The organism is Nocardia higoensis NBRC 100133 (genome assembly GCF_000308595.1).
Classification (GTDB): domain Bacteria; phylum Actinomycetota; class Actinomycetes; order Mycobacteriales; family Mycobacteriaceae; genus Nocardia; species Nocardia higoensis.
In genome coordinates this window covers 1-93,895 of sequence record NZ_BAGA01000091.1, presented here as the reverse complement: position 1 = coordinate 93,895, position 93,895 = coordinate 1, and the positions used below count along the sequence as shown (strand labels likewise).

The 93,895-nt window shown below is 69.9% G+C and carries 93 protein-coding genes, 2 pseudogenes and 1 riboswitch; of the genes and pseudogenes, 59 read left to right on the top strand and 36 right to left on the bottom strand.

Translation table 11 applies throughout. From position 1 onward, the window contains the following. Positions 1–279 precede the first annotated feature (279 nt). The 4 genes from ON26_RS16745 (at position 280) to ON26_RS16730 (ending at position 2,857) form a co-directional block, all read left to right on the top strand. A complete protein-coding gene (locus ON26_RS16745; protein ID WP_051027155.1) occupies positions 280–1,407 on the top strand; it encodes a M24 family metallopeptidase in 1,128 nt (375 codons plus the stop codon). 34 nt (positions 1,408–1,441) lie between these two features. Then, entirely contained in the window at positions 1,442–2,005 is a 564-nt protein-coding gene (gene efp / locus ON26_RS16740; RefSeq protein ID WP_040797083.1) for an elongation factor P, read from the top strand. 85 nt (positions 2,006–2,090) lie between these two features. Continuing rightward, on the top strand, positions 2,091–2,597 hold the full coding sequence (nusB, locus tag ON26_RS16735) for a transcription antitermination factor NusB (protein WP_040797108.1): 507 nt from the start codon (positions 2,091–2,093) through the stop codon (positions 2,595–2,597). Then, a complete protein-coding gene (locus tag ON26_RS16730; protein WP_218000593.1) occupies positions 2,594–2,857 on the top strand; it encodes a YciI family protein in 264 nt (87 codons plus the stop codon). The genes nusB and ON26_RS16730 overlap by 4 nt, the downstream gene beginning before the upstream one ends. Before the next feature lie 152 nt (positions 2,858–3,009). Here the strand turns inward: ON26_RS16730 and ON26_RS16725 are convergent, their stop codons facing one another. The 3 genes from ON26_RS16725 to ON26_RS16715 all read right to left on the bottom strand — a co-directional run bounded on the left by ON26_RS16725 (position 3,010) and on the right by ON26_RS16715 (position 4,907). After that, positions 3,010–3,702 carry an HD domain-containing protein gene (locus tag ON26_RS16725; RefSeq protein ID WP_040797082.1) on the bottom strand — a complete coding sequence of 231 codons (693 nt, stop codon included), beginning with the start codon at positions 3,700–3,702 and terminating at the stop codon, positions 3,010–3,012. Positions 3,703–3,769: 67 nt separating this feature from the next. Continuing rightward, entirely contained in the window at positions 3,770–4,219 is a 450-nt protein-coding gene (locus ON26_RS16720) for an SgcJ/EcaC family oxidoreductase (protein ID WP_051027154.1), read from the bottom strand. A 61-nt stretch (positions 4,220–4,280) separates the two neighbouring features. After that, positions 4,281–4,907, bottom strand: a complete 627-nt coding sequence (locus ON26_RS16715) for an alpha-ketoglutarate-dependent dioxygenase AlkB (protein ID WP_040797081.1) — start codon at positions 4,905–4,907, stop codon at positions 4,281–4,283. Positions 4,908–5,034: 127 nt separating this feature from the next. On the opposite strand from ON26_RS16715, the gene ON26_RS16710 reads away from it, so the two are divergent. From ON26_RS16710 to fmt, 18 genes are all read left to right on the top strand, one after another. Beyond that, complete coding sequence (locus tag ON26_RS16710; RefSeq protein ID WP_245545879.1) at positions 5,035–5,922, top strand: SAM-dependent methyltransferase; 888 nt, start codon at positions 5,035–5,037, stop codon at positions 5,920–5,922. A 165-nt stretch (positions 5,923–6,087) separates the two neighbouring features. After that, entirely contained in the window at positions 6,088–6,732 is a 645-nt protein-coding gene (gene pyrR, locus ON26_RS16705) for a bifunctional pyr operon transcriptional regulator/uracil phosphoribosyltransferase PyrR (protein WP_040797079.1), read from the top strand. A 2-nt stretch (positions 6,733–6,734) separates the two neighbouring features. After that, positions 6,735–7,694, top strand: a complete 960-nt coding sequence (locus ON26_RS16700; RefSeq protein ID WP_040797078.1) for an aspartate carbamoyltransferase catalytic subunit — start codon at positions 6,735–6,737, stop codon at positions 7,692–7,694. 25 nt (positions 7,695–7,719) lie between these two features. After that, positions 7,720–9,033, top strand: a complete 1,314-nt coding sequence (locus tag ON26_RS16695) for a dihydroorotase (RefSeq protein WP_040797077.1) — start codon at positions 7,720–7,722, stop codon at positions 9,031–9,033. A gap of 5 nt (positions 9,034–9,038) precedes the next feature. Next, positions 9,039–9,536 (top strand): PH-like domain-containing protein, encoded by a 498-nt coding sequence (locus tag ON26_RS16690; RefSeq protein WP_040797105.1) that lies wholly within the window; start codon positions 9,039–9,041, stop codon positions 9,534–9,536. Then, positions 9,533–10,651 (top strand): glutamine-hydrolyzing carbamoyl-phosphate synthase small subunit, encoded by a 1,119-nt coding sequence (carA, locus tag ON26_RS16685; RefSeq protein WP_040797076.1) that lies wholly within the window; start codon positions 9,533–9,535, stop codon positions 10,649–10,651. Before ON26_RS16690 ends, carA begins: the two co-directional genes overlap by 4 nt. Beyond that, the gene (carB, locus tag ON26_RS16680) at positions 10,651–13,983 is read left to right on the top strand and encodes a carbamoyl-phosphate synthase large subunit (RefSeq protein ID WP_040797075.1); all 3,333 of its coding nucleotides are present in this window, start codon (positions 10,651–10,653) and stop codon (positions 13,981–13,983) included. Before carA ends, carB begins: the two co-directional genes overlap by 1 nt. Before the next feature lie 32 nt (positions 13,984–14,015). After that, on the top strand, positions 14,016–14,840 hold the full coding sequence (gene pyrF / locus ON26_RS16675) for an orotidine-5'-phosphate decarboxylase (RefSeq protein ID WP_040797074.1): 825 nt from the start codon (positions 14,016–14,018) through the stop codon (positions 14,838–14,840). A gap of 574 nt (positions 14,841–15,414) precedes the next feature. Then, positions 15,415–15,735 (top strand): integration host factor, actinobacterial type, encoded by a 321-nt coding sequence (gene mihF, locus ON26_RS16670; RefSeq protein ID WP_011210150.1) that lies wholly within the window; start codon positions 15,415–15,417, stop codon positions 15,733–15,735. Between the two features lie 7 nt (positions 15,736–15,742). After that, positions 15,743–16,324 carry a guanylate kinase gene (gene gmk / locus ON26_RS16665; RefSeq protein ID WP_040797073.1) on the top strand — a complete coding sequence of 194 codons (582 nt, stop codon included), beginning with the start codon at positions 15,743–15,745 and terminating at the stop codon, positions 16,322–16,324. Between the two features lie 102 nt (positions 16,325–16,426). Continuing rightward, on the top strand, positions 16,427–16,702 hold the full coding sequence (gene rpoZ, locus ON26_RS16660; protein ID WP_040797072.1) for a DNA-directed RNA polymerase subunit omega: 276 nt from the start codon (positions 16,427–16,429) through the stop codon (positions 16,700–16,702). A gap of 64 nt (positions 16,703–16,766) precedes the next feature. Further along, entirely contained in the window at positions 16,767–17,993 is a 1,227-nt protein-coding gene (coaBC, locus tag ON26_RS16655) for a bifunctional phosphopantothenoylcysteine decarboxylase/phosphopantothenate--cysteine ligase CoaBC (protein ID WP_040797071.1), read from the top strand. 245 nt (positions 17,994–18,238) lie between these two features. After that, the gene (gene metK / locus ON26_RS16650) at positions 18,239–19,450 is read left to right on the top strand and encodes a methionine adenosyltransferase (RefSeq protein ID WP_040797070.1); all 1,212 of its coding nucleotides are present in this window, start codon (positions 18,239–18,241) and stop codon (positions 19,448–19,450) included. Positions 19,451–19,573: 123 nt separating this feature from the next. Then, the gene (locus tag ON26_RS16645) at positions 19,574–21,694 is read left to right on the top strand and encodes a primosomal protein N' (RefSeq protein ID WP_505769994.1); all 2,121 of its coding nucleotides are present in this window, start codon (positions 19,574–19,576) and stop codon (positions 21,692–21,694) included. A gap of 462 nt (positions 21,695–22,156) precedes the next feature. Continuing rightward, positions 22,157–22,795 (top strand): PadR family transcriptional regulator, encoded by a 639-nt coding sequence (locus ON26_RS16640; protein WP_040797104.1) that lies wholly within the window; start codon positions 22,157–22,159, stop codon positions 22,793–22,795. A gap of 59 nt (positions 22,796–22,854) precedes the next feature. Next, positions 22,855–23,853 (top strand): esterase/lipase family protein, encoded by a 999-nt coding sequence (locus ON26_RS16635; RefSeq protein ID WP_085999028.1) that lies wholly within the window; start codon positions 22,855–22,857, stop codon positions 23,851–23,853. 85 nt (positions 23,854–23,938) lie between these two features. After that, on the top strand, positions 23,939–24,496 hold the full coding sequence (gene def, locus ON26_RS16630) for a peptide deformylase (RefSeq protein ID WP_040797067.1): 558 nt from the start codon (positions 23,939–23,941) through the stop codon (positions 24,494–24,496). Beyond that, on the top strand, positions 24,496–25,419 hold the full coding sequence (gene fmt / locus ON26_RS16625) for a methionyl-tRNA formyltransferase (RefSeq protein WP_040797066.1): 924 nt from the start codon (positions 24,496–24,498) through the stop codon (positions 25,417–25,419). The genes def and fmt overlap by 1 nt, the downstream gene beginning before the upstream one ends. Positions 25,420–25,655: 236 nt before the next feature. Here the strand turns inward: fmt and ON26_RS34215 are convergent, their stop codons facing one another. Continuing rightward, positions 25,656–25,832 (bottom strand): hypothetical protein, encoded by a 177-nt coding sequence (locus ON26_RS34215; RefSeq protein WP_218000592.1) that lies wholly within the window; start codon positions 25,830–25,832, stop codon positions 25,656–25,658. 531 nt (positions 25,833–26,363) lie between these two features. On the opposite strand from ON26_RS34215, the pseudogene ON26_RS34055 reads away from it, so the two are divergent. Beyond that, positions 26,364–27,695: pseudogene (locus ON26_RS34055) on the top strand (RsmB/NOP family class I SAM-dependent RNA methyltransferase); the annotation flags it as partial. Positions 27,696–27,956: 261 nt separating this feature from the next. Continuing rightward, positions 27,957–28,316 carry an MmcQ/YjbR family DNA-binding protein gene (locus ON26_RS16615; protein ID WP_040797064.1) on the top strand — a complete coding sequence of 120 codons (360 nt, stop codon included), beginning with the start codon at positions 27,957–27,959 and terminating at the stop codon, positions 28,314–28,316. Here ON26_RS16615 and ON26_RS16610 read toward each other — a convergent pair. Beyond that, positions 28,313–29,134 carry an RNA polymerase sigma factor SigF gene (locus ON26_RS16610; protein WP_157171925.1) on the bottom strand — a complete coding sequence of 274 codons (822 nt, stop codon included), beginning with the start codon at positions 29,132–29,134 and terminating at the stop codon, positions 28,313–28,315. The genes ON26_RS16615 and ON26_RS16610 overlap by 4 nt on opposite strands. Positions 29,135–29,247: 113 nt before the next feature. Next, entirely contained in the window at positions 29,248–29,670 is a 423-nt protein-coding gene (locus tag ON26_RS16605) for an ATP-binding protein (protein WP_051027159.1), read from the bottom strand. 98 nt (positions 29,671–29,768) lie between these two features. On the opposite strand from ON26_RS16605, the gene rpe reads away from it, so the two are divergent. Further along, positions 29,769–30,422, top strand: a complete 654-nt coding sequence (rpe, locus tag ON26_RS16600) for a ribulose-phosphate 3-epimerase (RefSeq protein ID WP_040797062.1) — start codon at positions 29,769–29,771, stop codon at positions 30,420–30,422. Positions 30,423–30,427: 5 nt separating this feature from the next. Here rpe and ON26_RS16595 read toward each other — a convergent pair whose 3' ends face one another. After that, positions 30,428–30,907 carry a hypothetical protein gene (locus tag ON26_RS16595; protein WP_040797061.1) on the bottom strand — a complete coding sequence of 160 codons (480 nt, stop codon included), beginning with the start codon at positions 30,905–30,907 and terminating at the stop codon, positions 30,428–30,430. Positions 30,908–31,235: 328 nt separating this feature from the next. On the opposite strand from ON26_RS16595, the gene ON26_RS16590 reads away from it, so the two are divergent. The 4 genes from ON26_RS16590 (at position 31,236) to ON26_RS16575 (ending at position 34,238) form a co-directional block, all read left to right on the top strand. Beyond that, a complete protein-coding gene (locus ON26_RS16590) occupies positions 31,236–31,862 on the top strand; it encodes a riboflavin synthase (protein ID WP_040797060.1) in 627 nt (208 codons plus the stop codon). Between the two features lie 168 nt (positions 31,863–32,030). Then, complete coding sequence (locus tag ON26_RS16585; RefSeq protein WP_040797059.1) at positions 32,031–33,275, top strand: bifunctional 3,4-dihydroxy-2-butanone-4-phosphate synthase/GTP cyclohydrolase II; 1,245 nt, start codon at positions 32,031–32,033, stop codon at positions 33,273–33,275. 28 nt (positions 33,276–33,303) lie between these two features. Then, on the top strand, positions 33,304–33,783 hold the full coding sequence (gene ribH, locus ON26_RS16580) for a 6,7-dimethyl-8-ribityllumazine synthase (RefSeq protein WP_040797058.1): 480 nt from the start codon (positions 33,304–33,306) through the stop codon (positions 33,781–33,783). Then, entirely contained in the window at positions 33,780–34,238 is a 459-nt protein-coding gene (locus tag ON26_RS16575) for a PH domain-containing protein (protein WP_040797102.1), read from the top strand. The genes ribH and ON26_RS16575 overlap by 4 nt, the downstream gene beginning before the upstream one ends. A 23-nt stretch (positions 34,239–34,261) precedes the next feature. On the opposite strand, the gene ON26_RS16570 is transcribed toward ON26_RS16575, so the two are convergent. Together ON26_RS16570 and ON26_RS16565 are read right to left on the bottom strand one after the other, a co-directional pair. Next, the gene (locus ON26_RS16570) at positions 34,262–36,241 is read right to left on the bottom strand and encodes a gamma-glutamyltransferase family protein (RefSeq protein WP_157171924.1); all 1,980 of its coding nucleotides are present in this window, start codon (positions 36,239–36,241) and stop codon (positions 34,262–34,264) included. 90 nt (positions 36,242–36,331) lie between these two features. Then, positions 36,332–37,636, bottom strand: coding sequence for a bifunctional o-acetylhomoserine/o-acetylserine sulfhydrylase (locus ON26_RS16565; protein ID WP_040797056.1), 1,305 nt, complete (start codon positions 37,634–37,636; stop codon positions 36,332–36,334). 129 nt (positions 37,637–37,765) lie between these two features. On the opposite strand from ON26_RS16565, the gene ON26_RS16560 reads away from it, so the two are divergent. The 5 genes from ON26_RS16560 to whiA all read left to right on the top strand — a co-directional run bounded on the left by ON26_RS16560 (position 37,766) and on the right by whiA (position 43,481). After that, positions 37,766–38,275 (top strand): HAD family hydrolase, encoded by a 510-nt coding sequence (locus ON26_RS16560; RefSeq protein ID WP_040797055.1) that lies wholly within the window; start codon positions 37,766–37,768, stop codon positions 38,273–38,275. A gap of 43 nt (positions 38,276–38,318) precedes the next feature. Continuing rightward, positions 38,319–40,397: an excinuclease ABC subunit UvrC gene (gene uvrC / locus ON26_RS16555; RefSeq protein ID WP_040797054.1), complete on the top strand. Its 2,079-nt coding sequence runs from the start codon at positions 38,319–38,321 to the stop codon at positions 40,395–40,397. A gap of 116 nt (positions 40,398–40,513) precedes the next feature. Then, the gene (rapZ, locus tag ON26_RS16550) at positions 40,514–41,464 is read left to right on the top strand and encodes an RNase adapter RapZ (protein WP_083884138.1); all 951 of its coding nucleotides are present in this window, start codon (positions 40,514–40,516) and stop codon (positions 41,462–41,464) included. Next, entirely contained in the window at positions 41,461–42,507 is a 1,047-nt protein-coding gene (locus tag ON26_RS16545) for a gluconeogenesis factor YvcK family protein (protein WP_040797053.1), read from the top strand. Before rapZ ends, ON26_RS16545 begins: the two co-directional genes overlap by 4 nt. After that, positions 42,498–43,481 (top strand): DNA-binding protein WhiA, encoded by a 984-nt coding sequence (gene whiA, locus ON26_RS16540; protein WP_040797052.1) that lies wholly within the window; start codon positions 42,498–42,500, stop codon positions 43,479–43,481. Before ON26_RS16545 ends, whiA begins: the two co-directional genes overlap by 10 nt. A gap of 76 nt (positions 43,482–43,557) precedes the next feature. Here the strand turns inward: whiA and ON26_RS16535 are convergent, their stop codons facing one another. Beyond that, the gene (locus ON26_RS16535) at positions 43,558–44,184 is read right to left on the bottom strand and encodes a GNAT family N-acetyltransferase (RefSeq protein ID WP_085999025.1); all 627 of its coding nucleotides are present in this window, start codon (positions 44,182–44,184) and stop codon (positions 43,558–43,560) included. Between the two features lie 163 nt (positions 44,185–44,347). Between ON26_RS16535 and gap the strand changes: the two genes are divergently transcribed. From gap to tpiA, 3 genes are read left to right on the top strand one after another with little or no spacing between them, the layout of a single operon-like run. After that, positions 44,348–45,367, top strand: a complete 1,020-nt coding sequence (gene gap, locus ON26_RS16530; RefSeq protein WP_040797051.1) for a type I glyceraldehyde-3-phosphate dehydrogenase — start codon at positions 44,348–44,350, stop codon at positions 45,365–45,367. Positions 45,368–45,371: 4 nt separating this feature from the next. Further along, on the top strand, positions 45,372–46,586 hold the full coding sequence (locus ON26_RS34595) for a phosphoglycerate kinase (RefSeq protein WP_040797050.1): 1,215 nt from the start codon (positions 45,372–45,374) through the stop codon (positions 46,584–46,586). A 3-nt stretch (positions 46,587–46,589) separates the two neighbouring features. Then, positions 46,590–47,375: a triose-phosphate isomerase gene (gene tpiA / locus ON26_RS34590; RefSeq protein ID WP_040797049.1), complete on the top strand. Its 786-nt coding sequence runs from the start codon at positions 46,590–46,592 to the stop codon at positions 47,373–47,375. Positions 47,376–47,497: 122 nt separating this feature from the next. Here the strand turns inward: tpiA and ON26_RS16515 are convergent, their stop codons facing one another. Then, positions 47,498–47,977, bottom strand: coding sequence for an META domain-containing protein (locus ON26_RS16515; protein ID WP_051027152.1), 480 nt, complete (start codon positions 47,975–47,977; stop codon positions 47,498–47,500). A gap of 32 nt (positions 47,978–48,009) precedes the next feature. Here ON26_RS16515 and ON26_RS16510 point away from each other — a divergent pair, with 32 nt between their 5' ends. Next, positions 48,010–49,614: an MFS transporter gene (locus ON26_RS16510; RefSeq protein WP_040797048.1), complete on the top strand. Its 1,605-nt coding sequence runs from the start codon at positions 48,010–48,012 to the stop codon at positions 49,612–49,614. 58 nt (positions 49,615–49,672) lie between these two features. Then, entirely contained in the window at positions 49,673–49,906 is a 234-nt protein-coding gene (gene secG, locus ON26_RS16505) for a preprotein translocase subunit SecG (RefSeq protein WP_040797047.1), read from the top strand. Between the two features lie 31 nt (positions 49,907–49,937). On the opposite strand, the gene ON26_RS16500 is transcribed toward secG, so the two are convergent. Further along, a complete protein-coding gene (locus tag ON26_RS16500; protein ID WP_051027151.1) occupies positions 49,938–50,450 on the bottom strand; it encodes a GNAT family N-acetyltransferase in 513 nt (170 codons plus the stop codon). 47 nt (positions 50,451–50,497) lie between these two features. Next, the gene (locus ON26_RS16495) at positions 50,498–51,346 is read right to left on the bottom strand and encodes an SDR family NAD(P)-dependent oxidoreductase (RefSeq protein ID WP_040797046.1); all 849 of its coding nucleotides are present in this window, start codon (positions 51,344–51,346) and stop codon (positions 50,498–50,500) included. A gap of 105 nt (positions 51,347–51,451) precedes the next feature. Between ON26_RS16495 and ON26_RS16490 the strand changes: the two genes are divergently transcribed. Continuing rightward, positions 51,452–52,489 carry an alpha/beta fold hydrolase gene (locus ON26_RS16490; RefSeq protein WP_245545878.1) on the top strand — a complete coding sequence of 346 codons (1,038 nt, stop codon included), beginning with the start codon at positions 51,452–51,454 and terminating at the stop codon, positions 52,487–52,489. On the opposite strand, the gene ON26_RS16485 is transcribed toward ON26_RS16490, so the two are convergent. Together ON26_RS16485 and ON26_RS16480 are read right to left on the bottom strand one after the other, a co-directional pair. After that, positions 52,450–52,707, bottom strand: coding sequence for a hypothetical protein (locus tag ON26_RS16485; RefSeq protein WP_040797045.1), 258 nt, complete (start codon positions 52,705–52,707; stop codon positions 52,450–52,452). The genes ON26_RS16490 and ON26_RS16485 overlap by 40 nt on opposite strands. Before the next feature lie 157 nt (positions 52,708–52,864). Continuing rightward, positions 52,865–53,497 carry a TetR/AcrR family transcriptional regulator gene (locus ON26_RS16480; protein WP_040797044.1) on the bottom strand — a complete coding sequence of 211 codons (633 nt, stop codon included), beginning with the start codon at positions 53,495–53,497 and terminating at the stop codon, positions 52,865–52,867. Between the two features lie 104 nt (positions 53,498–53,601). Between ON26_RS16480 and ON26_RS16475 the strand changes: the two genes are divergently transcribed. Next, complete coding sequence (locus ON26_RS16475) at positions 53,602–55,233, top strand: MFS transporter (RefSeq protein ID WP_083884137.1); 1,632 nt, start codon at positions 53,602–53,604, stop codon at positions 55,231–55,233. A 362-nt stretch (positions 55,234–55,595) separates the two neighbouring features. Here the strand turns inward: ON26_RS16475 and ON26_RS16470 are convergent, their stop codons facing one another. From ON26_RS16470 to ON26_RS32920, 3 genes and pseudogenes are all read right to left on the bottom strand, one after another. Further along, entirely contained in the window at positions 55,596–56,252 is a 657-nt protein-coding gene (locus tag ON26_RS16470; RefSeq protein WP_040797043.1) for a class I SAM-dependent methyltransferase, read from the bottom strand. 54 nt (positions 56,253–56,306) lie between these two features. After that, positions 56,307–57,344, bottom strand: a complete 1,038-nt coding sequence (locus ON26_RS32925; RefSeq protein ID WP_051027157.1) for an LGFP repeat-containing protein — start codon at positions 57,342–57,344, stop codon at positions 56,307–56,309. A gap of 45 nt (positions 57,345–57,389) precedes the next feature. Further along, positions 57,390–58,127: pseudogene (locus ON26_RS32920) on the bottom strand (DUF1906 domain-containing protein); the annotation flags it as partial. A 99-nt stretch (positions 58,128–58,226) separates the two neighbouring features. On the opposite strand from ON26_RS32920, the gene ON26_RS16455 reads away from it, so the two are divergent. Further along, the gene (locus ON26_RS16455; protein ID WP_169333724.1) at positions 58,227–59,390 is read left to right on the top strand and encodes a helix-turn-helix transcriptional regulator; all 1,164 of its coding nucleotides are present in this window, start codon (positions 58,227–58,229) and stop codon (positions 59,388–59,390) included. Between the two features lie 127 nt (positions 59,391–59,517). On the opposite strand, the gene ON26_RS16450 is transcribed toward ON26_RS16455, so the two are convergent. The 6 genes from ON26_RS16450 to tkt all read right to left on the bottom strand — a co-directional run bounded on the left by ON26_RS16450 (position 59,518) and on the right by tkt (position 68,378). Continuing rightward, a complete protein-coding gene (locus ON26_RS16450; protein WP_040797041.1) occupies positions 59,518–61,773 on the bottom strand; it encodes a thiamine pyrophosphate-dependent enzyme in 2,256 nt (751 codons plus the stop codon). Between the two features lie 64 nt (positions 61,774–61,837). After that, positions 61,838–62,626 carry a 6-phosphogluconolactonase gene (pgl, locus tag ON26_RS16445; protein WP_083884135.1) on the bottom strand — a complete coding sequence of 263 codons (789 nt, stop codon included), beginning with the start codon at positions 62,624–62,626 and terminating at the stop codon, positions 61,838–61,840. Continuing rightward, complete coding sequence (gene opcA, locus ON26_RS16440; RefSeq protein WP_040797092.1) at positions 62,619–63,527, bottom strand: glucose-6-phosphate dehydrogenase assembly protein OpcA; 909 nt, start codon at positions 63,525–63,527, stop codon at positions 62,619–62,621. The genes pgl and opcA overlap by 8 nt, the downstream gene beginning before the upstream one ends. Further along, a complete protein-coding gene (gene zwf / locus ON26_RS16435) occupies positions 63,524–65,092 on the bottom strand; it encodes a glucose-6-phosphate dehydrogenase (RefSeq protein WP_040797040.1) in 1,569 nt (522 codons plus the stop codon). The genes opcA and zwf overlap by 4 nt, the downstream gene beginning before the upstream one ends. Positions 65,093–65,094: 2 nt before the next feature. After that, complete coding sequence (gene tal / locus ON26_RS16430) at positions 65,095–66,228, bottom strand: transaldolase (RefSeq protein WP_040797039.1); 1,134 nt, start codon at positions 66,226–66,228, stop codon at positions 65,095–65,097. An 8-nt stretch (positions 66,229–66,236) separates the two neighbouring features. Further along, positions 66,237–68,378, bottom strand: coding sequence for a transketolase (tkt, locus tag ON26_RS16425; RefSeq protein WP_040797038.1), 2,142 nt, complete (start codon positions 68,376–68,378; stop codon positions 66,237–66,239). Between the two features lie 246 nt (positions 68,379–68,624). On the opposite strand from tkt, the gene ON26_RS16420 reads away from it, so the two are divergent. Beyond that, a complete protein-coding gene (locus tag ON26_RS16420; RefSeq protein ID WP_040797091.1) occupies positions 68,625–69,617 on the top strand; it encodes a heme o synthase in 993 nt (330 codons plus the stop codon). A gap of 105 nt (positions 69,618–69,722) precedes the next feature. Here the strand turns inward: ON26_RS16420 and ON26_RS16415 are convergent, their stop codons facing one another. Next, a complete protein-coding gene (locus ON26_RS16415; RefSeq protein WP_040797037.1) occupies positions 69,723–70,688 on the bottom strand; it encodes a quinone oxidoreductase family protein in 966 nt (321 codons plus the stop codon). An 85-nt stretch (positions 70,689–70,773) separates the two neighbouring features. On the opposite strand from ON26_RS16415, the gene ON26_RS16410 reads away from it, so the two are divergent. Both ON26_RS16410 and ON26_RS31680 read left to right on the top strand, forming a co-directional pair. Beyond that, positions 70,774–71,124: a hypothetical protein gene (locus tag ON26_RS16410; RefSeq protein ID WP_040797036.1), complete on the top strand. Its 351-nt coding sequence runs from the start codon at positions 70,774–70,776 to the stop codon at positions 71,122–71,124. 154 nt (positions 71,125–71,278) lie between these two features. After that, a complete protein-coding gene (locus ON26_RS31680) occupies positions 71,279–71,722 on the top strand; it encodes a hypothetical protein (protein WP_157171923.1) in 444 nt (147 codons plus the stop codon). Here ON26_RS31680 and ON26_RS16400 read toward each other — a convergent pair. The 4 genes from ON26_RS16400 to mptB all read right to left on the bottom strand — a co-directional run bounded on the left by ON26_RS16400 (position 71,701) and on the right by mptB (position 76,150). Beyond that, complete coding sequence (locus tag ON26_RS16400; RefSeq protein ID WP_040797035.1) at positions 71,701–72,678, bottom strand: COX15/CtaA family protein; 978 nt, start codon at positions 72,676–72,678, stop codon at positions 71,701–71,703. The two genes, ON26_RS31680 and ON26_RS16400, sit on opposite strands and share 22 nt — an antisense overlap. Positions 72,679–72,753: 75 nt before the next feature. After that, complete coding sequence (locus ON26_RS16395) at positions 72,754–73,545, bottom strand: ABC transporter permease (protein ID WP_040797034.1); 792 nt, start codon at positions 73,543–73,545, stop codon at positions 72,754–72,756. Next, the gene (locus ON26_RS16390; protein WP_040797033.1) at positions 73,542–74,471 is read right to left on the bottom strand and encodes an ABC transporter ATP-binding protein; all 930 of its coding nucleotides are present in this window, start codon (positions 74,469–74,471) and stop codon (positions 73,542–73,544) included. The genes ON26_RS16395 and ON26_RS16390 overlap by 4 nt, the downstream gene beginning before the upstream one ends. After that, positions 74,468–76,150 (bottom strand): polyprenol phosphomannose-dependent alpha 1,6 mannosyltransferase MptB, encoded by a 1,683-nt coding sequence (gene mptB / locus ON26_RS16385; protein ID WP_040797032.1) that lies wholly within the window; start codon positions 76,148–76,150, stop codon positions 74,468–74,470. Before mptB ends, ON26_RS16390 begins: the two co-directional genes overlap by 4 nt. A 131-nt stretch (positions 76,151–76,281) precedes the next feature. On the opposite strand from mptB, the gene ON26_RS16380 reads away from it, so the two are divergent. From ON26_RS16380 to ON26_RS16320, 13 genes are all read left to right on the top strand, one after another. Beyond that, complete coding sequence (locus ON26_RS16380; protein ID WP_051027149.1) at positions 76,282–77,082, top strand: helix-turn-helix transcriptional regulator; 801 nt, start codon at positions 76,282–76,284, stop codon at positions 77,080–77,082. 62 nt (positions 77,083–77,144) lie between these two features. After that, positions 77,145–78,551, top strand: a complete 1,407-nt coding sequence (sufB, locus tag ON26_RS16375; protein ID WP_085999029.1) for a Fe-S cluster assembly protein SufB — start codon at positions 77,145–77,147, stop codon at positions 78,549–78,551. Further along, positions 78,551–79,729: a Fe-S cluster assembly protein SufD gene (sufD, locus tag ON26_RS16370; RefSeq protein ID WP_040797030.1), complete on the top strand. Its 1,179-nt coding sequence runs from the start codon at positions 78,551–78,553 to the stop codon at positions 79,727–79,729. The genes sufB and sufD overlap by 1 nt, the downstream gene beginning before the upstream one ends. Positions 79,730–79,764: 35 nt before the next feature. Beyond that, positions 79,765–80,541, top strand: a complete 777-nt coding sequence (sufC, locus tag ON26_RS16365; RefSeq protein WP_040797029.1) for a Fe-S cluster assembly ATPase SufC — start codon at positions 79,765–79,767, stop codon at positions 80,539–80,541. Position 80,542: 1 nt separating this feature from the next. After that, a complete protein-coding gene (locus ON26_RS16360) occupies positions 80,543–81,814 on the top strand; it encodes a cysteine desulfurase (RefSeq protein ID WP_040797028.1) in 1,272 nt (423 codons plus the stop codon). A 4-nt stretch (positions 81,815–81,818) separates the two neighbouring features. Next, positions 81,819–82,316: a Fe-S cluster assembly sulfur transfer protein SufU gene (sufU, locus tag ON26_RS16355; protein WP_051027148.1), complete on the top strand. Its 498-nt coding sequence runs from the start codon at positions 81,819–81,821 to the stop codon at positions 82,314–82,316. Continuing rightward, a complete protein-coding gene (locus ON26_RS16350; protein WP_040797027.1) occupies positions 82,309–82,692 on the top strand; it encodes a metal-sulfur cluster assembly factor in 384 nt (127 codons plus the stop codon). The genes sufU and ON26_RS16350 overlap by 8 nt, the downstream gene beginning before the upstream one ends. A 227-nt stretch (positions 82,693–82,919) precedes the next feature. Continuing rightward, entirely contained in the window at positions 82,920–83,747 is an 828-nt protein-coding gene (locus tag ON26_RS16345; RefSeq protein WP_051027147.1) for an alpha/beta fold hydrolase, read from the top strand. A 118-nt stretch (positions 83,748–83,865) separates the two neighbouring features. After that, on the top strand, positions 83,866–84,285 hold the full coding sequence (locus tag ON26_RS16340; protein WP_245545877.1) for a DUF4189 domain-containing protein: 420 nt from the start codon (positions 83,866–83,868) through the stop codon (positions 84,283–84,285). Positions 84,286–84,336: 51 nt separating this feature from the next. Next, positions 84,337–84,783 (top strand): GNAT family N-acetyltransferase, encoded by a 447-nt coding sequence (locus ON26_RS31675; RefSeq protein ID WP_051027146.1) that lies wholly within the window; start codon positions 84,337–84,339, stop codon positions 84,781–84,783. A 37-nt stretch (positions 84,784–84,820) separates the two neighbouring features. Further along, positions 84,821–84,957: riboswitch (adenosylcobalamin (AdoCbl) riboswitch) on the top strand. A 15-nt stretch (positions 84,958–84,972) separates the two neighbouring features. Further along, positions 84,973–86,007 carry an ABC transporter substrate-binding protein gene (locus ON26_RS16330; protein ID WP_040797025.1) on the top strand — a complete coding sequence of 345 codons (1,035 nt, stop codon included), beginning with the start codon at positions 84,973–84,975 and terminating at the stop codon, positions 86,005–86,007. After that, positions 85,997–87,079 (top strand): FecCD family ABC transporter permease, encoded by a 1,083-nt coding sequence (locus tag ON26_RS16325; protein WP_083884132.1) that lies wholly within the window; start codon positions 85,997–85,999, stop codon positions 87,077–87,079. The genes ON26_RS16330 and ON26_RS16325 overlap by 11 nt, the downstream gene beginning before the upstream one ends. A 54-nt stretch (positions 87,080–87,133) precedes the next feature. Beyond that, complete coding sequence (locus ON26_RS16320) at positions 87,134–87,928, top strand: ABC transporter ATP-binding protein (RefSeq protein WP_040797024.1); 795 nt, start codon at positions 87,134–87,136, stop codon at positions 87,926–87,928. A gap of 48 nt (positions 87,929–87,976) precedes the next feature. On the opposite strand, the gene ON26_RS16315 is transcribed toward ON26_RS16320, so the two are convergent. The 3 genes from ON26_RS16315 to ON26_RS16305 all read right to left on the bottom strand — a co-directional run bounded on the left by ON26_RS16315 (position 87,977) and on the right by ON26_RS16305 (position 89,346). Continuing rightward, the gene (locus tag ON26_RS16315) at positions 87,977–88,279 is read right to left on the bottom strand and encodes a hypothetical protein (RefSeq protein ID WP_040797023.1); all 303 of its coding nucleotides are present in this window, start codon (positions 88,277–88,279) and stop codon (positions 87,977–87,979) included. A 103-nt stretch (positions 88,280–88,382) separates the two neighbouring features. Then, positions 88,383–88,850 carry a hypothetical protein gene (locus ON26_RS16310; protein ID WP_051027145.1) on the bottom strand — a complete coding sequence of 156 codons (468 nt, stop codon included), beginning with the start codon at positions 88,848–88,850 and terminating at the stop codon, positions 88,383–88,385. A 139-nt stretch (positions 88,851–88,989) separates the two neighbouring features. After that, positions 88,990–89,346 carry a nitroreductase/quinone reductase family protein gene (locus ON26_RS16305; RefSeq protein WP_040797022.1) on the bottom strand — a complete coding sequence of 119 codons (357 nt, stop codon included), beginning with the start codon at positions 89,344–89,346 and terminating at the stop codon, positions 88,990–88,992. Between the two features lie 141 nt (positions 89,347–89,487). Here ON26_RS16305 and ON26_RS16300 point away from each other — a divergent pair, with 141 nt between their 5' ends. After that, a complete protein-coding gene (locus ON26_RS16300) occupies positions 89,488–90,453 on the top strand; it encodes an NAD(P)H-dependent flavin oxidoreductase (protein ID WP_040797021.1) in 966 nt (321 codons plus the stop codon). A gap of 56 nt (positions 90,454–90,509) precedes the next feature. Here ON26_RS16300 and ON26_RS16295 read toward each other — a convergent pair whose 3' ends face one another. The 4 genes from ON26_RS16295 to ON26_RS16280 all read right to left on the bottom strand — a co-directional run. Beyond that, positions 90,510–91,736, bottom strand: a complete 1,227-nt coding sequence (locus ON26_RS16295; protein WP_040797020.1) for an oxygenase MpaB family protein — start codon at positions 91,734–91,736, stop codon at positions 90,510–90,512. Next, positions 91,696–92,343 (bottom strand): TetR/AcrR family transcriptional regulator, encoded by a 648-nt coding sequence (locus tag ON26_RS16290; protein ID WP_040797019.1) that lies wholly within the window; start codon positions 92,341–92,343, stop codon positions 91,696–91,698. Before ON26_RS16290 ends, ON26_RS16295 begins: the two co-directional genes overlap by 41 nt. A gap of 87 nt (positions 92,344–92,430) precedes the next feature. Continuing rightward, positions 92,431–93,402 (bottom strand): non-homologous end joining protein Ku, encoded by a 972-nt coding sequence (ku, locus tag ON26_RS16285; protein WP_040797018.1) that lies wholly within the window; start codon positions 93,400–93,402, stop codon positions 92,431–92,433. Then, positions 93,402–93,895: lycopene cyclase family protein (locus tag ON26_RS16280; protein WP_040797017.1), on the bottom strand; the 494-nt coding region annotated here is incomplete at its 5' end. The genes ON26_RS16280 and ku, both read right to left, overlap by 1 nt.

The window sequence follows — 93,895 nt, the reverse complement described above, 5'->3', positions numbered from 1 at the left end:
GGCAGCCTGCGGGCCCGGACGTCGATGACGGCGAGTGTCGTGCACCAGAGCGTGAACAGGGCGAAAGCCAAGGCGGTCATGGCATTCAGCGTGCCGGAGCCGGCGCCGCCGCGACGCTGCCGGAAAGGTGGATGTGGATGAAGGATCGAGTTGTGAACAAGCGGTGGACCTGATTTCGGGTCTTCCGGGGCGGTTGCCGAGATCAGGGCGATGATCTGCGTTCCCGGATGCGGTGCCGCCGATGTTCGTACCGGAGGGGTCGGGCGGTAGCGTGGAAACATGTCTGCAGATCGCGCGGGACTGGCGCCCGACTATGCCGCGCGCCGAAGTGCGCTGCGCAGCCTGCTGGTGGAGAACGGAGTCGACGCACTCCTGGTCACCGACCTGGTGAACATCAGATATCTCACCGGCTTCACCGGTTCCAATGCCGCACTGCTGGTGCACTCCTGGGATATGCCCGAGGCCGAGGAGCGCACCGTGATCGGCACCGATGGCCGTTATCGCGATCAGATCGCCGCCCAGGTGCCGGATCTGCGCGGCGAGATCGCCCGCGCGACAACTCGCCGGATCGTGGAACTGGCCGGCGAATGGCAGCTCGGCCGGGTCGGATTCGAGAGCCACGTGGTGACCGTCGACCAGCATCGCGGGCTGGTCGACCAGCGCACCGGGTTGGATCTGGTCGCCACTCCCGGACTCGTCGAACAGTTGCGCACGGTCAAGGACGAGTACGAGATCGAACAGCTGCGGCGGGCGTGTGCGGCCGGAGACGCTGGGCTGGCGACGCTGCTCGAGCGCGGCGGATTGCGGCCGGGACGCACGGAACGGGAGGTCGCTCGCGATCTGGAGTGGGCGATGTTCGAGCACGGCGCCGAGGCGGTGTCCTTCGAGACGATCGTGGCCACCGGCGCCAATTCGGCGGTGCCGCATCATCGGCCCACCGGCGCGGTGCTCGCCCCCGGCGACTTCGTGAAGATCGATTTCGGGGCGGTCGTCGGCGGCTACCACTCCGACATGACGCGTACCTTCGTGCTCGGCTCGGCCTCGGACTGGCAGCGCGAGGTCTACGCCCTGGTCGCCGAAGCGCAGCGAGCCGGACGCAAGGCGCTGCGCCCGGGCGTACAGGCCGCCGAGGTGGATGCCGCATCCCGGTCGGTGATCGAGGCGGCAGGCCACGGCGATCTGTTCGTACACGGACTCGGTCACGGGGTCGGATTGCGCATTCACGAAGCGCCCGGAATCGCCAAGAACGCGCCCGGTACACTTCTGACCGGCGTGGCGGTGACCGTCGAGCCCGGTGTGTATTTTCCTGGCCGCGGCGGCGTCCGGATCGAGGACACGCTCGTGGTTCGTGAAGGGGGCCCCGAACTGCTCACCCACACCAGCAAAGACCTGACCGTCGTCGACTGACGACGGTAGCCGAGAACTAGGAGATCCGAGGACAGTGGCGGACACCAGCGACTTCAAGAACGGCCTCGTGCTGAAGATCGACGGTCAGCTCCAGCAGATCGTCGAATTCCAGCACGTCAAGCCGGGCAAGGGCCCCGCTTTCGTGCGGACCAAGTTGAAGAACGTCGTGTCCGGCAAGGTTGTCGACAAGACCTTCAACGCCGGCGTCAAGGTCGAGACCGCGACCGTCGACCGTCGCGACATGACCTACCTGTACCACGACGGCACCGACTACGTCTTCATGGACGGCGAGACCTTCGACCAGATCTCCATCTCCGAGGCGACCATCGGCGACGGCGCCCGCTTCCTGCTGGAGAACATGACCGTGCAGGTATCCATGCACGAGGGTGCGCCGCTCTACGTCGAGCTCCCGGTGTCGATCGAACTGGTCGTCCAGCACACCGACATCGGCCTGCAGGGCGATCGCTCCACCGGCGGCACCAAGCCCGCCACCCTGGAGACCGGCGCCGAGGTCCAGGTCCCGCTGTTCATCAACACCGGCGACAAGCTGCGTATCGACTCGCGCGACGGCAGCTACCTCGGCCGGGTCAACGCCTGATCGACAACTTCCACGGCGGTAGCCGGATTCGCCTCACGGCGGGACCGGCTACCGCTTCCATGTGTACAGACGGGATGATGTGACTGTGGTCGAACAGCCTGCGGACAAGAAGTCCTACAAGAAGCTCGGCGCCCGGCACAAGGCGCGGCGGCGGGCGGTGGACCTGTTGTTCGAGGCAGAGGCCCGCGACGTCGACGCCGCGGACCTGCTGATCGAACGCGGCGACCTGGCCACTCGTGATCAGTCGGTCGCGCCGCTGCACGCCTACACCCGCACGCTGGTCGAGGGCGTTGCCGACGAACTCGAGCGCGTGGACAGCGCCATCGAGTCGTATCTGCAGGACTGGACGTTGTCGCGGCTGCCCGCCGTGGATCGTGCGATCCTGCGGGTCGCCGTGTGGGAACTGTTCCACGCGACCGACGTGCCGCCGGTGGTGGCCGTCGATGAAGCGGTGGAACTGGCCAAGGAACTGTCCACCGACGATTCCCCGTCCTTCGTCAACGGCGTGCTCGGCCAGGTGGTGCTGGTCGCGCCGCAGGTGCGCGCCGCCGCCGCGGCCACGCGGACTCCGCGTCAGGAACCCGAAGCGTGATCAAGTACCTGGTCATGGCGATGCGCACGCCGCACTACGACGACGCGGTGATCCAGCCGCACCGCGACTTCCTGGCCGACCTGCTCGAACGCGGTCTGCTGGTGGAGAGTGGGAAGTTCGGCGACGGCAGCGGTGGCGCGTACGTACTCCTCGCCCGAAACCTCGACGCGGCACGCGAACTGGCGTTCGCCGATCCGCTGCACACCACCGGCGCCTCCGAACTCACCGTGCACGAGTGGGAGATCACCGTCTTCGCGTGAGGCGCCGCCGGTCCGGCTCCCACCGTGGGTGTACGGACCGGTGGGAGCCGCCGGGTCGGCGAACCGCACCGGTGTGCGTCCGGGGAGAGTGAGTGGACGCGGACCCGATTCTGCAACCTCGAGTGCAGTCGAGGTCAAGCCGGCGGTGCGAGCTAGGGCAGGATCGCGTCGAACCGCTGCTCGGCGTGGTCCAGCTGGTCGAGGATGTAGCGCTTCACGTGGTCGGCCAGCGGGGTGTCCGCGCGGTTGACCAGATCGCGGTAGACGTCGGTCAGCGGCCGGTACTTGGCCGCCAGCTTCGGCATGGCCGCGGCGTCGGCGTAGAGGATGCCGACGCCGTTGTCGGTGAAGTCCGAGAGTTTCACCACGCGGGCCCACGGGGCGTGCTCCAGCGCTTCGACGATGTGCTCGCGGTACTGCGTGTGGCGGTCGACGGCCGGATCGCGCTCGGGATTCGTCACCGCCGCGACGATGTCGGCGACCCGTCGGCCGAATTGCCCGGCCAGCACGTCCAGCGCCTGCTCGCGGGTCGCGCCCAGCTTCGCCGTGTGGTCTTCGATGGAATCGTGCAGCAGCGCCGCGGCCACCACATCGGGGTCGTGTACCTCGTAGTGGCTGATCACCCGGATGGCGACCCGCAGGAGATGAGTGAGGTAGGGCTCGCGGCCGTATCGGTCGTCCCGATGCAGCTCGGCGGCCAGGGCGAGTGCCTCGGTCGGCCGCGCCGGATCCGGCAGCGCGGCGATCTCGTGCAACAGTCGTTCCCGCAGGCCTGCCTCGCCGTAGACCTCGCTGATCGTGTGCAGTGGCATCACGGCCAGGACCTCCGCGCCCGGATTGCTCATCCCGCCAATGTATCGACATGCCGGCGCGAGGCGCGCACACCGCCACGAGGAGAACCGATATCCGTCGTCAATCCGCTTGCGGCACAAGGGTGTTCTGCCGGGCCGCGGTCTGCCATCGGCCGTCCTGCCGGACGAGGACGTACACGGCGATCATGGCGGGTTCGCGGTCCAGGAGTTCGCCGTCGGCGGTGGTCGCCCGCGCGGTCTTGTGCGCGATCGCGACGTCGGGCCGCAGGAAGGTGATGTCGCTGAGGTCGTAGCGGACGTACTCGTCCTTCAGGAAACCGGCGAGCCCGGCGCGATTGGCGGCCAACAGGGCGTCGTAGCCGCGGATCTGGATACCGAGGGCGTTCACCACCGAGGCGTCGGCGGTGAAGTCGGCGGTCATCAGTTCGGCGTCGTTGGTGTTGTAGGCCGTTTCGACGCGACGGATGATCTGCTCGATGGCGGTGACGTCGGCGGCGTGGTCCTGATCGTCATGGGCGGTGATCAGTGGTCCCTGATGTCGGATGCGCATGGCCGAAGCCTCGCACCTGAACAATGGTCGAGGTCAATGCCTCGGTCCGATCGAGATCGACTCAGCGCACGCCGTGCGGGCGGAACTGGACGCTGATGCGGGGGCCGACCGGCTTGCGAGTCTTCGGTACCGCGTGCTCCCAGGTCCGTTGGCAGGAGCCGCCCATGACCAGCAGATCGCCGTGGCCGAGCTCGTATCGGATGCCGGCCCCGCCGCGGCGGGGGCGCAGCAGGAGTGCGCGCGGTGCGCCGAGCGAGACGATGGCGACCATCGTGTCGTGGGTGGCGCCGCGGCCGATCGTGTCGCCGTGCCAGGCGACGCTGTCGCGGCCGTCCCGGTAGAAACACAGGCCCGCGGTGCGGAAGCGTTCACCCAGTTCGTCGCGGTAATGGTCGCTGAGCGCGGTGCGCGCCTCGGCCAGAATCGGATCCGGCAGTTCGGCGTGTTCGGGATAGAAGCAGAGCAGCCGCGGCACGTCCACGACGCGGTCGTACATCGGTCGCCGCTCGGCTTGCCAGGGGACCCCGCGCGCCAAGTGGTCGAAGAGCGTGTCGGCGCCGGAGAGCCAGCCGGGAAGCAGGTCGACCCACGCGCCGTCGCCGAGTTCCGTGCGGCGGAGGGTATCGAGCGAGCCGAGTTCGACCTCGCCGAATCCGTCGAGCAGGGAGCCTTGCAGCCATGCCGTCACCTGCGCGACGTTACACCTGTTCGAACGTATGTGCTAGCGCGTAGATCGGCGAAAATCGGACATCATGGCCATTCGCGGGACTGGAGGGCCGGATTCGCTTAGCGTCGACAGGACGTGGGAGCGAGCGGTGACGGTCGCGGTGGGATCGGCGGGGAGAGTGGGGATGGTCGAGTACGGCAGGGCGCCGATGGCGGGGGTGGCGATGACGGCGATCGGCGTGGCGGTGATCCGCGCGCGTGAATCGGCTCGGCCCGACCGCCTCTACGACGACCCGTTCGCGCGGTTGTTCGTCCATGTCGCTCATGCCCAGTTCGCCGGTACGCCCGACGGCGAGGACCGGTGGGCGAGCATGCTCGAACTCGCCGACGTGTTCTACGAGGGGCGCACCTGCGCGGTCCGGCTGGTCGACGACAGCGTGTCCGCCGCGGCGGCCGCAGGCTGCGAGCAGTTCGTCCTGCTCGGCGCGGGGCTGGACACTCGCGCGTTCCGTATGCCGCTGACTTCGCGAACCCGGTTCTACGAGATCGACCTGCGCGAACTGTTCGCCTTCAAGGAGTCGGTGCTCGACCGCGCCGCGGCGGTACCGGTCTGCGAGCGGATCACGCTGTCCGCCGATCTGCGCGGCGACTGGGGTGAGACGCTGCGCGACAGCGGTTTCCGCCCGGACATGCCGACCCATTGGATCGACGAAGGCGTGCTCGGCTATCTCGCCACCGATGCCGCATGGGCGGTCGTCGACACGATCACCGCACTCTCCGCGCCGGGCAGTACGTTCGAGATCGGCCGGTTCGCGGTGTCGGCGGAGCAGCCGAGATACGCGGCGCTGGGCGCGCTGGTCCGTGGCGGCAGGCCGGCCGGTGGTGAGAGCGGGCTCGGCGTGGACGTGCGTCCCGGGTTCGAACGGCGGGGATGGCGCACCAGCTTCCGCTCCTGGGACGAACTGATCGCCCCGCTCGGCCGTGGCGTGCCCACCGGCGAATCCGAAGCGGGCATCGTGCTCGCGGTCCGGCGATAGCGGTCCGGCTCACCGGCGACCCGCCGTGGCCCCGCTCACCGATCCGGCGTGGGGCGGCTCACACCCGGCTGTGCCTGCTGAAAGGCCCGTCCGGGCCGCTGTTAGGCTGCAATCCGTAAGACATCCTTTAACGGACCGTCCGGTGAGGCGGGGAAGGAGGTCGGCATGGCCGTGCCCGGAGATCGGGCGGCTGGGTCTGCCGAGACTGCCAAGTCTGCCGAGCAGTCACAGCGCCACACACCCGATTGGGTGGCCTCGGGCCGGGAGCTGTTGTCCGCTTCCGATGTCGGCAGGACCATCGCGCGCATCGCGCATCAGATCATCGAGAAGACCGCGCTGGACGCGGGCGAGGCGGGCGCGCCGCGCGTGGTGCTGATCGGCATCCCGACCCGCGGTACCACCCTGGCCGCGCGGCTCACCGACAAGATCGAGGAGTTCTCCGGCGTGCGTCCCGCGCTCGGGTCCCTCGACATCACGCTCTACCGCGATGATCTGCGCACCCGTCCGCACCGCCCGCTCGAGCGCACGTCGGTGCCCGTGGGCGGGATCGAGGACGCACTCGTGGTACTCGTCGACGATGTGCTGTTCTCCGGGCGGACCGTGCGGTCGGCCCTGGACGGCCTGCGCGACCTCGGCCGCCCCCGCGCCGTGCAACTGGCCGTGCTGGTCGACCGCGGACACCGAGAGCTTCCGATCCGCGCCGACTACGTGGGCAAGAACGTGCCGACCTCGCGCACCGAGGACATCTCCGTGCTGCTGACCGAACACGACGGTCGCGACGGTGTGTACCTCCACCACGAGGAAGCGTGAGCATGCGACATCTGTTGAGCGTGACCGATCTGGATCGAGTCGCGGCCACCGAACTACTCGACGAAGCCGAGCGTTTCGAGCAGGCGCTGCTCGGCCGCGAGGTGCACAAGCTGCCCACGCTGCGCGGGCGCACCGTGATGACGGTCTTCTACGAGAACTCCACCCGCACCCGCGTCTCCTTCGAGGTGGCGGGCAAGTGGATGAGCGCCGACGTGATCAACGTCAGCGCGAGCTCGTCCTCGGTGTCCAAGGGCGAATCGTTACGTGACACCGCGCTGACCCTGCACGCGGCGGGCGCCGACGCGCTGATCGTGCGCCACCCGGCCTCGGGCGCGGCCCATCAGATCGCGCGCTGGATGGACGGCTGGGCCCGCGAGACCGGCCGCACCACCGGCCCGGCGATCATCAATGCCGGCGACGGCACCCACGAACATCCCACCCAGGCGCTGCTCGACGCGCTCACGCTGCGCCAGCGGCTCGGCGACATCGAGGGCAAGCGGGTGCTGATCGTCGGCGACATCCTGCACAGCCGGGTGGCCCGCTCGAACGTCTTCCTGCTGCATACGCTGGGCGCGGAGGTGGTGCTCGTCGCGCCGCGCACACTGCTGCCGGTGGGTGTGCAGAGCTGGCCCGCGCGGATCTCGCACCATCTCGACGCGGAACTGCCCGGCGCCGACGCGGTGCTGATGCTGCGGGTGCAGGCCGAACGTATGAACGGCGGGTTCTTCCCGTCGGCCCGCGAGTACGCGGTGAACTACGGGTTGTCCGAGCGGCGGCTGGCGATGCTCGAAGAGCACGCCGTCGTCATGCATCCGGGACCGATGCTGCGCGGTATGGAGATCGCCTCCGCCGTGGCGGATTCGCCGCAGGCGGCGGTGCTGCAGCAGGTCACCAACGGCGTGCACATGCGGATGGCGGTGCTGTTCCGGCTGCTGGTGGGCACCCAGGAGGCGATCGCGTGAACGATTTCGATCGGGAGGAGACGGTATGAGCGGGCTGCTGATCAAAGGCGCCCTGATCTACGGCGAGGGCGAACCGGTCGACGTCTTCATCGACGAGGGCGAGATACGCCAGATCGGAACCGATCTGGGTGTGGTGGATGCCGAGATCGTCGAGGCGCACGGTCAGGTGCTGCTGCCCGGGTTCGTCGATCTGCACACCCACCTGCGTGAACCCGGCCGCGAGGACACCGAGACGATCGAGTCCGGCTCGGCCGCCGCGGCGCTGGGCGGCTACACCGCGGTGTTCGCGATGGCCAATACCAACCCGGTGGCAGACTCGGTCGTCGTCACCGACCACGTGTGGCGCCGGGGGCAGGAGGTCGGCCTGGTCGACGTGCATCCGGTGGGGGCGGTGACGGTGGGCCTGGCGGGCAAGCAGCTCGCCGAGATGGGCACGATGGCCGCCGGTGTCGGCGGCGTGCGGATGTTCTCCGACGACGGGCACTGCGTCTACGACCCGCTGATCATGCGGCGCGCGCTGGAGTACTCGCACTCCCTCGGCGTGCTGATCGCCCAGCACGCCGAGGAGCCGCGACTGACCGAGGGCGCGGTCGCGCACGAGGGCCCGACCGCGGCTCGGCTGGGATTGACGGGCTGGCCGCGCGCAGCCGAGGAGTCCATCGTGGCCCGTGACGCGCTGCTGGCCCGTGACGCCGGTGCTCGTGTGCACATCTGCCACGCCTCCACCGCGGGCACCGTGGAGCTGGTGAAGTGGGCGAAGTCGCAGGGCATCTCGATCACCGCCGAGGTGACCCCCCACCACCTGCTGCTCGACGACTCGCGGCTGGAGACCTACGACGCGGTCAACAAGGTCAATCCGCCGCTGCGTGAGGCCTCCGACGTGCAGGCGCTGCGCCGTGCCGTCGCGGAGGGCATCATCGACTGTGTCGCCACCGACCACGCCCCGCACGCCGAGCAGGACAAATGCTGCGAATTCGCGGCCGCCCGCCCCGGCATGCTCGGCCTGGAGACCGCGCTGTCGATCATCGTGGAGACGCTGGTGCGTCCCGGTCTGCTGGACTGGCGCGGAGTGGCGCGAGTGATGAGCGAACGGCCCGCCCAGATCGTCGGTCTCGATGATCACGGCAGGCCGATCGAGGTCGGCGAACCGGCCAACCTGACCCTGGTGGATCCGGACGTCACGTGGAGCGTGCGGGCGAAGGAACTGGCCAGCATCTCCGAGAACACCCCGTTCGCGGAGATGACCCTGCCCGCCAAGGTCACGGCCACGCTCTTGCGCGGGCGGATCACCGCACGCGACGGGGTCGCGGCGCAGCCGCAGAATGTGGGGAGCGCATAGTGGATCTGGAGAGATCGCTCTGGGTGCTCATCTGCGTGATCCTTTTCGCGCTCGGCGTGTGGGGGATGTACCGGGGCTGGGTGAACCGGGCCGCGCGGCAGGCCGAGCGCATCGGTGAACTGCCGCCGGTGCCCGCCGACCTGGGCGCACAGGTACTGGAACCGACGACCGGCCTGTATCTGGGCAGCACCATCGCGCCCAGCTGGCAGGACCGGATCGCGGTGGGGGATCTGGGGTTCCGCGCCACCGCGGAACTGACGAAGTTCGAACGGGGGATTCTGCTCGAACGCGACGGGGCGGCGACGATCTGGATTCCCGGTGAATCCGTGACGGCGATCCGCACCGAACGCGGGCATGCGGGCAAGGTGATGACGGAAGATGGTGTGCTGGTAATTCGCTGGAAGCTGCCGACGGGAACCGAGATCGATACCGGTTTCCGGGGAGACGACAAGACGGTGTACCCGGCGTGGGCCGCGTCGATGACGAAAGAAGACGACAGATGAGCGCAGATTCTGCTGCTGCCCTGGTGCTCGAGGACGGCCGGGTGTTCCGTGGCACGGCCTACGGTGCGGTGGGACAGACCCTCGGCGAGGCGGTGTTCTGCACCGCGATGACCGGGTACCAGGAAACCCTGACCGATCCGAGCTACCACCGCCAGATCGTGGTGGCCACGGCTCCGCAGATCGGCAACACGGGCTGGAACGACGAGGACGACGAGTCGCAGAAGATCTGGGTCGCCGGGTACGCCGTGCGCGACCCCGCGCGACTGGCCTCCAACTGGCGGGCCACCACGACGCTGCCCGCGGAACTGGACGAGCAGGGCATCGTCGGCATCGCCGGGATCGACACCCGCGCCCTGGTGCGCCACCTGCGCACCCGCGGGTCGATGAAGGCGGGCATCTTCTCCGGCGACGCGCTGGCGGGCACCGAGGAACTGGTTGCCCGGGTCACCGGCCAGCCCTCGATGCTGGGCGCCGACCTGGCCGAAGAGGTCTCCACCGACTCGATCTACACCATCGAGCCGGACGGCGATCCCCGCTTCACCGTGGTCGCCGTCGACCTGGGCATCAAGACCAACACCCCGCGCATGTTCGCCGAGCGCGGACTGCGGGTGCACGTGGTGCCCTCCACCACCTCGCTGGACCAGCTGCTCGAGCTGAAGCCGGACGGGGTCTTCCTGTCCAACGGACCGGGCGACCCGGCCACCCAGGACAGCGCGGTCGCGATCACCCAGGGCGTGCTCGAACGCGGTCTGCCGCTGTTCGGCATCTGCTTCGGCAACCAGATCCTGGGCCGTGCGCTGGGCCGCAACACCTACAAGATGAAGTTCGGCCATCGCGGCATCAACATCCCGGTTGTCGAGCACGAGACCGGCCGCATCTCGATCACCGCGCAGAACCACGGGTTCGCGCTCGAAGGCGAGAAGGGCGAGCAGTTCGACACCCCGTTCGGCCGCGCCGAGGTCAGCCACGTGTGCGCCAACGACGGAACCGTGGAGGGCGTGCGCCTGCTCGACGGCCGCGCGTTCTCGGTGCAGTACCACCCCGAGGCCGCCGCGGGTCCGCACGATGCCGCATATCTGTTCGACCGCTTCGCCGGTCTCATGGAAGGAGCCTGATGCCACGCCGCGAGGATCTACGCCACATCCTGGTGATCGGCTCGGGCCCGATCGTCATCGGCCAGGCCTGCGAGTTCGACTACTCGGGTACCCAGGCCTGCCGGGTGCTCGAGGCCGAGGGCCTGCGCGTTTCGCTGGTCAACTCGAACCCGGCCACGATCATGACCGACCCGGAGTTCGCCGACGCCACCTACGTCGAGCCGATCACCCCGGAGTTCGTCGAGAAGGTCATCGCCAAGGAGCGCCCCGACGCCATCCTGGCCACCCTCGGCGGCCAGACCGCGCTCAACACCGCGGTCGCGCTGCACGAGCGCGGTGTCCTGGAGAAGTACGACGTCGAGCTGATCGGTGCCGACTTCGATGCCATCCAGCGCGGTGAGGACCGGCAGAAGTTCAAGGACATCGTCGCCTCCGTCGGCGGCGAGAGCGCCCGCTCGCGGGTCTGCTACACCATGGACGAAGTGCGCGAAACCGTCGCCGAGCTGGGCTTCCCCGTCGTGGTGCGCCCCTCGTTCACCATGGGCGGCCTCGGCTCGGGCATGGCCTACAACGACGAGGACCTGGACCGGATCGCCGGCGGCGGCCTGGCCGCCTCGCCGACCGCCAACGTCCTCATCGAGGAATCCATCCTCGGGTGGAAGGAATACGAGCTCGAGCTGATGCGCGACAGCCGCGACAACGTCGTGGTGGTGTGCTCGATCGAGAACGTGGACCCGATGGGCGTGCACACCGGCGACTCGATGACCGTCGCGCCGGCCATGACGCTCACCGACCGCGAGTACCAGAAGCTGCGCGACCTGGGCATCGCCATCCTGCGCGCGGTCGGCGTCGACACCGGCGGCTGCAATATCCAGTTCGCGGTGAACCCGGCCGACGGCCGTCTCATCGTCATCGAGATGAACCCGCGCGTCTCGCGGTCCTCGGCGCTGGCCTCCAAGGCCACCGGCTTCCCGATCGCCAAGATCGCCGCCAAGCTGGCCATCGGCTACACCCTCGACGAGATCGTCAACGACATCACCAAGGAGACCCCGGCCTGCTTCGAGCCGACGCTGGACTACGTCGTCGTCAAGGCGCCGCGGTTCGCGTTCGAGAAGTTCCCCGGTGCCGACGCCACCCTGACCACCACCATGAAGTCGGTGGGCGAGGCGATGTCGCTCGGCCGCAACTTCTCCGAGGCGCTGGGCAAGGTGCTGCGGTCGCTGGAGACCAAGGCCGCGGGATTCTGGACCCAGGAGGACGGCCCGTGGGCGCCGGTCGACGGTGACGTCGCCGGGGCGATCGACAAGATCCTCGCCGATCTGCGCGTGCCCACCGAAGGTCGCATCTACCAGGTCGAACGCGCTCTGCGCTACGGCGCGAGCATCGAGGACGTGGCCGCCGCGTCCGGCATCGACCCGTGGTTCGTCGCCGAGGTCGCCGGGCTGGTGGAACTGCGCGCCGAGCTGCTCGACGCCCCGGTGCTCGACGAGCGGCTGCTGCGCCGCGCCAAGTACTACGGCATGTCCGACCGGCAGCTGGCCGCGCTGCGTCCCGAGCTCGCCGGCGAGAGCGGGGTGCGCTCGCTGCGGCACCGCCTCGGCATCCGGCCGGTCTACAAGACCGTCGACACCTGCGCCGCGGAGTTCGAGGCCAAGACGCCGTACCACTACTCGACCTACGAGCTGGATCCGGCGGCCGAGAGCGAAGTCGCGCCGCAGCGCGAACGCGAGAAGGTCATCATCCTGGGTTCGGGCCCGAACCGCATCGGTCAGGGCATCGAGTTCGACTACTCGTGCGTGCACGCGGCGCTGACGCTGTCGGAGGCCGGGTACGAGACGGTGATGGTCAACTGCAACCCGGAGACCGTCTCCACCGACTACGACACCGCCGACCGGCTCTACTTCGAGCCGCTGACCTTCGAGGACGTGCTCGAGGTCTACCACGCCGAGAGCGAGTCGGGCACCGTGGTCGGCGTCATCGTGCAGCTGGGCGGACAGACCCCGCTCGGCTTGGCGCAGCGTCTGACCGACGCCGGTGTGCCGGTGGTCGGCACCAGCGCCGCCGCCATCGACCTGGCCGAGGACCGCGGCGAGTTCGGCGACGTGCTGGTCGCGGCTGGGCTGCCCGCGCCGAAGTACGGCACCGCCACCACGGTCGAGCAGGCCAAGAAGATCGCCGCTGGCATCGGTTACCCGGTGCTGGTGCGCCCGTCCTACGTGCTCGGCGGTCGCGGCATGGAGATCGTCTACGACGAGAAGTCCCTCGAGGGCTACATCTCCCGTGCCACCGAGCTCAACCCCGATCATCCGGTGCTGGTCGACCGCTTCCTGGAAGACGCCATCGAGATCGACGTCGACGCCCTGTGCGACGGCGAGGAGGTCTTCCTCGGCGGTGTGATGGAGCACATCGAGGAAGCGGGCATCCACTCCGGCGACTCGGCGTGCGCGCTCCCACCGATCACCCTCGGCCGCAGCGATATCGAGGCGGTGCGCCGCTCGACCGTCGCGCTGGCCAAGGGCATCGGGGTGAAGGGCCTGCTCAACGTGCAGTACGCGCTCAAGGACGATGTGCTCTACGTGCTCGAGGCCAACCCGCGCGCCAGCCGCACGGTGCCGTTCGTCTCCAAGGCCACCGCGGTGCCGCTGGCCAAGGCGGCCGCGCGGATCATGCTCGGCGCCACCATCGCCGAATTGCGCAAGGAAGGCATGCTGCCCGCCGAGGGCGACGGCGGACATGTCCCGATGGACGCGCCGGTCGCGGTCAAGGAAGCCGTGCTGCCGTTCCACCGGTTCCGCCGCGCCGACGGCAGCGGGGTCGACTCGCTGCTGTCCCCGGAGATGAAGTCCACCGGCGAGGTGATGGGCATCGACGCCGATTTCGGCACCGCCTTCGCCAAGAGCCAGACCGCCTCCTACGGCTCGCTGCCCACCGAGGGCACGGTGTTCGTCTCCATCGCCAACCGCGACAAGCGGGCGATGGTCTTCCCGGTCAAGCGTCTGCACGACCTGGGCTTCCGGGTGCTGGCCACCGAGGGCACCGCGGAGATGTTGCGCCGCAACGGTATTCCGTGCGAGCGGGTGCGCAAGCACTCCGAGCCCGGCCCTGCCGACGAGCCGACCATCGTGGAGCAGATCCGCGACGGTGAGGTCGACATGGTGTTCAACACCCCGTACGGCAACTCCGGTCCGCGCGTGGACGGCTACGAGATCCGCACCGCCGCGGTGGGCGCGAACATCCCGTGCATCACCACTGTGCAGGGCGCGGCGGCCGCGGTACAGGGCATCGAGGCAGGCATCAACGGCGGAATCGGGGTGCGGTCCCTGCAGGAACTGCATTCGGCGCTGCGCGGGTGAATCGGCAGGCAGACCATGCTGGGAGGAATTCGGTGAGCAGCTTCGGCATCCGATTACGGGATGCGATGGACCGATTCGGCCCGCTGTGCGTCGGGATCGATCCGCACCCGCACCTGTTACGGGAGTGGGGCCTGAGCGAGGACGCCGAAGGGCTCGAACGGTTCGCCGAGATCTGTGTCGAGGCCTTCGACGGCACGGTGGCGCTGGTCAAGCCGCAGGTCGCGTTCTTCGAGGCCTACGGCTCGGTGGGCATCGCGGTGCTCGAACGCGCCGTGGAGGTGCTGCGCGGATCGGGCACCCTCGTGCTCGCCGACGCCAAGCGCGGTGACATCGGGTCCACGATGGACGCCTACGCGCGGACCTGGCTGGCGGACGGACCGCTCGGTTCGGATGCCGTCACGGTGTCGCCGTACCTCGGGTTCGGCTCCCTCGCCCCGGCGCTGGAGCTGGCGGAGAAGCATGGTCGCGGGGTGTTCGTGCTGGCGGCCACCTCCAATCCGGAGGGGGCGCAGGTGCAGACCGCCGTCGCGGCCGACGGGCGCAGCGTGGCACAGACGATGGTCGACGAAGCGGCGGCCCGAAACGCGGGAGCGGAGTTCGGCTCGCTCGGCGTCGTCGTCGGCGCCACCCTGGCCGCCGCGCCCGATCTGTCCGCGCTCAACGGGCCGGTCCTGATGCCCGGCGTCGGTGCTCAGGGCGGTGGGCCGGAGTCGGTGCGTGAGCTGGTTCCCGAGGAGATGCTGCGGGCCGTGGTGCCCAACGTCTCGCGCGAAGTCCTGCGCGAGGGGCCCTCGGTCTCCGCCCTGCGCGCCAGGGTGGATGCGCTGCAGGCCGAATTCGCTTTCCTCCGAAAGTGATACGGGAGGTTTGGCGCTGCCCCGGTATGGGTACCTGGCGTCCGTACTGCCCGCTGGAAGCGTTCCTGTAGCGGTTTCGGTGCCGGAGCGACCCTCCGACAACCCCCGCGGCCTTGTTCGCGGCAGGAGCGCGGCAGGGCGTTCGCCGCGAAGAGTTCCGACGAGGCCCCGAGCAGGTCACCCGCTCGGGGCCTCGTCGCGTATCGGGTCGCCATGACACATGTGTTCGATGCGACACGCGCAAGAAATGCGCGACACGCGGGCGGAATCCAGAAAGTTCCTGGTCGGAGGGGGAAGTTTGCCGGGCGGTGATCGGCCGCTCCCGCTATCTGTCGGCTAACTCGGCCGTGAACCGGAAAATCGCAGGTCGAGGCGTTTTCGTGGATTTCCGGAGTACGATCACGGCTATAGCCGGAGCGCGGCGCGCATCCCGCGCCGTTCGCCCTTACGGCATACGGAATCATGCGCTGACCTGGGGGGTGGGTTCGCAATCGGCGGACGTCGTGGGTACGGTCGCTGGAGCCGTCGGCTCTTCGACGGCTTGATTAGCAATGAACGATGAGACGGAGGAACCGTGGCCCTTCCCCAGCTGACTGACGAGCAGCGCGCCGCTGCTCTGGAGAAGGCGGCTGCCGCTCGCCGCGCTCGGGCAGAGCTCAAGGAGCGCTTGAAGCGTGGCGGCACCGACCTGAAGAGCGTGCTCGCCGATGCCGAAACCGACGAGATCCTCGGCAAGATGAAGGTGTCGGCTCTGCTCGAGGCCCTGCCCAAGGTCGGCAAGGTCAAGGCTGCCGAGATCATGAGCGAACTGGAAATCGCCCCCACCCGCCGTCTGCGCGGGCTCGGCGATCGGCAGCGCAAGGCGCTGCTGGCCCGATTCGACTTCGACGCCTGACATCGAGGTGGTCGAACACACGCGGAAGGGTCGACTGGTAGTTCTGGTCGGCCCCTCGGCCGTCGGTAAGTCGACGGTCGTGCGGTGCGTGCGGGAGCGCCTGCCCGGACTGGTCTTCAGTGTGTCGGCGACGACCCGGGCCCCCCGGCCCGGGGAGGTCGACGGCCGGGACTACCGGTTCGTCACCCGGGCCGAGTTCGACGCCATGATCGAAGCAGGCGAACTGCTCGAATGGGCAGAGATCCACGGTGGGCTCCAGCGGTCGGGAACCCCGGCCGGGCCGGTGCGCGAAGCGCTGGCCGAAGGTAAGAACGTTCTGCTCGAGGTCGATCTCGAGGGCGCGCGTTCGGTACGCGCGGTCATGCCGGAGGCGCGGCTGGTCTTCCTGGCTCCGCCGAGCTGGGAAGAACTCGTTTCCCGGCTCACCTCTCGCGGCACCGAAACGCCCGAGGTGATCGAACGCAGGCTCGCAACCGCCAAGGTCGAACTGGCTGCCTGTGACGAGTTCGACAACATCATCGTGAACGACGACGTGACCGACGCCTGTGAGCAGTTGGTATCGTTGTTCATCAGCACGAATTCGAGATAGTGCCCGGAGCGGGCGGCGCGGACCGGCGAATGCCGTGTCCGGCCGCCGGCTCGATCGTCTCGCATGACACACCCGTCACACACGACCGCAGGAGCCTCCCCAGTGAGCGACACCAAGACCGTGCCCGCGTACGACACCCCGATCGGTCTGACCAACCCTCCGATCGACGAGCTGCTCGAGCGCACGTCGTCGAAGTACGCGCTGGTCATCTACGCGGCCAAGCGGGCGCGTCAGATCAACGACTACTACAACCAGCTCGGCGACGGCATCCTCGAGTACGTCGGCCCGCTGGTCGAGCCGGGTCTGCAGGAGAAGCCGCTCTCGGTCGCCTTGCGCGAGATCCACGCCGACCTGCTCGAGCACACCGAAGGCGAGTGACTCCACCCTCGGTAGCCGTCCGGTTCGGTCGGCACGTCGAGATCAGCTAGAACACGGAGGCGTAGTGAGCACACGCATCGTCGTCGGCGTCGGCGGCGGGATCGCCGCCTACAAGGCCTGCGCGTTGATCCGGCGGTTCACCGAGACCGGTCATCAGGTCCGGGTGATCCCCACCGAGTCGGCCCTGCAGTTCGTCGGCAAGGCCACTTTCGAGGCACTGTCCGGGAACCCGGTGCACACCGATGTGTTCACCGACGTTCCCGAGGTGCCGCACGTGCGGCTCGGCCAGGAGGCCGATCTCGTCGTCATCGCCCCCGCGACCGCGGACCTGATGGCCCGCGCCGCACACGGCCGCGCCGACGACCTGCTCACCGCCACTCTGCTCACCGCCCGATGTCCGGTGCTGTTCGCGCCCGCGATGCACACCGAGATGTGGGAGCACCCGGCCACCCAGGCGAACGTCGCCACCCTGCGCGCGCACGGCGCCGTGGTCATGGAACCGGCCTCGGGCCGGCTCACCGGCACCGACACCGGCCCCGGCCGGCTGCCCGAGCCGGAGGAGATCTTCGGTCTGGCCTCGCTGCTGCAGGAACGCCAGGACGCCGTGCCGCGCGACCTGGTCGGCAAGCGCATCGTGATCACCGCGGGCGGTACCCGCGAGCCGCTGGACCCGGTGCGTTTCCTGGGCAACCGCAGCTCCGGCAAGCAGGGCTACGCCCTGGCCCGGGTGGCCGCCCAGCGCGGCGCGCAGGTCACCCTCATCGCGGGCAACACCATCGAGATGGCCGCGCCCGCCGCGGTCGAGCTGGTGCACATCACCACCGCCGATCAGCTCAAGACCGCCGTGGACAAGCACGCGGTGGGCGCCGACGCGGTGATCATGGCGGCGGCGGTCGCCGATTTCCGGCCTACGAACGTGGCCGCCGTGAAGATCAAGAAGGGCGCCGGTGAACCCGACGTCATTCCGCTGACCAAGAACGACGACATCCTCGCCGGTCTGGTGCAGTCCCGCCGCGACGGGCAGCTGCCCGGCACCGCGATCGTCGGCTTCGCCGCCGAGACCGGCGACGAGGACGGCGACGTGCTCACCCACGCACGCGCCAAACTCGCCCGTAAAGGCTGCGATCTGCTCGTGGTCAACGCCGTGGGCGAGGGCAAGGCGTTCGAGGTGGACACCAACGACGGCTGGCTGCTCGGCGCGGACGGCGCCGAACAGGCGCTCGACCACGGGTCGAAGGCCTTGCTGGCCAGCCGGGTGCTCGACGCGCTGGTGCCGCTGCTGCACTCCTGAGCCGCCGCCGCACAGCGAAAGATCTTGTGCCCGGTGCGGGTTCGGCCGCTCGTCGCCGCAGCGATTGCGAGGTGTCGGCCCTGATGTTCGCGGGTAGACGAATAGTCGGCGAACCCGGCGTTACCGTGACCACCGAGGTCCAGGATCTGGAATAGTCTGCAGGGGAACGGCCACTCGGCAGTGACGTGACGTACTGTCGCTGTCGCGATTCGATACGACTAACCCGTCAGGGAGAGGGAATAACTGTGCGCACGACTGGCAGCCGCCTATTCACCAGTGAGTCCGTGACCGAGGGTCATCCGGACAAGATCTGTGACGCGATCAGCGATTCCATCCTCGACGCGTTGCTCGCCGAGGATCCGCACAGCCGGGTCGCGGTCGAAACCCTCGTGACCACCGGCCAGGTGCATGTGGCAGGTGAGGTCACGACCTCGGCCTATGCCGACATCCCGCGCATCGTCCGCGAGAAGGTCCTCGACATCGGCTACGACTCCTCGGCCAAGGGCTTCGACGGCAATTCCTGCGGTGTCAACATCGCGATCGGCGCGCAGTCGCCCGACATCGCCCAGGGCGTGGACACCTCGCACGAGGCGCGTGTCGGCGGCACCGACGACGAGATCGCCAAGCAGGGCGCCGGCGACCAGGGCCTGATGTTCGGCTACGCCACCCGCGACACGCCCGAGCTGATGCCGCTGCCGATCGCGCTGGCGCACCGCCTTTCGCGCAAGCTCACCGAGGTCCGCAAGACCGGCGTGCTGCCCTACCTGCGTCCAGACGGCAAGACCCAGGTCACCATCGAGTACGACGGCGCCCGCCCGGTCCGGCTGGACACCGTCGTCGTCTCGACCCAGCACGCCGCCGACATCGACTTGGACAACCTGCTCGCCCCGGATATCCGGGAGAAGGTCCTCGACGCGGTGCTCGCCGACCTGGACCTGCCCACCCTGGACGTCTCCGACATCCGGCTGCTGGTCAACCCGACCGGCAAGTTCGTCCTCGGCGGACCGATGGGTGACGCGGGCCTGACCGGCCGCAAGATCATCGTCGACACCTACGGCGGCATGGCCCGCCACGGCGGCGGTGCCTTCTCCGGGAAGGACCCGTCGAAGGTGGACCGGTCCGCCGCCTACGCCATGCGCTGGGTCGCCAAGAACGTGGTCGCGGCCGATCTGGCCGAGCGCGTCGAGGTGCAGGTCGCCTACGCCATCGGCAAGGCTGCCCCGGTCGGCCTGTTCGTGGAGACCTTCGGCACCGAGAAGGTCGATCCGGCGCGCATCTCGACCGCCATCACCGAGGTGTTCGACCTGCGTCCGGGCGCGATCATCCGCGATCTGGACCTGCTGCGCCCGATCTACGCGCCGACCGCGGCCTACGGACACTTCGGCCGTACCGATGTCGACCTGCCTTGGGAGCACACCGACCGCGCCGACAAGCTGCGCGCGGCTGTCGGTCTCTAGGTCGTCCGGGTCCGCGTGAGCCGACCCACCGCCGGTGAACCAGCTGCCCCCGCGGACGAGAAGTCCGCGGGGGCGGCTGCGTCTGCGGCCCGCCGGGCGAAGCCGAGAAGTCCGGCCGCAACCCTGCCGATCGCGCGGGTGCTGCCGCTGCTCACGCCCGCGCACTTGGACCGCGATTTCGACTATCTGGTCCCCGCCGAGTTCGACGAACTCGCGCGCCCGGGAGTGCGGGTGCGCGTTCGCTTCGCGGGCCGTCTGGTCGACGGCTACCTACTCGAACGACTGGAGCGCAGTGAGCACACGGGCAAACTGATCGCGCTGGAGCGCGTCGTCTCCGGCGAACAGGTGCTCACGCCCGAAATCCTGCGTCTGGCAACCGCTGTCGCGGCCCGGTACGCGGGCACCCGCGCGGATGTCCTGCGCCTGGCCGTCCCGCCCCGGCACGCGCGCACGGAGACCGGCGGGACGAAGAAGGCGAAGGACACCGATTCTGCTCCAGAAAAGGCCGGGCAGGAAGCGGATTCGGCGCCGGTGCCGGGATCGACCTCGGATCCGGCCGCGAAAGACGGTGCAGTCGAGGCGAACTCGGAATCGGGATCGCCGGCGGAAGCGGAAGGTGGCGGGTCCGCTCCGCCGGCGTCGCGGGCGGTGGATCGCGCCCCCTGGGCGCGCTATGTGCACGGGGAATCCTTCGTCGGTGCGCTGGCCGATGGCAGGGGCGTGCGGGCCGCGTGGCAGGCATTGCCGGGGGAGGACTGGGCGCGCAGGCTCGCCGAGCTCGCGGCGACGGTGGTGCTGGCGGGCCGCGGGGCGATCGTCATGGTCCCGGATCAGCGCGATCTCGATCGAGTGCTCGTGGAATGCGAAGCGCTGGTGGGGGACCGGGCGGTCGGCCTGTCGGCGGGGCTGGGGCCCGCCGCGCGATATCGGCGCTGGCTGTCGGCGTTGCGCGGGCAGGCGCGACTGGTGGTCGGTACCCGCAGTGCGGTGTTCGCGCCGGTCGCCGATCTCGGCTTGCTGGCGATCTGGGACGACGGGGACGACACCTACGCCGAGCCGCGAGCGCCCTACCCGCACGCGCGGGAGGTGGCGATGCTGCGCGCGCACGAGACGGGTGCGGCCTTCGTGGCCGCGGGCTTCGCGCGCACAGCCGAGATACAGGCCGCCGTCGACAGCGGGTGGGCGCACGACTTGATCGCGGATCGCGCGGTGCTGCGCAAGGCCGCGCCGCGGATCAGCGCGCCGGGCGACAGCGATATCGCGCTCGAGCGTGATCCGATCGCCCGTGCGGTCCGGATTCCCGGTGCGGCCTTCGCCGCTGCCCGCGCGGCGCTGAAAGAGGGGGCGGCGGTGCTGGTGCAGGTGCCGAGGCGCGGCTACGTGCCCGCGCTGGCCTGCGGAAAATGCCGCACTCCGGCGCGGTGCAGGCGCTGCAACGGTCCGCTCGCCCTCCCCGAAGGCGGGCCGGGCGGCGTGGCGCACAGTCCGGCCTGCCGCTGGTGCGGCATCTCCGAGACCGCCTATCGTTGCCCGGTCTGTGCCGCGCGGGCGTTGCGGGCCGTGGTCATCGGCGCGACGCGGACCGCCGAAGAGCTCGGCCGGGCCTTTCCCGGTGTGCCGATCCGCGGGTCCAGCGCAGGGGCGATGCTGGACACGGTCGAGCCCGGCCCGCAGGTGGTGGTGGCGACGGTCGGCGCGGAGCCGGTGGTGCGCGGCGGTTACGGAGTCGCGCTGCTGCTGGACGGGTGGGCACTGCTCGGCCGCGCGGACCTGCGGGCCGCCGAGGACGCACTGCGCCGCTGGTTGAACGCCGCCGCCCTGGTGCGTGCGCACGGACAGGTGCTTGTCATGGCCGAACCGGCACTGCCGACGGTGCAGGCACTGGTGCGCTGGGACCCGATCGGGCACGCCAGGTCCGAGGTGGACGCACGAACCGAGGTGGGATTCCCGCCCGCGGTGCGCCTGGCCGCGGTCGACGGCGCGTCCGAGGCCATCGCCGAGTTGCTCGCCGCCGCGACCCTGCCCGCCGGGGTCGAGGTGCTGGGGCCGGTGCCGTTGCCGCCGGGGGCTCGGACACCGTTCTCCGGCGATTCCGAGGCCGAGGTCGAGCGAATCCTGCTGAGGGTCGATCGCCGGGGTGGCGGTGCGTTGGCTCGGGCGCTCGTTGCGGCGCAGGCGGTGCGCAGTACACATCGATCGGACGCGCCACTGCGGGTCCAGATCGATCCCGTCGACATCGGCTGATCGACCCGCCTCGGTCGGTCGCAGGGGGCTCTTCCCAGCCGATCGCCGATCGGCCGGCGCACCCGAAGCCGGATGCGCCATCGCCGAACTCGATCCCGCCCCTTCGCCGGCCACCCCCGACGCCCGGGCGGCACGCCCTCGCGGAAGGTCCTGACGGTCCGGCTCCGATCGCCGGCCTGCCGTTCCCGACCCGCGGCGATGTACCGCCGCCATCGCACCGAGGCGTCCGGCTCCGGACGATGCTGTCGATGTCGGCGAGTCGGGTTGTGCCTGCCCCTCATCGAGGACGGCTCGGAGGACATGCCGCACGCCTTCGACGCGGTCGACTCCCTGTTCGCCGCTGATCTCCTCGGGATTCGGGCCGGTGAGTCGTGGAACACCATCACAAACCCCTTGCCTTGGATGCATTGTCGATATATCGTCGACAACGTAAGAAACGATAAGCCCGAGGAGGCTGAAAACATGGAGAACATCCACGAGAACCACCGTCACCCGCACGGATCCCGTCGGGGTCCGAGGGAGTTCGATCGACGCGCCCACCGGCGTGGACCCCGGCACGGCTTCGGTCCCGACTTCGGGACGGGTCCCGGCTTCGGTCCCGGTTTCGGTCCACACGTCGGACGCGGCCGGGGTCGGGGCGGACGCGGCCGGCGCGGCGACGTCCGCGCGGCCGTCCTGTTGCTGCTCACCGAGCGGCCCATGCACGGCTACGAGCTCATTCAGCAGATCCGGGAGCGCAGCGACGACATCTGGCGTCCCAGCCCCGGTTCGATCTACCCCGCGCTCTCCCAGCTCGAGGACGAGGGCCTGGTGATCATCGACAAGGTCGCCGGCCGCAAGACCGCCGAGCTGACCGAGGAAGGCGCCGCCTACGTCGCCGAGCACAAGGACGAACTGGGCGACCCGTGGGCAGATGTGAAGAGCGACGTGGGCGCCCAGGCGATCGACCTGCGCGCGCTGGTCGGTCAGCTGATGGGCGCTGTCGCCCAGGTCGCCGCGGTCGGCACCCCGGAACAGGCGGCCAAGGCCGCCGACGTGCTCAACGAAGCGCGGAAGTCGCTCTACCGCATCCTCGCCGAGGACGACAACCCCCAATCGTGAGACGTTGCTGATACCTCTTCGAAATGCGTGGGGCAACGCATTCGGGGGATCATTGGGATATGCAACAACTGGTCCATGGGTCGGGCCGGGGAGTGCCACAAGCAGTGCGCGCCACGGCAGTCGGCCTTTTCACAGCCGTGGCGGTCTTCATCGCCACGGCTGCCGCATCAGGCGAGCCTGCCGAAGTTCCGGTTCACCCGGGCCCGGTCCAGTCCGATCATCTCGGCGCAGCCATATATCAGAAGCAGCATGGGAGCGTAACCCCTTCGGGTACCAACGATTTCGGCTGCCGACCCGACGCCGCGCACCCCAGGCCGGTGGTGCTCGCGCACGGCACCGACTCCTCCGCCTACTCCGACTGGTCGGCGATCGGACCCGGACTGGCGGCCGCCGGATTCTGCGTCTTCGCCCCGAACTACGGCGGCGCCCCGGGAGCCGATACCTACGGCACCGAGGATCTTCGGGCCAGCGCCCATCAGGTCGGCGAGTTCGTCGATCGTGTCCTCGCCGAAACCGGCGCGCAACAGGTAGATCTCGTCGGCTTCTCCCAGGGCGCCAATGTGACCCGCTACTACGTCAACAAACTGGGCGGGGCCGCGAAGGTCGGGCGCTGGGTCGGGCTGGCCTCGCCCACCTACGGCGGTGTGATGTACGGACTGGTGCCCATCGCGCAGGCGGTGCCCGGCGCGCTCGACGCCTTCGCCATGGTCACCTCGCTGGCCGCGGTGCAGCAGGCGCAGGGATCGCCGACCATGCTCGCGCTGAACGAGGGCGGTGACACGGTGCCCGGAGTCGAGTACGTGACCATCGGCAGCCGCGTCGACGAGATGATCCAGCCGTTCGACAACATCGCGCTGCGTGGCGAGGGCGCGCGCAATATCGTTCTGCAGGACCTCTGCCCACAGAACCTCACCGGTCACTTCCACATGGTCTACGACCCGTATGTGCGGGATCTGTTGCTCACCGTGCTCGATCCCGGCCACGCGCCCGAACCGGTCTGCGTGCCGGTCGCGCTGGGCACCGGCATTCCGGAAGTGATCATCGCGGGCAACTCCTGAGCCCGTCGGCTCACGCGCCCCGGGGGCGCTCGGCACCGGTCACTAGAATGAATCGACCGTATCCGTCGTTCTGCCGGGAGCTATTGTGACCATCCAGCCCGTTCGCCTGTTCGGCGATCCCATCCTGCGCGCGCGTGCGTCGGAGGTCACCGAGTTCGATCGGGAGTTGCGCAGGCTCGTCACCGACCTCGTCGACACCATGCACGACGACGGCGGCGTCGGAATGGCCGCACCACAGATCGGCGTCGGCCTGCGCGTGTTCGTCTACGATACCGGCGACGCGTCGGGGCATCTGGTCAACCCGACCTATACGGTGATCGGCGACGAAGAACAGGTCGGCCCCGAGGGCTGCCTGTCGATTCCCGGCCTGCGCTACGACACCCGTCGCGCGCTGCGGGTCCGGGTGTCCGGTGTCGACTACCACGGCGAGCCCGTCGCTTTCGACGCCGAGGAGCTGCTCGCCCGCTGCGTCCAGCACGAAACCGACCATCTCGACGGGGTGCTGTTCATCGACCGGCTCGACCCCGCCGCACGAAAGGAAGCGATGCGCGCGATCCGCGAATCCGATTGGTTCGAGGCAGGAATCACCGTGCGCGACAGCCACGGTGCCGGGCAGGCCGGACCGTTCGGGCGGACCCGCTGATGCGCCTGGTCTTCGCGGGCACGCCCGATCCGGCTGTCCCGTCGCTGCGCAGGCTGATCGCCTCGCCCCGACACGAGGTGGTCGCCGTGGTGACCCGTCCCGACGCCGTCGCAGGCCGCGGTCGCAAGGTGACCAGGTCGCCGATCGGCGCGCTCGCCGACGAACACGGCATCCCGGTGCTCACCCCCGCCAAGCCCTCGGATCCCGAATTCCTGGACAGCCTCACGGAACTGGCGCCCGACTGCTGTCCGGTGGTCGCCTACGGTGCGCTCTTGCCACAGGCCGCCCTGGACATTCCGCGCTACGGCTGGGTCAATCTGCATTTCTCCCTGCTGCCTGCCTGGCGCGGGGCGGCGCCCGTACAGGCCGCGATCAACGCCGGTGACGAGATCACCGGAGCGAGTACCTTCCAGATCGAGAAGGGCCTCGACAGCGGACCGGTCTACGGCGTGATCACCGAGAAGATCGACGCGAGCGACACAGCGGGCGACCTGCTCGGCAGGCTCGCCGAAACCGGCGCGCACCTGCTCGAGACCACCATGGACGGCATCGAGGACGCGACGTTGCACGCCGTGCCGCAGCCGGCCGAAGGCCTGTCCTACGCGCCAAAGGTGACGTCCGAGGACGCGCGCGTGCGCTGGGATCAGCCCGCGCTCGCCATCGACCGCAGGATTCGTTCGGTCACGCCCGCTCCCGGCGCGTGGACCCTGGTCGCCGGCCACCGGATCAAGCTCGGGCCGGTGGAGATGGTGCAGGAGGAGCTGCCCGAACGGGTCATCGAAGTGCGCAAGTCCGGCGTGTTCGTCGGCACGGCCACCACCGCTCTGCGGCTGGGCACGGTGCAGCCGCCGGGCAAGAAGATGATGCCCGCCCTCGACTGGGCCCGCGGCGCGCGCCTCGAGCCGGGCGCGGTGGTCGAGTGAGCCCCGCACACGGACGCCCCGATCGCGACGATCCGCGCGGGAAGAAGATCGCCGACCGCGACGTGGACGGCGGCTGGGCTCGCCGGGCCGCGCGCGACCAGGAGGCGCGCAAGGAAGGACGTAACCCGAATCGCCCCGAGCAGGGGGATCCGGAGGAGCGGCGCTACCGCGATCGTGGTGAAAGCACCGGCCGTGCAGCGGGTTCCGGCGGCGGACGGCCCGGGGGTTCCCGGGAGTCACGTGACGCCGGACCCGGACGCGGGCGCGGCGAGGATCGTGCCGCGCGACGACGGACCGGCGACGGCGACGATCGGGCGGGTGGGAATTCCCGCGGGTCCGGCGGCAGCTCCGTGGGCGCTCGGGGTGAACGCCGGGATCGCGGGGGTTCGTTCGACGCCGGTCGTGATCGGCACGGTTCCGCGCGCGGTGATTCGTCCGAGGGCCGTCGGTGGGAGGCCCGCGGCGGCAAGCCCGCCGAGAGCCGTCGATCCGATTCGGGTCGCGCGCCGGAACCGGGCCGGACCGCTCGGGGCGCTGCCGGTGAGGGACGCCGGTGGGACGACCGGCCGGCGGGCCGGGGCGGCAGGCCTGCCGAGGGCCGTCGATCGGAAGGGGGCGGGTCGGGCACTCGTGGGTGGGAGCCGAACCGGTCGGGTGCGGCGGACCGCGGCGGGCCCGGCGAGCCCAGCGGAAAACGCGGGCGCGCCCACGGTCGGCCGGGTGAGGGGGAACGGCACGGCGAGTCCGGTCGGCGCAGCGGCGCGGGTCAGGGCAGCGGCGCCGGCGGGCACGGCGACGCTGGACGGCACAGCGCTGCCGGTCGGCGCGACGACGCGGGGCAGCAAGGCGCGCAACGTGATTCGCGCTCTTCCGCAGCGCAGTCGGGCAGGAAGGGGGCGGGCCCGAAGTCCGGTGGAAAGCACGCCGGGCGCACGAGCCGCAGCGGTGTCGACGGACCGCGCGAGGTCGCGCTCGAGGTGCTGCGCGCGGTGCGTGAGCGTGACGCCTACGCCAATCTCGTGCTGCCCGGGCTGCTCAGGGAACGCAGGATCGAGGGCAGGGACGCCGCGTTGGCGACCGAGCTGACCTATGGCGCCTGCCGATCGCAGGGACTGTTGGACGCGGTGATCGCACACTGCGCGGGCAGGCCGATCGAGGAGATCGACGGACCGCTGCTGGACGTGCTGCGGCTGGGCGTCTACCAATTGCTTCGCACCAGGATCGGCGCGCACGCGGCGGTGGACACCTCGGTCGGGCTGGCGCGGGCCGAGTTCGGCATGGGCAAATCGGGTTTCGTGAACGCGGTGCTGCGCAAGGCGGCGCAGCGGTCGGCGGAGGAGTGGGTCGAGGAACTGGCGCCCGCGGACCCGGTCGGCAAGCTGGCCTTCGAGTTCGCGCACCCGGTGTGGATCGCCCAGGCGTTCGCCGACGCGCTCGGCGCCCGTGCCACCGAGCTGGCGGACCTGCTGGCCGCCGACGACGAACGCCCGATCGTGCACCTGGTGGCGCGACCCGGCGACATCACCGCTGAGGAACTGGCGCTGGTGACCGGAGGCGAGGAAGGCCGCTGGTCGCCCTACGCGGTGTACCTCGACGGCGGCGACCCCGCCCAGCTCGAGCCGGTACGTGCAGGCATGGCCGCGGTACAGGACGAAGGCAGCCAGCTGGTGGCGCTCGCGCTGACCCGCGCACCGCTGGACGGTCCGGACGGTGGTCGCTGGCTCGACCTGTGCGCCGGCCCCGGTGGCAAGGCCGCGTTGCTGGGCGCGCTGGCCGCGATCGACGGCTTCGAAGTCGACGCCGTCGAGCCCGCCGAGCACCGTGCCGAACTCGTCCGCAAGTCCACCGCGGACCTGCCCGTGCGCGTGCACGTCGCCGACGGCCGTGACAGCGGCCTGACCCCGGGGTACGACCGCATCCTGGTCGACGCCCCCTGCACCGGTCTCGGCGCACTGCGTCGCAGGCCGGAGGCGCGCTGGCGGCGCAGCCCCGACGATGTCCGCGATCTCGTCCGGCTGCAACGGGAATTGTTGACCGCCGCCTGGGAATTGCTTCGTCCCGGTGGGGTGGTCGTGTACTCGACGTGCTCGCCGCACCTGTCGGAGACGGTGTCGGTGGTCGCCGACTTCGTCCGCCGCACCGACGCCGCGCAACTCGACACCCGCGAGCTGCTGCCGGGCGTCACCGATGTCGGGGACGGTCCCTCCGCGCAGCTGTGGCCGCACCGGCACGGCACCGATGCCATGTTCCTGGCGGCACTGCGCAAACCGAGCTGACGGATTTCGGCGCCCTGGTCGACCAGGCCGGGGCGCTGTCGTTTCGGGGGCGAGCAGGCGCGGCGGTGCGTGCCGCCCTCCGGTCGAGGCATCGCCGGTGCCGCTGTCGTCGCGGTGCGCGAATCCACCCGGCGGTGTGGGCAAGCCACGATCGGCGGGGCACTCGGCGGCTGGTACCCGCCGGGTACTCCGTGCGCACGACCCCGCGCGGTGGTTCCGTTCGTCCAAGCCGGGCCGACAGCCCACCGGCACACTGGTCTGATGGCTCTGACCTGGCACGACGTGGTGACGATGGCAACCGGCTTACCCGAGGTCGAGGAGTCGACCTGGTGGCGCAGCCCGGCGCTGAAGGTGGCGGGCAAGGGATTGGCGCGGTTGCGGGTGGAAGCCGAGGGCGGGCTGATGCTGCGCTGCCCGATGGTGGAGAAGGACGCCCTGCTGGCTTCTGGTGACCCGGCCTTCTATACGACACCGCACTACGACGGCCACCCCTGCGTCCTCGTCGACCTCGACCGCATCGATGCCGGTCGGCTGGCCGAACTGCTCGACGCGGCGTGGTGGCAGTGCGCGCCGGCCCGGGTCCGGCGTAGCCGGGAAAGCGCCGAGGAGGCAGGGCGCTAGTCCCGGGCGGACAGTTCCCGCAGTCGGGCGAGGGTCTTGGCCAGGATGCGCGAGACATGCATCTGCGAGATGCCCATCTGCTTGGCGATCTGGGTCTGGGTCATCGACTCGAAGAACCGCATGGTCAGAATGCGGCGCTCGCGTTCGGGCAGGCCCGCCAGCAGCGGGCGGATCGCCACGTACTCCTCGACCCGCTCGAACTGGGCCTCCTCCTCGCCGAGGGTGTCCAGCAGCGAGGCGTCGGATTCGCGGCCGAGCGAGGCGGCGTCGATGGAACTGGGCTGGTAGGCGTTGCCTGCGATGACGGCTTGGGTGACCTCGTCGGGGTCGACCCCGAGTTCGGCCGCGATCTCCTTGGCTGTGGGGGAGCGGCCCAGCGATTGCGAAAGGGTGTCGATGGCGGCGCCGATGCGCAAATGCGTCTCTTTGACCCGGCGCGGCACCCGCATGGCCCAGGTGTGGTCGCGGAAGTAGCGCCGGACCTCGCCCATGATGGTCGGCACCGCGAAGGACAGGAAGTTGGAGCCGCGCGCCGGATCGAAACGGTCCACGGCGTGCACCAGCCCGACCCGTGCCACCTGGGTGAGGTCGTCGAAGGGCTCACCGCGGCCGCTGAACTTGCGGGCGATGTGATCGGCCAGCGGAACGCACCGGCTGATCAGTTCCTCCCGCACGGCGATGTGTTGCGGCGTACCGGCTTCGGCCGCGGCGAGGCGCTCGAACAACTCGATGAGATCGTCGTAGCCGCCTGCCGAACCGGCCTCCGCGACCGTCTCGGCGTCGTCTTCGGCGTCGGCTTCGTGGTCGGTGTCGACCACGGCCCGCGGATCGACCGCGTCGTCGATGTCGGCGATCGGGTGGTCCGCGCCGTCGGTGTCGGAAGTGGGGATGGAGTCGTGCTTCGGGCCGGAGGCGTGTTCAGCGGCGACCACTACGCTTTCCCCCGGACCCGACGGAAGGTGACCGTCGTCGGATATCCGGAGAGTGCCGGGTCGTGCGAATCCTGTGTCACCTCCACCGAATCGGTGAGGGTGCGCAGCACGTGCCAGCCGAAGCTGTGCTGATCGGGAAGACCTTCGGTCGAGGCGAGACCGGTGACGCGCACCAGTAACTCGCGATCCCCGATGCTGAACCAGCAATCCAGATTGCTGCCGGGCGCGGCGACCGCGATCAGCGTAGAGCAGACCTCGTCGACCGCCAGGCGGATGTCGGCCACCTCGTCCAGAGTGAAATCGCTGAGCAGGACCAGTGTTTCGGCGAGCCCGCGCACAATGGGCAACTGTGTGACCGATGCGGCCACCCGAATCTCCACCGGGGTACTGAACAGCCCCTGCTCCGCCGAAATGTTGATCACCCTGCCCAGGCTACCCATTCCCGCCCCCTGCCAATCGGATCAGGTCCATTCGCCTACACTCGCGCCTTGTGTCCACGTATTCCCGGCCTGCCGAGCCGATGATCGCACCGTCCATCCTGTCCGCCGACTTCGCGCATCTGGCCGACGAAGCCCGCCGGGTCGAGGGTGCGGACTGGCTGCACGTCGACGTGATGGACGCCCACTTCGTGCCGAATCTCACACTGGGTCTGCCGGTGGTGCAGAGCCTGCTGAAGGCCACCGACATCCCGCTGGACTGCCACCTCATGATCGAGGACCCGGCACGCTGGGCGCCGCCCTATGCCGAAGCCGGCGCGTACAACGTCACCTTCCACGCCGAGGCCACCGACGATCCGGTCGCGGTGGCACGCGATATCCGGGCGGCGGGCGCGAAGGCCGGGCTGTCGGTGAAGCCGAACACTCCGATCGAGCCGTATCTGGAGATCCTGAAGGATTTCGACACGCTGCTGGTGATGAGCGTCGAACCCGGCTTCGGTGGTCAGTCCTTCATTCCGCACGTGCTCGACAAGGCGCGCGCGGTGCGCAGGCTGGTCGACTCCGGTGAACTGCGGCTGGTGGTGGAGATCGACGGCGGCATCAACGCCGACACCATCGAGCAGGCGGCCGCGGCGGGCATCGACTGCTTCGTCGCGGGCTCGGCCGTGTACAACACCGACGATCCCGGCGCCACCGTCGAGAAACTGCGCAGGCAGGCCGCGGCCGCGCGCGGCTGAACCGCTCATCGGGAGCGCCGCGGCCCCGGCTGTCCGAGTGCCAGGGTGGCGTCGACGACCGTGGCCAGCGCGGGCAGTGCGGCGGGTTCGGCCGGCGGTTCGACCCAGGTCCGGCAGCCGGTGCGTTCGTCCTCCGACGAAGGCAGTACGACATCGCTGCCGGTCGAGGCCACCGTCGCGAACATGCGGAACAGATGTGCGGAAGCCACGGTCCCGAGCGAACCGGCGCCGGTGGACGCGGTGAGGAAAGTCCAGCGCCGCGAACGCCGGTGTTCGATGACCGGTGCGGCGATCCCGCTGCTCGCGAGTCGGTCGCGCACCTGTTCGCCGAGTTCGGCGGGCATGGTCACGGCGCGATAGTCGCCGCCGATCGGCAGCACGATGTGATGGGCGCGATCGTCGACCTCGGCGCGCAGATCGTGCTCGCGCCGGTAGCGGTCGCGACGCGTGGCGAGCGTCGTCGAGGTGTCCGATAGGGTGCTCATTCCGTTCTCCGGTCCGATGACGAGGTGGTTCGCCGCGGCGCGGCGAGGTGGGCGGACGGCCGTGCGTGGTGATCGTGAAGCAGGAATTGACGATGAAATCGACTCGATAACGATTCTGCATCCGCGCTGGACCGGGCCGCAAGGAATACGGTAAAGAGACCTTTCGCCCTGTTTTTTTCCTGCCGAACGGCCGGTTTATTCCACGGAGTGGCACGGCGTCGCCATTGCCGGAAAGGTGCGTCGTTAGGCTGAGCCGGGAACCGGTGCCGGGAATAGCGTCCGAAGACGCGCTGTTCCGGCTGGTATCAGGACGGACAAGGAGTCAGGGATGTTCACAGGCATCGTCGAGGAACTGGGTGAGGTCGTCGCGGTCGAACGGCTTGCCGACGCCGCCCGGCTCACGATTCGGGGCAAGCTCGTGACCTCCGATGCCGGCCACGGCGACTCCATCGCGGTCAACGGTGTCTGCCTGACCGTCGTCGATCAGGCGATCGACGGCGATTCCTTCACCGTGGACGTGATGCAGGAGACCCTCGACCGGTCCAGCATCGGCGGGCTGACCGAGGGGTCCCGGGTGAACCTCGAGCGCGCGGCCGCGCTCGACAGCCGTCTCGGCGGCCACCTGGTCCAGGGGCACGTGGACGGCACCGGCACCGTGCTCGCCCGTACGCCTTCGGAGAACTGGGAGGTGGTGCGGGTCTCGCTGCCCGACGCCATCGCCCGATATGTGGTGGAGAAGGGATCGATCACCGTCGACGGCGTCTCGCTGACCGTCTCCGGCCTCGGCCGCGAGGACACCCCCGCCGCCGACGGCAATCACGACTGGTTCGAGATCTCGCTGATCCCGACCACACTCGCCATGACCAACCTCGGCACCGCGGCCGTCGGCACCCGGGTGAACCTGGAGGTCGACGTGATCGCCAAGTACGTCGAGCGCCTCCAGCAGCGGGGCTGACCGTTCCGATCCCGCTTCGCGGGACGACCGGCTCGTCCCCGCGATTTTCCGAACGGTAAAGCCGATGTCCCCCTGCCGAGCTCGCGTCGTGGCAGGGGCCGCGAGGCGAGGCGGGGGAGGCAGCGGCGATACTGTTCAAGACCTATTCATAGATGGAGCGCAGCAGACGTGACCAGGTTCGACACCATCGAGCGCGCAGTCGCCGACATCGCCGCCGGTAAGGCGGTTGTCGTCGTCGACGACGAGGACCGCGAGAACGAGGGTGATCTCATCTTCGCGGCGGAGAAGGCGACCCCCGAGCTCGTCGCCTTCATGATCCGATACACCTCCGGTTACATCTGTGTGCCGCTGGTCGGCGACGACTGCGACCGGTTGGGCCTGCCGCCGATGTACGCCACGAACCAGGACAAGCACGGCACCGCCTACACGGTGTCGGTGGACGCGCGCGAGGGCATCAGCACCGGCATCTCCGCCGCGGACCGCGCCACCACCATGCGCCTGCTCGCCTCGGCCGACGCGAAGGCCGACGACCTGACCCGCCCCGGTCACGTCGTCCCGCTGCGCGCCAAGGAGGGCGGCGTGCTGCGCAGGCCCGGCCACACCGAGGCCGCCGTGGACCTGGCGCGGATGGCCGGTCTGCGTCCGGCGGGGGTGATCTGCGAGATCGTCAGCCAGAAGGACGAGGGCCACATGGCGCGCACCGAGGAGTTGCGCGTCTTCGCCGACGACCACGACCTGGCGCTGATCTCCATCGCGGACATGATCTCCTGGCGGCGCAAGCACGAGAAGCAGGTGGTGCGGGTCGCCGAGGCGCGGATCCCCACCGCGCACGGCTCGTTCACCGCGGTCGGCTACACCAGCCTCTACGACGATGTCGAACACGTCGCCCTGGTGCGCGGGGATATCGGTGACGGCGAGGACGTGCTGGTGCGCGTGCACTCCGAGTGCCTCACCGGCGATGTGTTCGGCTCGCTGCGCTGCGACTGCGGTCCCCAGCTCGACGCCGCCTTGGAAATGGTGGATGCCGAGGGGCGCGGCGTCGTGCTCTACATGCGCGGGCACGAAGGTCGCGGCATCGGCCTGATGCACAAGCTGCAGGCCTACCAGCTGCAGGATTCCGGCCGCGACACCGTCGACGCCAATCTGGATCTCGGGCTGCCCGCCGACGCGCGCGACTACGGCACCGGCGCGCAGATCCTGGTGGATCTCGGTATCCGCTCCATGCGGCTGCTGACCAACAATCCGGCCAAGCGCGTCGGCCTGGACGGCTACGGCCTCACCATTACCGACCGGGTGCAGATGCCGTTGCGCGCCAATGCCGAGAACCTGCGCTACCTGCGCACCAAGCGCGACCGGATGGGCCATGACCTGGTCGGTCTCGACGATCTGGATCTGGGAGAGACCGCGCAGTGAGCGGCGGTCGCGGGAAAGGTATGCGTAGATGAGCGGCGCCGGCGTCCCCACTTTCGAACTGTCCGATGCGAAGGACCTGCGCCTGGCCATCGTCGCCTCGCGCTGGCACACGCAGATCTGCGACACGTTGGTCGCCAATGCCGAGCGGGTGGCGAAGGAAGCGGGCGTGCAGCACGTACGGGTGGTGCGTTGCGCGGGCGCGATGGAGCTGCCCGTGGTGGCCCAGCAGCTGGCTCGCACGCACGACGCGGTGGTCGCCCTCGGTGTGGTGATCCGCGGCGGCACACCGCATTTCGAGTACGTCTGCGACGCGGTGACGGCCGGGCTGACCAGGGTCTCGCTGGACGAGTCCACCCCGGTGGCCAACGGCGTGCTCACCACGAACACCGAGGACGAAGCGCTGGACCGGGCCGGGCTGCCCGGCTCGGCGGAGGACAAAGGCGAGCAGGCGTGCGCGGCGGCGCTGGACGCCGCGTTGACCCTGCGCGCGCTGCGCGCCGAGGGCTGATCGCCGTGGCGGACTGGGAGCTGGAGGTCCGGCCGCGGCGTTCGGTCCGCACCGCGTGGATCGTGGCGGTGCTCGTCCTCGCGGTGTTCACCATCGGCGGATTGTTCCTGCAGAGCGGCTCGACCGGGGTCAACTTCCGGGTGGTCGATCAGATCGCGATGGTGGCGATCGGCGTGCTCATCGCCGGTGGTGTGCTGCTGCTGACCCGGCCGCGGCTGCGCGCGGGCGCTCGCGGCGTCGAAGTGCGCGGCGTGCTGGGGGAGACCCTGTTCGGCTGGGATCAGGTTCGTGGCGTGAGCTTCCCCGACCGCAAGTCGTGGGCGCGCCTGGAACTCGTCGACGACGACTACGTGCCACTGCTGGCCATCCGCGCCAACGACAAGGAGCACGCCGCGCAGGCACTCGAACGCCTGCGCGCGCTGGGCGCGCGGTACACCGAAGCCGACAAGAAGTAGGCCCGCCCGCGTCGTGGGCCCGCTCAACGGGTGTCGCCGAGCACCACGCCCTCCCGGCGCGGGTCCGCGCCGCCGGTCCACCCCTCGTCGCCGTCGCGGCGTAGCACGCTGAGGCCGCTGCTCTGCGGCGCCACCGACACCTCGTGGCCCAGTTCGCGCAGCCGCCGTACCAGTGGATCGTGCGCGCCGTCGTCGGTTGTGTCGATCGCCGGGTGCTCGCCGCCGACGCCGGTGACCGGGCTGTTGCCCGCACCGAAGGACACCGCCGAGACGGCCTGCTGCGGGTCGAGGCCCCAATCCAGCACGCCGACCAGCGTTTTCACGACGAACTGGATGATGACCGCGCCACCCGGTGATCCCGTCACATAGGCGAGGGCGCCGCGCCGGCCGCCGGCGTCTCGGTCGAACACCAGGGTCGGGGCCATCGAACTGCGCGGCCGCTTGCCCGGCTCGAGGCGATTGGCCACCGGCGTCCCGTCGGGTGCGGCCGGCTCGGCGGCGAAGTCGGTGAGCTGGTTGTTGAGCAGGAAGCCGTCGACCATGTGGAAAGAGCCGAAGGCCGATTCGACGGTGGTGGTCATCGCGGCGGCATTGCCGTAGCGGTCGACCACGCTGATGTGGCTGGTGCCGTGTTCGGGCTGCTGCGGTCCGAGCCCGAGCGGGACCGGACCGAGATCGCCCGGCTGTGCCTGGCCCATGCTGCGGCCCGGATCGATCAGGGCGGAGCGCTCGCGCAGGTAGTCCGGCGCGATCATGGCCTCCGGCGAACCGCCGGGCAGCGGAACGAATTCCGGATCGGCGACGTACTTGTTGCGGTCGGCGTAGGCCAGCCGCTCGGCTTCGGCGATCAGATGCACCGCTTCGGCGCGCGGCCTGCCGCCGTCGAGGTCGGTGCTCTCCGGGGCCAGCGCGGCGAGGTCGAAGTTCTCCAGGATGCCCAGTGTCGCGGCGACCGTGCTGCCGCCGGAGGAGGGGGCGGGCATGCCGCACACCTCGTACCCGCGGTAGCCGTCGCACAACGCGGTGCGTTTCACCGGTTCGTAGCCGGCGAGGTCGGCGGTGGTCAGCAGCGAAGGGGTGCGGCCGCCGGTGGCCGAATCCGCTGCGGCCACGATGTCCTCGGCGATGGCCCCGGTGTAGAAGGCGTCCGCGCCGTCGGTCGCGAGCGTGCTCATGGTCTTCGCCAGTGCCGGATTGGTGAGCACGGTGCCCGCGGTCTTGGGTGTGCTGTCCGTTTGCAGGAAATATGCTCGCGCGTTCTCGTCGAGGGCGAGTTCGGTTGCGGAGTCCGCGATCTGGTCGGCCAGCCGGGGACTGATGGCGAAGCCCCGGTCGGCCAGGGCGATCGCCGGATCGAACAGCTCCCGCCACTCGGTCTTTCCGTGCTCGCGGTGGGCCAGCTCGAGCATGCGCAGCGCGCCGGGGACGCCGATGGACCGTCCGCTGGCGCGGGCGTCGGGCTTCGGCTCGGTGCGATCGGTGTCGCTGATCCAGCGCAGATAGTTCTCGGTCGCGGCGGCGGGTGCGGTCTCGCGGCCGTCGTAGGCCTCGACGGCGCCGGACGCGGCATCGTAGTAGAGCAGGAACGCGCCACCACCGATGCCGGACGCCTGTGGCTCCACCAGGCCGAGCACGAGCTGAGCGGTGACCAGCGCGTCGGCCGCGGTGCCGCCGTCGGCCAGCACGGCGCAAGCCGCCTCGGTGGCGATCGGGTTGGCGGTGGACACCGCGTAGGTCCGGGTGGAGACCGGCGTCATCCCGCTGCGGTAGCCGGAGGCGATCTCGGGATTCAGGCTGAGATCGCGTGGCGCGGAGGTGCCCTGCGACTGCGGCGCGCCGCGCGGCGTCGCGGTGCTCGCTGTCTCGTCGCCTGCCACGGCGCAGGCGTTCACGGTGGGCCCCGCGTCCTCTCGCGTCGAGGTCGTACATCCGGTCACCGAAGCGAGCGCGAGCAGCGCGGCCGCGGCCACTGCGCTCCCGATTCGTCCCCTGCGCGCCACCATCACAAGAAAGTAACCCCGATCACCAGCCGGGAAACGCGAAACGGGCTGCCGCGTTGTGCGGCAGCCCGTTTCGGGTGTGTCGGCGTAGCGTCAGGAATTGACGGCGGCGAAGCCGGTTTCGAGGTCGGCGATGATGTCGTCGATGTGCTCGATGCCAACGGCCAGGCGCACCAGGCCCGGGGTGACGCCCGCGTTCAGCTGCTCCTCGGGGGTCAGCTGCGAGTGCGTGGTGGAGGCCGGGTGGATGACCAGCGAGCGCACGTCACCGATATTGGCGACATGGCTGTGCAGGGTCAGCGCCTCCACGAAGCGCTTGCCCGCGTCGACTCCGCCCGCCAGCTCGAAGCCGATGACCGCACCGGTGCCCTTGGGCGCCAGCTGACGGCCGCGCTCGTGCCACGGCGAGGACTCCAGACCGGCGTAGAACACCGTGGTGACCTCCGGGCGCGCCGCCAGGAACTCCGCGACGGCCTGCGCGTTCTGCACATGCCGCTCGATGCGCAGGCTCAGCGTCTCGAGACCCTGGCTGATGAGGAAGGCGTTGAACGGCGAGAGCGCCGCACCCAGGTCGCGCAGCAGTTGCACGCGGGCCTTGAGCGCGTAGGCGGGCGCGCCGAGATCGGCGAACTTCACGCCGTGGTAGCTCGGGTCCGGCTCGGTGAAGCCGGGGAAGCGGCCCCGGGTCCAGTCGAAGCCGCCGCCGTCGACGATCACGCCCGCGATCGCCGCGCCGTGGCCGCCGAGGTACTTCGTCGCCGAGTGCACCACGATGTCGGCGCCGTGCTTCAGCGGCTGGATCAGGTACGGGGTGGCGACGGTGTTGTCCACGATCACCGGAATGCCCTCGGCGTGCGCCACTTCGGCGATGCCGGGGATGTCGAGGATGTGGTTCTGCGGGTTGGAGATGGTCTCGCCGTAGAACGCCTTGGTGTTCGGGCGGATGGCCGCGCGCCACTGCTCCAGGTTGTCGGGGTCCTCCACGAAGGAGACCTCGATGCCCAGCTTGGGCAGGGTGTAGTGGAACAGGTTGTAGGTACCGCCGTACAGCCGGGGGCTGGAGACGATGTGGTCACCGGCGCCGGCGATGTTCAGGATCGCGAAGGTCTCCGCGGCCTGGCCGGAGGACAGCAGCAGCGCCGCGACGCCACCCTCGAGCGCCGCGATGCGCTGCTCGACGGCGTCCTGGGTGGGGTTCATGATGCGGGTGTAGATGTTGCCCGGCTCGGCCAGACCGAACAGCGCCGCCGCGTGCGCGGTGTCGCGGAAGGTGTAGGAGGTGGTCTGGTAGATGGGCAGGGCGCGCGCGTTGGTGGTGCCGTCGGGCACCTGGCCGACATGGATCTGCTTGGTTTCGAAGCTCCACTCGCGGGCCTGCTCGGCCGGATCAACTGTCATGGGCACAGACGTTAGGGAACCCTCGCGGATATGTCACAGAGTTTCGCTCGCGGTGAACCGAAATGTTGCCGGATCGTGTCGCGACACGCGGAGCCGTGAGATGCGGACGGCGATCGGTACGCTGGCCCGGTGGCGATCGAAGCGGTGTTGTTCGACTTCTCCGGCACGCTCTTCCGTTGGGAGGACCCTTCCTCGGGCAGCGGCGACCCCGTCGGCGCGGACGGTCGCGCGTTCGACGCCGAGCAGCTCGACCCGGCGGCGTGGACGCCCTATCCGGACACCGGCGCGGTACTGGCCTTCCTTGCCGCGCACGGCATCCCGGTCGGCGTGGTGAGCAATCTGGCCGCCGACCCGCGGCCGGTCCTGGCCAGGCACGGCTGGGATGCCCACGTCGACGCGATCGCGCTCGCCCACGAGGTCGGCGCGAGGAAGCCCGAGCCGCTGATCTTCCACACGGCGCTGGACAAGCTCGGCGTCCACCCGGGCACGGCCCTCATGGTGGGCGACAGCGCCGTCACCGACGGCGGCGCCGCCGAACTCGGCTGCCGCTTCGCCCTGGTCGACCCGCTGCCCGTCGCGCAGCGACCCGACGCCCTGATCGACGCGCTGCGGGCGCACGGGCTCGCCGTCCCGCGCTGAGCGCGCCGGAGAGGGTGTCGGAGCCGGTCGATAGGCTGGCTAGGTGGCAGATCCAGCGACGTACCGGCCCGCGCCGGGCACCATCCCCGTCGAGCCGGGCGTCTACAAATTCCGGGACTCCTACCGCCGGGTGATCTACGTCGGCAAGGCCAAGAGCCTGCGCTCTCGGCTGAACTCCTACTTCGCCGACATCGCCTCACTGCACCCGCGGACCAGGCAGATGGTGACCACCGCGGCGAGCGTGGAATGGACCGTCGTCTCCACCGAGGTGGAGGCGCTGCAGCTGGAATACAACTGGATCAAGGAATTCGATCCGCGCTTCAATGTGCGCTACCGCGACGACAAGTCCTATCCGGTGCTCGCGGTCACCATGAACGAGGAGTACCCCAGGCTGTTCGTGTACCGGGGCGCACGCAAGAAGGGCGTGCGCTACTTCGGTCCCTACGCCCACGCCTGGGCCATTCGCGAGACCCTGGATCTGCTGCTGCGGGTGTTCCCCGCCCGGACCTGCTCGAACGGGGTCTTCAAGCGCCACAACCAGATCGGGCGCCCGTGCCTGCTCGGTTATATCGACAAGTGCGCGGCGCCGTGTGTGGGTCGGGTCGACGCCGACGAGCACCGGGCGATCGTGGAGGATTTCTGCGACTTCCTCGCCGGGCGTACCGACCGCATGGTCCGCGAGCTGGAACGGCGCATGCACGCCGCGGCCGACGAACTGGACTTCGAGACCGCCGCCCGGCTGCGCGACGACGTCCAGGCGCTGCGCCGGGCGCTGGAGAAGCAGGCGGTGGTGCTCGGTGACGGCACCGACGCCGACGTGATCGCTTTCGCCACCGACGAATTGGAGGTGGCGGTGCAGATCTTCCACGTCCGCGACGGGCGGGTGCGCGGTCAGCGGGGCTGGGTGGTGGACAAGTCCGGCGACGCGGTCGACTTGCCCGTCGGCGGCACGGAAAGCGCCGGCGCGCAGCAGACGAGCGAGGGCGAGGCGGCGGGCGCGGTCGACGAGACCGGCGCGCTGGTCGAGCAGTTCCTCACCCAGTTCTACGGCGAGCAGGTCGCCCACGCCGCCGAGAACCCGGCCGAACAGGCGGCCACCATCGTCCCGCGCGAGGTGCTGGTGCCCGCGCTGCCCGCCGACCACGAGCAGGTGCAGGAGTGGCTGAGCACACTGCGCGGCTCGGCGGTGCGGCTGCGGGTGCCCCAGCGCGGGGACAAGAAAGCCTTGGCCGAGACGGTCGAGCGCAATGCGAAAGAAGCGCTGGCACAGCACAAGCTCAAGCGCGCCGGTGATCTGACCGCGCGCTCGGCGGCGCTGCAGGATATCCAGGACGCGCTGGACCTGGACTCCGCGCCGCTGCGCATCGAGTGCGTGGACATCAGCCATGTGCAGGGCACCGACGTGGTCGCCTCGCTGGTGGTCTTCGAGGACGGGCTGGCGCGCTCCTCGGAATACCGCCACTACGCGATCAAGGAGGCCGCGGGCGAGGGGCGCTCCGACGATGTCGGCAGTATCGCCGAGGTGACCCGCCGCCGCTTCTACCGGCTGCGCAAGGAACGCGACGAAGCCGAGCGCGGCGAACTCGACGGCACCGCCCCCGGTGTGCCGCTGGTCGACGGCGAACAGGAGCCGGCCTCGCGCCCAGGCATCGACCCGCGCACCGGCCGCCCCCGCAAGTTCGCCTATCCGCCCAATCTCTATGTCGTCGACGGCGGCGCGCCGCAGGTGGCGGCCGCCGCGGAGGTGCTCGACGAACTGGGCATCACCGATGTCGCGGTGATCGGCCTGGCCAAACGCCTGGAAGAGGTATGGGTGCCCGGCGAACCCGATCCGGTCATCCTGCCCCGCAACAGCGAGGCGCTGTATCTCCTGCAGCGCATCCGCGACGAGGCACACCGCTTCGCCATCAATTTCCACCGCAGCAAACGCTCACGCCGGATGACGGCCTCGGCGCTGGATTCGGTGCCCGGCCTCGGCTCGGCCCGGCGCACGGCGCTGGTGACCCACTTCGGTTCGGTTGCCAAGCTGAAAGAGGCCACCGTGGAGCAGATCACCGAGGTGCCCGGTATCGGCGTGGCGACAGCGAAAGCCGTGCTCGCGGCCTTGCACGGCGAGTCCTAGACCGGCGGCGGCGTGGGAGCTCGGATTCGTCGTCGCGTAGGTTGAGTGTCGGCGCCCGATCCCCATTCCGGTGCGCGATGATCGAAAGAGGCACTCTGACACGAACCCGGTAGGACATGACACGCGTCGAATCGAACAACACCGCGAACCAGGCAGGCCGGCCGACCGCGGGCAGGATCGAACAGCAGGCCGAGGTCGTCATCGTCACCGGGCTGTCCGGCGCGGGGCGTGGCACCGCGGCTCGGGTCCTCGAGGACCTGGGCTGGTACGTCGCCGACAACCTACCGCCCGAGCTGATCGGCCGGATGGTCGAGCTCGGTGCTGCCGCCGACCCGCCGATCACCCGGCTCGCCCTGGTCATGGACGTGCGTTCCCGCTTCTTCACCGGGGACCTGTCGGTGGTCACCGAAGAACTGCGCGCGCTCGGGCTGCGCTCCAGAGTGCTGTTCCTGGAGGCGTCCGACGATGTGCTCATCCGCCGGTTCGGCTTCGCCCGGCGCAGGCATCCGCTGCAGAGCGAGACCGCCGACGGCACCCTGTCCTCCGGCATCGCGGCCGAGCGCAGGCGGCTGTCGGGGGTCAAGGCGGCGGCCGATCTGGTCATCGACACCACCGAACTGTCGATCCATCAACTGCACCGGAAGCTGGAGGAGGCCTACGGCAACGGCGCGCCGGTCGCGCTGCAACTGACGGTGCAGTCCTTCGGCTTCAAGTACGGGGTTCCGCTCGACGCCGACATGGTGTTGGATGTGCGTTTTCTACCCAATCCACATTGGATACCGGAACTGCGGGAACACTCGGGACAGGAGACTGTGGTCAGTGAGTACGTGCTGTCGCGCCCGGGCGCGACGGACTACCTGCACACCTGTCACCACCTGGTCGATCTGACGACGGGTGGCTACCGCCAAGAGGGGAAGCGATACATGACCGTGGCAGTGGGCTGCACGGGCGGCAGACATCGCAGCGTGGCGATCGCCGAGGCGCTGGGGGAGTTGATCAGCGCGGGCACAGCGGAGGGTTCGGCCGAGCAGGTCCGGATCGTGCATCGGGACCTGGGGCGCGAATGACCGAATGGGAGACCGACCCCGCTGTCGTCGCGCTCGGAGGCGGGCACGGGTTGTACGCGACTCTGAGCGCGGTGCGCAGGCTCACCCGCCGGATCTGCGCGGTGGTCACCGTGGCCGACGACGGCGGTTCCTCCGGCCGGTTGCGTACCGAACTGGGGATGCTGCCGCCCGGCGACCTGCGCATGGCGCTGGCGGCGCTGGCCGGTGAGCCGGACGGCATCTGGGCGCGCACCCTGCAGCACCGCTTCGGTGGTTCGGGCGCGCTGGCCGGGCATTCGCTGGGCAACCTGATCCTCGCCGGTCTGACCGAGGTGCTCGGCAGCCCGGTGGCGGCGCTCGACGAGGTCGCCGCGATGCTGAACTCCACCGGCCGGGTGGTGCCCATGTCGCCGATCCCGCTGGACATCGAAGCCGATGTCTCAGGGCTGGAATCGGATCCGCGTGTCAGCCGGTGCATCCGCGGCCAGGTCGCGGTGGCCACCACTCCGGGCAAGGTACGCCGGGTGCGGCTGATCCCGTCGGATCCGCCCGCCGGCCCGGAAGCCACCTCGGCGATCGAACACGCCGACGTGGTGGTGCTCGGCCCCGGATCCTGGTTCACCAGCGTGATTCCGCACGTGCTGGTGCCGGAACTGCGTGACGCGCTGGTGTACACGAGGGCGCACAAGATCCTGGTGCTGAATCTGGCGGCGCAACCCGGTGAGACCGCGGGATTCTCGGCGGAGCGGCATCTGCACGTATTGTCTCAGCACGCACCGGAATTCACCGTGGACGAGGTTCTGGTGGATTCCGGCTCGGTTCCGCCGGGCCGGGAACGCGAACATGTGGCAAGAGCCGCCGAACAACTGCGCGCACGGGTAACGTTCTCGGATGTCGCCGAAACGGGGACCGATCGGCATCATCCCGGCAAGCTCGCCGCCGCCCTGGATCAGCTGATCCGGCAACCTCGGCCGCAGCCGGCAGGACTTCGAGTCGAGGGACGGCACATGGGCGCGGATGTGCGGTCCGGGTTGGGTGGAAAGGAGCGCGTCTCGTGGCGATGACAGCCGAGGTGAAGGACGAGCTGAGCAGGCTCTCGGTGTCGCAGGTGAGTTCCCGCAAGGCGGAGCTGTCGGCTCTGCTGCGTTTCGCGGGCGGCCTGCACATCGTGGGCGGCCGGGTGATCGTCGAGGCCGAGGTGGACATGGGTTCCATCGCCCGGCGGCTACGCCGGGAGATCTTCGAGCTGTACGGCTACGGATCCGACGTGCACGTGCTCGGTGTCGGCGGGCTGCGCAAGACCTCGCGCTATGTGGTGCGGGTGTCGAAGGAGGGCGAGGCGCTGGCGCGTCAGACCGGCCTGCTCGACGTGCGCGGCCGTCCGGTGCGCGGGCTGCCCGCCCAGGTGGTCGGCGGCAGCATCGCCGACGCCGAGGCGGCCTGGCGTGGGGCCTTCCTCGCGCACGGTTCGCTGACCGAGCCCGGCCGTTCGTCGGCGCTGGAGGTCAGCTGCCCCGGACCGGAGGCGGCGCTGGCGCTGGTGGGCGCGGCCCGCAGGCTCGGTATCACCGCCAAGGCGCGTGAGGTGCGCGGCACCGACCGGGTCGTGGTGCGCGACGGTGAGGCGATCGGCGCGCTGCTCACCAGGATGGGCGCCCAGGACACCCGGCTGACCTGGGAGGAACGCCGGATGCGCCGCGAGGTTCGCGCGACGGCGAACCGGCTGGCCAACTTCGACGACGCCAACCTGCGCCGGTCGGCGCGCGCCGCGGTCGCCGCGGCGGCCAGGGTGGAGCGGGCGCTGGAGATCCTCGGCGACGAGGTGCCCGATCATCTGGCCGCGGCGGGCAAGCTGCGCGTGGAGCACCGGCAGTCCTCGCTCGAGGAACTCGGTCAGCTCGCCGATCCGCCGATGACCAAGGACGCGGTGGCCGGGCGGATCCGGCGGTTGCTGTCGATGGCCGATCGGCGTGCCAGGGAACTCGGCGTGCCCGATACCGAGTCGGCGGTCACCGCGGAACTACTCGACGACGCCTGAGTCGCGGTCGGCCCGGCGCGGCGCCGGGCCAGGAGCCGTCGGGCCCCGGCAGGAAGCGATCGAGAGCGGCAACCGATCAGGCGCGCGGTTCGCGCAGCATGGCCAGGGTGGTCGGACCGTCGTCGGGAATCGTCACGGTGGCGACTACCCGGAATCCGAGCCTTTCGTAGAAGCGGCGATTGCGTTCGCCCGTGGTCTCCAGGAACGCGGGCACACCGGCGGCTTCGGCCGCGGCGATGCCCGGTGCGAGCACGGCGCGGCCGAGCCCGGCGCCCTGGCGAGCGGGGTCGACGCCCACGGTGCCGAGGAACCAGACGGGCTCCGTCGGTCGGTGCGGTGCGAGCGCCGCTTCGGCGGCATCCTGTGCCGCGGCGCGATCCCCGGCCAGTTCGGCCAGTCGCGGGGCGAGTCGGGCGAAGACCGGTCCGAGGTCGGCGTCCGGGGTGGTCCAGACCGCGACGGCGGCGCAGTCGTCGGTGACCCAGACCCGTCCGTGCGGCAGCCCGACGTGGGTGAGGAACAGTTCCTGACCGGCCAGTACCCGCTGCTCGTGGTCGCGCTCGTCGGTCACGTGCCTGGTCCACGGGTAGTCGGCGAAGGCGCGGGCGAGGGTGCGGGCTGCGGCGGGGATGTCGGCGGGCGTCGCCGCGCGCACGGAAGCCGTGGACGAGAACGACTGGTCGGTACTCACCGCCGCGATCATGCCGCCGCCGCCTCGGCATCGCCAGTGAAATTCCGCATCGGCCGAGCTGAGACGCGGGTGTGCGTGCTCACGAATCCAAGGCGCGTGTCGGAGAGGTCCGTGCCTCCGATTAGGGTAGGTGGCGCATCGGAATTTATCCGCTTGAAAGCTGAGGAGCGATAACGTGACTGTCCGGGTAGGCATCAACGGCTTCGGCCGTATCGGACGCAACTTCTTCCGGGCGGTGGAGGCGCAGAAGGCGCTGGGCACCACCGACATCGAGATCGTCGCGGTCAACGACCTCACCGACAACGCGAGTCTCGCGACGCTGCTGAAGTACGACTCGATCCTGGGCCGGCTGCCCAAGGACGTCTCGCTCGACGGCGAGGACACCATCGTGGTCGGCGACCAGCGGATCAAGGCGCTGGCGATCAAGGAAGGCCCCGCCGCGCTGCCGTGGGGCGACCTCGGCGTCGACGTGGTCGTCGAGTCGACCGGCATCTTCACCGACGCCACCAAGGCCAAGGGGCACCTGGCCGCGGGCGCCAAGAAGGTCATCATCTCGGCCCCGGCCAAGGGCGAGGACATCACCATCGTGATGGGCGTCAACGACGACAAGTACGACGGCAGCCAGAACATCATCTCCAACGCCTCGTGCACCACCAACTGCCTGGGCCCGCTGGCCAAGGTCCTGCACGACGAGTTCGGCATCGTCAAGGGCCTGATGACCACGATCCACGCCTACACCCAGGATCAGAACCTGCAGGACGGCCCGCACAGCGACCTGCGTCGCGCCCGCGCGGCCGCGCTGAACATCGTGCCCACCGGCACCGGCGCCGCCAAGGCCATCGGCCTGGTGCTGCCCGAGCTGCAGGGCAAGCTCGACGGCTACGCGCTGCGCGTCCCGGTCCCGACCGGCTCGGTCACCGACCTGACCGCGAACCTGGCCAAGTCCGCCACCGTGGACGAGATCAACGCCGCGATGAAGGCCGCCGCCGAGGGCCCGCTCAAGGGCATCCTGAAGTACAACGTCGACCCGATCGTGTCGAGCGACATCGTCACCGACCCGCACTCGTCGATCTACGACGCGCCGCTGACCAAGGTCATCGACGACCAGGTGAAGGTCGTGTCCTGGTACGACAACGAGTGGGGCTACTCCAACCGCCTGGCCGACCTCATCGGTCTCGTCGCGAAGTCCCTCTGATCGCATGGCTGTTCAGACACTCCAGGATCTGCTGAACGAGGGTGTCGAGGGTCGGGGCGTGCTCGTGCGCTCCGACCTGAACGTCCCTCTCGACGACAACGGGCAGATCACCGATCCCGGTCGCATCATCGCCTCGATCCCGACGCTGAAGGCGCTGGTCGAGGCGGGCGCGAAGGTCGTCGTCACGGCGCACCTCGGCCGTCCCAAGGGCGAGCCGGATCCGAAGTTCTCGCTCGCCCCGGTCGCGGCGAAGCTGGCCGAACTGCTCGGACGCAACGTCCAGCTGGCCGGCGACGTGGTGGGCTACGACGCGCTCTCGCGCTCGGAGGGCCTCACCGACGGCGATGTGCTGCTGCTGGAGAACGTGCGCTTCGATCCCCGCGAGACCAGCAAGGACGAGGGCGAGCGGGCCAAGCTGGCCGCTGCCCTGGTCGAACTGGTCGGCGAGGACGGCGCGTTCGTCTCCGACGGCTTCGGCGTCGTGCACCGCGCGCAGGCCTCGGTCTACGACGTGGCCAAGCTGCTCCCGCACTACGCGGGCACGCTGGTCGCCGCCGAGGTCGACGTGCTGGCCAAGCTGACGGAGAACACCGAGCGGCCGTACGCGGTCGTGCTCGGCGGCTCGAAGGTCTCCGACAAGCTGGCCGTCATCGAGGCACTGGCCCCCAAGGTCGACACCCTGGTGATCGGCGGCGGCATGTGCTTCACCTTCCTTGCGGCCCAAGGCCTTTCGGTCGGCGGTTCGCTGCTGCAAGAAGAGATGATCGACACCTGCAAGGGGCTGCTCGAGCGCTACGCCGATGTCATCCACCTGCCGCACGATGTCGTGGTCGCCGACAAGTTCGCCGCCGATGCGGAGTCGAAGGTCGTCGCGGCCAACGAGATTCCGGACGGCTGGCTGGGGCTGGACATCGGCCCGGAGTCGGTGAAGCGGTTCGCCGCACTGCTGACCGAGGCGAAGACGGTGTTCTGGAACGGCCCGATGGGTGTGTTCGAGTTCGAGAAGTTCGCCGCGGGCACCCGCGGTGTCGCCGAGGCGATCGTGACCGCCACCGGCAAGGGCGCGTTCACCGTCGTCGGCGGTGGCGACTCGGCCGCGGCCGTGCGCGCGCTCGGACTCCCGGACGAAGGTTTCTCGCACATCTCCACCGGCGGCGGCGCGTCGCTGGAGTACCTGGAGGGCAAGGAACTGCCCGGCATCAGCATTCTGGAGGCCTGATCCATGGCACGTAAGCCGCTCATCGCGGGCAACTGGAAGATGAACCTCAATCACCTCGAGGCCATCGCCCTGGTGCAGAAGATCGCTTTCGCGCTGCCGGAGAAGTACTTCGAGAAGGTCGACGTCGCGGTGATCCCGCCGTTCGTCGACCTGCGCAGCGTGCAGACCCTGGTGGAGGGCGACAAGCTGCTGCTCACCTATGGTGCGCAGGATGTCTCGGTGCACGAATCGGGCGCCTACACCGGTGAGATCGCCGCGAGCATGCTCGCCAAGCTGGGCTGCACCTTCGTGGTGGTCGGGCACTCCGAGCGTCGTCAGTACCACAACGAGGACGACGCCACGGTGCTCGGCAAGGCCAAGAAGGCCCTCGAGCACGGCATCACCCCGATCGTGTGCATCGGCGAGGGCCTCGGGGTCCGCGAGGCGGGCACGCACGTCGAGTACAACCTCGAGCAGCTGCGCGGTTCGCTCAAAGGCCTTTCCGCCGAGCAGATCTCGAAGGTCGTCATCGCCTACGAACCGGTGTGGGCGATCGGCACCGGCAAGGTCGCCTCGGCGGCCGACGCGCAGGAAGTCTGCGGCGCCATCCGCGCCGAACTGGCAGAGCTGGCCTCGCCCGAGGTGGCCGCGCAGGTGCGTGTGCTCTACGGCGGCTCGGTGAACGCCAAGAACGTCGGTGAGCTGGTCGCCCAGCCCGACGTCGACGGCGCGCTGGTCGGCGGCGCCTCGCTCAAGGGTGACGAGTTCGCCACCCTCTCGGCCATCGCCGCGGGCGGCCCGCTGCCTTGATCGGCTGAGCAGAGACAACCGGCCCGGTATCCCGCGCAAGGGATACCGGGCCGGTGTTGTTCGTGCCCTTCGCGGCGTGCCTCGTTTTGCCGTGGTCGTCGAGCCGGCCAGGCGTGCGGGTATCACCTTGCGACGAGAACCAGCCCGTGGCCGTCCCCGGCGCGCAATGTCAGCGTATCGCCGGAGATCAGCGCGTCGGTGCCCTCGCCGAGGACCCCGAGGACGGCGTCCTCGACGGCCATCGCATCCGGCGCGCACATCATCCGGGTGGAGCCCAGCCGGAAGTCGATGGTCGCGGCGTCCGCCGACTCGTCACGTACGGTGGCGGTGCCGATCAGGCGATTGCAGCCGCCCGACCCGGACACCGCTCCGTCCTCGGCGATCGACAGGGTCGCCTGCGCGGTCGACTGATCCACCGGCGTGTTCCGGTCGACGCCCGCCTCGGTCCGCACCAACTCGGTGACCACCCACGTGGTGCCGCGCAACGCCGGGCCGGGGGCGTCGGTTTCGGCCGTCGGCGCGGAGTCCGCGTCCGCGCCGCAGCCGGTGAGCAGGCACGCGGCGAGCGCCGCTATCGCGATCCGTGCCATCGGTGCCGACATGGCCGCGATGCTACGCCGATAAGCTCGGCACAGTGACCACCGCCGACGCCACGCAACCACTGTCCACCTGGGCGCCGTTGCGCTCCCCGATCTACCGTGCTCTCTGGATCGCGCAACTGGTGTCGAACATGGGCACCTGGATGCAGACGGTGGGCGCGCAGTGGCTGCTGGTGGACGAGCCGAACGCGGCGACGCTGGTCTCGCTTGTGCAGACCGCGATCACGCTGCCGGTGATGCTGCTGTCGATCCCCTCGGGTGTGCTGGCCGATCTGATGGACCGGCGCAGGCTGTTGCTCGGCGCCCAATCGACGATGGCGGTGCTGGCCACGGTGCTGGCGGTCGCCACCGCGACCGGTCACACCACGCCGGGCGTGCTGCTGCTCCTGTTGTTCCTGCTCGGCTGCGGGCAGGCGATCACCGCGCCGTCCTGGCAGGCCATCCAGCCCGAACTCGTGCCCCGCCAGCAGATTCCGTCCGCCGCCGCGCTGGGCAGCATGAACGTCAATATCGGCCGCGCCGTCGGGCCCGCGCTCGCTGGTCTGCTGGTCGCGGCTTCCGGGCCCGCGCTGGTCTTCGCGCTGAACGCGCTGTCCTTCGGCGGCATCGTCGCGGTGCTGGTGTTCTGGCGGCGTCCGCCCGCCGATCGCAGGCTGCCGTCCGAGCGACCGCTTGCGGCCTTGCAGGCGGGCACCCGATTCATCCGCGCGGCGCCGGCGATCCGGCGGGTCCTGTTGCGCTGCCTGCTGTTCGTCGGCCCGGCGAGCGCGGTCTGGGCGTTGCTGCCGATCATCGCGCGCGACCAGCTCGGGCTGGATTCCTCCGGCTACGGCCTCATGCTCGGCGCGCTCGGCGTCGGCGCGGTCGCCGGGGCGCTGGCGCTGGCCCGCATCCGCGCCAAGCTGACGCCGACGCAGCGGCTCACCATCGCCTCGGTGGTGTTCGGGCTGGCCGCCGCGGGCGCCGCGCTGCTGCTCAGTGTGGCCGCGGTGCTGGCGCTGCTGGTGGCCGCGGGCATGGCGTGGCTGCTGGCGCTGTCGACGATGAACGCGACCATGCAGCTGCTGCTGCCCGCCTGGGTGCGCGCGCGCGGCCTGTCGGTGTACATGCTGGTGTTCATGGGCGGTCAGGCACTCGGCGCGCTGCTGTGGGGCCTGGTGGCAGGGGTGACCTCATCGGTCACCGCGCTGCTGATCTCGGCGGGCTTGCTGATCTGTGGTGCGGCGGTCAGCGTGTGGCTGCCGATCCGCCACGACGCCGAGGAGCTGGACCTGACCCCGGCGACGTTCTGGCCGGAGCCGGAGCTGGTGGTCGAGCCCGATCCCGACGACGGACCGGTGCTGGTGCTGCGCTACTACGACGTGCCGCCCGAGCGGGCCGAGGAGTTCCTCGCCGCGATGGTGTTCGTCGGGCGATCGACCCAACGCACCGGAGCGATGGAGTGGCGGCTGTTCCGCGATGTCGGCGTGATCAATCGCTTCGTCGAGGCCTTCGTGGTGCGGTCCTGGGCAGAGCACATGCATCAGCACCAGGTGCGGCTCACCGCGCAGGATCGGCTGCGCACGCAGGCGGTCAGCGAATTCAGTGCGGGCGAGCCGCGGATCAGTCACCTGGTCGCGGTCGATCTGCCGGGGCGCTGACCGCTGCCGGAGGCGCCCGATTGGGGTGGGCGAGCGTCTACCCCATAGACTGACCGGCATGCGGATGTTCCTGGATATCCTCCTTATCATCACCAGCGTGCTGCTGGTGCTGCTGGTGCTGCTGCACCGCGCCAAGGGTGGGGGTCTGTCCAGCCTTTTCGGCGGTGGCGTGCAGTCCAGCCTGTCGGGTTCCACCGTCGTCGAGAAGAACCTCGACCGCCTCACCATCTTCACCGGCATCATCTGGCTCATCGCCATTCTCGGCATCGGCCTGGAGATCAAGTTCTCCTGATCGGCCCGGCACGGCCCGCGCAGCGCACCCGTCAGGCGGGTGGGACGGCGCGGGCCTCGAAGTGCACGAGATGGTCGGTCGTCCCGGTGCGGACCATTCCCAGCCGTTCGCAGAGCTGGATCGACGACTCGGCGTGTTCGTCCATGGCCGCGATCACCCGGTCCAGGCCGAGGGTGCCGAACGCGTAGTCGAGCACGGCGCGGCAGGCCTCCAGCGCCAATCCCTCGCCGCGATGGCCCTCTTCGACGCTCGAGATCATCCGGATGCCGTCTCTGCTCCAGCGCAATCCGCAGACGCCCAGTAGCTTGCCGTTGCGCGAGGAGCGGGGGACCAGCGTCCAGAATCCGTAGCCGCGCATGGCGAAATCGAGGTCACTGCGCTCGGTGAGGGCCACCACCATGGCCGCGATCACCGGCTCGTCGTCGAAGAGATTGCGGCGGATACCCGGATCGTTCCAGTGCTCGTGGAGCCGTTCGGCATCGGAAGCGCGGAGCGGGCGCATTCTGAGCCTCGGAGTGAGCAGGATCGGGCCGGCAGTGGTCATCGGTGCCGATCATCCCGGTCCGCGCACACGCTGTCCAGCGGCGATGGTCAATCGTTGCGCGGGACACGACCGTCGATGTCGGTGAATCCGTAGCGATCGGCGAGCTCGTGCACGCGCGTGGCCGATCCGCTCAGACAGCGGCGGCCCGGATCGCCGGCCAGCGCGACGACCGCTCGTCCGGCGAAGTGCGGGGATTCGGCGGCATCGAGGTCGAAGGTGCCTTCGCCCGGCAGGGTCACCAGTCGCCTGCCCTGGTCGTCGGCCGGAACCAGTTGCAGCAGTTCGGTGTCGACGATGCCCGGCCACAGCGAGACCACCGTGACGCCGGTGTCCGCCAGATCGTGCGCCAGATCCGCGGTGAACCGATCCAGCGCTGCCTTGGCCACGCCGTAGACGGCGTTGTGCATGTAGCGGATCGCGCCGGGGGAGGAGATGTTCACCAGCAGGCCGTTCGAGCCGATCAGCAGCGGAGCGGCGAACACCGCCGCGGCATAGTGCGACCGCACGCCGACGTCGAAGGTCTGATCCCAGGCGTCGGGCGGCACCTGCCAGAACGGCTTGCCCAGCCAGCGGCTCGCGGCGGGGGAGTTGTAGACGTTGTTCACCAGCACGTCGAGGCGCCCGTGCTCCTCGGCGATCCGTTGGAACAGCCGGGCGACCGCGTCGTCGTCGCGGTGGTCGCACACCATCGGAACGCCGACGCCGCCGAGTTCGGTGATGCGGGCGGCCGTCTCGTGCACGGTGCCGGGCAGCTTGCCCGGCGTGACCGATCGGCCGGTCACGTAGACGGTGGCGCCCGCGGCGCCCAGCTCGAGGGCGATGCCCTTGCCGATGCCGCGACTCGCGCCGGTGACGACCGCGACGCGATCACGAAGTTGCCCAGGTATTCCGCTCACGACTGTCGGACATTACCGTGAGAAACATAGAACGTGTTCTACTTTCGATGCGGAGTTCGCGAAAATGCGAGCCCGCGGAGACGAGGTGGCAATGAGGCGAGCCCGGTGACGGTGACCGAACCGCCGATATCCCGGTACGTGACCGGCGCGGGCATCCGCATGCACGTCACCGAGCGCGGCGCGGGCCGGCCGGTGATCTTCTGTCACGGATTCCCGCACACCGGGTACATCTGGCATCGGCAGCTCGCGGCGGTCGCCGCGGCGGGCTTCCGGGCGCTGGCCCCCGACCTGCGCGGCGCTGGCCGCACCGACGCGCCCGCCGATCCCGCGGCCTACACGAATCTCGCGGTCATCGCGGACCTGCTGGCCCTGCTCGACGACATCGGAGCCGAGCAGGCGGTATTCATCGGACTGGATTTCGGGGCCGCCCTGTTGTGGGAGCTGGCCCAGCGCGCGCCGGAGCGGGTGCGCGCGATGATCGTGCTGAACAATCCGTACACGCCCCGTCCGCCGCGACCGCCCTCGCAGCTGTGGGCGAAGGCGGCGCAACGGCATTTCCTGCATCTGGACTACTTCCAGCGTCCGGGCGTCGCCGACCGCGAACTCGACGCCGCTCCCCGGGAGTTCCTGGCGCGCGTGTACTACGCGCTCAGTGGCGACTACCGCTACCTGGACACCTGGCGCCATCCGCCGGGCCGCGGGTACCTCGATGTGCTTCCGCAGGCGCCCGCCCTGCCGTGGCCGTGGTTGTCGGTCGCCGAGTTCGACGCCCTCGCAGCCGAATTCGAGCGCACCGGCTTCTCCGGCGGGCTCAACTGGTATCGCAACTTCGACCGGAACTGGGAACTGACCGCCGACCTGGACCCCGTCGTGCGGGTGCCGACGTACTTCGTCTACGGCGAGAACGACCCGGACATGGCCGGGTTCAGCGGACGCGACCCGCTCGGCGTCATGCGCGCGTGCGTGCCGGGGCTACGCACGGTCACCGCCCTGCCCGGCGCGGGTCACCTGCTGCCGCTCGAACGAGGTGACGAGGTGAACGCCCTGATCACGGCGCACCTCGGCGATTCGGTACGGGTGCGGTCCGGGTCGGCGCCCGCCGGTCACAGGGGGCCGGTGCACCCACCCAGCGGAGAGGGGTAGCAGGCGTTGAATCCCGAGCCTGTCGAGCCGCGCAGCAGAGCGTCGATGATGGTCGCGACCACATCGAGGCCGGAACTGCCGGTGGTATTGATCGCGATCTGCTGGGCGACCGCGGGAGCCGGGGCTCCGGTCGTCTCGGCGGACGCGGGAGCCGCGACGCAGAGGACGGACGCCGCGAGGGCGGCCACGACCGGGGTCGCGCGCACGAGGAGTTTCATGGATCCCTTTCGAGAGGGACGGCCGCGACCGACCGAACGGCGAAGCCCCTCGGACAGGTGGAATTCGTCGGTCCGGGTCATGGTGGCAGGGGCGCGGGATTCTCCGACAGACCTCAGTTCCTCCGGCAGCGGTATGCCCTTCGTGTGCACGCGGTCCTCACGTGGCCGAGGATCGGCGGTCGCGCTCGCGTTCGGCGTCGCGAGCGGTGAGGAAGTCGTCGACGAGCCGGGCACATTCCTCCGGCGTGGCGGTGTCGAGGCCGATGAGCTTGGCGAAAACGATGGGACCGAGTAGCTGGGCCAGGGCCCGGGTGCGGTCGAAGTCACCCAATCTCGCCTGGGCTTCGGGGGTTTCCAGCACGCGGTCGAACGGCGCGCGGTACTGCTCGATGAGCCGGGCGCGCAGCGAGTGGGTGGCGGCGCCGTCGGCCCCGGAGTCGCGGTCGGCGGTGGCCAGCCAGGCCAAACTGCTCATGTGCAGCGGGGCGTCGTCGATGACGGCGGCTTGGCGGACCAGCGAGGTGATCAGGCCGTCGCGCAGCCCGGCGGGCGGGGCGGTCTCGATGACCGGCGGCAGCAGACGCTCCAGCGTCGCCGCCCGCAACTGCCGCGCGCTGGCGAAGTGCCGGTACAGGGTGGTGCGCGCGACCTTGGACAGCCGCGTGACCGCCTCGATCGTGACCGCCTCGGGCCCGCCGGATTCGAGCAGGGTGGCGGCCGCGTCCAGCAACCGCCGACGGGACCGGACGGTGCGTGGGTCGGTGTCGGAGTCGTCGGCGCCGGCGGTCATGGGATGTGCGGCTCCTTTCCGAGTCGGGCCTGTCGCGGAGAGGCCCACTTGTGATACTGCTGGTAGCGGTACGCTACTCATAGTACTGTTTCTCGGGAGGCGACATGGATAGCACCGTCATTCGGTTGTCCGGAAGGCAGTGGTGGCTGCTGGTCGTCGCCTGTATGGGGGTGGCATTGGTGATCGCCGCGATGGCGGCGCTGTACACCGCCCTGCCCGAGATCGCCGCCGACACCGGTGCGACCCAGCAACAGCTGACCTGGATCATCGACGGCTACACACTCATGCTGGCCTGCCTGGTGCTCCCGTGCGGCGCGCTCGGCGATCGCTACGGCCGCAGGCTGGTCCTCGTCCTGGGGCTGGTGCTGTTCTCGGTGGCCTCGGCGCTACCGCTGGTGCTGGACTCGCCCACCTGGCTGATCGTGGCCAGGGCCGTCGCGGGCGCGGGTGCGGCGCTGGTCATGCCATCGACCCTGTCGTTGCTGACCGCCAACTTCCCCGAGTCCCGCCGCTCGGCCGCCATCGCGACCTGGGCGGGTGTCGCCGGTGTCAGCGCGGTGATCGGCTTCCTCGGCTCCGGTCTGCTGCTCGAATTCCACTCCTGGATCGCTATTTTCGTGGCCATGGCCGCGGCCAGCGTGGTGCTCGCGGTGGCGAGTTGCACGGTCACCGATTCCACCGACGATGCCCGCCCCGCCATGGATCCGCTGGGCACGGTGTGCTCGGTGGCCGCGATCGGCCTGCTGGTGATCGGCACGATCGAAGGACCCGTGCGGGGCTGGACCGATCCGGTCACGCTGTTCGCGCTGGCCGGCGCTGTGCTCGCCGGGCTGGGATTCGTGTTCGTCGAACTGCGGGTGGAACGTCCGCTGCTGGACGTGCGCCTGTTCGCGGTGCGCGGATTCGGCAGCGGATCGGTGGCGGTCGGCATGCAGTTCCTCGCGGCGTTCGGCACCTTCCTGCTGATCATGCAGTTCATGCAGCTGTTCCTCGGCTACAGCGCGCTGAAATCGGCGGTGGCGCTGGCACCGATGATCGTGCCGATGGTCGCGCTCGCCATGGCCGCGCCGTATCTGGCCGAGCGTTTCGGGCTGCGCCTGCCGACACTGGTCGGCGTCGGCATGATCGGCATCGCGCTGATCGGGCTGTCCCGGCTGACCGCCGAGAGCGTGTACACCGACCTGCTGTGGCCGCTGCTGGTGATGAGCAGCGGGCTCGGCTTGAGTTCGCCGCCCGCCACGGCCGCGATCATCGCGAACACGCCCGCCGCCAAACACGGCGTGGCCTCGGCGGTCAACGACGCCGCCCGCGAAGTCGGCGCGGCGGTGGGCATCGCGATCGCGGGCAGTGTGCTGGCCGCCGGGTACACCGAGCGGATCGCCCCGCTGCTGCCGCAGCTGCCCGAGCAGGCGCGCGAGCCGGTCAGCGGGTCGCTGGCGGCCGCCATGCAGGTGGCCGAGCAGGCCGGGCCGCAGGCGGACCCGCTCGTCGATGCCGCCCAGTCGGCCTTCATGCACGGCGCCTGCAATGCCGCCCTCGCGCTCGGCGTGCTGACGCTGGTGGCCGCCGTCGCGCTCGGGATCTGGGCGCCCGGCCGTCGTGCGATGACCACAGCCGCCACTGGCGAGAAGGCCGCACCGGAAGACGGTTCCGTGGCCGACGAGGTGGCCGACGGCGAACCCGTGGCCGTGAGCGAGGGGGCCGGGAACGGCTCGACGAGGGAATCGATCGGCTGAGAGCCGGGCGGCCGGTCCGTCGCAACGGTGGCCGCGATGTCGGTGGGGCGGCTCCGGGAGAACCCGGAGCCGCCTCCGGACCAGCCGACCGGTGCCCGCCTGATTTCTCGGACCCCGGCCTCGACGAGGATGCTGCCACACTCGCGGCTCGCGGGCACGTCGGGGGCCTTGCCGCTGCACGCGCGAGCGAATCATGCATCTGTCCGTACACGCGCTGAGCGCCGGACCTGTGACGACGGGAAATATGTAGCCGGCCATCGATAACGAATAGGTTGCGGAGCCCCTGTCTCGTTGCTTGATCGTTATGAAATCGGGTCTTCCGCCTGGGCGAGTGGGTGGCGGTCGCGACGGCCCGGGATCGATCAGCGACGGCGGATGCGTGCCAGCCACGCCGCGGTGTCGACCGGCCCCTCGGTGGGCAGGTGCAGGCGCTCGGCCTCCTGCGCCACGAGTTCGGTGACCCGGCCGCGGTAGGTCGTGGTACTCAGATCCTCGAACTCCCATCCGTCGGTGAAGGAGTCCCGCAGGATCGACTCGCCGATGCGCGGTCCGAACCCGGGCTCGGCGTCGGAGAGCGCCAGGATGTGCACCAGCCCGCCGGGCACGCACACCCGGTGCAGTCCGCGCACATAGGTGGCCCTGGCCTCGGGCTCGGTGCCGAAGACGTGGAACAGCGCGCTGTCGACCACGGTGTCGAAGACGCCCAGTTCCGCACCGCCGGTGTCGGCGAGGGTGAGCACGTCGACCACCTCGAACCGAGCCGTGGGCACGCCCTTGTCGGCGGCATTGCGCCGGGCCCGCTCCACCGCGCTGGGCGAGAGGTCGATGCCGAGCACGTCGTAGCCGAGCTTCGTCAGCGCGATGGTGTGCTCACCCGTGCCCGCGCCGGGATCGAGCACCCGGCCGCGGATCCATCCCGCCCGCTCCAGCTCCAGGATCGCGGGCTGCGGTTCCCCGATCACCCAGGGGGCGTTGTCGTTGTCGTAGACGCTGTTCCAGTTCTCGGGTGACTGTGTCATGGGTCCAGCCTGTACCCTGACCGTCGGTCGGGGCGATCCGACACCCCGGCCGCGTCAGCGCGTGTCCTGCAGCGGTTCGTCGACATCGCCGACCCGGCGCAGCGCGAGCGTCTGCTTCGGCGTCCAGTAGATCCGGCCGTGGTCGAATTCCTGGTAGGCGCCGGTGTCGAAGGGGATCTCGTCGGAAGTGGCCCAGCCGAGCGGCCCGTTCTCGAAACCGCTGCGGTTCCAGCGTTCCCGGATCTCGCCGTGCAGGTGATACACCGGCTCGCCGGTCCGGTGATACAGCGCCCCCTGCTGGAAACCCTGCACCTCACCCCACGCCCGGCCGTCCGGGTCGCGCAGCGTCGTGGGATCGGTGATGGGGTAACCCAGCGGTCCGGCCTCCCAGCCGAGTTCGGCGTACTTGCCGAACAGCGACTCGGGGATCGGGTGCGCGCCGGTGGACGGATGCCAGTACACGTAGCCGTGCTCGTACCTGACGAAACGGCCCACCCCGTCGGGGGTCCGCTGTTCCCCGGGCGGCCCCAGCCGCGCGCCGAGCCACGGGGTCACCGCGGCCTTGGCGTCGATCGCGCCGGGCACCTGCACCGGACCCGTGCCGTCGGCGAATTCCCGGACGTGCCGGGCGAAGACGTCCCAGGGGAACTGGAAACCGACGTCGGTGTGGGTACCGATGCCGAGGCATTGGGTGACGTACTTGTGGTCGGAGATGCCGTCGCGCCTGGTGTAGGGCGGGGCGATGACATCGGCCGCGAAGCCGTACTTCTTCGCGTCCTGCACGGCCACCCACGCCGCGATCCGCAGATCGCCCTCGACGGCCAGCCACTGCTCGCGCGACCAGGCGGCGCGGCTGCCCGCGAAGCACAGATTGATGGTCTGGCTGTTGGCGTCGAGCACCGACCACGAGGCGTAATCGGTGTCCACCACATCGCAGAGGATCGCATCGCGCAATGTGTAGTGGTAGGAGACGCTGTTGGCCGGGTTGTTCAGGTAGCCGGCCAGTGATTCCGCTGTCCCGTTCCCCTCTTGGGTGTGCAGCAGGAAATTGGTGATGCGGGCGCCCCAGCGCGAGGAGCGGGAGTTGCCCATCCGGTCGAGTTCGGTGAATTCCGGAGGTGTCACGAGGTGCCTTCCGCGATCGAGGGACCACTGCCCGTAGTCGGCGGCGAGGATGTCGTCGACGTCGACCGAACTGCCGTCGATGAGTGGTCCCGGGTTGGCCGGGGTGTCGATGACGCGCTGGTACAGCACGGCTTCGGGGGTGTCGAGCCGATTGCCCGACCACGCGCGGGTCTGCCAGGCCCAGCGCTTGCCCGCGTCCGTGGACCGGCCGATGACGTCGTCCTCGATCGCCCACGCACACACCCTGGACGAGCCGTAGATGCCGGTGCGTTCGCGGCCGAGGACCTCGTTCACGCCGCGGAAGAAGTGCACCGCCCCGGTGTTCCACTGCTGCAGGGAGATGTCCTCGTCCACCGCGAAGAAGATGGGGGCGCGTTCGGGTCCGCCCGCGGCCGTGTGAATCTGCGCGGCCTGCAGCCCCATTCGGCGTCCGCCGTCGAAACCGGTGGTCCAGTCCGAGGGGGAACGCGCATCGCCCGGCTTGCCGAACTGCCAGATCGACACCACATCGAGCCCGGCCGCGCGAAGGCGTTCGGCGTACTCTCTGGTCACCGGCTTGGCGCCGAAGTCGGCGCCGGGTCTGCTCGGGGACACGTAGACCAGAACGGCGCTGTGCCCGGCCGCCTTGATGGCGGCCGGATCTATCAGGCGTGCGGCGAAATCGACTGCCGTCGGCATGGGAGAACCTCCATCGGGTAGCGATGCGGTTGCTCCTCGAGTAGAACAGGATTCGCGCTGCGCTGTCCTCATCCGAACCGATGAGAGCGAAGGCCCACGGTGAAATCGCCGGGGTGGAAGAATCGAGTAGCGGGTCACTCGCGCGTACCGCGGCTCGAGGCCCGATGCTCCGTGCCGAACCCGCCGTTTTTCCTGTACCGCAGGTTATTTCACATGACGATGACGGTCGAGAGGTTTTCCGAGATCGTGGCGCGCATCGAGCGCGCCGCGCTGCATCCGGCCGACTGGGCCAACGCGATGGACGATCTCGTCGCGGCGGTGGGCGCCGATCGGGGCGCTTTGATCGTCGGCGCGCCGAATTGCCGGACGATGACGGCATGCTCGACCGGAGCCGGCGAACTCCGCCGAACCTACAACGCCCGCTTCTGGCGCATCGACCCGATCGCGACCGCGCTCGCGCAGGCACCGGCAGGCCTGGTCACCACCTGCGAGGAATTGCTGGAGCCCGGATACCTGCGCAGGCACCCGTTCTTCAGCGGCTGGCTGGCGCCGCACGGGCTCGGCAACGGCATGCTCACCGTGGTCGCCGACGGCGACCGGATCGCCTGGCTCGCCCTGTATCCCGACCACGACCGAGATCTCGACCACGCGCGGGCCGCGCCGACGATACGGCTGCTGCTGCCGCACCTGCGCCACGCCGTGACCGCGCAATCCCGCCTCGTGGAGGCGGATTCGGCACGCCGACGCGTAACGGAAGTGCTCGAACGCTACCGCCACGGAGTGCTCGTGGTGACCGCGGGCGGTGTGATCGGCTACCGGAATCCGGCGGCCTCGGCCGTCCTGGCGGCGCGCGACGGCCTCGCGATCGGTCGTCGCGGCCACCTGGAGTCGACCGACAGCGTCGCCGCCGCGAACCTGCGCGCGCTGATCGCCGCAGCCACGCGAACGACCGGACCGCGCGCGGGCGGGCGCTACCTGATGCCCCGGCCCGGCGGCCGGACCCCGTACGCACTGCTCGTGCTGCCGCTGGAATCGGCCTGCGCACCCGAGGACGAGCGCGCCGCCGTGGTCGTCGTCGTCGACCCGGAGCGTGAAACCCGGGGCGGGGGTGAGACACTGCGGCAGCTCTACGGCTTGACCGGAGCGGAGGCGCGGGTCGCCGCGGCCGCCCTGCGCGGCGCGGGATTGCGCGCGATAGCCGAGGATCTGGCCGTCTCCGTGAACACCGCCCGCACCCATCTGCAGCACGTGTTCGACAAGTCCGGCACGCATCGCCAGGCCGAACTGGTACGACTGCTCACCACGGTGCTGTTGGGCACCGGCCAGTTCGAATGACGCGACCCGGCGGGAACACCCCTGTCGGCCCGCCTCCCCTGCGCCGTGGGCGGCGGCACCGGTGACGCGCTGGTCCGCCGGAGCCGACCGAGCCGGGGGTGCGGGATCGCCGCAGCGTGATCGAGGTCTACGAGTCCGGGGCCGTGGCCGGTCGAATCGCCCGCGCGGCCGCTTCGATCGTGGCCTCGTCGAGCAGGACCGCCGCTGTGGCCGGCCCGAGCGGGACGAAGCTGTCCTCGGCGGTGACCCGGGACAGCGCGCCCCGGAACCCGGCGTCGACGAGGGCCGTGCAGATCGCCTCGGAAACACCTCCGCTGCGGCGGGTTTCGTCTGCGACGAGCACCCGGCCGGTGGCGGCGGCGTGGTGCGCCAGGTCCGCGAGCGGCAGCGGAGCCAGCCAGCGCAGATCCAGGACGCGGGCGTGGATGCCGTCGGCGGCCAGCCGGGCGGCGACGCGCAGGCTCATCGGCACGCCGTTGCCGAAGGTGACGATGGTCAGGTCCGTTCCCTCGCCGTAGCAGCGGGCACGACCGATCTCGACGTGCTCGGGGTCGTTCGCCGGCGCGGCCCAGGCGCCGTCGCCCGGGAACAGGTCGCGGGAGTGGTAGAGCGCGATCGGCTCGAGCAGCACACACACCCGGCCGTCCACCCGGGCGGCGGACACGCAGGTGCGCAGCAGGGCGGCGGCGTCGTCGGCTCGGGCGGGCACGGCGAGCACCAGACCGGGGATGTCGCGCAGGGCGGCCAGCGAGTTGTCGTTGTGGAAGTGACCGCCGAAGCCCTTCTGGTAGGCCAGCCCGGCGATGCGCACCACCATCGGGTTGCGATAGCGGCCCGCGGAGAAGAAGCCGAGAGTGGCTGCCTCGCCGCGTAATTGGTCGGCGGCATTGTGCACATAGGCGAGGTACTGGATCTCCGGTATCGGCACGAATCCGGCCAGGCCCGCGCCCAGCGCTGTGCCGAGGACGCTCTGTTCGTCGAGGATCGTGTCGAAGACCCGGCGCGGGCCGAAGCGGGCCCGCAAGCCCTTGGTCACGCCGTACACCCCGCCCTTGCGGCCGACGTCCTCGCCGAAGACGAGCACATCGCGGTCGCGCTCCAGCAGCGACGCGAGCGTCGCGTCGATCGCCTGCGCGAGCGTGACCGGCGGATCGTCGGGCGCGGCCACGCCCGCGGCGCGGGAAGGACCAAGGGCAGGCCGATCACCTCGGCGCCGGGGCGCAGCACTCGGCGACATCGGCCGTCCCCGCAGGACATCGGCGCGGACGGCCTCGGGACGAGCCGGCGCCAGGGGCGCCGTCACTGCCGCGGTGGTGTCGAGCTTCGGTTCGGCACACACGGATTCGGCGGTCCGAGCGACGCGGGCGGCGATCTCGTCGTAGCGGTCGAGCAGGGCGGCGGGTTCGGCGGTGCCGGTCTCGACGAGCAGGCGGGCGGTCGCCAAGAGCGGATCGCGGCCGAGATCGGCGGCGATGTCGGCGGGGCGGCGGTAGGCGGCTTCGAGGTCCGAGCCCGCGTGGCCGAGCAGGCGGACGGTACGCAGATGCAGGAAGACGGGGGTGCGGTGGGCGCGGACGTGGTCGACGGCCGTGGTGCAGGCGGCCAGGACGTCGCGGAGGTCGCAGGCGTCTGCGCCGAGATAGAGCAAGCCGGGGCGGGAGCCGTAGGCATGCTGGATCCAGCCCGGGGGAGTGGGGACGCTGATGCCGAGGCCGTTGTCCTCGCAGACGAACAGAATCGGCACGGGCGCACCCTGGTAGGCGGTGTGCAGGGCGGCGTTGATCGCGCCGGTCGCGGTGGAATGGTTCGCGGAGGCGTCGCCGAAGGTGCACAACACGATCGCGTCGGCGGGCCAGGACGGTTCGAGTCCGGCGCGGTGGGCGCGGTCGAGAGCGAAGGCGAGGCCGACGGCGCGCGGCAGGTGCGAGGCGATGGTGGAGGTCTGCGGGATGACGTGGGCGGCCGCGCTGCCGAACACCTTGTGCCGCCCACCCGAGATGGGGTCGGCGGATGAGGCGACGACGCCGCGCAGCACGTCGCGGGCGGGATCGGAGACGCCGGCGCGGCGGGCACGGTGCAGGAAGAACGCGCCGGATCGGTAGTGCAGGAGAGCCGGATCGGTGGGCCGGGTCGCGGCCGCCAGCGCGACATTGCCCTCGTGCCCCGAGGAACCGATGCTGTAGAAGCCTTCCCGTGCCGCGCCGAGCCGCCGGGCGGTCAGATCCAGGTGTCTGCTCGCGGCCTGCCCGTCGAACAGCTTCCGCAGATCGACGGCGGTGTATCCCGGTGGGAGCGGGGCCGGGACCGCGGGCGGCGCGAGCGTGCCGACGGCGGACCGGAACGCCTCGTCCAGCGCCGCACCCGCGGAATCGGTGCCGCTCATCGATCGCACCTCCCGGATCTGCGTGGTACCCGAGCGGACCGGCGGCCGATCCGGGCTGCGCGCATCAGCGCAGCGCGGACGCGGCCTCTTCGTCGAGCAGCCAGGTGGTGGATTCCGCGCCGCGCGCGCCCGCCGCCGGAATGTCGACCGGCTCGGCGCCGTTCAGCGCGGCCACGACTGCCTCGGCCTTGGCCGCGCCGCCGACGACCAGCACGACGTGGCGAGCCTTGCGCACCGCGGGCAGCGTCAACGTCACCCGGACCGCGGGCGGCTTGGGCGAATCGGTCACCGCGACGACGAGTTCGTGCTCCTCGCGCACGGCGTCGGTGTCCGGGAACAGCGAGTTCACGTGACCCTCGCCGCCCATGCCGAGCAGGTGCAGATCGAAGGCGCCGTGCTCCTCGAGATGGGCGTGCACCGCCGCCGAGTACTCCGCGGCCGCCTCGACCGGATCGGGGTACTCGCCGTCGCTGGTCGCCACGATGTGCACTCGGTGCGGGTCGACGGGCACGTGGTCGAGCAGGGCTTCACGCGCCTGGAGTTCGTTGCGCTCCGGATCTCCCGCGGGCACGAAACGTTCGTCGCCCCAGAACACGTCCAGTGCCGACCAGTCGATATCGCCCGGTTCGCGGCGCACCTGCGCGAGCAGGCCGATACCGGTGCCGCCACCGGTCAGCACCACCGAGGCGGAGCCGCGCGCCGCCTGGGCGGCCACCACGACCTCCACGAAGCGGCGGGCCGCGGCGTTCACCAGCGCCTCGGTATCGGGATGCACCTGCACGGTGTCGGCGGGGAAACTTGCCGCGACGCGACGTTTCTGGTCGGCGTAACGGCCGGCGGGTGTCTCACTCATAGATCACCTTCTCCATTCCGGCGAGTGCCTCGCGATAGATTTCGTCCGCGTCCAGGCGGCGCATATCTTCGGCGAGGCAGTCACGAGTTTCCCTGCGCGCCAGTGCGATCCGCTGGTCGGGGTCGCCGGAGCGGGTCAAGGTCGCGGTACGCCCGGTCTGCGGGCGGGTGATGCCGATCGAGACGGTGGGACGGTGCAGCCGCACTTCCAGCGGTCCGGTGCGTCGCCGGACGGGGCAGTTCAGGCGGCTCGCCAGCCAGCCGGCCAGCATGTCGAGGGCGGGTTCCTCGCGCAGGCCGGAGATGGTCACCGATTCGACCGGCTCGTAGGGCGGTTCGTCCAGTGACGCGGTCAGCAGTGCCCGCCAATAGGTGATCCGGCTCCAGGCCAGATCGGTGTCGCCGGGTGCGTAGGAGGCGTGCCTGCCGCGGATGGTGTTCTGCGGATCGGCGGCGTAGGTGGCGTCGGTGATGCGGCGCGTGGCCAGCCTTCCCACCGAATCCCGGGACGGGAACTCCGGCGCGCCGCGCGGCCACCACGCCACCACCGGGGTGTCGGGCAGCAGGAAAGGCACCACCACGCTGCTCTCGTGACTGACCAGTTCTCCGGCCAGCCGCAGCACGATCACCTCGGCCGCGCCCGCGTCGCCGCCGACGCGGATCTGGGCGTCGAGTTTGGTCTCCGCGTCGCGGTCGCCGCGCGCGAGAACCACCACGCGACAGGGATGCTCGCGGCTGGCGTCGTTGGCGGCGTCGATGGCGTCCTCGGCCTCGGAGCTGTCCAGCGTGCACACCACCAGGGTCAGCACCCGGCCCATGGTGACGACGCCGTAGCTCTCCCGCAACTGCACCAGTCGCTTGGCGACCGCGCCGGTGGTGGTGTCGGGCATGTCGATGATCACGGGCGCCGCCATTCCCGCCCGGTGCGGGCGAGCATCTCGTCGGCGGATACCGGTCCCCAGGTGCCCGCCTCGTACGGCTCGGGCACCCCGTCCGCGGCCCAGTGCTCGAGCACCGGATCGAGTATGTGCCAGGACAATTCGACCTCCGCGTTCACCGGGAACAACGAGGGCACCCCGAGCAGCACGTCGAGGATCAGACGTTCGTAGGCCTCGGGGGAGGACTCGGTGAAGGCCTCGCCGTAACTGAAATCCATATTGACGTCGCGGACTTCCATACTCGAGCCCGGCACCTTGGAGCCGAACCGCATGGTGATGCCCTCGTCCGGCTGCACCCGGATGACCAGCGCGTTCTGTCCGAGTTCCTCGGTCATGGTCTGGTCGAAGGGCAGGTGGGGCGCGCGTTTGAAGATCACCGCGATCTCGGTCACCCGGCGCCCCAGGCGTTTACCGGTGCGCAGATAGAAGGGCACGCCCGCCCAGCGGCGGGTATCGACCTCGAGGGTGATCGCGGCGTAGGTCTCGGTCGTGGAGCGCGGATCGAAGCCGTCCTCGTCGAGCAGGCCGACGACCTGCTCGCCGCCCTGCCAGCCGGCCGCGTACTGACCGCGCGCGGAGGTCTCGTCGAGCGGCTCGACCAGCTTGGTGGCGCTGAGCACCTTGATCTTCTCGGTCTGCAACTGCTTGGGCTCGAAGCTGATCGGCTCCTCCATCGCCACCAGCGCCAGCAACTGCAGCAGATGGTTCTGGATGACATCGCGCGCGGCCCCGATGCCGTCGTAGTAGCCCGCGCGCCCGCCGAGGCCGATGTCCTCGGCCATGGTGATCTGCACGTGGTCGACGTAGTTGGCGTTCCAGATCGGGTCGAACAACTGGTTGGCGAAGCGCAGCGCCAGGATGTTCTGCACCGTCTCCTTGCCGAGATAGTGGTCGATGCGGAACACGGTCTCCTCCGGGAACACCCGGTTGACCAGTGCGTTGAGCTCCACCGCGCTGTCGAGATCGTGCCCGAACGGCTTTTCGATCACCACCCGGCGCCACGGCTCGCGGCCGTTGGCGTCGGGGCTGATCGGGCCGGCCAGCTTGTGCTGGGAGAGTTGATCGAGGACCAGCGGGAACATGTCCGGCGGAATCGACAGATAGAAGGCGTGATTGCCGCCGGTGCCGCGTTCCTTGTCCAGTTGCGCGAGCGTCTGTGCCAAGTTGGCGAAGGCGGCGTCGTCGTCGAAGGAGCCCTGCACGAACCGGATCCCCTCGGCGAGATGATCCCAGACCTCCTGCCGGAACGGGGTGCGGGCGTGCGCCTTGACGGCGTCGAGCACCACCTGCGCGAAATCCTCGTGCGCGTAGTCGCGGCGCGCGAAACCGACCAGGGCGAAACCGGGGGGAAGCAGCCCCCGGTTCGCCAGGTCGTAGATGGCGGGCATCAGTTTCCGGCGCGAGAGGTCACCCGTGACGCCGAAGATCACCATGCCGCACGGGCCCGCGATCCGCGGCACCCGCTTGTCCCGTTCGTCACGCAGCGGATTGCGCCAGGACTGCGCCCGCGCGGAAGCCGAGCCCGCCACGCTCAGCTCTCGGTACCGGCCGCGCGCAGCTCCTGCGCGGTGGCGGTCAGCAGTTCCTCCCAGGACTTCTCGAACTTCTCCACGCCCTCGCGCTCGAGCAGCGCGAACACGTCGTCGATGTCGATGCCGACCGCGCGCAACCGCTCGAACACCTCGGCGGCCTCGGCGGCGGTGCCGCTGACGGTGTCGCCGCGGACCTCGCCGTGCGCGGCGACGGCCTCGAGCGTCTTCTCCGGCAGGGTGTTGACGGTGTTCGGCGCGACCAGTTCGGTGACGTAGAGAGTGTCCGGGTAGTCCGGGTTCTTCACGCCGGTCGAGGCCCACAGCGGGCGCTGCTTCAACGCGCCCGCGGAGGCCAGGTGCTGGTAGGTCGAGGTGTGCGCGCCACCGTCGAACACGTCCTGGTACTCGGCGTAGGCGAGCCGGGCGTTGGCCACGCCCGCCTTGCCGCGCAGTGCCAGTGCCTCGTCGGTGCCGATGGCCTCGAGTCGCTTGTCGATCTCGGTGTCCACCCGGGACACGAAGAACGAGGCGACCGAGTGGATCCGGGCCAGATCGTGCCCGGCGACGCGGGCCTTGCGCAGGCCGTCGAGGTAGGCGCCCATCACCGAGCGGTAGCGCTGCACCGAGAAGATCAGCGTGACATTGACGCTGATGCCCTCCGCGATCACCGCGGTGATCGCGGGCAGGCCCTCCTCGGTGGCCGGGATCTTGATGAACAGGTTCGGCCGGTCGACGGTCTTCCACAGGTCGATCGCCTGTGCCACGGTCTTGTCCGCGTCGAAGGCGAAGCGCGGGTCGACCTCGATGGAGACCCGGCCGTCCTTGCCGCCGGTCGCCTCGAAGACGCCGGCCAGCACGTCACAGGCCTCGCGCACGTCGTCGGTGGTGATGGTGCGGATGGCCGCGTCGGCGTCGGCGCCGGTGGCGGCCAGCTCCTTCAACTGCTCGTCGTAGGCGTGTCCCTGGCTGAGCGCACCCTGGAAGATCGTCGGGTTGGTGGTCACCCCGACGACGCCGCGGGTCTCGATCAGTTCGGCGAGATTGCCGGTGCGAATGCGATCGCGCGACAGGTCGTCGAGCCAGACCGATACGCCGGCCGCGGCCAGTGCCGCGATGTTCTCGTTCTGTGCCATAGCGCTTGCTATCCCTTCACGTTCTCGAGCGTGCGCTGCGCGGCGGCAACGACGGCTTCCTCGGTGAGGCCGAACTCGCGGAACAGGGTCTGGTAGTCGGCCGAGGCGCCGAAGTGCTCGATCGAGACGATCTCACCCGCGTCACCGGCGAACCGGTGCCACGGCATCGCGATACCGGCTTCGACGACGACCCGGGCGCGGACCGCCGGCGGCAGCACCTCGTCGCGGTAGGCCTTGTCCTGCGCGTCGAACCATTCCACGCACGGCATCGAGACCACCCGGGTGCCGATGCCCTGCGCCTCCAGCGTAGTGCGCGCGGCCACGGCCATCTGGAGCTCCGAACCGGTGGCGATCAGGATGACCTGCGGGGTGCCGGTCGACGCCTCGGCCAGCACGTAACCGCCCTTGGCGACGCCCTCGTAGCTGGTGCCCTCCAGGATCGGCAGATCCTGACGGGTCAGCGCCAGCGCCGACGGGCCGTCCTGGTGCGGCAGCTCCGACACCGAGAAGTGGGAGGTGTGCTCCGCGGAATCCCGTTCGAGGATGGTGCGCCAGGCATAGGTGGTCTCGTTGGCGTCGCCGGGGCGCACCACGTTCAGGCCGGGGATGGCGCGCAGCGCGGCCAGGTGCTCGATCGGCTGGTGGGTCGGGCCGTCCTCGCCGAGGCCGATGGAGTCGTGGGTCCAGACGTAGATCGCCGGCACCCGCATCAGCGCGGCCAGGCGCACGGCCGGGCGCATGTAATCGCTGAACACCAGGAAGGTGCCGCCGTACGGGCGCGTCGGGCCGTGCAGGGCGATGCCGTTGAGGATCGCGCCCATCGCGTGCTCGCGCACACCGAAGTGCAGGGTGCGGCCGAACGGCTCGGCCTTCCACATGCCGGTCGAGATGGCCTCCGGGCCGAAGCTCGGCTGGCCGGGCATGGTGGTGTTGTTGGACTCGGCGAGGTCGGCGGAACCGCCCCACAGCTCCGGCAGCACCGGCGCCAGCGCGGCCAGCACCTTGCCGGAGGCCTTGCGGGTGGCCATGCCCTTCGGATCCGGCTCGTGCACCGGCAGCGCGTCGGCCCAGCCCTCGGGCAGCTTGCGCTCGGCGAGCCGGTCGAACAGCGCCTTGTTCTCCGGGTTGGCCGCGGCCCACGCGTCGAACTGCTCCTGCCAGGCCTTGTGCGCCGCCGCGCCACGCTCGATCGCCTTGCGGGTGTGCGCGATGACCGCGTCGTCGACCTGGAAGGTCTGCTCGGGATCGAAGCCGAGCACCTTCTTGGTGGCGGCGACCTCGTCGGCGCCGAGGGCGGCGCCGTGCGAGGAACCGGTGTTCATCTTGTTGGGCGCCGGGTAGCCGATGATGGTGCGCAACACGATGATCGACGGCTTGTCGGTGACGGCCTCGGCCGCTTCCACCGCCGCCTCGATCGCGGTGACGTCCTCGCCGCCGAGGACGGTCTGCACGTGCCAGCCGTAGGCCTCGTAGCGCGCGGCCACGTCCTCGGTGAAGGCGATCGTGGTGTCGTCCTCGATGGAGATCTTGTTGTCGTCGTAGAAGACGATCAGGTTGCCCAGCTGCTGGGTGCCCGCCAGCGAGGACGCCTCGGCGGTCACGCCCTCCTGCAGGTCGCCGTCGGAGGCGATCACGTAGATGTGGTGGTCGAACGGGCTGGCGCCCGGTGCGGCGTGCGGATCGAACAGGCCGCGCTCGCGGCGCGCGCCCATCGCCATGCCGACCGCGGAGGCCAGGCCCTGGCCGAGCGGGCCGGTGGTGATCTCCACGCCGTCGGTGTGCCGGAACTCCGGGTGACCCGGGGTCAGCGAGCCCCACTTGCGCAGGTTCTTCAGGTCGTCCAGCTCGAGACCGAAGCCGGCCAGGTACAGCTGGATGTACTGGGTGAGGCTGGAGTGGCCGCACGACAGCACGAACCGGTCGCGGCCCACCCAGCTCGGGTCGCTCGGGTCGTGGCGCAGCACCCGCTGGTAGAGGGTGTAGGCCAGCGGCGCGAGGCTCATCGCGGTACCGGGGTGACCGTTGCCCGCCTGCTGCACGGCGTCGGCGGCGAGGACGCGGACGGTGTCGACGGCCTTGGTGTCGAGGTCGGTCCAGTCGTCCGGGTGGTTCGGCTGAGTGAGGGCGCGGATGTCGTCTGTCACTGACACGACCGGGATTCTCCTGACATGTGGTCTCGGCACGGCGGGAAGAGGCGATTTACCACAACACCCTAACTGGTGGCGGCCTGCTCGAATGGCGCGGAGGCGGGCCTGTGGGCGGGGCGGACCCCGGCACGGTCTACCATCCTTTGTAGTAGTAGCCGCGCCACACGGGTTGTGCGTCCGTGAACAGCGAGAATCGAGCGGGCTGCTTGTCGATTGCCGGATGGGATGCACAGCGTGCGAGGAGTGACAGTGCGAATCGGTCAACAGCCCGGTGCTGGCGAAGGTGCGCACGGCTCCTCTCCGACGGGGCTCGCCGATCGGTTCTCCGGCACCGGCCTCGCCTCCCGGGCGATCCGCCGGGTGCTCGCCTACATCGCGCTCACCAAGCCGCGCGTCATCGAACTGCTGCTGGTCGCGACCATTCCGACGATGCTGCTCGCCGATCGCGGTGAGGTCGACATCCGGCTCATCCTGGTCACCCTGTTCGGTGGCTGGATGGGCGCGGCGAGCGCCAACACCCTCAACTGCGTGGCCGACGCCGACATCGACAAGGTCATGAAGCGCACCGCCAAGCGGCCGCTGGCCAGGGACGCGGTGCCGACGCGCAACGCCTTCGTCTTCGGCCTGGTGCTCGGGATCGCCTCCTTCGCGTGGCTGTGGTGGCAGGCGAACCTGCTCAGCGGCGCGCTGGTCGTGCTCACGATCCTGTTCTACGTCTTCGTCTACACCCTCGGCCTCAAGCGCCGTACTTCGCAGAATGTGGTGTGGGGCGGCGCGGCCGGGTGCATGCCCGCGCTGGTCGGCTGGTCGGCGGTCACCGGCACCATCGGCTGGCCCGCGATCGCGCTGTTCGCGGTGATCTTCTTCTGGACGCCGCCGCACACCTGGGCGCTGGCCATGCGCTACAAGGAGGACTACCGCGCGGCCGGGGTGCCGATGCTGCCGGTGGTGGCCTCCGAGCGGACCGTCACCAAGCAGATCGTCGTCTACACCTGGCTGACCGTGCTCGCCACGCTGGCCCTGGTCCCCGCGACCGGCGTGATCTACACCGCCGTCGCCGTGGTGGCCGGCGCCTGGTTCCTGCTGATGGCCCACCAGCTGTACTCCGGCGTGCGGCGCGGCGAGTCGGTCAAGCCACTGCGGCTGTTCCTGCAGTCGAACAACTACCTCGCCGTGGTGTTCTGCGGCCTGGCGGTGGACTCCGTGCTCGGCTGGGACACCATCGGCAGCTTCTTCAGCTGAGCCCGTCCCACTGGACTCGACGGCCTCCCCGCGCCCGATGCGAGGAGGCCGTTCGCGTTTTCCGGTGCCGCGAACTCCGTTCGAGCGAGGGCAGCAGGCGGCCCGCTAGGGGATCAGCACGATGGAGCCGGTGGTCCTGCGGCTCTCCAGATCCCGGTGCGCACGCTCTGCCTCGGCGAGGGGATAGGTCGCGCCGACGCGGATCTTCAGTGTGCCGTCGGCGATCGCGTCCATGATCGCGCCCGCCCGCCACAGCAGTTCCTCGCGGTCGCGGGTGAAGTGCGCCAGGCTCGGGCGGGTGAGGTAGAGCGATCCGCCCGCGTTGAGCCGCTGCGGATCCACCGGCGGCACCGGGCCGCTGGCCCCGCCGAACAGGGCGAGCGTGCCGCGCACCCGCAAAGAGTCCAGGCTGGCGTCGAAGGTGTCCTTGCCGACCCCGTCGTAGACAGCGGCCACGCCCACACCGTCGGTCAGCGCGCGCACCCGCTCGGCCAGGTCGGGGCCGTAGCGGAGCACCTCCGCGGCGCCGGCCTCGCGCGAGAGGGCTTCCTTCTCGTCCGAGGAGACGGTGGTGATCACGCGGACCCCGCGCGCGACGGCGAGTTGGGTGAGGATCAGCCCGACGCCGCCGGCTCCCGCGTGCACGAGCACCGTCTCGCCCGGCTCCGGCCGGTAGACCGACTCGATCAGGTAGTGCGCGGTCATGCCCTGCAACAGGACCGAGGCCGCGACCGGCGGCTCGATGCCGTCGGGCACCGGAACGGCCACCGCGGCGGGCACCGCGACCTTTTCCGCGTAGCTGCCCGGTCCGGCCGCCCAGGCGATCCGGTCGCCCACGGCGATGTCGCGAACCTCGGAGCCGACGGCGGTCACCACGCCGGTGGCCTCCGAACCCGGCACATAGGGGACCTCGCTGGGGTAGAGGCCGGTGCGGATGTAGGTGTCGATGAAGTTGACGCCGATCGCCTGCGTGTCGACCAGCACCTGATCCGGGGCGATCGTGGGTTCGGGCAGGTCGGTGGCGACGAGAACTTCGGGTCCACCGTGTTCGGAAACCTGAATGGCGCGCATGGGTCCAGTTCTACCCGGGTGCCGATGCGGTGAATCGGACAGGTCGGCCACCGGCTGTGTCCTACCGGTCGGTAAACTCCCTCGCATGAGCGTTGAGACCGCCCCCGCCCGCGTCGAAGTGCCGAGCTCCGTGGTGAATTCGGTCAAGGGCTTCGTCGCCGCCCACGGTGGCTCGGCCACCGCCGTCCTGCAGCAGATCGGCCGTATCGGGGTCCGGGTCACCCTGATCGGCGCCGACGGCGTGCTCGGCGATCGGGTCGTGGCCGACCAGGCGACCGCCCAGCGGCTGGTCGAGCTCGTCGATGGCCTGAGCCTCGGCGAGGAATGGGATCGCGAGCTCACCTCCGTCGTGACGCCGCGCAAGGGCCACTGGTCGCAGATGGCGGGCTGGGTCGCGAATCAGAAGCGGTTCCCGAAGGCCCGCAACGAGAAGTAGCCGCTGTTTCGCCAGTTCGCGGTGAACCTTGCACTGCGAATGACGCATTCTTTGTCGGTCCGCCGCCCGCCGGGTTAGCGTTTTGCGTACGCGGCTGTACGGAGAAAATCGGTCGGCACGCGTCGAGATGATCGACAGCGGAATGGCACGGCGAGTGAGCAGTGAATCGGTGGTGGCGGGCACGATCTGCGACCGATGCGGGGCTGTCATGCACTGTGCGGTGCGTGAGGCCATCATCGAGGGGCGGTTGCGCTCGGAGATCGAAAGCCGGTGCGCGGCGTGCGGTAACGGGTGGGCCACCTGTTCGGATGGCCCCGACGACTACGTGCGCTCGGCATTGCTGGCCGCGCACGGGCCGAGCCGGTTACGGCTCGCGGGTGGTCCGTTCGACGACGACGCACTCCTGCTCGGACTGCTGCGCCGCTACGACGGCGGCGGGCTGTTCGAAGTGAAGTCGAAGGTCGCCGAGATCCGCACGGTCGGATGCAGCGGGACGTCGATGGAGATGGAACTCCTGGCCCGCGTGCTGCGCGCCGCGGGCTATTCGGTGGTGGTGGACGGTCCGCGCGCGGACGATCAGACGGACGATACCGCCTGATCGCTGCCGACCAGCGCGTCCACGCGTTCCCGGGTGCGCAGCGAAGCCCACAGCGCGGCGGTGGCGGCGGTGACCGCGGCCGCGCCGCCGACGTGCATGATCACCAGCACCTCGGGCACGTCGGTGAAGTACTGGACGACGCCGATCAGCGCTTGCGCGCAGACCAGGCCGAGCACGACGAACAGCCTGGTGCGAATCGCGCGGGTGATGCCCACCGCGAACAACCCGAAGCCCAGCCCGATCAGCAGTGCCAGATAACCGACGAGCAGCTGCGCATGCAGGTGCACGAGGGTGACGATCTCGACCTCGAGTCGTTCCACCGGCCGGTCGATACTCTTGTCGCCCGCATGCGGTCCGGCGCCGGTCACCAGGGTGCCGGAGATCAGCACGGCCGACAGTGCGAGGCCGCTGAGGGCGGTGAGCCAGCGCAGGGGAGCGGGCACATGGGCCACCGGATCGGCGTCGTCGGGCTCGCCGATCTCGGCGTAGAGGACCACCGCCAGCCACACCATCACCATCGAGGCCAGCAGGTGCACCGCGACGGTCCACCACAGCAGGCCGCTGAGCACCGTGATGCCGCCGATGATCGCCTGCACGACCGTGCCGCCCGGCATCAGCCACGCGTACACCAGCACCGAGCGCCTGCGGCGCGCCCTGGTGACCGCGAGCACCACCAGCGCGGCGAAGAGAGTCACGAGGAAGGTCAGCATCCGGTTGCCGAACTCCACGGCCTGGTGGATGACGGCGACCTCGCCGACTCCGACCGGGGTGAACGAGCCGGGGAAGCACTGCGGCCAGGTCGGGCACCCCAGCCCGGAGGCGGTGACGCGCACGACCGCACCGGTCACCGAAATACCGGCCTGGCTGAGGATCACCGCCAGGGCGATGAGCCTTTGCGCCCGCAGCGAGGGCAGCGGGAGCTTGTCGACGAGTCCCAGGAAGGCGCGATACAGCACCCGACGATGGTATCCATCGGCGCGGACGCGCTCGCACCCGGTCTACTACATGGCGTCGTTAGATCGGGATCGGGCCTATTCGAACCGGAACCAGCGCGCGGCCAGAGCGCCGCACACCAGGCCCCAGACCAGCAGCACCAGCACGCCGAACACATCGACCGCGCCGGCCAGCGCCTGTTCGAGCGTCTCGGCGAGCGCGCCGGAGGGCACCAGCCGCACCAGGATGGTCACCGCGGCGGGCAGGTCGTCGGAGGCGAAGACGATACTGGCGATGCCGAGCATCACGAACCACAGGATATTGGCCAGAGCCAGCACGATCTCGGCCTTGAGCGTGCCGCCGAGCAGCAGTCCCATCGCCACGAACATCGCCGTGCCCAGCGCGATGATCACCGCGCCGAGCGCCAGCCCGGCGATGCCGGGCCGCCAGCCCAGCGCGACCCCGATCAGGCCGAGCAGCACCGCTTGCAGGACGACCACGATCAGCACGGCCGCGCATTTGCCCGCGATGATCCCCCAGCGCGGCAGTGCGGTGGCGCCCAGGCGCTTGAGCGCGCCGTAGCGGCGGTCGAAGCCGACGGCGATGGCCTGGCCGGTGAACGCGGTCGACATCACCGCGACCATCATCACCGCGGGCACGATCGTGTCGACCTTGGTGTCGGCCACATCACCGAAGGGCAGCAGGGTCAGGCCGATCAGCAGGGTGATCGGGATGAGCATGGTCAGCAGCAGCTGCTCACCGTTGCGCAGCAGCAGCTTCAGCTCGAGGCGGGTCTGTGCGGCGAGCATGGCCGCACGGGTGCTCGGGCGCGGGTCGGGTGCGAAGGTGCCTGCCGCGAAGCGGTTCGTGGTCAGGTCGTGCTGAGTCATCGCAGGTCCCGTCCGGTCAGTTCCAGGAAGACGTCTTCGAGCCGGCGCTGGTCGATCCGGATATCGGTGGCCAGCACGTTCATCCGGGCGCACCAGGAGGTCACGGTGGCCAGCACCTGCGGGTCGATCTCGCCTTCGAGCAGGTAGGAACCCGGCGAGGTCTCGCGCGGGGTGAAGCCCTCGGGCAGCGCGCTGCGCAACAGATCCAGATCCAGCTTGGGCGGTGCGGTGAAGCGCAACTGCCCGGCGGCGCCGTGCGCGGTCACCTCGGCGGGTGTGCCCGAGGCGACGATGTGGCCGTGGTCGATGATGACCAGCTGATCGGCGAGCTGCTCGGCCTCGTCCATCATGTGGGTGGTCAGCACCACGCTCACGCCGTCGCGGCGCAGGGCGTCGATGAGTTCCCAGACGATCAGGCGCGCCTGGGCGTCCAAACCCGCGGTGGGTTCGTCGAGGAACACGATCTCCGGGCGGCCGACCAGCGCGCAGGCCAGGGCCAGGCGCTGCTGCTGACCGCCGGACAGCCGCCGGTAGGGGGTCTTGCGATTGTCACGCAAGCCGAGCACGCCGAGCAGCCAGTCCGGATCGAGCGGATCGGCGGAGTAGGAGGCGACCAGATCGAGCATCTCCCCGGCCCGCGAGCCCGGATAGGCGCCGCCGCCCTGCAACATCACGCCCATGCGCGCGCGCAGCCGCTCGGAGTCGGCGATGGGATCCAGGCCGAGCACCCGCACCCGTCCGGAGTCGGGGCGCACGAAGCCCTCGCACATCTCCACGGTGGTCGTCTTGCCCGCGCCGTTGGGTCCGAGCAGAGCCAGCACCTGGGCTTGCTCGACCTCGAAACCGATCCCGTCCACGGCGGCGGTGTCGCCGTAATGCTTGACGACGTCCTCCACGCACACGGCGGGTCCGGTGGCTGCGCTCACGATGGAACACCGTAGGCCGTGCTCTGCTGTGACCGAGCCGACACCCCCGTCGGCGCTCGCCACGGCAGCGCGTTGCGCGTGACCACGATGAACAGCACACACACCACCAGGGTGGCGATCGCCGCGCCCACGATCTGGAACACCTCGAGGTCGGCGCCGCGCGGCATCTGCAACACGCTGACCACCGCGGACAGCGCGACCGCGGGCAACCGGAATACCGGCCGGGTGGCCCAGGCCGCCAGCGGAACGATGGCCCACAGCAGATACCAGGGCTGCACCACCGGGAACAGCAGCACGATCGCGCCGAGCGTGACCCCGAGCGCCCCGACCGGGTGCAGACGTCCGGTGCCGGTGGCGACCAGCATGCGAACGGTGATGAAAGCCGCGACCGTGGCGGCGATCGGCCGGGTGATGCTCAGCAGAGCGGTGGTGTGATCACCCAGTCCGAGCAGCACGCCGCCGAATCCCGTGATCACGCCGATCGCCGTCGGCAGCGACATCCAGCTGCGCACCGCGCTGGCGGTGTTGAGGGTGTGGACCCAGCCGAAGCCCAAACCGCTGACGGCGCTCACGAACAAAGTCGTCCCGAGCGCTATCGCCGCCAGCAGCGCCGCCGCGGTGAGCACCGCGCGCGGGCCGCCGCCCCAGCGTCTGGCCAGCGCCATCCCGACGAATCCCATCGCGATGATCGAGGTGATCTTGATCGAGGAGGACAGCGCGATGATCAACGCGCCCGCGATCAGCAGTGCGTAGGCCCGCCCGTCGAAAGCGGCGCAGTCCTCGATGGCGCGCAGCGCGAACTCGAGCCCGGCCAGCATCAGGCCGATCATCAGCGCGTCGTTGTGCACACCGCCGACCAGGTGGAAGAGCACCAGCGGGTTGGCCGCGCCCAGCCACAGCGCGGCGACCGGGGCGACGCCGCAGCGCACCGACAGTCGCGGCAGCGCCCAGAAGATCAGCGCGACGCCCGCCAGCGCCAGCGCCCGGTGCACCCACACGCCGAGGATGATGTTGTCGCCGGTCAGCTCGGCGATACCGCGGCCCACCCACAGGAACAGCGGCCCGTACGGCGCGGGGGTGTCCCGCCAGATCGTGGGCACATTGTTGGTCAGGACGTTGTCGATGCCCAGGCCCGCGACCGGGCCCTCTTTGTAGGGGTCGATGCCGCGCGCGGCGATCTCGCTCTGCGCCAGGTACGAGTAGACGTCGTTGCTGAACAGCGGCGGGGCCACGCTGAGCGGGATGATCCACAGCAGCAGCGTGCGATCCATCTGGGAACGGGTCAGCCGGTGCCGGGGCGTGCCGCCGAAGTTCCCGATGGCGAAGCGGCCGAGCAGCAGCCAGGCCAGCACCACGACGACCGCGCCGATCATGCACATCGCCAGCGAGCCGGTGTGCGCGCGGGCGAAGATGCCCAGCACCCGCATGCCGGAGGTGGGATTCTGCTGCACCGGCTGCGCGCCGATGCCCAGCGCGCTGATCGCCATGAGCACGGTGCCGGTCGCGCCGAGCAGCCGGATCCGGTCGAGCTGGACGACTTCCCTGCGGTCGAGTTCGGGGACCTCGGATTCCTCGCGGTGCAGCACCGCGATGGTGTGATCGGCGGCGGGCACATCGAGTCCGAGTGCCCGGCGCCCCAGAGCCAGTGTCTTGCGCCGCGCGCCCTCCAGTACCGCCACCCGGAGGAGCCTAGTGCGCGGCCGGGGCGGGCCACGACTGTGGCGAAGGTCGCAGCCGAGCAGGCCCTGTTCTCAGGGCACCCTTATTAGATTTCGGGAAGGAATTCCGCCACACTGATGTTGTGAAAACCGTGGGTTTGCGGAAAGGCGATGCCGGAACCGGTCGTGCGACGACCGGCGCCGTGTTGTCGGCTGCCCCCGAAGGTCACACCCGGGCCGCCATCGTCCAGCTGCTGCTGGAGGAGGGGCCGATCACCGCGACGGCCATCAGCAACCGGCTCGGTCTCGCGCCCGCGGGGGTGCGCAGGCATCTGGACGCGCTGATCGAGTCGGGCCAGGCCAGAGCCGCGCGCTCGGCCTCGTGGCAGCAGAAAGGGCGAGGGCGTCCGGCCAAGCAGTACCAGCTCACCGCTGCCGGACGCGGACAGCTCGGCCACGCCTACGACGACCTCGCCGGCGCGGCGATCCGCCAGCTCGGCGAGATCGGCGGCGAACAGGCCATCACCGATTTCGCGCGCAAGCGGGCCCGCACGATCGTGGCGGGCATCGCCCCGGTCGACGAGCACAGCCCGGAGCGCACCGAGGCCAAGGCCGAGGAACTCGCCGAGGCCTTCACCGGCTCCGGTTTCGCCGCCTCCACCCGCAAGGTGGGCGCGGGCGTGCAGATCTGCCAGCACCACTGCCCGGTCGCGCACGTGGCCGAGGAGTTCCCGCAGCTGTGCGAGGCCGAGCTCGAGGTTCTGCGCGAAGTGCTCGGCACCCATGTGCAGCGTCTGGCGACCATCGCCAACGGCGATTGCGCGTGCACCACCCACGTACCGCTACTTCCGGTGGCGGCCACGACAACAGCACCACCGAAGAAAGCTGCTCCCTCAACCGCCGCACAGCCCGCGGCGGCAGCACCGAACGACTCCGGAAGGAGTGCCGAATGACGACGACCGCAGCGGCAGGCACGAGTGCCGTCGACACCGAGGCCGAGTCCACCGCAGGTCCCATGACCCAGGAAGAGACCATTGCCTCGCTGGGCAATTACGGCTACGGCTGGTCCGATTCCGATGTGGCGGGCGCGAGTGCGACGCGCGGCCTGTCCGAGGCTGTCGTGCGCGACATCTCGGCCAAGAAGAGCGAGCCGGAATGGATGCTCGAGCAGCGGCTCAAGGCGCTGCGCATCTTCGATCGCAAGCCCATGCCGAACTGGGGCTCCAACCTCGAGGGCATCGACTTCGACAACATCAAGTACTTCGTGCGCTCGACCGAGAAGCAGGCGACGTCCTGGGAAGAGCTGCCCGAGGACATCAAGAACACCTACGACAAGCTGGGCATCCCCGAGGCGGAGAAGCAGCGGCTGGTCGCCGGTGTCGCCGCGCAGTACGAGTCCGAGGTCGTCTACCACCAGATCCGCGAGGACCTGGAGGCCCAGGGCGTGATCTTCCTGGACACCGACACCGGTCTCAAGGAGCACCCGGAGATCTTCCAGAAGTACTTCGGCTCGGTCATCCCGGCGGGCGACAACAAGTTCTCCGCGCTGAACACCGCGGTGTGGTCGGGCGGATCGTTCATCTACGTGCCGCCGGGCGTGCACGTCGATATCCCGCTGCAGGCCTACTTCCGGATCAACACCGAGAACATGGGTCAGTTCGAGCGCACCCTGATCATCGTCGACGAGGGCGCCTACGTGCACTACGTCGAGGGTTGTACCGCGCCGATCTACAAGTCCGATTCGCTGCACTCCGCGGTCGTGGAGATCATCGTGAAGAAGGGCGGCCGCTGCCGCTACACCACGATCCAGAACTGGTCGAACAACGTCTTCAACCTGGTCACCAAGCGGGCCAAGGCCGAGGCGGGCGCGACCATGGAGTGGATCGACGGCAATATCGGCTCCAAGGTCACCATGAAGTACCCGGCCGTGTGGATGACCGGTGAGCACGCCAAGGGCGAGGTGCTCTCGATCGCCTTCGCCGGCGAGGGCCAGCACCAGGACACCGGCGCGAAGATGCTGCACCTGGCACCCAACACCTCCTCGACCATCGTGTCGAAGTCGGTCGCGCGCGGCGGCGGCCGGGCCTCTTACCGCGGCCTGGTCCAGATCAACAAGGGCGCGCACGGCTCGAAGTCCACGGTGAAGTGCGACGCGCTGCTGGTCGACACCATCAGCCGGTCCGACACCTACCCCTACGTCGACATCCGCGAGGACGACGTGACGATGGGCCACGAGGCCACCGTCTCGAAGGTGTCCGAGGACCAGCTGTTCTACCTGATGAGCCGCGGCATGACCGAGGACGAGGCGATGGCGATGGTCGTGCGCGGCTTCGTCGAGCCGATCGCCAAGGAACTCCCGATGGAGTACGCCCTGGAACTGAACCGCCTGATCGAACTGCAGATGGAAGGAGCCGTCGGCTGATGGCCGTGGAGAACATCGCCGAGGCCGCCGAGGCTCGCACACCGGCCGTCAACAAGGGTGAAGTGTTCACGTCGTTCGACGTGAACGCCTTCGAGGTGCCGTCGGGCCGCGACGAGGCCTGGCGCTTCACCCCGATCCGTCGGCTGCGCGGCCTGCACGACGGCACCGCCGTACGCGACGGGCAGATCACTGTCGAGGTGACTCCCGCCGACGGCGTGACCACCGAGACCGTCGATCGCACCGACGAGCGCCTCGGCGCCGCCGGTGTGCCCGCCGATCGCGTTGCGGCGCAGGCGTACTCGGGGTTCGAGTCGGCCACCATCGTGTCGGTCGGCAAGGAGGTCGAGCTGGGCCAGCCGGTCACCGTCACCGTGACCGGTCCCGGTGAGGGCAAGACCGCCTACGGTCATCTGCAGATCCGGCTCGGCGCCTTCGCCACCGCCACGGTCGTCATCGACCAGCGCGGCAGCGGCACCGTCGCCGAGAACGTGGAGTTCGTGCTGGGCGACAGCGCCCGGCTCGATGTCGTCGCGATCCAGGACTGGGCCGACGACGCCGTGCACGTCACCGCCCACCACGCGCGGCTGGGCCGCGACGCCACCCTGCGGCACGCCGTGGTCACCCTCGGCGGCGATCTGGTGCGCCTGACCGGCACCGTGAAGTACGACGGCCCCGGCGGCGACGCCGAGCTGCTGGGCCTGTACTTCGCCGACGCCGGTCAGCACTTCGAACAGCGCCTGCTGGTCGACCACTCCGTGCCGCACTGCAAGTCCAACGTGCTGTACAAGGGCGCGCTGCAAGGTGATCCGAATTCGCCGAAGGGCGACGCCCGCACGGTCTGGGTCGGCGACGTACTGATTCGCGCGGCCGCCGAGGGCACCGACACCTTCGAGCTGAACCGCAACCTGGTGCTCACCGACGGCGCGCGCGCCGACTCGGTGCCCAACCTGGAGATCGAGACCGGCGAGATCGTCGGTGCCGGACACGCCTCGGCGACCGGCCGCTTCGACGACGAGCAGCTGTTCTACCTGCGCGCCCGGGGCATTCCCGAGGAGGCGGCCCGCCGCCTGGTGGTGCGCGGCTTCTTCCACGAGATCATCCAGAAGATCACGGTGCCCGAGGTCAGGGAGCGGCTGGAGGCGGCCATCGAGGCCGAGCTCGCCGCGATCGGCGTCTGACACCCACGAAACTTCTCTCCCCGCAAAGGAACTCCATGACCACCCTGGAAATCAAGGATCTGCACGCCGAGGTCGCCAACCCCGACGAGTCCGGCGAGCCCATCAAGATCCTCAACGGCGTGAACCTCACCATCCGTTCCGGCGAGACGCACGCCATCATGGGCCCCAACGGCTCGGGCAAGTCGACGCTGTCCTACGCCATCGCCGGCCACCCCAAGTACACCGTGACCTCCGGTTCGATCACCCTCGACGGTGAGGACGTGCTGGAGATGTCGGTGGACGAGCGGGCGCGCGCGGGCCTGTTCCTGGCCATGCAGTACCCGGTCGAGGTGCCCGGCGTCTCGATGTCGAACTTCCTGCGCACCGCCGCGACCGCCGTGCGCGGCGAGGCCCCGAAGCTGCGGCACTGGGTCAAGGAGGTGAAGGAGTCGATGAGCGAGCTCGAGATCGACCCCGCCTTCGCCGACCGCAGCGTCAACGAGGGCTTCTCCGGCGGCGAGAAGAAGCGCCACGAGATCCTGCAGCTGGCCCTGCTCAAGCCGAAGATCGCCATCCTCGACGAGACCGACTCCGGCCTGGACGTCGACGCGCTGCGCATCGTGTCCGAGGGCGTGAACCGCTACAGGGAACGGGAGAACGGCGGCGTCCTGCTGATCACCCACTACACCCGCATCCTGCGCTACATCCAGCCGGAATTCGTGCACGTCTTCGTCGGCGGCCGCATCGTCGCCGAGGGCGGCGCGGAACTCGCCGAGGAACTCGACGCCAACGGCTACGTCCGCTTCACCCAGACCGCGACCGCGGGAGCCTGATATGACCGCTGCGCCTGTCACGGGCCACACACTCGACGTGGCCCGCATCAGGGCCGACTTCCCCATCCTGAGCCGCACGGTCCGGGACGGGAAACCGTTGGTGTACCTGGACTCCGGCGCGACCTCGCAGCGGCCGCTGAGCGTGCTCGACGCCGAACGCGAGTTCCTGACCGAACGCAACTCCGCGGTACACCGCGGCGCGCACCAGCTGGCCGAGGAGGCGACCGACGCCTACGAGGGCGCGCGCGCCGATATCGCCCGGTTCGTGGGCGCCGACCCAGGTGAGATCGTGTTCACCAAGAACGCGACCGAGTCGCTGAACCTGGTGACCTACGCCTTCGCCGACGACCGCTTCCCGTATCACGTGGGTCCCGGCGACGAGATCGTCGTCACCGAGCTCGAGCACCACGCGAATCTGGTGCCCTGGCAGGAGCTCGCGCGCCGCACCGGTGCGACGTTGAAGTGGTACGGGATCACCGACGACGGGCGCATCGACCTGGATTCGCTGGAACTCTCCCCGGCGACCAAGGTCGTGGCGTTCACCCACCAGTCCAATGTGACCGGCGCGGTGGCCCCGGTGGCCGAGCTGGTGCGCCGGGCCAAGGCCGTGGGCGCGCTGACCGTGCTCGACGCCTGTCAGTCGGTGCCGCACATGCCGGTCGACTTCCACGCGCTCGAGGTGGACTTCGCCGCGTTCTCCGGCCACAAGATGCTCGGTCCCTCCGGCGTCGGTGTGCTCTACGGCCGCCGCGCGCTGCTCGAGGTGACCCCGCCGTTCATCACCGGCGGCTCGATGATCGAGACCGTCACCATGGAGGTCAGCACCTACGCCCCGCCGCCGCAGCGGTTCGAGGCGGGCGTGCCGATGACCTCCCAGGTGGTCGGACTCGGCGCGGCCGTGCGCTATCTCGAGGCCATCGGCATGGACGCGGTCGCCGCGCACGAGCACGCGCTCACCGGCGCGGCGCTCGAAGGGCTGAGCGCCATCGAGGGTGTGCACATCGTCGGCCCCGTCGAGAACGTCGACCGCGGCGGCGCGGTGTCGTTCGTGGTGGACGGCATCCACGCCCACGACGTCGGCCAGATCCTCGACGACGAGGGCGTCGCGATCCGCGTCGGGCACCACTGCGCCTGGCCGCTGATGCGCCGTCTCGGTGTGCCCGCCACCGCGCGCGCCTCCTTCGCGGTCTACAACACCCTCGACGAGGTCGATGCGCTGGTGGCGGCGGTGCGCAAGGCGCAGAAGTTCTTCGGAGTGAGCGGGGCGGTCTAGATCCATGCGTATGGAGCAGATGTACCAGGAAGTGATCCTGGACCACTACAAACATCCGCATCACCGCGGCCTGCGTGAGCCGTTCGGCGCGGAGGTGCACCACGTCAACCCCACCTGTGGCGACGAGGTCACCCTGCGTGTGCATCTGGTCGACGGCGACGTCGCCGACGTCTCCTACGACGGCCAGGGCTGCTCGATCAGCCAGGCGGCGACCTCGATCCTCACCGATCAGGTCATCGGCCTGCCGGTGCAGCAGGCGCTGAAGACCGTGGACGCCTTCAACGAGATGATCTCCAGCCGCGGCACGATCGAGGGCGACGAGAAGCTGCTCGGCGACGGTGTCGCCCTGTCGGGCGTCTCCAAGTACCCCGCGCGGGTGAAGTGCGCCCTGCTGGGCTGGCTCGCCTTCAAGGACGCGGTGATTCGGATCGCTTCAGAAGACAGTGCCTCGGGGGACAACGCAGACACCTCCCGAGCGGAAACGGGGAACGCCCATGAGTGAGACACCGGCGGCCGAGCAGGCCACGACGGAAACCGGCGCGCAGGCCGAACTGTCACCGGAGGAAGTCCAGCTGCTCGAGGACCTCGAGGAGGCGATGCGCGATGTCGTCGACCCCGAGCTCGGCATCAACGTCGTCGATCTCGGCCTGGTCTACGGGATGCGAGTCGAGAACGATGTCGCCAAGCTGGACATGACGCTGACCTCGGCGGCCTGCCCGCTGACCGACGTCATCGAGGACCAGTCGCGCAATGCGCTGGTGCGCAGCGGCCTGGTCGAGGACCTGGAGATCAACTGGGTCTGGATTCCGCCGTGGGGTCCGGACAAGATCACCGACGACGGCCGCGAGCAGCTGCGCGCCCTCGGCTTCACCGTCTGACCCACGCTCTTCCCGAAACGAGATCTCCCCGTCCGCCCGGACGGGGAGATCTCGCCGTCTCGGGCGTTCGCCGCCTCCGTGTCCTCCAGCGCGGCGGCGGGATGGGTACGCCGGGGTAGCGCGGTGACGCGCGGGGAAGAACAATTGTCCTCGCGCAGCCAACCGGTTGCCGATCGTGGATTTCTGGATTCGTCCGAGGATTTTCCCTGTCGATTTCTGGAGGATTCATGCCTATCCGACGTACAACCGGCCGCGGGCTGCGCCGCGCAGCCGCCGCCGCCGCAGCCCTGCTCGTGCTCGCCGGATTCACCACGGGGCAGGCGCAGGCGGCGCCGCAACCCACCGTGGTGCTCGTCCACGGCGCCTTCGCCGATCCCAGCGGCTGGGCCGACGTCGCCGCAGACCTGTCGGCGGACGGCTATCCGGTGCGCACCTTCGACAATCCGCTGCGCGGCCCGGCCTTCGACGCGGGCAGGCTCACCGAGTTCCTCGACGGCATCGAGGGCCCGATCGTGCTGGTCGGACATTCCTACGGCGGCATGGTCATCTCCAATACCCACGACCCCGATGTCCGGGCCGATGTCTTCGTCGCCGCCTTCGCCCCCGCGCAGGGCGAGTTCGTGCAGGGCCTGCTCAACCCCATCACCTTCCCGGGCAGCAGGCTCCTCCCGCCCGCCCTGGCAGTGCGGGCGGTGCCGGATCCGACCGGCCCGATCGGCGTCGGTCTCGACGGTTACGTCGCCCAGCCGTACTTCCACGAAGTGTTCTGCCAGGATGTCTCCGACGCGGTGGCGGCGGACATGTACGCACACCAGAAGTCGATAGCGCTGGTGGCCAACCTGGAACCCTCCGGCATGCCCTCGTGGGCGGACACGCCCAGCTGGTTCCTGGTCTCCACGCAGGACCGGGTGATCCCGCCCGCCTTGCAGCGGGAGATGGCGGACCGGGCAGCGGCCGGTCGGACCGCCGAAGTCGATGCCTCCCATGTCTCGATGGTGTCGCAACCCGCCCGGGTCGCCGAGATGGTGCGCGAGGCGATCGCCGGCACCTCCTGAGGCATCGGGGCCGCCGCGGTGGCGTGCGCCGGTGGCCGATGCGAGGCTCTGGACAATCGGAACGCACTCGGCGAAGATCTGTCCGTTTGCTCGTTCTACCGGGAGATCTTCTTTGTCGTTGTTGCGCAAGTCCGCCGCCGTGGCGGTCGCCTCCACCGCCGTCGCCACGCTGATGGGCGCTGGTTCGGCGGCCGCCGCGGCCAAGTCCTACGGCACCCTGGCACTGTCGCCGAGCACCGGCCGGACGGTGGCCGCGCTCGGCCATCCCAGCCGCGTCGTCGCCGATGCCGCCGCGATCCGCGAATGCGCTGTCTACGACTGCGATCTGGTGCTGCACCTCGTCGACAACTGCGGCGCCATCGCACGGGGCGCGGACGGCCGATTCGGTTGGGCCGCAGCGCCTTCCCGTGCCGAGGCCGAGCAGGCGGCGGTCGCCTCGCTGGGCGAGAGCGCGCCTCCGTTCCCGGATCTCGGCAGTGCCCAGGCGCGTCCGGCGCAGGTGGCGGTTGCCGGGTGCACCGCCGATCCGATCGGCTGAATCGGCGTGTCGCCGAGTTGATCGGACGACCGCATTGATGATCATGAAGGGGTGTACCTCTCCGACGGCATCATCGCCCTGCGGCCTGCCAGTCCCGGCCGGCCGCATCTGCTCGGACCGGAGTCGGCCGCGCCGCCCGTGACCGCGGGCTCACCGGAGTCGGATCAGCTGGAGATCTACGAGATCGTGCTGCTCGCCGAGGACGAGGTCGTCGGTACCTTCGGGGTGCGCGCCGAGGCGCCGTACCTGCGCGCCGATCAGGCGGAGTTCAGTTACGCCGTCGACAAGCCGTGGCGCGGGCGCGGCCTGGCGACCCGCGCGGTGATCCTCGGCTGCCGGTACATGGCAGCCTCCGGCCACGCCGAGGAAGTCGTATTGCGCACCGATCCGGCCAATTCGTCGTCGGTGGCGGTGGCGCGCCGGGCGAGGTTCAAGTTCCTGCGCAGCATCGTCACCGACGACGCCGGCCCGCTGGACTGGTACGTGCAGGCGGTGTGATCCCCCGTCGCCGTGTGGGTTACGCTCCTGGTGCGGTTGCTGTGTCAACCGGCGACGCGGTGAGGGAACCCGGTGCGAATCCGGGACTGGCGCGCAACGGTGACGCCCTACGGGGTGAAGTCCGATCGCTCACCGTGTCGTGCTGATTCCGGCCTCGCGAACAGGCCCCGACAAAGGAGTCGACGCTCGATGCGTTCCCGTCCCGTGGCAGTTCTCGCCGCCGCGCTCGCCCTCGTCCTGGCCGGCTGTGCCGGCGGCGGCGCGGATACCGACGACATCCCCGCCGCTTCCGGCAGCGGTTTTCCGCTGACCCTGACCAACTGCGGCGTCGAGGTCACCGTCCCGGCGCCGCCGCGGCGCGCTGTCGCGCTGAACCAGGGTTCGGCCGAGATCCTGCTGTCCCTCGGCCTGGCCGATCGGATGGTCGGTACCGCCACCTGGACCGACCCGGTCCGTGAGAACCTCGCCGAGGCCAACGCCGGGGTGCCCAGGCTCGCCGACAACCAGCCCTCTCTCGAGGTGGTGCTCGACACCGAACCGGATTTCGTCTCCGCGTCCTTCGGCGGCACGCTCGGTCCCGGCGGCGTCGCGGACCGGGACCAGTTCGCGAGCCTGAACGTGCCGACCTATCTCTCGCCGACCGACTGCGACGGCAAGGACGACAACAGCGTCAACTCCGACGGCAACCGCACCGAGCCGCTGACCATGGAAGCGGTCTACACCGAGATCGCCGACCTGGCAGCCGTTTTCGACGTCCGCGAGCGCGGCGACCAGTTGATCGCCGAACTGCGCGCCCGCTACGACGACGCCGTCGCCCGCATCGATGCCTCGGGTGTCTCGCTGGCGTTCTGGTTCGCCGACACCTCGACCCCTTATGTGGCAGGCTGCTGCGGCTCCTCGGGGATCATCACCGACGGGGTCGGCGCGAAGAATGTCTTCGACGACACCACCAACGAATGGCCGCAGGTGAGCTGGGAGGTGGTGCTCGATCGCGATCCCACCGCCCTGGTGCTGGCCGACCTGAGCAGGCGCAAGCTCACCGGCGACGGGCTGGACTCGAAAATCGAGTTCCTGGAGACGAATCCGGTGACCTCGCGGCTGAGCGCCGTGCGCGACAAGCGCTACGTCGTGGTCAACGGCGCGGACCTGAATCCGTCGATCCGGACCGTCGACGGCGTCGAGAAGGTCGCGGCCGCGCTCGAACAGTGGGGCTATGGCGGCTGACGTGCTGACCGTCGATCCCGAGCAGCCCGCCGAGACGGGCCGGGCGCGTGGGCTCTCCGGCGGCGCGCTCACCGCGGCGCTGGTCGTCGCCGGGCTGACGGTCCTGATCGTCTCGATCGCCGTCACCGTCACGATCGGCCCGGCGAATCTCTCGGTCGGCGATGTCTACGCGGTGCTGTTCGACAAGCTCGGCCTGCGTGAAGCGGACATCTCGCCGATCCGCGAGGGGATCGTGTGGCAACTACGCCTGCCGCGCACGCTGCTGGCCGCGGTGTGCGGGGCGGGGCTGGCGGTGTGCGGGGTGATCATGCAGTCGCTGCTGCGCAATCCGCTGGCCGACCCGTTCGTGCTCGGAATCTCCTCGGGAGCCTCCACCGGTGCGGTCGTCGTCGCGGTGCTCGGCGTCGGTGGTGGGCTGGTGTCGCTGTCGGGCGGCGCGCTGGTCGGCGCGCTGCTGTCGTTCGCGCTCGTGCTGGTGCTCGCGGCGGGCGCGGGCGGCGGCAATGCCCGCATCGTGCTGGCGGGTGTGGCGGCCACCCAACTGTTCTCGGCGCTCACCTCGTTCATCGTGCTGTCCTCCGCCGACGCCGAACGCACCCGCGGAGTGCTGTTCTGGCTGCTCGGCTCGCTTGCGGGCGCGGACTGGACCGATGTCGGCCTGGCCTGCTCCGTCTGCGCGACCGGCCTGGCGATCTGCCTGTGGCAGGCGGCGAGTCTGGATGCGTTCACCTTCGGCTCGTCGGCGGCGGCGACGCTCGGGATCCCGGTGGGCCGGGTCCGGCTGCTGCTGCTCGTGGTGACCGCGGCGATCACCGCGGTCCTGGTGAGCGTGGCGGGCGCGATCGGCTTCGTCGGCTTGGTGCTCCCGCACGCCGCCCGCCTCGTGGTCGGGGTCCGCCATTCCCGGCTGCTCCCGGTCAGCGCGGTGACCGGCGCGGTCTTCCTGGTGTGGGTGGACGCCTCGGCGCGCACGATCTTCGCGCCGCAGGAGGTTCCCGTCGGCGTTCTCACCGCGCTCATCGGCGTGCCCGCTTTCGCCCTGCTCTTGTTGCGGACCAGAAGCGAGGGATGACGGACCGATGATGCTTGCCCGCACATTCCTCGCCTGCACGATGGGGGACGGCCGATGAGCGTGGCGGCCGAACATCTGCGCTGGACGCGCGGCGGCGCGCTCGTCGTGGACGGCGTCACCGTGCGGCCCCGGCCCGGCGAGACCTTGGGCCTGCTCGGACCGAACGGCTCGGGCAAGTCGTCGTTGCTGCGCCTGCTGGCGGGCATCGACCGCCCCGACAGCGGCACGGTGACTCTCGATGGCACCGACGTGCGCCACCTCGGCAGACGCCCGCTGGCACGCCGGGTGGCGGTGGTCGGTCAGCACGCGCACACCGAAGTCGACATCACCGTCCGCGAGGTCGTCCGCCTCGGTCGCATTCCCCATCGTGACCTCTTCGGCCGTGACGAGGCGGAGGATGCGGCGATCGCCGAGGCCCTGGCAGCCACCGGCCTGACCGCTCACGCCGATCGCCGCTGGCGCACCCTCTCCGGCGGCGAACGCCAACGCGCCCAGCTCGCGCGGGCCCTGGCCCAGCAGCCCGGTGAGCTACTCCTCGACGAGCCGACCAATCACCTCGACATCGCCCATCAGCTCGACATCCTCGATCTCGTCACCCGCCTGCCGGTCACCAGCGTCATCGCCCTGCACGACCTCAACCTGGCCGCCATGTTCTGCGACCGCGTCCTCGTGCTGGACCGCGGCCGGGTCGCCGCGCACGGCACGCCCGCCGAGACGCTCACCGAAGATCTCGTCCACCGCGTCTACGGGGTGCGCGCGGCAGTGGTCCTCGACGAGGGCGTCCCGGTCATCCGTTATCGCCGGGGCACGATCGAACCCGCGTGTCCGGCGGTGCCGTCCCGACCGTGACGCCCGCCGAGCACCCGCAGCTCGGGTTCCGACGGGCCGGGCTCGCGCTCAGTGCTCGTCGTAGTGACCGTCGTGGGCGGCGTGCCGTTCGCCGTCGTGGACATAGTCCACGTGGTCGCCGTGCGGCACGGCCACATGGCCGCAGCCCTCGCCATGGACGTGATCGTGGTGCTCGCACGGGTGGTGGCCCTCCGGAGGCGGGCACTCGTCGAAGTGCCCCTCGTGGGCGCGGTGGATGTGCCCGTCGTGGGCGTAGTCGACGTGGTCGCCGTGCGGCACCGCGACGTGTCCGCAGCCTTCACCGTGGACGTGGGTGTGGTCCGTGTGTTCCTGATGCGCGGCAGTGGTCATCGGATCCTCCGGGATGTGTGCGCAGCCGAATGGAGTTGCCGTATGCGCCACGGTACGCCGCCGGAATGCCGGCCGTTAGCTGTTGTTGCCGAGGTGGAATCGTTCACTCCGGGGGCGTCGCCTCGTGTCCGCGCAGGCCGCGGGTCCGGCGTGCTTCCTTCAGCTCGGCCTCGTAGAGATGGGTGCGGCCGTCGAGCAGTTCGTCGCGGACGCGCCGTTCGGTCTCGCGGAACAGCGCGTAATAGCCCTCGTCGTAGTCCTCGACGATCTGGAACGTCCAGCGGCCGGGCAGGACGTTGCGGCCGATCAGCTCGGTGGTGATGCGCTCGGCGATCTCGGGGTGGCCGGCGCGGCGGAAGAGCTCGGTCGCTTCGTCGAGCAGGAAGTCCGCGCCGCCGGTGAGCTGGTGGAAGGAGTACAGGTGTCCGCGGGCTCGCTCGGTCTGCTCGAGTGCCTCGGAGAGCTTGCCCGCGGCCTCGACGGTGAGGTCGTCGACGCCTTCGGGGCGGCGGTGCCGGGCCAAGGGACCGTCCGCACCGCTGCGATCCGGTGGGGTGCCGTCGGGTGCCATGCCCTCGCCTCCTGTCCGTGCCGGGACGGGCCGCGCGCCGGAGCCGGACTGCGCCGCGGTCCGGGAATTGCGCAACGCCGCAGGTCGGAGGCGGAGTTCCCGGCGGAGGGAGGTCGAAACGCGGCCGGACGCGCGCCGGTCAGCCCTGCGCGCTGAAACGCACCCGCACCGACACGCCACCGCGCTCGTCGCGCGTCGTCACCGCGTGCCCGCGACGATCGATGCCGTTGATACGTACCGTGATCGGCGCGCCGTCGTCGAGGAAGTTGCGCCACCAGTTCTTCTTGTCCGGCATGGCGACAGCGATGACGATGTCGTCGCCGTCGCGGCGGTAGCCGACAGGTGTGCTGAATGTCTTCCCGGAGCGGCGGCCCACATAGGTGACGGTCGCCAGCCCTTTGCTCAGCAGCGGACCGACCAGCGGGGTGTCGAGCAGGAAGCCCAGTCCGGTGTTGAATCCGTGCAACGCGGCGCCTGCCGCCTTCTTCGCTTCCACGATCTCCTCCTCCTCGCCGGCGGAACCCGGCGGAGATCACCCTAGTCGGCGGGGGAGCGGGCCGGGCATCGCGCCGAAATGCGATACGACACTGCCGCTTATCCTCGACACGACCGTTTCCGCTGCTTTCGAGGATGTCCCATGAGCCTGCCCAGCATTCTGCGCGACCGACTCCGTCTGCCGGTGATCGCCTCGCCGATGTTCATCGTGTCCACTCCCGATCTGGTGATCGCGCAGTGTTCCGCCGGGGTGATCGGCTCGTTCCCGACCCTCAACGCCCGCCCGCAATCGGAACTGCGGGTGTGGCTGACCCGGATCACCGAGGCGCTGGCCGCCCACGATGCCGCGCACCCGGACTCGCCGAGCGCGCCGTACGCGGTGAACCTGATCGTGCACAAGAGCAACGACCGCCTGGAGGAGGACCTACGGGTCGTCGAGGAGTTCCGGGTTCCGGTGGTCATCACCTCGCTGGGCGCGCGGCCCGACGTCAACGAGCGCATCCACGCCTACGGCGGCGTGGTGCTGCACGACGTGATCCACAATGCCTTCGCGCGCAAGGCGATCGACAAGGGCGCCGACGGCCTCATCGCCGTCGCCGCGGGCGCGGGCGGGCACGCGGGCAGCCAGTCGCCGTTCGCGCTGGTCCAGGAGATCCGCTCCTGGTTCGACGGGCCGCTCGCGCTGTCCGGCTCGATCGCCCACGGCCGCTCGGTGCTGGCCGCCCAGGCCGCGGGCGCCGACTTCGCCTATATCGGTTCGATGTTCATCGCCACCGAAGAGGCGAACGCGGTACCCGAGTACAAGCAGATGATCGTCGACTCCTCGGCCGCCGACATCGTCTACACCGACCGGTTCACCGGGGTGCACGGAAACTACCTGCGGCCCAGCATCGTCGCCGCGGGCATCGACCCCGAGCAGCTCGCCGCCACCGAAGCCGCCGCGATGGACTTCGGTGACGGCGAGGTCGTCGGCGCCAAGGCCTGGCGCGACATCTGGGGCGCGGGCCACGGCGTCGGCGGCGTCGCCGAGATCCGCCCGACCGCGAAGGTGGTCGACCAGCTCGCCGCCGAGTACGCGGCCGCCCGCGAGCGCCTGCTGGTCGGCTAGCCGCCGGCCGGCACAGGCCCCGGCCGACCGTTGTCCCGGCTGTCCAGGACTCCGCCTCAGGCGGACTTGTCCATGGCGGGCGCGGACTCCCCGATCGTGGCGGCATCCTCCCCGGTCAGCAGCCGCACGAACGCCTCCTGCGCCTGGCGGCCCCGTACGGCGGCGCGGTCGCGCCGGCCGGGCACCACCGCATTGGCGAGGCTGTTGGTGAGGTTGATCGGGATGCGCAGCGCCGGGTACCACGGCGGCATGTAGGCGGGCAGGCCGAGCACGCGCATCGACTTGGGGCCGAGGAAGGTGCTGGCCACCGACAGGTGCTGGGCCCGCGCGATCCGGCCACGCAGGCCGGGCATGTTGCGGTAATGCCAGTTCAGCGGGTCGTCGGCCATGGGCAGGGCCAGTTGCCTGCTGGTGTCGTCGGGATTGGTGATGGCGGTCATGCAGTGGTTGAGGATGCGCACGCCGTCGCGGAATCCGTGCGGCAACCACTCGTCCTCCACGCCGATCAGCCAGCCGACGTAGCGGGTCAGATGGGCGGCGGCGACGATATCGGCACGCGAGGGCACGATGCCCATCGCCATGCCGCCGACGAACGGGGCCAGCAGCGCGCCCACCAGCGTCGCCGCCATATCGGTCTGATTGATGGGCAGGCCCCACTCGTCGGTGCGCCAGTCCGGCATGGCCTCGACGTGGCGGCGCACCATCGAATGGATGAAGCGCACGTGCAGGGTGGAACGGTAGCCGCGTCCGTAGAGCGCCATGCCGTCGACCGAGGAGACGTCCATCGCCCAGGTCAGGGTCTCGGCGAAGCGCTTGCCGGGACCCTTCTCCAGCGCGCCGGTGCGCAACAGGGTCTTGTTGAAGCCGGAGGCGAGGTAGCCGCCGACGAAAGAGACGTCGCGGGCGAAGTAGAGCGCGTCGTTGCCGCCGGATCGATATACCCGCTCGCCCCGGCGCAGCAGGTCCTGATCCACCCAGTCCGGGGTGTCCTCGATCGCGGTGAAGAAGCGCCGCAACGGTTCCGGCGCGCCCGGCACGTTGTCGATGCCGACCTCGAGCGCCCGGTCGAACATCGGCCGGGTCTTGCCCATACCCTCGGCGTACATCCACTCGACGAGCTCGTCCATCGGCTTGTCGCCGACGAGCAGCGCTTCGCCGAGCCGGCGCCACTGCTGTTCGTCGGGGTTGCCGATGCCGAGCAGCTTCGCGAACGGACCGAGGCCGGGAACCTTGCGCGGGCTGTCAGGATGCCGGGTGGGGATCGGTCGTGTGGTGGCGGTCATCGGTGTCTTCCTTTGCTGCGGTGGCGATTCCGTGCTTCATCAGCGGCACCACGGTGGTGCGGACGAAATGGCGGGCGGCGTCGGGATCGGTGAATTCGACCCCGCCGCCGTCGGGGGTGAGCATGAGTGAATGGGCCAGCCGGGCAACGAGTTCGGCGACCGGCTCGATGTCGTAGTCGTCGATGAGCCCCAATTTGCGTGCATGGCCGAGCATCTCGACGATGTAGTCGATGCCCATCCGGACCTGTCGCTCGCCCTGCACGGTGTAGAAGCCGAGCACTTCCTCCGGGGCGACGCGCAGCAATTCGGTGACCATGCGATGCATCCGGGTCTGCAACAGGACGTAGAGGATCGTCTCCTCGATCTGGGCGTCGATCCCGGACGCGGTCGTCGCGATGGCGGTGACCTCGGCGAGCATGCGCTGGGTCTCCCGGCCGAGCACCGCCTCGACGAGATGGTCCTTGCCGCCGAACCGCCGATGGATCGTGACGCGGCTGACCCCGGCACGGCGCGCGACATCCTCGAGGCTGGTGCGCCGGACGCCTACCTGCAGGATGCGTTCGAGCGCCGCATCCAGAATCGCCGCGTCCACATCGTCGTGGGGCATGAAACAAATCTACAAAGTTTGTTTCATTGAGTCAATGAGGGGGACTCCAGGCAGACGCGCCTGTCGTCGAGCGAGGTGGCGTGTCGATCAGGCGCCCTTACGCGTCGGCGCCTTCTGCGCGGTCTTCTTCGCGGGGGCCTTCTTCGCGGTGCTCTTGCGCGCCGTGCTCTTGCTCGCGGTCTTGCCGGACGATCCGCTCGAACTCTTCTTCGCCGCGGCCTTTCTGGTGGTCCCGCCGGTCTTCTTCTCGGCCGTCCCGCCGGACTTCGCCGAACGCCTGCCGCTGGCCTCGAGACTGCGCTGCAACGCGGCGACCAGATCGACCACTTCCGCATCGGTGCCGACGGGGGCGGTCTCGGCGGGCGTGGGGACGGTGCCACCGCTCGCGACGGCCTCGTCGAGCATCTTCTGCAACTCGACCTGGTATTCGTCGGTGTACTGCGAGGGATCGAAATCGTCGGACATGCTCTCCACGAGCGTCTCGGCCATCTTGATCTCCTGCGGCCGCGGCTCGGCGGCCTCGTGCAGCGACTCGAATTCGATCGCGCGCACCTCGTCCGGCCACAGCAGCGTCTGCACCATCAACATGCCCTCCCGCACTCGCAGCGCCGCCAGCCGCGTCTTCTGGCGCAGCGTGAAATGCACCAGCGCGGTGCGGTCGATGCGCTCGAGGGTCCTGGCCAGCAGGATGTAGGCCTTCGGGGTGTTGGAGTCGGGCTCGAGGTAGTAGCTCTTGTCGTAGAAGATCGGATCGATCTGCTCGGAGGGCACGAACTGCAGTACCGGGATCTCGTGCTTCTCGGCGGCGGGCAGCCGGGCGAAATCCTCGTCGGAGAGGATGACCGTCTCACCCTCCGGCGATTCGTAGGCCTTGGCGATGTCGACGTAGTCCACGGGCTTGCCGTCGACGGTGCACACGCGCTGGTACTTGATGCGTCCGCCGTCCTTCGCGTGTACCTGGTGGAACTTGATGTCGTGGTCCTCGGTGGCGGTGTACGCCTTCACCGGGACGTTGACCAGCCCGAACGCAATCGAGCCCTTCCAGATAGCCCGTGCCATCACTCCATCATGGACGAACCGGTCGGCGTCCGCGACGAAAAAGAGAATCCGCAGGTGGCGGCGGCGATTCGGGACCGCAGACCCGGAGGAACGGCGGGGAACAACGCCCACATGGCGCCCGCGATGCCGGCGAGATCGCTGCGACCGGACAGATACGCGCGCTGCAGATCCGGCGGCAGGGAGAAGAAGGCATCGAAGAACACCGGCAGATCGGCCGGTGGCAGCGCCAGCAGCGCGCGCAGTCCCGCCACCCGCAGGGCGTGCACCGCGTGCGCCCGGCCCAGCCGCGCGGGCGCACCGCAGGCGAACTCGTCGGCCGCGCTCAGCGAGGTCGCGACGCTGTAACCGGTCGCCGGATGCAGGAAACCGCCCGCCGCGCCGAACCGGTGCGCGCCGGGCCTGCCGCCCTGCACCGGGAAACGCACCCGCTCCACCGGTTCGCTGCCGTCGAGCGCGATGCCGCGCGCCGCCAGCCGGTGCTCGAGCCGCGCCC

What these genes read in the sequence shown, in the direction of transcription:
- ON26_RS16535 (WP_085999025.1), bottom strand. Translation starts at nt 44,184, where the DNA reads ATGATCGCGGCGGTGAGTACCGACCAGTCGTTCTCGTCCACGGCTTCC.
- ON26_RS16300 (WP_040797021.1), top strand. Translation starts at nt 89,488, where the DNA reads ATGAGCCTGCCCAGCATTCTGCGCGACCGACTCCGTCTGCCGGTGATC.
- tal (WP_040797039.1), bottom strand. Translation starts at nt 66,228, where the DNA reads ATGGCACAGAACGAGAACATCGCGGCACTGGCCGCGGCCGGCGTATCG.
- ON26_RS16720 (WP_051027154.1), bottom strand. Translation starts at nt 4,219, where the DNA reads ATGCGCATCCGACATCAGGGACCACTGATCACCGCCCATGACGATCAG.
- ku (WP_040797018.1), bottom strand. Translation starts at nt 93,402, where the DNA reads ATGGCACGGGCTATCTGGAAGGGCTCGATTGCGTTCGGGCTGGTCAAC.
- ON26_RS32925 (WP_051027157.1), bottom strand. Translation starts at nt 57,344, where the DNA reads ATGGGCAACTCCCGCTCCTCGCGCTGGGGCGCCCGCATCACCAATTTC.
- ON26_RS16725 (WP_040797082.1), bottom strand. Translation starts at nt 3,702, where the DNA reads ATGAGCAATCCGGGCGCGGAGGTCCTGGCCGTGATGCCACTGCACACG.
- ON26_RS16515 (WP_051027152.1), bottom strand. Translation starts at nt 47,977, where the DNA reads ATGTCGGCACCGATGGCACGGATCGCGATAGCGGCGCTCGCCGCGTGC.
- ON26_RS16545 (WP_040797053.1), top strand. Translation starts at nt 41,461, where the DNA reads ATGACCGAATGGGAGACCGACCCCGCTGTCGTCGCGCTCGGAGGCGGG.
- ON26_RS16450 (WP_040797041.1), bottom strand. Translation starts at nt 61,773, where the DNA reads ATGAGCGGCACCGATTCCGCGGGTGCGGCGCTGGACGAGGCGTTCCGG.
- ON26_RS16295 (WP_040797020.1), bottom strand. Translation starts at nt 91,736, where the DNA reads ATGACCGCCACCACACGACCGATCCCCACCCGGCATCCTGACAGCCCG.
- ON26_RS16320 (WP_040797024.1), top strand. Translation starts at nt 87,134, where the DNA reads ATGAGCGTGGCGGCCGAACATCTGCGCTGGACGCGCGGCGGCGCGCTC.
- ON26_RS16695 (WP_040797077.1), top strand. Translation starts at nt 7,720, where the DNA reads ATGAGCGGGCTGCTGATCAAAGGCGCCCTGATCTACGGCGAGGGCGAA.
- ON26_RS16410 (WP_040797036.1), top strand. Translation starts at nt 70,774, where the DNA reads ATGAGCGTTGAGACCGCCCCCGCCCGCGTCGAAGTGCCGAGCTCCGTG.
- pgl (WP_083884135.1), bottom strand. Translation starts at nt 62,626, where the DNA reads ATGAGTGAGACACCCGCCGGCCGTTACGCCGACCAGAAACGTCGCGTC.
- ON26_RS16325 (WP_083884132.1), top strand. Translation starts at nt 85,997, where the DNA reads ATGGCGGCTGACGTGCTGACCGTCGATCCCGAGCAGCCCGCCGAGACG.
- ON26_RS16615 (WP_040797064.1), top strand. Translation starts at nt 27,957, where the DNA reads ATGGCTCTGACCTGGCACGACGTGGTGACGATGGCAACCGGCTTACCC.
- ON26_RS16565 (WP_040797056.1), bottom strand. Translation starts at nt 37,636, where the DNA reads ATGACAGTTGATCCGGCCGAGCAGGCCCGCGAGTGGAGCTTCGAAACC.
- ON26_RS16595 (WP_040797061.1), bottom strand. Translation starts at nt 30,907, where the DNA reads ATGAGCACCCTATCGGACACCTCGACGACGCTCGCCACGCGTCGCGAC.
- ON26_RS16290 (WP_040797019.1), bottom strand. Translation starts at nt 92,343, where the DNA reads ATGCCCCACGACGATGTGGACGCGGCGATTCTGGATGCGGCGCTCGAA.
- rpe (WP_040797062.1), top strand. Translation starts at nt 29,769, where the DNA reads ATGATCGCACCGTCCATCCTGTCCGCCGACTTCGCGCATCTGGCCGAC.
- sufB (WP_085999029.1), top strand. Translation starts at nt 77,145, where the DNA reads ATGACCCAGGAAGAGACCATTGCCTCGCTGGGCAATTACGGCTACGGC.
- ON26_RS16345 (WP_051027147.1), top strand. Translation starts at nt 82,920, where the DNA reads ATGCCTATCCGACGTACAACCGGCCGCGGGCTGCGCCGCGCAGCCGCC.
- ON26_RS16485 (WP_040797045.1), bottom strand. Translation starts at nt 52,707, where the DNA reads ATGAAACTCCTCGTGCGCGCGACCCCGGTCGTGGCCGCCCTCGCGGCG.
- ON26_RS16745 (WP_051027155.1), top strand. Translation starts at nt 280, where the DNA reads ATGTCTGCAGATCGCGCGGGACTGGCGCCCGACTATGCCGCGCGCCGA.
- ribH (WP_040797058.1), top strand. Translation starts at nt 33,304, where the DNA reads ATGAGCGGCGCCGGCGTCCCCACTTTCGAACTGTCCGATGCGAAGGAC.
- pyrR (WP_040797079.1), top strand. Translation starts at nt 6,088, where the DNA reads ATGGCCGTGCCCGGAGATCGGGCGGCTGGGTCTGCCGAGACTGCCAAG.
- ON26_RS16590 (WP_040797060.1), top strand. Translation starts at nt 31,236, where the DNA reads ATGTTCACAGGCATCGTCGAGGAACTGGGTGAGGTCGTCGCGGTCGAA.
- ON26_RS16395 (WP_040797034.1), bottom strand. Translation starts at nt 73,545, where the DNA reads ATGACTCAGCACGACCTGACCACGAACCGCTTCGCGGCAGGCACCTTC.
- ON26_RS16330 (WP_040797025.1), top strand. Translation starts at nt 84,973, where the DNA reads ATGCGTTCCCGTCCCGTGGCAGTTCTCGCCGCCGCGCTCGCCCTCGTC.
- ON26_RS16350 (WP_040797027.1), top strand. Translation starts at nt 82,309, where the DNA reads ATGAGTGAGACACCGGCGGCCGAGCAGGCCACGACGGAAACCGGCGCG.
- ON26_RS16475 (WP_083884137.1), top strand. Translation starts at nt 53,602, where the DNA reads ATGGATAGCACCGTCATTCGGTTGTCCGGAAGGCAGTGGTGGCTGCTG.
- ON26_RS16640 (WP_040797104.1), top strand. Translation starts at nt 22,157, where the DNA reads ATGGAGAACATCCACGAGAACCACCGTCACCCGCACGGATCCCGTCGG.
- ON26_RS16570 (WP_157171924.1), bottom strand. Translation starts at nt 36,241, where the DNA reads ATGGTGGCGCGCAGGGGACGAATCGGGAGCGCAGTGGCCGCGGCCGCG.
- ON26_RS16470 (WP_040797043.1), bottom strand. Translation starts at nt 56,252, where the DNA reads ATGACACAGTCACCCGAGAACTGGAACAGCGTCTACGACAACGACAAC.
- secG (WP_040797047.1), top strand. Translation starts at nt 49,673, where the DNA reads ATGCGGATGTTCCTGGATATCCTCCTTATCATCACCAGCGTGCTGCTG.
- sufU (WP_051027148.1), top strand. Translation starts at nt 81,819, where the DNA reads ATGCGTATGGAGCAGATGTACCAGGAAGTGATCCTGGACCACTACAAA.
- ON26_RS16700 (WP_040797078.1), top strand. Translation starts at nt 6,735, where the DNA reads ATGCGACATCTGTTGAGCGTGACCGATCTGGATCGAGTCGCGGCCACC.
- ON26_RS34595 (WP_040797050.1), top strand. Translation starts at nt 45,372, where the DNA reads ATGGCTGTTCAGACACTCCAGGATCTGCTGAACGAGGGTGTCGAGGGT.
- ON26_RS16315 (WP_040797023.1), bottom strand. Translation starts at nt 88,279, where the DNA reads ATGACCACTGCCGCGCATCAGGAACACACGGACCACACCCACGTCCAC.
- ON26_RS16310 (WP_051027145.1), bottom strand. Translation starts at nt 88,850, where the DNA reads ATGGCACCCGACGGCACCCCACCGGATCGCAGCGGTGCGGACGGTCCC.
- fmt (WP_040797066.1), top strand. Translation starts at nt 24,496, where the DNA reads ATGCGCCTGGTCTTCGCGGGCACGCCCGATCCGGCTGTCCCGTCGCTG.
- rapZ (WP_083884138.1), top strand. Translation starts at nt 40,514, where the DNA reads ATGACACGCGTCGAATCGAACAACACCGCGAACCAGGCAGGCCGGCCG.
- sufC (WP_040797029.1), top strand. Translation starts at nt 79,765, where the DNA reads ATGACCACCCTGGAAATCAAGGATCTGCACGCCGAGGTCGCCAACCCC.
- carB (WP_040797075.1), top strand. Translation starts at nt 10,651, where the DNA reads ATGCCACGCCGCGAGGATCTACGCCACATCCTGGTGATCGGCTCGGGC.
- ON26_RS16415 (WP_040797037.1), bottom strand. Translation starts at nt 70,688, where the DNA reads ATGCGCGCCATTCAGGTTTCCGAACACGGTGGACCCGAAGTTCTCGTC.
- ON26_RS16480 (WP_040797044.1), bottom strand. Translation starts at nt 53,497, where the DNA reads ATGACCGCCGGCGCCGACGACTCCGACACCGACCCACGCACCGTCCGG.
- carA (WP_040797076.1), top strand. Translation starts at nt 9,533, where the DNA reads ATGAGCGCAGATTCTGCTGCTGCCCTGGTGCTCGAGGACGGCCGGGTG.
- ON26_RS16360 (WP_040797028.1), top strand. Translation starts at nt 80,543, where the DNA reads ATGACCGCTGCGCCTGTCACGGGCCACACACTCGACGTGGCCCGCATC.
- tpiA (WP_040797049.1), top strand. Translation starts at nt 46,590, where the DNA reads ATGGCACGTAAGCCGCTCATCGCGGGCAACTGGAAGATGAACCTCAAT.
- ON26_RS16635 (WP_085999028.1), top strand. Translation starts at nt 22,855, where the DNA reads ATGCAACAACTGGTCCATGGGTCGGGCCGGGGAGTGCCACAAGCAGTG.
- ON26_RS16500 (WP_051027151.1), bottom strand. Translation starts at nt 50,450, where the DNA reads ATGACCACTGCCGGCCCGATCCTGCTCACTCCGAGGCTCAGAATGCGC.
- sufD (WP_040797030.1), top strand. Translation starts at nt 78,551, where the DNA reads ATGGCCGTGGAGAACATCGCCGAGGCCGCCGAGGCTCGCACACCGGCC.